This window comes from Nitrospira sp. T9 (assembly GCF_052156535.1).
Classification (GTDB): Bacteria; Nitrospirota; Nitrospiria; order Nitrospirales; family UBA8639; genus Nitrospira_E.
This window is the reverse complement of sequence record NZ_JBQKUP010000042.1, coordinates 57,672-173,014: the sequence shown is the minus strand read 5'-3', so window position 1 is coordinate 173,014 and position 115,343 is coordinate 57,672. Positions and strand designations below refer to the sequence as shown.

107 protein-coding genes and 1 pseudogene (2 of these 108 cut by a window edge) are annotated in these 115,343 nt (G+C 50.4%); 68 read left to right on the top strand and 40 right to left on the bottom strand.

Annotated elements, in window-relative coordinates:
• A protein-coding gene (locus ACTRXD_RS20235; RefSeq protein ID WP_442433585.1) for a DUF748 domain-containing protein crosses the window boundary here: on the bottom strand, positions 1–2,049 show its 5' portion. The gene continues 915 nt to the left of window position 1, outside the view; 2,049 of the gene's 2,964 nt are visible here — the first part of the coding sequence; the start codon lies at positions 2,047–2,049; its stop codon lies off the left edge, out of view.
• 391 nt (positions 2,050–2,440) lie between these two features.
• Between ACTRXD_RS20235 and ffh the strand changes: the two genes are divergently transcribed.
• From ffh to ACTRXD_RS20180, 11 genes are all read left to right on the top strand, one after another.
• Positions 2,441–3,829, top strand: coding sequence for a signal recognition particle protein (gene ffh, locus ACTRXD_RS20230; protein WP_442433584.1), 1,389 nt, complete (start codon positions 2,441–2,443; stop codon positions 3,827–3,829).
• 60 nt (positions 3,830–3,889) lie between these two features.
• Complete coding sequence (gene rpsP / locus ACTRXD_RS20225) at positions 3,890–4,168, top strand: 30S ribosomal protein S16 (protein WP_312643964.1); 279 nt, start codon at positions 3,890–3,892, stop codon at positions 4,166–4,168.
• 82 nt (positions 4,169–4,250) lie between these two features.
• Entirely contained in the window at positions 4,251–4,793 is a 543-nt protein-coding gene (gene rimM, locus ACTRXD_RS20220) for a ribosome maturation factor RimM (protein WP_442433583.1), read from the top strand.
• Positions 4,783–5,547: a tRNA (guanosine(37)-N1)-methyltransferase TrmD gene (trmD, locus tag ACTRXD_RS20215; RefSeq protein WP_442433582.1), complete on the top strand. Its 765-nt coding sequence runs from the start codon at positions 4,783–4,785 to the stop codon at positions 5,545–5,547. Before rimM ends, trmD begins: the two co-directional genes overlap by 11 nt.
• 15 nt (positions 5,548–5,562) lie before the next feature.
• Positions 5,563–6,021 carry a 50S ribosomal protein L19 gene (rplS, locus tag ACTRXD_RS20210; RefSeq protein WP_312741201.1) on the top strand — a complete coding sequence of 153 codons (459 nt, stop codon included), beginning with the start codon at positions 5,563–5,565 and terminating at the stop codon, positions 6,019–6,021.
• A 25-nt stretch (positions 6,022–6,046) separates the two neighbouring features.
• Positions 6,047–6,700 (top strand): ribonuclease HII, encoded by a 654-nt coding sequence (locus ACTRXD_RS20205; RefSeq protein WP_442433581.1) that lies wholly within the window; start codon positions 6,047–6,049, stop codon positions 6,698–6,700.
• The gene (locus tag ACTRXD_RS20200; protein ID WP_442433580.1) at positions 6,697–7,083 is read left to right on the top strand and encodes a YraN family protein; all 387 of its coding nucleotides are present in this window, start codon (positions 6,697–6,699) and stop codon (positions 7,081–7,083) included. Before ACTRXD_RS20205 ends, ACTRXD_RS20200 begins: the two co-directional genes overlap by 4 nt.
• Positions 7,084–7,223: 140 nt before the next feature.
• Positions 7,224–7,892: a cell division ATP-binding protein FtsE gene (ftsE, locus tag ACTRXD_RS20195; RefSeq protein WP_312643977.1), complete on the top strand. Its 669-nt coding sequence runs from the start codon at positions 7,224–7,226 to the stop codon at positions 7,890–7,892.
• On the top strand, positions 7,889–8,788 hold the full coding sequence (locus tag ACTRXD_RS20190; protein ID WP_312741210.1) for a cell division protein FtsX: 900 nt from the start codon (positions 7,889–7,891) through the stop codon (positions 8,786–8,788). Before ftsE ends, ACTRXD_RS20190 begins: the two co-directional genes overlap by 4 nt.
• On the top strand, positions 8,737–9,981 hold the full coding sequence (locus ACTRXD_RS20185; RefSeq protein ID WP_442433579.1) for a murein hydrolase activator EnvC family protein: 1,245 nt from the start codon (positions 8,737–8,739) through the stop codon (positions 9,979–9,981). Before ACTRXD_RS20190 ends, ACTRXD_RS20185 begins: the two co-directional genes overlap by 52 nt.
• A 27-nt stretch (positions 9,982–10,008) precedes the next feature.
• Complete coding sequence (locus tag ACTRXD_RS20180) at positions 10,009–11,322, top strand: S41 family peptidase (protein WP_442433578.1); 1,314 nt, start codon at positions 10,009–10,011, stop codon at positions 11,320–11,322.
• Between the two features lie 27 nt (positions 11,323–11,349).
• On the opposite strand, the gene ACTRXD_RS20175 is transcribed toward ACTRXD_RS20180, so the two are convergent.
• Both ACTRXD_RS20175 and ACTRXD_RS20170 read right to left on the bottom strand, forming a co-directional pair.
• Positions 11,350–11,586, bottom strand: a complete 237-nt coding sequence (locus tag ACTRXD_RS20175; RefSeq protein WP_442433577.1) for an Lrp/AsnC family transcriptional regulator — start codon at positions 11,584–11,586, stop codon at positions 11,350–11,352.
• A gap of 123 nt (positions 11,587–11,709) precedes the next feature.
• Complete coding sequence (locus tag ACTRXD_RS20170) at positions 11,710–12,222, bottom strand: histidinol-phosphatase (RefSeq protein WP_442433576.1); 513 nt, start codon at positions 12,220–12,222, stop codon at positions 11,710–11,712.
• Positions 12,223–12,443: 221 nt separating this feature from the next.
• Between ACTRXD_RS20170 and thiS the strand changes: the two genes are divergently transcribed.
• From thiS to ACTRXD_RS20120, 10 genes are all read left to right on the top strand, one after another.
• The gene (gene thiS, locus ACTRXD_RS20165) at positions 12,444–12,641 is read left to right on the top strand and encodes a sulfur carrier protein ThiS (protein WP_442433575.1); all 198 of its coding nucleotides are present in this window, start codon (positions 12,444–12,446) and stop codon (positions 12,639–12,641) included.
• Positions 12,642–12,660: 19 nt separating this feature from the next.
• Entirely contained in the window at positions 12,661–13,434 is a 774-nt protein-coding gene (locus tag ACTRXD_RS20160) for a thiazole synthase (protein ID WP_312741225.1), read from the top strand.
• A 9-nt stretch (positions 13,435–13,443) separates the two neighbouring features.
• A complete protein-coding gene (thiE, locus tag ACTRXD_RS20155; RefSeq protein WP_442433574.1) occupies positions 13,444–14,070 on the top strand; it encodes a thiamine phosphate synthase in 627 nt (208 codons plus the stop codon).
• 196 nt (positions 14,071–14,266) lie between these two features.
• On the top strand, positions 14,267–15,949 hold the full coding sequence (gene arc / locus ACTRXD_RS20150; protein ID WP_442433573.1) for a proteasome ATPase: 1,683 nt from the start codon (positions 14,267–14,269) through the stop codon (positions 15,947–15,949).
• Positions 15,950–15,979: 30 nt separating this feature from the next.
• Positions 15,980–17,458, top strand: coding sequence for a depupylase/deamidase Dop (gene dop, locus ACTRXD_RS20145; protein WP_442433572.1), 1,479 nt, complete (start codon positions 15,980–15,982; stop codon positions 17,456–17,458).
• Between the two features lie 42 nt (positions 17,459–17,500).
• Positions 17,501–18,343, top strand: a complete 843-nt coding sequence (gene prcB / locus ACTRXD_RS20140; protein ID WP_442433571.1) for a proteasome subunit beta — start codon at positions 17,501–17,503, stop codon at positions 18,341–18,343.
• A gap of 3 nt (positions 18,344–18,346) precedes the next feature.
• Entirely contained in the window at positions 18,347–19,030 is a 684-nt protein-coding gene (gene prcA, locus ACTRXD_RS20135; protein ID WP_442433570.1) for a proteasome subunit alpha, read from the top strand.
• Between the two features lie 284 nt (positions 19,031–19,314).
• Complete coding sequence (pafA, locus tag ACTRXD_RS20130) at positions 19,315–20,691, top strand: Pup--protein ligase (protein WP_442433569.1); 1,377 nt, start codon at positions 19,315–19,317, stop codon at positions 20,689–20,691.
• A complete protein-coding gene (locus ACTRXD_RS20125; RefSeq protein ID WP_442433568.1) occupies positions 20,688–21,599 on the top strand; it encodes a M23 family metallopeptidase in 912 nt (303 codons plus the stop codon). Before pafA ends, ACTRXD_RS20125 begins: the two co-directional genes overlap by 4 nt.
• A 117-nt stretch (positions 21,600–21,716) precedes the next feature.
• Complete coding sequence (locus tag ACTRXD_RS20120) at positions 21,717–22,274, top strand: TIGR00730 family Rossman fold protein (protein ID WP_442433567.1); 558 nt, start codon at positions 21,717–21,719, stop codon at positions 22,272–22,274.
• Positions 22,275–22,285: 11 nt separating this feature from the next.
• Here ACTRXD_RS20120 and ACTRXD_RS20115 read toward each other — a convergent pair whose 3' ends face one another.
• Entirely contained in the window at positions 22,286–23,008 is a 723-nt protein-coding gene (locus ACTRXD_RS20115; RefSeq protein WP_442433566.1) for a hypothetical protein, read from the bottom strand.
• Between the two features lie 506 nt (positions 23,009–23,514).
• Between ACTRXD_RS20115 and ACTRXD_RS20110 the strand changes: the two genes are divergently transcribed.
• From ACTRXD_RS20110 to ACTRXD_RS20070, 9 genes are all read left to right on the top strand, one after another.
• On the top strand, positions 23,515–25,083 hold the full coding sequence (locus tag ACTRXD_RS20110; protein ID WP_442433565.1) for a TolC family protein: 1,569 nt from the start codon (positions 23,515–23,517) through the stop codon (positions 25,081–25,083).
• A 309-nt stretch (positions 25,084–25,392) separates the two neighbouring features.
• Entirely contained in the window at positions 25,393–26,532 is a 1,140-nt protein-coding gene (locus ACTRXD_RS20105; RefSeq protein ID WP_442433564.1) for an efflux RND transporter periplasmic adaptor subunit, read from the top strand.
• Between the two features lie 23 nt (positions 26,533–26,555).
• Entirely contained in the window at positions 26,556–27,254 is a 699-nt protein-coding gene (locus ACTRXD_RS20100) for an ABC transporter ATP-binding protein (protein WP_442433727.1), read from the top strand.
• Between the two features lie 4 nt (positions 27,255–27,258).
• Positions 27,259–28,479, top strand: coding sequence for an ABC transporter permease (locus ACTRXD_RS20095; protein WP_442433563.1), 1,221 nt, complete (start codon positions 27,259–27,261; stop codon positions 28,477–28,479).
• 61 nt (positions 28,480–28,540) lie between these two features.
• Entirely contained in the window at positions 28,541–29,236 is a 696-nt protein-coding gene (locus ACTRXD_RS20090; protein WP_442433562.1) for a hypothetical protein, read from the top strand.
• On the top strand, positions 29,233–30,243 hold the full coding sequence (locus ACTRXD_RS20085) for a ribonuclease Z (protein ID WP_442433561.1): 1,011 nt from the start codon (positions 29,233–29,235) through the stop codon (positions 30,241–30,243). The genes ACTRXD_RS20090 and ACTRXD_RS20085 overlap by 4 nt, the downstream gene beginning before the upstream one ends.
• A gap of 27 nt (positions 30,244–30,270) precedes the next feature.
• Positions 30,271–30,612: a DUF3147 domain-containing protein gene (locus ACTRXD_RS20080; RefSeq protein ID WP_442433560.1), complete on the top strand. Its 342-nt coding sequence runs from the start codon at positions 30,271–30,273 to the stop codon at positions 30,610–30,612.
• A gap of 75 nt (positions 30,613–30,687) precedes the next feature.
• Complete coding sequence (locus ACTRXD_RS20075; RefSeq protein ID WP_442433559.1) at positions 30,688–31,107, top strand: DUF6941 family protein; 420 nt, start codon at positions 30,688–30,690, stop codon at positions 31,105–31,107.
• Positions 31,108–31,667: 560 nt separating this feature from the next.
• Positions 31,668–32,603 carry a TraB/GumN family protein gene (locus ACTRXD_RS20070; protein ID WP_442433558.1) on the top strand — a complete coding sequence of 312 codons (936 nt, stop codon included), beginning with the start codon at positions 31,668–31,670 and terminating at the stop codon, positions 32,601–32,603.
• A gap of 20 nt (positions 32,604–32,623) precedes the next feature.
• On the opposite strand, the gene ACTRXD_RS20065 is transcribed toward ACTRXD_RS20070, so the two are convergent.
• Positions 32,624–33,436 carry an SDR family oxidoreductase gene (locus ACTRXD_RS20065; protein WP_442433557.1) on the bottom strand — a complete coding sequence of 271 codons (813 nt, stop codon included), beginning with the start codon at positions 33,434–33,436 and terminating at the stop codon, positions 32,624–32,626.
• Between the two features lie 561 nt (positions 33,437–33,997).
• Between ACTRXD_RS20065 and ACTRXD_RS20060 the strand changes: the two genes are divergently transcribed.
• The 4 genes from ACTRXD_RS20060 to uvrA all read left to right on the top strand — a co-directional run bounded on the left by ACTRXD_RS20060 (position 33,998) and on the right by uvrA (position 38,926).
• On the top strand, positions 33,998–34,594 hold the full coding sequence (locus ACTRXD_RS20060; protein WP_442433556.1) for a nucleoside deaminase: 597 nt from the start codon (positions 33,998–34,000) through the stop codon (positions 34,592–34,594).
• A gap of 44 nt (positions 34,595–34,638) precedes the next feature.
• Complete coding sequence (locus ACTRXD_RS20055; RefSeq protein WP_442433555.1) at positions 34,639–35,472, top strand: ROK family protein; 834 nt, start codon at positions 34,639–34,641, stop codon at positions 35,470–35,472.
• Between the two features lie 95 nt (positions 35,473–35,567).
• Positions 35,568–35,957, top strand: coding sequence for a fluoride efflux transporter CrcB (gene crcB, locus ACTRXD_RS20050; protein WP_442433554.1), 390 nt, complete (start codon positions 35,568–35,570; stop codon positions 35,955–35,957).
• A gap of 146 nt (positions 35,958–36,103) precedes the next feature.
• Positions 36,104–38,926 (top strand): excinuclease ABC subunit UvrA, encoded by a 2,823-nt coding sequence (uvrA, locus tag ACTRXD_RS20045; RefSeq protein WP_442433553.1) that lies wholly within the window; start codon positions 36,104–36,106, stop codon positions 38,924–38,926.
• Between the two features lie 69 nt (positions 38,927–38,995).
• On the opposite strand, the gene ACTRXD_RS20040 is transcribed toward uvrA, so the two are convergent.
• Together ACTRXD_RS20040 and ACTRXD_RS20035 are read right to left on the bottom strand one after the other, a co-directional pair.
• The gene (locus ACTRXD_RS20040) at positions 38,996–39,292 is read right to left on the bottom strand and encodes a type II toxin-antitoxin system RelE/ParE family toxin (RefSeq protein WP_442433552.1); all 297 of its coding nucleotides are present in this window, start codon (positions 39,290–39,292) and stop codon (positions 38,996–38,998) included.
• Complete coding sequence (locus ACTRXD_RS20035; RefSeq protein ID WP_442433551.1) at positions 39,280–39,462, bottom strand: hypothetical protein; 183 nt, start codon at positions 39,460–39,462, stop codon at positions 39,280–39,282. The genes ACTRXD_RS20040 and ACTRXD_RS20035 overlap by 13 nt, the downstream gene beginning before the upstream one ends.
• A 529-nt stretch (positions 39,463–39,991) precedes the next feature.
• Between ACTRXD_RS20035 and ACTRXD_RS20030 the strand changes: the two genes are divergently transcribed.
• Positions 39,992–40,486: a hypothetical protein gene (locus ACTRXD_RS20030; RefSeq protein ID WP_442433550.1), complete on the top strand. Its 495-nt coding sequence runs from the start codon at positions 39,992–39,994 to the stop codon at positions 40,484–40,486.
• 153 nt (positions 40,487–40,639) lie between these two features.
• Positions 40,640–41,314, top strand: a complete 675-nt coding sequence (locus tag ACTRXD_RS20025; RefSeq protein ID WP_442433549.1) for a L,D-transpeptidase — start codon at positions 40,640–40,642, stop codon at positions 41,312–41,314.
• 23 nt (positions 41,315–41,337) lie between these two features.
• Here the strand turns inward: ACTRXD_RS20025 and ACTRXD_RS20020 are convergent, their stop codons facing one another.
• Entirely contained in the window at positions 41,338–41,892 is a 555-nt protein-coding gene (locus ACTRXD_RS20020) for a Slp family lipoprotein (protein ID WP_442433548.1), read from the bottom strand.
• A 511-nt stretch (positions 41,893–42,403) separates the two neighbouring features.
• On the opposite strand from ACTRXD_RS20020, the gene ACTRXD_RS20015 reads away from it, so the two are divergent.
• Complete coding sequence (locus tag ACTRXD_RS20015) at positions 42,404–42,823, top strand: DUF6335 family protein (protein WP_442433547.1); 420 nt, start codon at positions 42,404–42,406, stop codon at positions 42,821–42,823.
• Positions 42,824–43,037: 214 nt separating this feature from the next.
• Here ACTRXD_RS20015 and ACTRXD_RS20010 read toward each other — a convergent pair whose 3' ends face one another.
• Complete coding sequence (locus ACTRXD_RS20010; RefSeq protein WP_442433546.1) at positions 43,038–43,589, bottom strand: Spy/CpxP family protein refolding chaperone; 552 nt, start codon at positions 43,587–43,589, stop codon at positions 43,038–43,040.
• 327 nt (positions 43,590–43,916) lie between these two features.
• Entirely contained in the window at positions 43,917–44,255 is a 339-nt protein-coding gene (locus ACTRXD_RS20005) for a tRNA-binding protein (protein ID WP_442433545.1), read from the bottom strand.
• Positions 44,256–44,575: 320 nt separating this feature from the next.
• Here ACTRXD_RS20005 and ACTRXD_RS20000 point away from each other — a divergent pair, with 320 nt between their 5' ends.
• A complete protein-coding gene (locus tag ACTRXD_RS20000) occupies positions 44,576–44,938 on the top strand; it encodes a hypothetical protein (protein WP_442433544.1) in 363 nt (120 codons plus the stop codon).
• A gap of 269 nt (positions 44,939–45,207) precedes the next feature.
• Here ACTRXD_RS20000 and ACTRXD_RS19995 read toward each other — a convergent pair whose 3' ends face one another.
• The 6 genes and pseudogenes from ACTRXD_RS19995 to ACTRXD_RS19970 all read right to left on the bottom strand — a co-directional run bounded on the left by ACTRXD_RS19995 (position 45,208) and on the right by ACTRXD_RS19970 (position 50,440).
• Positions 45,208–45,315 (bottom strand): HNH endonuclease, encoded by a 108-nt coding sequence (locus ACTRXD_RS19995; RefSeq protein ID WP_442433726.1) that lies wholly within the window; start codon positions 45,313–45,315, stop codon positions 45,208–45,210.
• A 94-nt stretch (positions 45,316–45,409) separates the two neighbouring features.
• On the bottom strand, positions 45,410–45,979 hold the full coding sequence (locus ACTRXD_RS19990) for an isochorismatase family protein (RefSeq protein ID WP_442433543.1): 570 nt from the start codon (positions 45,977–45,979) through the stop codon (positions 45,410–45,412).
• 15 nt (positions 45,980–45,994) lie between these two features.
• Positions 45,995–47,359 (bottom strand): nicotinate phosphoribosyltransferase, encoded by a 1,365-nt coding sequence (locus ACTRXD_RS19985; protein WP_442433725.1) that lies wholly within the window; start codon positions 47,357–47,359, stop codon positions 45,995–45,997.
• 246 nt (positions 47,360–47,605) lie between these two features.
• Positions 47,606–47,941: pseudogene (locus ACTRXD_RS19980) on the bottom strand (macro domain-containing protein); the annotation flags it as partial.
• 271 nt (positions 47,942–48,212) lie between these two features.
• Positions 48,213–49,421, bottom strand: a complete 1,209-nt coding sequence (locus ACTRXD_RS19975; protein WP_442433542.1) for a hypothetical protein — start codon at positions 49,419–49,421, stop codon at positions 48,213–48,215.
• Between the two features lie 290 nt (positions 49,422–49,711).
• A complete protein-coding gene (locus ACTRXD_RS19970; RefSeq protein WP_442433541.1) occupies positions 49,712–50,440 on the bottom strand; it encodes an MBL fold metallo-hydrolase in 729 nt (242 codons plus the stop codon).
• Between the two features lie 336 nt (positions 50,441–50,776).
• On the opposite strand from ACTRXD_RS19970, the gene ACTRXD_RS19965 reads away from it, so the two are divergent.
• The 16 genes from ACTRXD_RS19965 to ACTRXD_RS19890 all read left to right on the top strand — a co-directional run bounded on the left by ACTRXD_RS19965 (position 50,777) and on the right by ACTRXD_RS19890 (position 75,426).
• On the top strand, positions 50,777–53,239 hold the full coding sequence (locus tag ACTRXD_RS19965; RefSeq protein ID WP_442433540.1) for an ATP-binding protein: 2,463 nt from the start codon (positions 50,777–50,779) through the stop codon (positions 53,237–53,239).
• 187 nt (positions 53,240–53,426) lie between these two features.
• Positions 53,427–53,864: a DUF2780 domain-containing protein gene (locus ACTRXD_RS19960; RefSeq protein ID WP_442433539.1), complete on the top strand. Its 438-nt coding sequence runs from the start codon at positions 53,427–53,429 to the stop codon at positions 53,862–53,864.
• 103 nt (positions 53,865–53,967) lie between these two features.
• On the top strand, positions 53,968–54,594 hold the full coding sequence (locus ACTRXD_RS19955; RefSeq protein WP_442433538.1) for a DUF2959 domain-containing protein: 627 nt from the start codon (positions 53,968–53,970) through the stop codon (positions 54,592–54,594).
• A 97-nt stretch (positions 54,595–54,691) separates the two neighbouring features.
• The gene (locus ACTRXD_RS19950; protein WP_442433537.1) at positions 54,692–54,940 is read left to right on the top strand and encodes a GlsB/YeaQ/YmgE family stress response membrane protein; all 249 of its coding nucleotides are present in this window, start codon (positions 54,692–54,694) and stop codon (positions 54,938–54,940) included.
• A gap of 923 nt (positions 54,941–55,863) precedes the next feature.
• Positions 55,864–59,436, top strand: coding sequence for a hypothetical protein (locus ACTRXD_RS19945; RefSeq protein ID WP_442433536.1), 3,573 nt, complete (start codon positions 55,864–55,866; stop codon positions 59,434–59,436).
• 375 nt (positions 59,437–59,811) lie between these two features.
• Positions 59,812–60,165: a GIY-YIG nuclease family protein gene (locus ACTRXD_RS19940; protein ID WP_442433535.1), complete on the top strand. Its 354-nt coding sequence runs from the start codon at positions 59,812–59,814 to the stop codon at positions 60,163–60,165.
• Between the two features lie 476 nt (positions 60,166–60,641).
• Entirely contained in the window at positions 60,642–61,262 is a 621-nt protein-coding gene (locus tag ACTRXD_RS19935) for a DUF1318 domain-containing protein (protein ID WP_442433534.1), read from the top strand.
• On the top strand, positions 61,235–69,142 hold the full coding sequence (locus ACTRXD_RS19930; protein WP_442433533.1) for a CHAT domain-containing protein: 7,908 nt from the start codon (positions 61,235–61,237) through the stop codon (positions 69,140–69,142). The genes ACTRXD_RS19935 and ACTRXD_RS19930 overlap by 28 nt, the downstream gene beginning before the upstream one ends.
• 244 nt (positions 69,143–69,386) lie before the next feature.
• A complete protein-coding gene (locus ACTRXD_RS19925; RefSeq protein WP_442433532.1) occupies positions 69,387–69,914 on the top strand; it encodes an SH3 domain-containing protein in 528 nt (175 codons plus the stop codon).
• Entirely contained in the window at positions 69,911–70,810 is a 900-nt protein-coding gene (locus ACTRXD_RS19920) for a M48 family metalloprotease (RefSeq protein ID WP_442433531.1), read from the top strand. Before ACTRXD_RS19925 ends, ACTRXD_RS19920 begins: the two co-directional genes overlap by 4 nt.
• Positions 70,811–71,208: 398 nt before the next feature.
• Entirely contained in the window at positions 71,209–71,421 is a 213-nt protein-coding gene (locus ACTRXD_RS19915; RefSeq protein WP_442433530.1) for a type II toxin-antitoxin system HicB family antitoxin, read from the top strand.
• On the top strand, positions 71,418–71,642 hold the full coding sequence (locus ACTRXD_RS19910) for a type II toxin-antitoxin system HicA family toxin (protein ID WP_442433529.1): 225 nt from the start codon (positions 71,418–71,420) through the stop codon (positions 71,640–71,642). The genes ACTRXD_RS19915 and ACTRXD_RS19910 overlap by 4 nt, the downstream gene beginning before the upstream one ends.
• A gap of 82 nt (positions 71,643–71,724) precedes the next feature.
• Complete coding sequence (locus ACTRXD_RS19905; RefSeq protein ID WP_442433528.1) at positions 71,725–72,012, top strand: GIY-YIG nuclease family protein; 288 nt, start codon at positions 71,725–71,727, stop codon at positions 72,010–72,012.
• A 72-nt stretch (positions 72,013–72,084) separates the two neighbouring features.
• Complete coding sequence (locus tag ACTRXD_RS19900; RefSeq protein ID WP_442433527.1) at positions 72,085–72,930, top strand: GIY-YIG nuclease family protein; 846 nt, start codon at positions 72,085–72,087, stop codon at positions 72,928–72,930.
• Between the two features lie 844 nt (positions 72,931–73,774).
• The gene (locus tag ACTRXD_RS19895) at positions 73,775–74,329 is read left to right on the top strand and encodes a hypothetical protein (protein ID WP_442433526.1); all 555 of its coding nucleotides are present in this window, start codon (positions 73,775–73,777) and stop codon (positions 74,327–74,329) included.
• A gap of 158 nt (positions 74,330–74,487) precedes the next feature.
• Complete coding sequence (locus ACTRXD_RS19890; protein ID WP_442433525.1) at positions 74,488–75,426, top strand: hypothetical protein; 939 nt, start codon at positions 74,488–74,490, stop codon at positions 75,424–75,426.
• A gap of 998 nt (positions 75,427–76,424) precedes the next feature.
• On the opposite strand, the gene ACTRXD_RS19885 is transcribed toward ACTRXD_RS19890, so the two are convergent.
• The 6 genes from ACTRXD_RS19885 to ACTRXD_RS19860 all read right to left on the bottom strand — a co-directional run bounded on the left by ACTRXD_RS19885 (position 76,425) and on the right by ACTRXD_RS19860 (position 79,360).
• Positions 76,425–76,721, bottom strand: coding sequence for a type II toxin-antitoxin system RelE/ParE family toxin (locus tag ACTRXD_RS19885; RefSeq protein ID WP_442433524.1), 297 nt, complete (start codon positions 76,719–76,721; stop codon positions 76,425–76,427).
• Positions 76,718–76,951 carry an addiction module protein gene (locus ACTRXD_RS19880; RefSeq protein ID WP_442433523.1) on the bottom strand — a complete coding sequence of 78 codons (234 nt, stop codon included), beginning with the start codon at positions 76,949–76,951 and terminating at the stop codon, positions 76,718–76,720. Before ACTRXD_RS19880 ends, ACTRXD_RS19885 begins: the two co-directional genes overlap by 4 nt.
• 98 nt (positions 76,952–77,049) lie before the next feature.
• Positions 77,050–77,355 (bottom strand): addiction module antidote protein, encoded by a 306-nt coding sequence (locus ACTRXD_RS19875; protein ID WP_442433522.1) that lies wholly within the window; start codon positions 77,353–77,355, stop codon positions 77,050–77,052.
• Positions 77,356–77,370: 15 nt separating this feature from the next.
• Positions 77,371–77,664, bottom strand: a complete 294-nt coding sequence (locus ACTRXD_RS19870) for a type II toxin-antitoxin system RelE/ParE family toxin (protein ID WP_442433521.1) — start codon at positions 77,662–77,664, stop codon at positions 77,371–77,373.
• Between the two features lie 440 nt (positions 77,665–78,104).
• The gene (locus ACTRXD_RS19865) at positions 78,105–78,557 is read right to left on the bottom strand and encodes a VOC family protein (protein ID WP_442433520.1); all 453 of its coding nucleotides are present in this window, start codon (positions 78,555–78,557) and stop codon (positions 78,105–78,107) included.
• 218 nt (positions 78,558–78,775) lie between these two features.
• Positions 78,776–79,360, bottom strand: a complete 585-nt coding sequence (locus ACTRXD_RS19860) for a GNAT family N-acetyltransferase (RefSeq protein WP_442433519.1) — start codon at positions 79,358–79,360, stop codon at positions 78,776–78,778.
• Between the two features lie 630 nt (positions 79,361–79,990).
• Between ACTRXD_RS19860 and ACTRXD_RS19855 the strand changes: the two genes are divergently transcribed.
• Positions 79,991–80,617, top strand: coding sequence for a cation transporter (locus tag ACTRXD_RS19855; protein WP_442433518.1), 627 nt, complete (start codon positions 79,991–79,993; stop codon positions 80,615–80,617).
• Between the two features lie 787 nt (positions 80,618–81,404).
• The gene (locus ACTRXD_RS19850) at positions 81,405–82,157 is read left to right on the top strand and encodes an endonuclease/exonuclease/phosphatase family protein (protein ID WP_442433517.1); all 753 of its coding nucleotides are present in this window, start codon (positions 81,405–81,407) and stop codon (positions 82,155–82,157) included.
• 105 nt (positions 82,158–82,262) lie between these two features.
• On the opposite strand, the gene ACTRXD_RS19845 is transcribed toward ACTRXD_RS19850, so the two are convergent.
• Together ACTRXD_RS19845 and ACTRXD_RS19840 are read right to left on the bottom strand one after the other, a co-directional pair.
• A complete protein-coding gene (locus ACTRXD_RS19845; RefSeq protein WP_442433516.1) occupies positions 82,263–83,825 on the bottom strand; it encodes a hypothetical protein in 1,563 nt (520 codons plus the stop codon).
• 96 nt (positions 83,826–83,921) lie between these two features.
• Complete coding sequence (locus ACTRXD_RS19840) at positions 83,922–85,505, bottom strand: hypothetical protein (protein ID WP_442433515.1); 1,584 nt, start codon at positions 85,503–85,505, stop codon at positions 83,922–83,924.
• Between the two features lie 879 nt (positions 85,506–86,384).
• On the opposite strand from ACTRXD_RS19840, the gene ACTRXD_RS19835 reads away from it, so the two are divergent.
• From ACTRXD_RS19835 to ACTRXD_RS19825, 3 genes are all read left to right on the top strand, one after another.
• On the top strand, positions 86,385–86,951 hold the full coding sequence (locus ACTRXD_RS19835) for a DUF882 domain-containing protein (RefSeq protein WP_442433514.1): 567 nt from the start codon (positions 86,385–86,387) through the stop codon (positions 86,949–86,951).
• A gap of 509 nt (positions 86,952–87,460) precedes the next feature.
• Positions 87,461–87,985, top strand: coding sequence for a ubiquinol-cytochrome c reductase iron-sulfur subunit (locus ACTRXD_RS19830; RefSeq protein WP_442433513.1), 525 nt, complete (start codon positions 87,461–87,463; stop codon positions 87,983–87,985).
• A 2-nt stretch (positions 87,986–87,987) separates the two neighbouring features.
• A complete protein-coding gene (locus ACTRXD_RS19825; protein WP_442433512.1) occupies positions 87,988–89,310 on the top strand; it encodes a cytochrome b N-terminal domain-containing protein in 1,323 nt (440 codons plus the stop codon).
• A gap of 235 nt (positions 89,311–89,545) precedes the next feature.
• Here ACTRXD_RS19825 and ACTRXD_RS19820 read toward each other — a convergent pair whose 3' ends face one another.
• The 10 genes from ACTRXD_RS19820 to ACTRXD_RS19775 form a co-directional block, all read right to left on the bottom strand.
• Positions 89,546–91,015: a mechanosensitive ion channel gene (locus tag ACTRXD_RS19820; protein ID WP_442433511.1), complete on the bottom strand. Its 1,470-nt coding sequence runs from the start codon at positions 91,013–91,015 to the stop codon at positions 89,546–89,548.
• A gap of 433 nt (positions 91,016–91,448) precedes the next feature.
• On the bottom strand, positions 91,449–91,910 hold the full coding sequence (gene mscL, locus ACTRXD_RS19815) for a large-conductance mechanosensitive channel protein MscL (protein WP_442433510.1): 462 nt from the start codon (positions 91,908–91,910) through the stop codon (positions 91,449–91,451).
• 340 nt (positions 91,911–92,250) lie between these two features.
• A complete protein-coding gene (locus ACTRXD_RS19810; RefSeq protein WP_442433509.1) occupies positions 92,251–92,589 on the bottom strand; it encodes a hypothetical protein in 339 nt (112 codons plus the stop codon).
• Between the two features lie 202 nt (positions 92,590–92,791).
• Positions 92,792–93,190: a hypothetical protein gene (locus ACTRXD_RS19805; protein ID WP_442433508.1), complete on the bottom strand. Its 399-nt coding sequence runs from the start codon at positions 93,188–93,190 to the stop codon at positions 92,792–92,794.
• A gap of 454 nt (positions 93,191–93,644) precedes the next feature.
• Entirely contained in the window at positions 93,645–95,432 is a 1,788-nt protein-coding gene (locus ACTRXD_RS19800) for a sigma-54 interaction domain-containing protein (RefSeq protein ID WP_442433507.1), read from the bottom strand.
• A gap of 101 nt (positions 95,433–95,533) precedes the next feature.
• On the bottom strand, positions 95,534–96,031 hold the full coding sequence (locus tag ACTRXD_RS19795; protein ID WP_442433506.1) for a Rab family GTPase: 498 nt from the start codon (positions 96,029–96,031) through the stop codon (positions 95,534–95,536).
• The gene (locus tag ACTRXD_RS19790; RefSeq protein WP_442433505.1) at positions 96,028–97,824 is read right to left on the bottom strand and encodes a hypothetical protein; all 1,797 of its coding nucleotides are present in this window, start codon (positions 97,822–97,824) and stop codon (positions 96,028–96,030) included. The genes ACTRXD_RS19795 and ACTRXD_RS19790 overlap by 4 nt, the downstream gene beginning before the upstream one ends.
• A 118-nt stretch (positions 97,825–97,942) precedes the next feature.
• Positions 97,943–98,572 (bottom strand): hypothetical protein, encoded by a 630-nt coding sequence (locus ACTRXD_RS19785; RefSeq protein WP_442433504.1) that lies wholly within the window; start codon positions 98,570–98,572, stop codon positions 97,943–97,945.
• Positions 98,573–99,021: 449 nt separating this feature from the next.
• Positions 99,022–99,234 carry a hypothetical protein gene (locus tag ACTRXD_RS19780; protein WP_312741416.1) on the bottom strand — a complete coding sequence of 71 codons (213 nt, stop codon included), beginning with the start codon at positions 99,232–99,234 and terminating at the stop codon, positions 99,022–99,024.
• A gap of 23 nt (positions 99,235–99,257) precedes the next feature.
• Positions 99,258–99,617 (bottom strand): hypothetical protein, encoded by a 360-nt coding sequence (locus tag ACTRXD_RS19775; protein ID WP_312741419.1) that lies wholly within the window; start codon positions 99,615–99,617, stop codon positions 99,258–99,260.
• Positions 99,618–99,815: 198 nt separating this feature from the next.
• Between ACTRXD_RS19775 and ACTRXD_RS19770 the strand changes: the two genes are divergently transcribed.
• The 7 genes from ACTRXD_RS19770 (at position 99,816) to ACTRXD_RS19740 (ending at position 107,848) form a co-directional block, all read left to right on the top strand.
• On the top strand, positions 99,816–100,646 hold the full coding sequence (locus ACTRXD_RS19770) for an Fpg/Nei family DNA glycosylase (RefSeq protein ID WP_442433503.1): 831 nt from the start codon (positions 99,816–99,818) through the stop codon (positions 100,644–100,646).
• 92 nt (positions 100,647–100,738) lie between these two features.
• Entirely contained in the window at positions 100,739–101,785 is a 1,047-nt protein-coding gene (locus tag ACTRXD_RS19765; RefSeq protein ID WP_442433502.1) for a PhoH family protein, read from the top strand.
• A gap of 6 nt (positions 101,786–101,791) precedes the next feature.
• A complete protein-coding gene (gene ybeY, locus ACTRXD_RS19760) occupies positions 101,792–102,244 on the top strand; it encodes an rRNA maturation RNase YbeY (protein WP_442433501.1) in 453 nt (150 codons plus the stop codon).
• 49 nt (positions 102,245–102,293) lie between these two features.
• Entirely contained in the window at positions 102,294–103,220 is a 927-nt protein-coding gene (gene ftsY / locus ACTRXD_RS19755; protein WP_442433500.1) for a signal recognition particle-docking protein FtsY, read from the top strand.
• 78 nt (positions 103,221–103,298) lie between these two features.
• Positions 103,299–105,470: a M1 family metallopeptidase gene (locus ACTRXD_RS19750; RefSeq protein ID WP_442433499.1), complete on the top strand. Its 2,172-nt coding sequence runs from the start codon at positions 103,299–103,301 to the stop codon at positions 105,468–105,470.
• A gap of 9 nt (positions 105,471–105,479) precedes the next feature.
• A complete protein-coding gene (locus tag ACTRXD_RS19745) occupies positions 105,480–106,589 on the top strand; it encodes a TolB family protein (protein ID WP_442433498.1) in 1,110 nt (369 codons plus the stop codon).
• Positions 106,590–106,804: 215 nt separating this feature from the next.
• Entirely contained in the window at positions 106,805–107,848 is a 1,044-nt protein-coding gene (locus ACTRXD_RS19740) for a phosphatase PAP2 family protein (RefSeq protein ID WP_442433497.1), read from the top strand.
• 164 nt (positions 107,849–108,012) lie between these two features.
• Here the strand turns inward: ACTRXD_RS19740 and ACTRXD_RS19735 are convergent, their stop codons facing one another.
• The gene (locus ACTRXD_RS19735) at positions 108,013–108,360 is read right to left on the bottom strand and encodes a hypothetical protein (protein WP_442433496.1); all 348 of its coding nucleotides are present in this window, start codon (positions 108,358–108,360) and stop codon (positions 108,013–108,015) included.
• 1,193 nt (positions 108,361–109,553) lie between these two features.
• On the opposite strand from ACTRXD_RS19735, the gene ACTRXD_RS19730 reads away from it, so the two are divergent.
• The gene (locus ACTRXD_RS19730) at positions 109,554–110,267 is read left to right on the top strand and encodes a class I SAM-dependent methyltransferase (protein ID WP_442433495.1); all 714 of its coding nucleotides are present in this window, start codon (positions 109,554–109,556) and stop codon (positions 110,265–110,267) included.
• A 380-nt stretch (positions 110,268–110,647) separates the two neighbouring features.
• Here ACTRXD_RS19730 and ACTRXD_RS19725 read toward each other — a convergent pair whose 3' ends face one another.
• The 4 genes from ACTRXD_RS19725 to ACTRXD_RS19710 form a co-directional block, all read right to left on the bottom strand.
• Positions 110,648–110,791, bottom strand: a complete 144-nt coding sequence (locus ACTRXD_RS19725) for a hypothetical protein (protein WP_442433494.1) — start codon at positions 110,789–110,791, stop codon at positions 110,648–110,650.
• Positions 110,788–111,555, bottom strand: coding sequence for a hypothetical protein (locus ACTRXD_RS19720; RefSeq protein WP_442433493.1), 768 nt, complete (start codon positions 111,553–111,555; stop codon positions 110,788–110,790). The genes ACTRXD_RS19725 and ACTRXD_RS19720 overlap by 4 nt, the downstream gene beginning before the upstream one ends.
• 169 nt (positions 111,556–111,724) lie before the next feature.
• A complete protein-coding gene (locus ACTRXD_RS19715; RefSeq protein WP_442433492.1) occupies positions 111,725–112,228 on the bottom strand; it encodes a hypothetical protein in 504 nt (167 codons plus the stop codon).
• An 854-nt stretch (positions 112,229–113,082) separates the two neighbouring features.
• Complete coding sequence (locus ACTRXD_RS19710) at positions 113,083–113,523, bottom strand: winged helix-turn-helix transcriptional regulator (RefSeq protein WP_442433491.1); 441 nt, start codon at positions 113,521–113,523, stop codon at positions 113,083–113,085.
• A 128-nt stretch (positions 113,524–113,651) separates the two neighbouring features.
• On the opposite strand from ACTRXD_RS19710, the gene ACTRXD_RS19705 reads away from it, so the two are divergent.
• Positions 113,652–114,194: a redoxin domain-containing protein gene (locus ACTRXD_RS19705; protein ID WP_442433490.1), complete on the top strand. Its 543-nt coding sequence runs from the start codon at positions 113,652–113,654 to the stop codon at positions 114,192–114,194.
• 109 nt (positions 114,195–114,303) lie between these two features.
• Here the strand turns inward: ACTRXD_RS19705 and ACTRXD_RS19700 are convergent, their stop codons facing one another.
• A protein-coding gene (locus ACTRXD_RS19700; RefSeq protein ID WP_442433489.1) for an ArnT family glycosyltransferase crosses the window boundary here: on the bottom strand, positions 114,304–115,343 show its 3' portion. It continues 700 nt past the right edge of the window; only the last 1,040 of its 1,740 coding nucleotides appear in the window; its start codon lies off the right edge, out of view; it ends in the stop codon at positions 114,304–114,306.

The following is a 115,343-nucleotide window of genomic DNA, read 5'->3' as shown; positions in this document are numbered from 1 at the left end:
ATAATGGGCCGAATAAGGAGAGACGGTGGGGAGATCAAGATTGTTGAACGTGACAGTCAAATCCGTATAGGCATCTTCACTCAAAGGATTAATTTGCCCGGCAATCTTAAATGGGGCGTATTTATCTACCGTCCCTTGTAACGCAACATCGGCTTTGGCTAATTGATCCGAAGAAAGGCCCTTAATCGTACCGCTCAAACCATCAATTTTTGTCACGACATTCGGAGTAACCGATTGATCGGTGAAACGAGCCAGAAGATTGGTAAGAGCCACCGACTCAATTTTGACCGGACTCGGAGACGACTCGGAAGATTCGGCCTCTAACGGCGTTTCGTCTGATGTCGTTTCTTCTTGAGATACGGGTCCTGGCGGTGAAAACAATCGTTGAAGATTCAACCTTCCTTCCTCATCAATTAACAGGGCGAGTGCGGGGTTGATCAGTTCGATTTCTTGAAGATTGACTATGGTCGGTTCAATCTGGAGATCCAAAGCCTTCAGCTGAAACGCCTCCCATGTCAAAAAAGAGGATTCCTGGATGGGATCTCCAAGGGCCAAGTGGGATATCCCCATTCCTCCTTTAAAGGTCCCCATTGGTTGAGTCGTCGTTTCCGCCTGATAGTGTGTGCTTCCTTGCAGCGAGAGCGCGCCATCCTCGATATCAAATTGAACAAAGGGAGCTATATACGGTTGAAACGGCTGAAGGGCAATGTTCTTGAATGACAGGTCAAGGTCAATGGATAGGGGATCTATCTTCAACGCCCCTTGCAAATTAGCCTGTCCGGTTTGATTGAACTGAAACGAAAGATCGAGAGGAAGAGAGCGATCCAAATCCAATGACACGCCCGAGGTGTGAAAATGAATGGTGTCCAATAGCAGTTTGACAGGATCTTCAGGCTGGCGGTCCTCGAAATCAATCGTGAAGTTATCCAAGGCAAGATCCTCAATGACCATCTTCCACGGATTGGCCGGGGAAGGCTCCGGTTCAGGAACTGTCTGATTTTCTAATGCCACAGGTGAAAACAACGTCTGATAATTGACCACTCCATCCTTCCCGACCCACCCGGTAAAATGAGCGTCCCGAGACTTGATCGAAGGAATTCGAACGTCCTGCTTGGCCACATCAACCGAGACGCCGTTGACTTCAAAGAGGGGAATCGTGATCACGGGGGAAAGGGTCCCTTTCTCCTGAATCTGTAAATCATGAATCGTCAGGGTCCCTCCATCGACCACGACATCCACCCCCTGATCGGTCGTAGACAATCGATAATGTCCCTTTATCGTCGTCCGTCCCTGAGGAATCTCAAATCGAACCAGATCCTGAGCATAGGTCCATAGTCTGGGCAATTGGTAATCTTCAAAAACCAAGCGCCCTTCGGACTGAAAGGGTTCCAGAGTGACCGTCCCCTCCCAGGTAATTTTCTCTCCTGCACTGCGTTCAGCTGAGAGTGCATAGGAATTGGCCTGCCCTTTTTGGGTACTAAACTGTTGCAACGTGAGATTGATTGGCACGAAATGCGCCACAAATGGAGTCGGGCGTGAATAATCCCGAAATTCCAACATGCCTCGTTGAATGGAAAGTTGTTCGATTAGAATCGCCGGCAATTCTGCTGATTCCGGTGATGAGGATTCCTCAGATAGGGCCTCGGGAGGGACATCCTGAGATTCGGAGGAAGAACCTAATGCGGCTAGATTCAAGGACCCGTCTGCGCGAACCCATGCCAATCCATACGGCAGCTCCAATCGAATTTCCGCAAACGTGTAAGCCCGGTTCACCAGCGAAGCGGCAGGATCGAAATTAATGAACAGTTCCTCAAACCCCAACATAGGTGAGCTATCCTGTTCCTGAACATCAAACCCGTTTATCTGTAGTGTAAACAGAAAGGGATTAAACCGGACTTCCTGAATGGCCACCGGCCGACCGAGTTGCTCCGAAAGCCTTGGAGGAACCTTCGTGGTAATCGCCCAGGGAATCCCTAGGTAACCCACCAGAGTATAGAGTAGGAACAATCCAAGAAGAATACACAGAAGGATTTTGCCATTTTTTTTCATGATTTGGGTTCTATACTCATGAAAGAAAATGAAATAGAGAATATACGATCAATGAAACCCATTTAAAATTTGACGCGAGCCACTAATAAGATAAACTCAATTAGTTGGAGGTATCGGTTCATGATAACGGCCTGACTCTTTGAGAGCCAGCCTGATCCACCCTATCTTGTTACTCCTCCTTCATCCCTGCCGCCCCCAGTTGATTTTGATATAGGTCCTGCTCGCCCATCACGGGGATTTCACAAAGTTCATGAAACCAAAAGATTTCGGGTGGATACCCATCCCGTTTTTGCCCAACCAAAAGGTGGCACTCAACTTGACATGCCTGATGTTTGTTCACTATTGTCATGGGTTTGCTTAAAATGGTGTATTTTCCATTGGATCCCTTTTCATGTTTACCACGCTGACAGAGAAAATCGAAAAAGTTTTCAAGCAGTTACGCGGCCAGGCCGTTCTGACTGAAGAGAATATTACCGATGCCCTAAAAGAGGTGCGTCTGGCGCTGTTGGAAGCCGACGTCAATTTCAAAATTGTTAAAGACTTTATTGAGAAGGTTCGGATAAAGGCCGTCGGGCAGGAAGTCCTGAAAAGTCTCACACCTGCCCATCAAGTGGTAAAAGTTGTCTGGGAGGAGCTGCGGGACCTTCTTGGCCATGAACAAAGTGCCCTTCATCTCTCTTCACAGCCCCCTACCGTCATCATGATGGTCGGATTGCAAGGCTCAGGCAAGACCACCACCACCGGGAAACTCGCTCATTATTTTAAAACTGAAGGCAAGCGGGTCTTGTTAGTCGCGGCCGATCCCCGTCGCCCTGCCGCAGGAGATCAGCTGACCTCACTCGGGACTGACCTTGATATTACGGTCCATCGTGGGACCAACGAGGGGCAACCTGGCGCCCAGGCCGTTCAAACCTGTCGGGATGGAGTCGCCCGAGGGCGTGATCACGGCTACGATGTAGTGCTCTTAGATACCGGCGGTCGACTGCAAATCGATGAAGAATTGATGCAGGAATTAGTCGATATCCAAACAGGAGTTAAGCCACAGGAAGTTTTGCTAATCGCCGACTCCATGACCGGTCAGGAAGCAGTTGCTGTCGCCGAACGCTTTAATCAGACACTGGGTCTCACTGGCGTCATTTTAACGAAGGTCGAGGGCGATGCCCGTGGCGGAGCGGTGCTCTCGATCCGTGCAGCGACAGGCCAACCCATTAAATTCCTAGGAATCGGGGAAAAGCTGGATGCGTTAGAGCCCTTTTACCCAGACCGGATGGCCTCCCGTATTCTCGGTATGGGTGATGTGCTGACCTTGATTGAGAAAGCCCAAGAGAACTTTTCGGAGGAACAAGCGGTCGCATTGCAAAAAAAGGTTTCGAGTAATACCCTGACGTTGGAAGATTTTCGTGATCAAATCAAACAGGTGAATAAATTAGGGTCGTTCGATCAGATTTTAGACATGCTCCCGGGCGGGCAAAAAATTAAAACGATGATGGGTTCCGGCGCTGCCGGGAATGCTCAGGTACCCGAAAAAGAAATGAAACGGGTGGTGGCGATTATCGATTCGATGACTCCGCGCGAAAGACGGGATCATACGATTTTAAATGGAAATCGAAAAAAGAGGGTGGCCAAAGGTAGCGGAACATCCGTTCCAGAGGTCAATCGGCTCATTAAGCAATTTTTGGATGCCCGACGCATGATGAAGTCCCTGGTCGGAGGGCAAATGGGGATGGGAAAAGGAAAAAAGCGCGGGAAGCTCATCCGCCGGGCTATTCATGCCCGGTAAAAAAATGAAGTCTTCTTGAGCTTTTTCATTCATTCATATTCACGATAGAGGAGATTGCCAGTGGCAGTACATTTGCGACTTACACGTGTGGGCCGGCATAAACGACCATTTTATCGAGTAGTGGCAGCCGATGCCCGCATGCCGCGGGACGGTCGATTCCTTGAGGTCATTGGGACCTATGACCCCCTCAAGGCAAGCGATAAGGCGTCGTTTAAAGAAGATCGGGTGTTGAATTGGCTTCAAAATGGGGCTCAGCCCACTGATTCCGTCAGGGGGTTATTACGACAAACCGGTATCTTGAAGGCCTTTCGGGAATCCAAACAAGCCCCCGCCAAATAATCTCGGCATGTCAGGGTAATGGGAGAGGTGTTGCCCTGTTGTATCCTGCATTTTGGGATGCCACCGTACTAATGGCTAAATTATGGATGCTCCTGAGCTATCCCGGTCTCCCATGGTAACCATTGGCCGGATTCTCAAGCCGTTCGGCGTCCATGGGGAAGTCCGTATTGAATCGCTGTCGGATGTTCCCGGGCGATTTGAGGGATTGGAGACGGTGACACTGGCCCTTCCAGATGGAAGGATTCTGGAAACCCTGGTGACCTCGGTTCGGCAGGTCAACCAGGGGGTGATTTTGGGACTTTCAGCGTTTTCCACACCGGAAACCGCTGCGTTGTACCGAGGGGCCTGGATCAAGATTCCAGAGAACCAGGACCTTCCCAGGGACACGGATACGTTTTATCAGTTTGAATTAATCGGGCTCAGGGTTGAAGATGCCGAGGGACATCCCGTAGGAACATTAGAAGAAGTGCTGGAATATCCCCAACATCATGTGTTTGTGATTCGAAATGAGGATTGTGAAATTCTGGTCCCTGCCAGTCGGCGAACCATTGCCCTGGTAGACCTTCCCCATAAGGTTTTGCGGTTAACCTCACGTGAATGGTGGGATGCCACGTATGCGTTGTGACATTTTGACATTGTTTCCGGAATTGATTCACTCTGTGAGCTCACAGAGCATCATGAAACGCGCCCAGGATAAGGGCCTGCTCACACTCAATGTCCACAACATTCGAGACTATACCCATGATCCACATCGGACGGCAGATGATACGCCGTACGGAGGTGGCGGCGGGATGGTCATGAAGGCCGAACCGATTTTTCAAGCCATTGATCGAATAACACCGGACCTCAATGACATCCGCATCATCATCCCCTCTCCACAGGGCATCCGGTTTTCCCATGGACTTGCGAATGACCTGAGCCAGGATACTCGCCCTTTGTTATTTATTTGTGGGCACTATGAGGGAATTGACGAACGGGTGCGAACACATTTGCGGGTTGAAGAATTCTCCCTTGGGGATTATGTGCTGACAGGTGGTGAATTGGCGGCACTCGTGATGATCGATGCGGCCATGCGTCTCATACCCGGAGTATTAGGGGATCCACATTCTGCTCAACGAGAGTCCTTTGTGGAATCCCTATTAGACTATCCTCATTTCACGAAACCCGTTGAAATTCGAGGCATGTCGGTTCCCGACATTTTAATGTCCGGCAACCATGAAGGCATTCGCCGTTGGCGTCGAAAAGAATCCTTGCGCCAAACGCTGCTGAAACGGCCGGATTTGTTAAATCATCATACTTGGAGTAGTGAAGATCGTGAGTTATTGGAAGAGATTGAACACAACTATACCTCGACGTCCGGTCGTACGACGAGACCTTGAAGGAGGGAGACTCTCATGAATCTGTTAGAGCGTTTAGAGCAATCGTTGGCACAGGGAACCGTGCCGTTTTTTGAAATAGGTGACACCGTCAGAGTTAAAGTGCGCGTGGTCGAAGAACGACAATACGGGAAAAAGAAGGAAGAGGCCAAAGAACGCATTCAGGTGTTTGAAGGACTCGTGATCGCTCGAAAGGGCCGAAAGGTATGCGAGAATTTTACCGTTCGAAAGATTTCCTTTGGAGTCGGAGTCGAGCGAATTTTCCCCCTTCACTCTCCTAATCTGGCAGGCATCGAAGTCATCAGAAAAGGTCAAGTGCGGCGGGCGAAGTTGTATTACCTTCGAGACAAAAAAGGCAAAGCTGCTAAAATCTCCGAACGGGAGTTTTCGCGCACACCAAAAACGGTGAAAAACGCTGCGGCGGCAGTCGAGGTCCCTGAATCCGGTGAATCGGAACCCACGGAAGTAGCGGAATAACGCAGAAGAAAGGGCTCACCTTTCATTGCACACCGACTCTCCCTCATGGATGGGTACGGGTCCGACAGATTTTTTTGAACAAGCGGCCCGAGCCCTTGGATACCGGCGCATTGCAGGCCTGGATGAGGCTGGGCGAGGTCCTTTGGCCGGGCCGGTGGTTGCCGCCATCGTGATTCTTCCACGTCGGTGGTCACCGGTCCTTCTCGACGACTCCAAACTCCTGACTGAACAGCAACGCCACGTATTATATGAGGCCATCACTTCCCGGGCCATCGCTTGGGCCATCGGCATGGCATCAGAACAGGAGATTGACGAACTCAATATCCTGGGGGCCACACGATTAGCCGGTTGCCGGGCTCTTAGCTACCTGGCTACGCCACCCGATTATCTCCTTCTTGATGCTTTGCACCTTCCTAGGGTTTCTGTCCCTCAACGACCGGTTATCAAAGGCGACCAACTTTCACGGTCTATTGCCGCCGCATCTATTCTGGCCAAAGTAGCACGAGACCGCATGATGACCTCCTATCACAAACAGTTTCCTCAGTATCAATTTCATCTCCATAAAGGATATCCCACACCGGAACATCTCAGACGATTACAGCAGTTCGGCCCTTGCCCCGGGCATCGACGAAGCTTCGGACCTGTCCAAGCCTGCCTGAATGTGCCCTCGCACGCATGACCACGCCTTCTCACCAGTTTGGGCGATCAGCAGAGGAGTTTGCAGAGGAATGGCTCCGGAAAAAGGGCTATCGGATTCTTGAGCGAAATCTGCGGGTAGGAGGTGGAGAATTGGATCTCATTGCACAACACCATGATACCCTGGTGTTTATTGAGGTCAAGGGACGACGCACTGATCAATTCGGCGGCGCTCCCTATGCCATCGATGCGCGCAAAAAACGCCAAATCATTAAATTGGCGTCGTATTACCTTTCTCAAAAGGGCCTCAGCAACCAAGTTTGCCGGTTTGATGTTATCCTGATCGCGGGAATCACCCAGGGTACTCCGAAATTAACTCACCTGGAACAGGCTTTTGAGGTTTCCAGCTCCGACTGGCAATGGTAAATTAAAGAGGTTGGCCTCTGCATGAGTCCAATGTCTGAAGGTGAACGGTCGGCAGCTCTTCCCGGGTACTCTCACCCAGGAACCATGGTTCCGTTTTATCTAGACAATAAACCATTTCAAGGTCCAGGCCATAAGATAGCATGATTCAATTATTTCACGTCACCAAATATTACGATGGCTGTCTTGCGCTTTCAGATATTTCCCTACGAATCGAAAAAGGCGAATGTGTGTTACTCACAGGACCCAGCGGAGCCGGCAAAACCACCCTTCTCAAGCTTATTTTTGGAGCAGAACACCCTGATGAAGGTCAAATCCTCGTCCAAAATCGCAACATTGCCAGACTCGGTGGATCCGATGTCCCCTATCATCGGAGAACCATGGGGTATGTTCTTCAGGATTTCAAGTTGCTCCCGCAGCGAACGGTTTCCGAAAATGTGGCTCTCCCACTCATTATTCGTGGATTATCATCGTTCGAATCGCGACGGAAGGTCCTGGAAGCCCTTCGCGCGGTTGGCATGGACCATAAGCTCAGCACCATTGCCTCCGTGCTGTCCGCTGGAGAGCAGCAACGCGTGTGTATCGCCAGGGCGATTGTGAACAGTCCCATCATACTTTTAGCCGACGAACCAACGGGAAATTTAGACCCCCAACTAACCACCGAAATTGCGGCATTATTTAAAGCCATCAATACCAGGGGAACAACCGTCATGATGGCAACCCACAATCGACAAGTGGTGGAGCAATTGAATGGAAGAATCCTCAGGCTGGATTGCGGACATCTCGTGTCTGATCAAGGGGCCTATACGTGAAACGGCTTTGGTATTTTATCCGTGAAGCCTATACCAGCCTTCGCACGCATCAGACCAGTACGCTGATTGGTATCCTCATCACCGCGTTCACCCTGACCAGCTTTGGCATCTTTCTCCTTCTGTATCACAACGTGCATAATCTGTTGGGTCAGGTTCAACACACGATTCAAATCATCGTATATCCCAAGGATGGCATTGAATCCGGCAAACTTCGTGATTTACAACAGGGCCTCAAGACGGATCCAGCGGTGGACTCCCTCACCTTTATTTCGAAGCAAGACGCCTTAACGGAATTCAAAGAACAATTTCCCGAGGAAGTCTATCTCCTGGAAGGGCTTGGCGAAAGCCCGTTTCCCGCATCATTGGTATTAACCATGGCCGCGAAAACCCCAACCACCGATATGATTGCCAACTTGGTCAACCGGCTCAAACATCATCCCGATATCGATCGGGTTCGGTATAATCGAGATTGGATCGAACGCCTGACCCTCATCATCGCCTATATGGAGTTCGGCGCGTTAGTCGTTGGGAGCATCCTGGCCTTAGCCTCCGTCACCATCATTGCGATTACCGTGCAACTGGCATTTCACACCAGACAACAGGAAATTGAAATATTACGGTTGATCGGGGCGACGAGTCTATTTATTAGCATTCCGTATCTCATTGAGGGAGCCATCCTAGGGGCTGCCGGGGGTGGTATAGCCCTAGGATTCTTACGTGGGGGATTTGAACTGTTCACGCACAAAACCCAAGGCATGAGCGTGTTCGGGGGATTTTCTTCCGCCTTAGAATTTTTCCCCCTTCCCCTATCACTCATTTTGATGGCAGGAGGCATCCTCTTGGGATGCCTGGGAACACTGACTACCATTTATGGCTCGTTGCGATTTCGGCTATGACGCGAATTAACCTATTTTTCCACACAGGAGTGCTCCCCATCGGACTGCTCCTAATCTTAGTCCAAGCCGGTTGGAGCGCTGACCCATCCACCATCAAAGATGAAATCAGTCAGGAACGCCTGCGGTTGGAAAAGCTCAATCAGGAAATTGCCGAAACCCAAAAAAAAACCAAACGGATCGAGAAAAAGCATGGGTCGGTTTTGAAAACAATTGATAAATTGGATCGCCAGCTCTATGAGCAGAAGAAAGAACGCAATCGCATAAATGACCAGATCAAAGTAACAGACGAGGAATTGGCGAGTCTGAGCACAAAGATTGGGGAAGTTGAGCGGGACGTTCAAACCCGGCAATCCTCCATTTCCGCCAGACTTCGGTTATTATACATGGAGGGACGCACAGGCTATTTGAAAACTCTCTTCGCGGCTGAATCATTCACCGAGGCCTCACACCGGATGGATTATCTTTCATGGGTTGCCCAACGGGAACATCAGCTTGTCCGACAGTTTCAAGAAGACCTTTCGAATTTCCAACAGCTCAAGGAAAAACAGACGGCAGCCCGCGAGGATCTCCTTCGCTTCCAGGGAGAAACCCAACAGACCATCAAAAAAGTCTCAGGGCTCAAACGTCAAAAACGCTCTGTCCTGGTCAATCTCTCCAAAGAAAAGGACGCACATGAACGGATGGTTGAAGACCTTCAGCGATCAGCTGAACAGGTGGATAGCCTTCTCAAAGAATTGGACCAACGTTTCAAATTGGCTCAATCCCGGATGCGCCAACCACCTGGAGCTGTCCCATCCCTTGGATCTCTCCTCTGGCCCGTTGAAGGAAAAGTGGTTTCAAATTTTGGTCGGCAAAAACATCCCACTTTTGATACATTTGTGACAAAAAAGGGCATAGAAATCAGCGCGAAGGAAGGGAGTCCGATTCGGGCAGTTTCATCGGGAAACGTCGTCTATGCCGACTGGCTTAAGGGATACGGCCTGGTCGTCATTGTCGACCATGCCAATGGCTTTTACTCTCTCTACGCCCATGCCTCAAAGCTCTTAGTGGCTGAAGGCCAATCGGTCAAAAACGGGCAAGTCATTGGTGAAACTGGTGAAACTGGCGTCACGCAAGAAGACACGCTTTATTTTGAATTACGTAAAGGCACCACCCCCATTGATCCCCTGAAATGGCTGGTAAAACAGCCTTAATTGAACACCTGGAAGAAGGAACACCTCATGTCACATGAACGATTGTCGACGGTAGTGATTTCTGGTTTGACCTTAACCGCCATACTTTTGGTGGGGATTGTCATCGGAAAAGGAGGAGACCGGGCGGGGTATGCCGGCGAACCCTACGAGGAATTGCAAATCTTCGCTGAAGTGCTTTCGCAAGTCAAAAAGAATTATGTGGAGGAAACGCAAACCAAAGATCTTGTCCAGGGTGCCCTACGAGGCATGCTGGCCGGACTCGATCCACATTCTTCTTTTATGACTCCTGATATGTTCAAAGAAATGCAAGTTGAAACGAAGGGAGAATTCGGAGGACTTGGCATTCAAATCGGCGTAAAAAACAATCGCCTGACCGTGATCTCTCCTATTGAGGATACGCCGGCCTTTGAAGCCGGCATCCAACCCGGTGACACCATTATCAAAGTTGACGACAAACCAACAAAAGATCTCACCCTCATGGAGGCCGTTCAGCACATGCGCGGGGCACGAGGAACTTCTGTGGAATTGACCATAGAGCGTGAGGGACTGGAAAAACCACTGATCTTTACCCTCAAACGCGATATCATTAAAATTCAAAGCGTTCGCTCCAAGCTGCTGGAGGGCAATCTTGGATATGTTCGTTTGAGCCAATTTCAAGAGGCGACAGTCGACGATCTCTCAGGGGAATTGGAAAAATTAGCTTCCAAAAATATTCAGGGTTTAATTCTGGATCTTCGAAATAATCCCGGTGGGCTGTTGACGGCTGCCGTAGGAGTCTCCGAACAATTCCTGGAATCCGGCCGGCTCGTGGTCTCGATACAAGGACGCAACGGCAAAAAGGATGAATATCGCGCACGGGCAAGTAGTAAGAACTATCAATTTCCTATGATTGTGTTGGTCAACCACGGCTCTGCCAGCGCATCGGAAATCGTGGCTGCAGCCATGCAGGATTGGGGGAAAGCCGTCGTTATTGGGACCACAACTTTTGGAAAGGGGTCGGTGCAAACCATTCTCCCCCTCTCCGATGGGTCAGGCCTTCGTCTGACCACAGCGAAATACTTTACGCCAAACGGCAAGTCGATTCATTCTATTGGGGTGCAACCCGACATTGTCATTGATCCGAAACCCGTTCAGGTGGCCAAACAGGAACCTTCCGAAGGGAAAAAAGACGAGAGCACTGTGGGCTCCCCTGTACCTTCTCCTGCCAAACCTCCAACCTCCACGGACCCCCAGGACAAGGACCAGCCCCAACCCATTCCCCCCGAGGACCTTCAGTTACTGAAGGCAGTAGAAATGTTGAAATCATGGAAAGTCTTTAAACAGTTGAAACCGGCCGCATAACGCGGCCGGCAAAAGACGTGGAAGAATTTAGAAGTCGAGAACAATTGCCGTGTTGGTTTTAATAACGCCATCAATACCGCGAAGACGAACCATAATGAGGTCGTTTAGCTCCTCTAATGTTTCGGCTTCTACATGGGCAATTAAATCAAACGGACCTGTCACCGGATAGACAGATTTCACACCTTGAATGCGTGTGAGTGTTTTATATGCACTCTTGGTGTGAGTGCCTGTCGTGTCAATCAAAACAAATGCCGAAATTGCCATTACTTAACCATCCTGCTGAGGTGAATGCCTGGTATGTTTCCATACCCTTTTCCTTTTTCATGGCGATGGGGACTGCGTCCGTCGGAAACCATGGGAGAAACTCTTCCACTTACCTTCTTTAATTTATGGCTCCTGACAAGCTGCTCGCTTTGCTTGGATCTCCGTTAAGATTTCCTCACCCCGATCCCCTAGACCTGGAAGAGTTTGCAGTAAATGCGACTGGGCCAAGGCTTCCAGATCTTCCCAAGTTGTGATGCCCAATCGAAAAACCAGATCGTGGACAATCGGTTCTGAAAATCCTGGCAGCTCCACCCATTCCAGGACTGAATCCGGGAGAGGAGTTTTTAATTCTTCATACGCACGGACACGACCCGTAGAGAGAAATTCCCGAATTTTTATGGATAATTCCTTGCCGACGCCGGGAATCGTTTGAAGTTCACCACGATTTGCCAACTCTGTCACATCCTCTTGGAGACTCTTCAGTGAATCAGCAGCCCGGCGATAGGCTTTGACCTTGTAGGGATTTTCACCTCTGGATGCCAACAATCCTGCCATCGACACGAACAAAGCCATGAGATCCTGGTTGATGTTTTTCTCCATGACGATCGCTTCAGCGGGACAAGCTTGCTTCCTCACAACTCAAGGATCCACTGTGTGCCAAGATCATTTTATGTCAGATGTGATCGATAAAACCAGGTCATAATGATACGCCTTCGTTGGCTCAACAGAACCATTTTCATCCTTTCTCACTCCAAGGCATTTCATTGACAAGAATTTCTCAAGTCCCGTAGGATGAACTCCTGCATGGCCAGAATACACTGGCCATTGCGTTCTTATCTATACGCATGAAAATCGTCGTGAATGGAGAACACCGCGAGGCCGAGGAACCTTTGACGGTCGCACAGCTTCTAGAGACGCTTCACCTCCGTTCCGAACAGGTCGCAGTAGAAATCAACCTTAAAATTTTGGACCGCGGAGAATTCCTCAACTGGAATCTCCACGATGGGGACAAGGTTGAAATTTTAAGTTTTATTGGAGGCGGCTCTCCCACATGAGGAAATTGAAGGGGAAGAGATGAATCAGGATCCGTTAATCATTGCCGGGCGAACATTCCACTCTCGACTCTGGGTTGGAACAGGAAAGTATCAAAACTTTGAAGAAACCCGAAAAGCGATTGAGGCTTCCGGGGCTGATGTGGTGACGGTTGCCGTTCGCCGCGTCAATATTACCGATAACAAATCAGAAAATTTACTGGACTATCTCGATCCGAAGAAATACACCATTTTACCCAATACGGCGGGATGTTATACCGTCGAAGATGCCGTTCGTTATTCTCGACTGGCCCGCGCTGCGGGCGTTTCAGATTTGGTGAAATTGGAAGTCATCGGAGATGAACGCACACTATTTCCTGATACAGCAGGACTCATTGAAGCAGCAAAAATTTTGATTGCCGAAGGTTTTGTCGTATTGCCATATACGAATGACGACCCTATTGTCGCCAAAAAGTTAGTCGATATTGGCTGCCCTGCCGTCATGCCACTCGCAGCACCGATCGGTTCCGGGCTTGGTATTCGCAATCCGTATAATCTTAAAATCATCATGGAAACGGTCAATGTCCCGGTCATCGTAGACGCCGGAGTTGGAACCGCTTCTGACGCAGCCCTGGCCATGGAATACGGAGCTGATGCCGTATTAATGAACACGGCTATTGCCGGAGCCAAGGATCCGTTGATGATGGCCACGGCCATGCGGTATGCCGTTGACGCCGGACGCTTGGCTTACAAGGCTGGGAGAATTCCCAGGAAGTTATATGCGACTGCCAGTAGCCCTATCGAGGGAATGTTGTAACACCTAGGAATGTCCTCGCGCATTCTTCCCAGACTCTACCTTCTGACCGACCGCCATCAAACCCTTCACCGTTCCCTCTCTTCCGTGATAACCGAAGCGGTAGACGCCGGAGTCCGGATGGTACAAATCCGGGAAAAAGATCTTACGACTCGAGAATTGACTTCCCTCTGTCGGCAGCTCGGCCCTCTCATCAAGCACCACCAGGGAACCATCTTATTGAATGATCGTATCGACTTGGTCCTTGCCCTGGGAGCCGACGGCGTACATCTTCGGACAGATAGTCTTCCCGTTTCCGTGGCCCGTGGCCTGTTAGGGACGGGACATCTCATCGGCGTCTCAACACATTCCGTCGAAGAAGCCCGAGTGGCGGAAGGGGAAGGCGCCGACTTCATCGTGCTAGGTCCCATTTTTGATACGCCTTCAAAGCGAGCGTATGGACCACCCTTAGGAATACAGATTCTTCAGGAAACCAGCCGATTCCTCCACTTGCCCATCTATGCCATCGGGGGAATCATTCCTATCAGAATTCCTGACGTCTTATCAGCAGGGGCTTACGGTGTGGCCGTCATTTCCTCTATTCTTCAATCGCCTTCCATTCCAGACACCACCCGTGAACTGTTGGCACGATTGTCCTGAATTGTCAACTTATTTTAGCCGTCACAATGCGGGTGTTTGGTTGACCCTAATTTTTTTTGGGTGGTAAGATCTTTTCAGACAAGGAGCATGCAGATTTCCCTTTTACCACTTAATATACTGACAGGGAGGGAGATTTTTTGAAAGCGAGATGTGCCCTTCGGTTTCGTTGAAACCTTGAATCAGGTAGGATCTAATTATGGGTATCCGAAAAACAGACGATCATATCCGTGAAATTGAAAAGTTACGAACCGAGATTGAGTCCATGGAACTCGAAATGCGGCAGCTGCATGACTCTCGACAGAAGCTGCACCTTTCTCAGCAGAAAAACGAACAGTTAGTTTCTACTTTGCAGGAGGCCAAAACACAAATCGAAGCCCTTCGAAAGGAAGTCGATAAACTCACCGCGCCTCCTTCAACTTTCGCCGTCTTTTATAACACCAACGCAGACGGGACCGTGAATGTCTCGCTTGGCGGCAGAAAGCTACGGGTCAACCTTCATCCTTCTATCCCGCCAGAATCCCTTAAAAAAGGCCAAGAGGTCATATTGAATGAAGGCCTGAACGTGATTGAATCGCGAGGGTATGATCCGCAGGGCGAAATCGCCCATCTCAAACACCTCCTGGACGATGGGCGAGCAGTGGTCAGCCTTCGCCTGGACGACGAGCGAGTGGTTGAAATCTCTGATTCGCTGAAACAGCAGACTTTGAGTGTCGGCGACCACCTCCTCTTTGAACCACGATCCGGATACCTCATCGAAAAACTTCCCAAAGGTGAAATGGAAGAACTCGTCATCGAGGAAGTCCCAGATATTCAGTACGACCAAATCGGTGGGCTAACCAAAGAACTGGAGCAGGTGAAGGATGCCGTGGAACTGCCCTTTCTCTACCCTGAGCTATTTGCTGAACACCGCTTATCACCCCCCAAAGGTCTTCTGCTGTATGGACCTCCGGGATGCGGAAAAACCTTGATTGCCAAAGCGGTCGCAAACTCCATCGCGAAAAAACTTGGTCACCTCAAAGGCAAGGACGTTCGCAGTTACTTCCTCCACATCAAGGGACCCGAGTTATTGAACAAATATGTCGGTGAATCCGAACGTCAAATTCGAGAAGTGTTTGCGAAAGCGAAAGAAAAGGCGTCACACGGCAATCCGGTCATCGTCTTTTTTGATGAAATGGATGCGTTATTCCGAACAAGAGGGACAGGAATTTCCTCGGACATGGAATCGACCATCGTACCCCAATTTTTATCTGAAATTGATGGAGTAGAAAGTCTTCGAGACGTTATCGTCATCGGTGCCAGTAACCGGCAAGACCTCATTGACCCGGCGGTTTTGAGGCCGGGACGTTTGGATATCAAAATTAAGATTCCCAGGCCTGATAAACAAAGTGCAAAGGATATCCTTGGGAAATATCTCCACTTAGACTTACCCCTTGCGGAATCTGAATTGACCCAACATGGATCAGATCGATCAACGTATATCAATCACCTTATCGAAACCACGGTCGAGGCAATGTATGCGTTGACGGAGGAAAATCAATTCCTAGAAGTCACCTATGCCAATGGTGAAAAAGAAACCGTGTACTTCAAAGATTTTGCCAGTGGCGCATTAATCGAAAGTGTCGTCTCCCGTGCGAAAAAATTGGCCATCAAACGTGCAATCTCCGGCGACGTCAAAGGTCTCAAATCCGAGGACTTTCTGCGGGGCATTCGAGAAGAATTCAAGGAACAGGAAGACTTACCAAATACCACTCACCCCGATGATTGGGCAAAAATAGCAGGGAAAAAAGGCGAAAAAATCGTTCATGTGCGCACCTTAACCACCGATGAGGATTCAGAGCCACGAGAAATAGAAACCATCAGCGTTGGTCATTATTTTTAATCATATCTAGCTGCTTCTCATGAGGCCTCCTTGCTGCGAATTCTTGGAACGGAAACTGAATTCGGGATTATTTCTCGCTCCCCAGATCACCCTGATCCCGTAGCGAATTCCCTTCGATTAATCAGTCACTGTCCCCATCTCCCCGCTCCCACGGCTCTATGGGACTACGAAAATGAAAATCCCTTTTGGGATGCACGTGGTTTTCCGGTCGAAGGCGAACCCGAACGACCAAGCGCCACCTATAATCGCCAACTCAATAAAGTATTGCCGAATGCCGGTCGCCTTTACGTCGATGGAGCTCACCCGGAATATTCCACTCCCGAATGCAGCAACCCCCGGGAAGTGGTGGCCTATGAACGTGCCGGGGACTATATTGTGGCTGAGTGCTTGGCCCGACTCAACCACAGTATGGGAGAAGAAAATTTTCTGGTTTACCGCAACAACTCAGACGGAAAAGGAAACAGCTTCGGCTACCACGAAAATTACATTTTGTCCCGCCGGATTCCATTCGAGCAGGTAGCCAACGTTCTACTCCCTTTCTTTGTTTCACGCCCCATCTTTTGTGGCGCAGGGAAAGTGGGAGCCGAGAACGGCACCGATCCTATTCACTATCAAATCTCGCAGCGGGCAGATTTTTTTGAATGTCTGCTTGATCTCAATACCATGGTGAACCGTCCCATTATCAATACCCGAGATGAACCCCATGCCCACCAAGCCGACTACCGACGTCTTCACGTCATCGTGGGTGATGCCAATATGTCCGAGGTATCAACCTTCTTAAAAGTCGGCACGACGGCCATTATCATGGAAATGTTGGAGCAGCAAGGGCCCCTCCCACATATTGAATTGACCGATCCGGTCAGGGCCATCAAGGCGGTATCGCGAGATCTGACTGTGAAAAGTTCGCTTCCGCTTAACAATGGCCAACACACCACCGCTATCGCGATTCAGCGGGCCTTCCTGCAAGCAGCCCATGACTTTTATCGAACCAGAGAGGTCTCCCCTATCACCAAGGAGGTGCTTGTCCGCTGGGAATCCACCTTGGATACCTTGGAGCGGGATCCTTTTGAGCTTCGGCGAGAAGTTGATTGGGTCGCCAAACATGCATTGATTCAATCCTATATGGATCGCAAACACTGTTCCTGGAATGATCCTAGGGTGGCCATGATGGATTTACAGTATCACGACGTGCGACCAGACAAAGGGCTGTACTATACCCTGGAGCGGACGGGACAAATTGAACGTTTGACTCTCGAGCTGGAAATCGAACGTGCTCGACAGACTGCCCCGGCTTTCACACGGGCATTTTTCAGGGGTCAATGTTTAAAATACCTGCCAGGCCAGGTATACGGCATGAGTTGGACTTCCGTCCTCCTTCAAACCGGAGACTCTACCATTAAGCGTATCCCACTGATGGATCCTTATCGAGGCACCCAACAGCTCACGCAAGAATTGTTTAGGGACATTACCTCCGTGGATCAGTTATTATCCCGACTCGTGAAGTCCTGAATGAAACAGGGAACCCAGTCGGTCAGGTAACATTGAGGTCGCATGAATTCTGAAAACGTCTCCCTTCCAAACTTCTCAGCTGACCCGTGTTCCAGTTTCTACCAATACCTGACCTCCCAACGACCCGACTTACTCCCCATGGCGCGGTGGGAAAACTCGCTCCCCCAGCAAGGCCAAACAGATCCTTCGTTGATGTCTACCAGGCATCTTCCCTGGCCACACGGCACCACAGTTCTCGCTTTTACCTATGATAACGGCGTCCTCATCGCCGGAGACCGTCGCGCCACCGAAGGATTTCAAATCGCCGCGAATCGAATGGAAAAGGTCTTTCAAACCGATGGCTTTTCTGCCATGGCTATTGCAGGAGCTGCAGGGCCCTGCGTGGAAATGGCAAAACTTTTCCGCATCGAACTGGAACATTATGAAAAACTTGACGGACAACCCTTAACCTGCGAAGGGAAAGCCAATAGGCTTGGGCATATGGTCAAGGCCAATTTCCCCATGGTCTTACATGGACTCGTGGTCATTCCCCTGTTTGTCGGCTATGATCACAAACGCGAGATTGGTCGACTCTTCAAATATGACATAACGGGAGGACGCTACGAGGACACGGATTTTCACGCCGTCGGCTCAGGCGGAAAAGATGCGCGATCAACCCTCAAAGAATATTTCCGGAAAAACCTGCCAGAGGACGCGGCGGTCAAAGTGGCCCTTCGCGCCCTCCTCAATGCCGCAGATGAAGATGTCGGGACCGGTGGACCAGACCTGGTCCGACGAATCTTCCCGACCGTCAAATTAGTTGATTCACGGGGGGTTCGGGATGTGGATGACACCCAATTGGCTACCATGTGCGAAGCATTGGTGAACGAGAAACAGGAGACATAAACCGTGGCCCTGCCCTATTACGTTTCACCCGAACAAATGATGCAGGACAGGGCGGAATATGCCAAAAAAGGCATCGCCAAAGGCCGGTCGATCATCGCCATGGAATATTCAGATGGCGTGCTGTTTGTCGCCGATAACCCCAGCGCCTCCCTGTTTAAAATTTCTGAGATCTATGACAGCATCGCATTTTCCGGGGCGGGGAGATACAGTGAATTTGAGAATCTCCGAAAAGCCGGCATTCAACATGCGGATGTCAAAGGTATGATGTATAGCCGCGAAGATGTGACCGCACGATCACTGGCAAACGGCTATTCACAAATTCTCGGCACACTCTTTAGCCAGGAAATGAAACCTTACGAAGTGGAACTCCTGTTGGCTCAGGTCGGTGAGACACCGGAGCGCAATGAGTTATACCGCATCTCGTTTGATGGGAGTATTGTGGATGAACGAAAATTCACCGCCATTGGAGGACGATCTGAAACCATCTTAACCCTCCTCAGAAAAGAAATTCCTCATACTTGCCCATCCCTCAAAGAAGCCTTAACGCTCTGCCAACATGCCTTTGAACAGGGCACGGATCCTCGATCAAACCTAGAAGGTTTGGAAGTCGCGGTCTTGGACCGAACTCGAATAGGTAGAAGATTTCGGCGAGTCCCGATCCTCGAAGCTACCCAAATTCTCGCATAACCCCTCGTACGTTCCTCCCTCGTATTCAGTTGATCATTACCTGATCTGGGTGTATTCTGAGTATAAGATTCATTGAAATAATGACCATATTTTCGAGCATGATCCATTTCCTAAACCCGGAAAGTGAAAGATAGAAACACGCAAGAAGGCCTGCATACGAAGGCCGAACCACTTGAGGAGGATTGCTGTTGATTGGCGGTCAGATCCTTCAAACGAGAAGGAGTCCGGTGGCGGACATGGGATAATATGCCCTTAAAAAGCCGGAGTAGAGAGAGGGGCCGGGTATGATGAAACGCATTGTTGGCCTGGAGAGTGAATACGGCCTGACATTTTCGCCGAATGGACGGGTTTATCTTCCCATTGAAAAAATCCTCGGGTACATTTTTGAGGGACTCATCCCCAATAGCTGGCCGTCCAATGCCTTCCTCACCAATGGGGCGCGGTTCTATCAGGACACGGGCTGTCACCCAGAATACTCCACGCCAGAATGCGACGACCTGCTTGATTTGATCATCCACGACAAAGCCGGTGAGCGGATCCTGGAAAGTTGTCTGCCCATTGCCGAAGAACGCTTGCGCGAAGAAGGACTGTCCGGCGAGATCTTCATTTTCAAGAACAACACGGATTCCCTCGGCAACACGTATGGCTGCCATGAAAATTTCCTCATGCGTCGGGATGTGGATTTTTGGAAAGTCAGCGAACAACTCATCCCCTTTTTCGTCACTCGTCAAATTTTTTCTGGAGCCGGAAAAATACTAAAAGTATCCGGGAAGTCTCAATATTTTATCTCCCAACGGGCGCAACATATTCATGAAAAAACTTCTTCCTCTACGACGTCGTCCCGAAGCATTATCAACACACGCGATGAACCTCATGCTGATGCCGAAAAATACCGTCGGCTTCACATCATTCTCGGCGATTCCAATATGTCGGAGTTTTCCACCTACCTAAAAGTAGGGACAGCCATGATCGTCCTCTCAATGATCGAAGACGGATTCACCATTCCACATATTGAACTAGAAGAACCTGTCAAAGCGATTCGAGACATCTCTCGCGATCCCACTCTGAAAAAAACCATCAAGCTTGAAGATGGGAGCAACCTGACCGCATTGGAAATTCAACAGACATTCTGGGAACGGGCGGGTGAATATTTGGCGTTGCAGCCTCCCAACAAAGTCATGGCAGAGGTGCATTATGAATGGGGTCGGGTGTTGAAGATGCTGAAGACCTCCCCCATGGCACTCGTCCGCGAAATCGACTGGATCACCAAGCAATGGATCCTCGAAAATTACATGGCCAAAAAATCCTGTGGATGGGATGACCCCCGATTAGGCATGATGGATTTGCAATATCATGACATTAACCGCCAACGAAGCCTGTTTCATCTCCTGGCAGAACGTAATCACATTCGAAAAATGATTGATGAGGACGCAATTGAACAGGCCAAAACAGTTCCTCCTCAAACCACACGAGCAAAAGTGCGAGGAGATTTCATCAGATTTGCCCGTGCAAAAAATCGGTCATATACTGTGGATTGGACTTATCTCAAACTGAACGGGTACTGGGAAGAAACTATTTTGTGCATGGACCCCTTTTGTCCTTTTAATCGACGCGTAGAAGAATTGCTCAGCCAGGTTCCTCATAATCGGCTCTTCCCATGATACGCTCATTGTCCCCACGCCATCCTTCAGCTTCATGGAAGGTCTTGTTTGTCGTTTCCCTGCTACTCGCCAGCATTTTCCCTATTCAGATCGTTCCGAGTGCGGAACGGAACCGACCGGGTGCCAATGGCCATCTCAGCGGAAAACAGGGCCAAGTCCTCTGGATTGACGTGCCGATATCTCAACCTAAGGCCAAAGTGAGTGGCCTATTTCTCAAGAGGAAGATTCCCTTCTTCCCACATGGTGATACCCACTTTGCAGGTATGGTGGGAATCGATATGGAAGATCCACCGGGAATGCAGGAATTGAGTATCACGGTCCATTCCGACTCCGGATCAGAACATCTCAGCTACTCCGTCCAAGTCATCAAGGAAGACTATACCGTCCAACACCTGACGCTGCCGAAGAATACCGTGGACCTTGACGCCAAAACTTTACAGCGCGTTCAAAAAGAAAAAAAAGAATTGGCAGAGGCCTTTCACCACATTGGCGCACGTCCTTTATGGGACGGTCCGTTTCTTGAGCCTGTGAATGGGAAAGTCACTGGAGTTTTTGGCAGTCGTCGAGTGATTAATGGTCAGAACCGAAAACCCCACTCAGGAGAAGATATCGCGGCGCCAAAAGGTACTCCGGTTCAAGCCATTAACAAGGGTGTCGTCGTGAAAACTGTCGATCACTTCTTCTCCGGAAAGGGTGTGGTCCTGGATCATGGGGTAGGCCTGTTTTCCATGTACTTTCACCTCTCAGAGATCGATGTCACTACCGGCCAAACAATTCAGAAAGGAGAAGCGTTAGGCAAAGTCGGAGCCACAGGAAGAGCCACTGGCCCGCATCTCCATTGGGGCATACACTTAAATGGCTCCCGAATCAATCCATACGCCTTGACCGCTCTCCCCATAGAAAATTAATTTAAGGACTCCGGCATTTTGGGTATTCCTCCGTTTCTCCTGACTCAACCTAAACCGTCTTTTTTTCTTGCAGACATCAGATTCGTTTCGATTACCGGAAAGTAAACACCCCGACCCATGCGATATATTTGTGTTTTCTGCGGCTCTAGTCTGGGGAACGACCCAGGATATACCAACATGGCTCAGCGGTTGGGTCATGCGCTTATCCAACAAGGAATGGGCTTGGTCTATGGTGGGGGGAATATTGGACTGATGGGGGTGCTGGCATCAACTGTACTGCAGGAAGGCGGGACCGTCATCGGAGTTATTCCCAAGCATCTGGCAGAAAAGGAACTCCTACATCAGGAACTCACAGCTACGCATATTGTGAACACCATGCATGAACGAAAAACCCTCATGGCAGATCTGTCAGCCGGATTCATCACGTTACCCGGTGGATTTGGAACATTGGAAGAATGCTGTGAAATGGTAACCTGGGCGCAGTTACAACTTCACCACAAGCCCTGTGGCCTGCTGAATTGCTTTGGGTTTTTTGATGGTCTGTTGAAATTTTTCGACCACCAAGTCCAAGAAGGGTTTCTCATCCCGGCAAACAGGGCGTTATTCCTTGAAGCCACCACTCCAGAAGACCTGCTGACCCTCGTTCTGGACAGACTCGAGCCCGACGTCCGCTAACAGCCTCCGGCTTAATAAGCCGAAGGCCTGGAAAGGGGCCGATTGGTCATCAATTCCATCGCACGAAGATTATCAAACGAAAACCCGCCATCCCCTATTACAACCAATCCCAATTTTCCCTTTTTGAAGGACTGATCGTAGACATCAAGGATCAGGTGGTTATCAAAAGAGGTTTCGGTAAATTCCTTACTGATAATGGTATTTCGTTGAATCCGGAGAGAGTGCCAATCACCAGATCGAGGGATCAAGACCTCCCTCCCTAATTCGGTTGGTTGCCCATCCTTGACAACATAAGCCACAACCTCGCTTGTTCCGGGATCAACAACAGTAGCATAGAAATTTTTATCATCTTGGATTCCATATGCTAAACCGGCTTTCCCGGTCGGTGTTCCAAAATTAAGCTTTAAGCGGACTGAAAGATCCACATATTCAACCACGGTGTCTTCTGCGATCAATAACTGGTAGCACCAATCCTCATCACACTGCAATCGTTGCTCTACCAAATGTGGCGGACTGGGAGCGGTGCTATCTTCTTTGACTGACCATTCCCCTTTTCCTGAAGACCCACCAAAAGCCTGCGTAAAGCCCTTTGGCAAGCCACTAAGTGACGATTGATCAAAATTCCATTCCTGAAAAAGAGGAGGAGTTGTTTTATGAAATGGCTTGGGAAGCTCCTGAGGTTGCTCTTCCGAAAATCCCATGGAAGCCCCCATCACATAAAAACTCAAGGCCATCCCCAACACCAGTCCTCCATAACCAAATGACCTGTGTATGACCATTACCCTTTGCCAAGACATCCGGCTAGACAGAAAATGCTTCTCAGGCAAACTCAACTCCTCGTGTTTCATAATCATCCCTACCCCAAAAAGACATGAATATTAAGTAGACGGAAAACCCATCGCGCTTAGGATGATACGCATTCTCACCGGAAGTCCACAACCCCTTTTTGGCAGTCAAGGTAAGCCACAATTAGGACACCATCACCCGCCCGCCAAACCTCCCGATGCACTAAAGTTCTGACAGCAAAATCCATGAGCCCCTTCCCGCTTCTCACAGGATCGCGGATAAGGTCCAGGTGGTCCAGGTGACCCACGAAAACATAAATGTCATCCTTTCTGTCTAACCATTTTCCAGAAAAAATTGCAGAAAAAATCAAGCTTTGATAGGTTCAATCTGGCGTTGGTCTCCTGGAAATCTGAATCAATTAACAGATATGCGCTGGACCACGATATACCAATCTGTGACTGGACTGGCTTTTCTGGCCGTGATTCTCCTCACCGAACTCGTGTGGCCACAGATGAGTGAGAGCCGATCCCCCAGACCCGCTGAGACGGAAGAATGGTCCTTTCAGGAACTCCTGCCATCTGAATCCGTCATCACGCTGACGTTGCAGGAAGCCGTCATGGAAGCATTGGAACATAATCTGGATATTCAAGTGAGCCGACACACAAGAGATGTTCGACTCACCGACATTGTCTTTCAACAGTCACAATTTGACCCCACGGTTGAGCTCGGCGGACGGTACGACCGGACAGTCGTTCCACTCAATAGGCCCATATTCGGCCTTGGAGGCATCACGGTAGGATCGATTCCAGACACCTTTGATCAAAATGAAACAAATTTCAGCCTAGGATTGAATCAAAAGTTGCTGACCGGCGGATCGTACGATCTGACCTTTGACACAAGACGGAATTCCGTAGCCGGATCAACCAGCTTTCTTTTTAACCCGGCCTACTCAAGCAATCTACTCTTTAATCTGACGCAACCACTTCTTCGCAACTTCGGACCCTCGATCAACAACATACAAATCACGCTCGCACAAAACGCAGCTGATGTGGAACAACTGACACTCCTTAACCAGATCCTGTCGGTGATCGCCCAGGTCGAGCAAGCGTATTGGGAACTTGTCTTTGCCCGGGAGAACCTAAAAGTCGCTCGTGCGACCTTACAGGCCGCAGAAGAATTGCTCGCCAGCAACCGCGCAAAGGTTAAAGCGGGGGTGATGGCCGATGTTGAGGCCCTTCAGGCTCAGGCAGGGGTAGCCAACCAGATCGAACAAATTTTGCTGGCCCAAAAAACCGTCCTGGATCAGGAAGATCAACTTCGACTCCTCCTCAGTAAATCGGAATTCAAACTGACCCAAACCACACCCCTTGTCCCACTCGACCCACCCATTCAACATCTTCAGGAAACCCCGCTCAAAGAAAACCTCGAGGTCGCATTCGAGCAACGTCCGGACATTCTTCAAGCCAAAAAGAACATTGAAACGTCCAACGTCAATACCCGCTTTGCCAAAAATCAGCTTCTACCCGACCTCTCGTTTCAAGGAAGTCTGGGGCTTAGCGGACTGGGGAAAAACCCCCGGGATGACTGGGATCGTTTAGGCAGCACGGATTTTTATAACATGGGGGGAGGACTCGTCCTCAGTTACCCCATAGGAAACCGTTCGGCGCAGAGTCAATATCAACGCCGGATCCTGGAAACTCAACAAAGCCAGGTTTCTCTCCTACGCGTTCGCCAACAAATTATCCTGGACGTCAAAGAAGCCATCCGTCAGGTACAGACGAGCTTCAAGCGCACCAGAACGAATCAAACGGCTCGCCAATTGTCCGAAAGGCAACTCAACGCGGAGCAGGAACGCCTCAATCTCGGGCTCAGCACCACTCGATTAGTTTTAGAATTTCAAAGAGATCTTCGAATAGCTCGAGGTAGGGAATTACGAGCCATCCTAGACTACAACCAATCATTATCACGTCTTCGCCTCGTCACCGCCTCTACACTCGATCATTACAACATTGAAATTCAGTAAAGAAAAAATGAAAAATCTCCGTAGAGTTTCTCCCCACTCCAAAAATATCCCAGGCTCAGGTAAAGACCACACCATTCTCATTTCGTGAGGCCTTACCAATATGGCCATGCCGGTCTTCCTTCCCAAAGCGGAGTAAGCTCCCAGCAAAGGGGGCCTTGTTACGGACCTCTCCTTTCCACTTCACTTTGTTTTGAATGAAATCATACCCCTATGCGCAAAGCGAACAACCCTCTCACTCCGCAATTTATTCCTTTCCTGTCTTTCTATTTCCCAGGCCTTTGCTGGACTTGTTACCATACAAGTAGAGATATGAATAAAACATCTTGGATTTTGACCATCATCATACTTGCGGGAGCGGTGGGAGGTTGGGTGTACTATTCCCGGTCGACTGGTCAACCTTCACCTGAAACCGCTCATCACAACGTGGTCGAAGTCGTCCGAACCTCGCTTCAAACGAAGGTGTCGGAGACCGGTACGATCATGCCCTCTCAAACCATTGAAATTAAATCTCAATTTTCCGGCGAAGTCGCTCAATTGTTTGTGAATGCGGGGCAAGAGGTTCAAAAGGACCAGGTCTTAGCGATTATACGACAGGAATCCAGCCAGGCCCGCCAGGTGGCCCAACTCAGGGCAGGTATTTCGGAAGAACGTTTAAACGTGGACACCGCTCATCGGGAATGGATCCGTGCCGAATCCCTCTTCAAAAAAGGGTTTATCCCTCAAAAAGAGTTGGAACTTTCGCATCGGGACTATCAACAATCCCTGGTTCGTCTGGAGTTGGCCGAGCGACAACTCTTATTGGCATTAGGCGGCAACAAGGAATTGTATGAACGATACCGTGATGGCTCTGCCTCAAAAACCCGCCCTGAAGAATTTCAGGTCCGGTCACCCTCCCAAGGTACCGTCCTGGAAGTTCTGGTCCATACCGGAGAAATCATTACGTCCGGAACCGCCACATTCGGCGGCGGAACAATTCTCATGCGCATTGCCGATCTGTCCCACATGGTGGTCAAAGCGAAAATCAATGAAGTCAATATTCCAAGAGTGTCGGTTGGCCAGTCGGTGGAGATTCGCCTGGACGCCTTGCCGGAAAAAATTTTTAATGGCCGGGTGATGGCCATTGCCGCCCAGGGGGTCAAAGAAAACAATCTGGTAACCTATGAAGTCTCTATTGATATAAAAAATACCCACGTAAATTTAAAACCGATGCTGACGGCCAACATCGATATTGAGACAAAACGGCTGGAGAATGTTCTCACAGTTCCGCTTGAAGTCTTACGTGTCAATAAGGGGGACGATGTGGTGGATGTACTCGTGGACGGACAACCTCAGACCCGGAAGGTCCGTGTCGCCTTCCGGACTGATACGCAGGCCATCATCACTCAAGGACTTCAGGAACACGACCAGGTCGTCGTCCCCTCCTTTAAAGCCGAAGAGGCTCGCCGATAACGCTGGAAGTAGATTTGGCCATGTTGATTGAGCTCAACCACATCTTCAAAATCTACCAAGCGGGGCATGTCGAGGTCCCGGCCTTAATCGATATCACGCTCCAGGTCAATAAGGGAGAATTTGTCGCTATTATCGGACAGTCTGGAAGCGGGAAAACCACCCTCCTGGATATTATTGGCTGTTTGAGCCGCCCGACGAGTGGCGAGTATTGGCTGGACGGGGATCTGGTCAATACCCTTCCCGATTCCCGCTTAACCGGCATCCGTAACAAAAAAATCGGGTTTATCTTTCAAACCTTCCATTTACTTCCGCGGAAGACCGCCTTGGAAAATGTCCAACTTCCTTTGATGTATGCGGGCGCCTCACGAACAGTCCAACACAACACTGCACAGACATTATTAACCAAGGTCGGACTGCAAGACCGCCTTCGCCATTACAGCAATCAGTTATCGGGAGGCCAACAGCAACGCGTGGCAATCGCGCGTGCGTTAGCCAACAGCCCAGCGCTTCTCCTGGCGGACGAACCCACGGGAAATCTGGATAGTCAATCAGGCAAAGACATTCTTGCGCTCTTTGAACAACTGCATCGTCATGGACAAACCATCGTGATGATTACCCATGATCCGCTCATCGCACAGCAGGCGGAACGCCGCATCACCCTGGCAGATGGCAGAGTCGTGGCAGATGAGTACACGCATCAACCCCTCCCGGTGCCGGGATAAGATTATGTTACGTTCAATTTTCCTGGACGCGCTCAAAAATCTTTCAGGGAACGCGCTTCGTTCGGGGCTTACCATGTTGGGAGTCATTATTGGCGTCGCCGCGGTCATTACCATGATTGCCATTGTGGAAGGCGGACAAGTCTGGCTGGTGAATTCGCTTGAGCGCATGGGCACCAATTTGCTGTTTGTCTGGAAAAAGCGGTTGACCGTTGAAGAACGGCAGCTCTTTGCGGGGAGAAATACGGAACTCCGTTATGACGACGCTCTGGCCATTCAAACACGTTTTCCGGATCTGGTTGTTGCTCCCATTATTGAGCTGGATGGTCAATTAAAAGCGGGGGATCGTGACTACAGCGGACGAATCACCGGCACCTCCCCCGAATATAGCCAGATCCGGAACTTTCGCCCCGAATCCGGACGATTTGTCTCATCCATCGACATCAAGGAATGGAACCGGTCCGTGGTATTAGGGCATACCATTGCCGAAGTGTTGTTCGGATCCCAATCCGCCATCGGAGAGGGCGTAAAAATCGGCGATCAACGATTTACGGTAAAGGGCATCATGGAGCCCAAGGGGGAGATTTACGGGCACGATTACGACGAAATGGTGATCATTCCTATCAGCACGGGCCTGCGGTTTTTCCAGGGATCCGACAAAATCCGATCAATGATCATTCATGTACCTGACCGGCAGCGCATGGATGAAATCTCCCAGGCACTGCATCAATTTCTGGTTCAACGTCACGAAGGGGTAGACGACATTCATATCCGGAATCAGGGAGAATTTCTGAGTGCGGTAGACCAAACCCTTTTGACCTTCCGGCTGGTTCTTGGAGGCATTGCGGTGATTGCCCTCCTCGTCGGCGGCATTGGCATCATGAACATCATGCTCGTTACCGTCACCGAGCGAACCAGGGAGATTGGGCTACGAAAAGCCATTGGGGCCAGGCGGCAGGATATTCTGTTGCAATTCCTCATTGAGTCCACGACCATTAGCGTGATTGGCGGATCCATTGGCATTTTTGTGGGCATTCTCGCAGCCTATGGCATTGGGGATGTCGTCGCTCGGGCCATGCCGGGTGGAGGAGACTGGGGAGCAGTGGTTCAGCCGACCGCCATTGCCATTGCGTTTGCCTTTGCGGTCGTCGTCGGAGTGGGATTCGGTCTCTTTCCCGCCATGAAAGCCTCGAAACTGGAGCCCGCCGAGGCTTTGCGCTATCAATAAGTTTCAAGAATGCCAGCATTTTTTATCTAGAACCGGCCACACAGTCCACCATTGCCAAGCTGTGATACCTCAGAAAGAACGAGCTGCAGGATTAGCCTTCCTCCCGATCTTCACCACTCTCGGGTTTTACCTCTTACCCGCAAGCTGGCAACTCCACACTCCCGTCCAGTTCGCTCCACAACTGGTGGCCTATGGCGCCTTAAGCGTCTGGGCATATAAAAATGGGGATCTCCTCCCCAAACTTGGGCTAGGATTCAATAATATTCAATCAGGGGTTACCCACGGGACTGCGATTGGTCTCACGCTGGGTATAGTGAATACTGGGATCATCTTATTCGTCATGCCTGCTTTGGGAGTGGACATCAATTTTCTCTCTCAGACCCCTCATGCCCGGATTCCGTTTTGGATCATGATGCCATGGTTCATCATCCTGATTGCTATGGCCGTTGAATTGAATTTCCGGGGATTTCTCCTGGGCCGATTACTGGTATGGTTTCAACATGTGCGTCAACCCGGTCACGCCTCGACCACCAGGATTCGCCTACAGGCCTTTCTCCCCTTATCCCTATCAGCCCTGACGTTTTCATTTGATCCCTTCATGGTGTCGACATTCCGAGATTTACATTGGATTGCCATATGGGATGGCCTGGTGTGGGGATGGCTATGGATGCGAATGCACAATCTCTATACGGTCATAGCCGCTCATGCGGTGGAAGTGATTCTTCTCTATCTCATCATACGGGGAATATTGATATGACCCATTCGTTTTCCCCTCATCTGGTGAATCATCCCTTTGGAGACCCCGGCCTCTATGTCGATATACGGTGGAGCCGGCGCGCCCTGCTCTTTGACCTAGGGGATAATATGCCCTTGAGCCCAACCCAGCTTTTACGGGCGCAGGATATTTTCATCTCTCATACGCATATGGATCACTTTATCGGGTTTGATCGGCTCATTCGTGTAGCCCTGGGTCGTGGCAAACATCTTCGATTGCATGGTCCACCGGGCCTTATTGAAAATATTCAAGGCAAACTTCGTGGGTATACCTGGAATCTGGTTGATGGATATCCGCTCACCATCGAGGCCAGAGAATATCACCCCACCCATATTCATCCCGCGCATTTTCATGCGAAGAACGCATTCGCCTGTAAACGGGAATCCATAATCCCAGGGGATCATTCCGACGTTTTTCCGGTTCTTCAAGAGCCTGCTCTTCTCGTAAAAGCCGTCGCACTCAACCATCGGATCCCTTGCCTGGCCTTTTCGCTGGAAGAACCGTTTCACATCAATATCAAGAAGGCCCGCCTCCATGAGGCAGGGCTTCCGGTTGGCTCCTGGCTCAAGGAAGTCAAACAATTAATATTAGATGGCGCACCGGATTCCCATACCTTTTCCGCCACATTGTATGTTGAACACCGGAAAGAAGAACGCGTATTTGATGTGGGCACCATGAAACGAGAATTTACGACAATCACCCAGGGGCAAAAAATCGCTTATGTCGTTGATTGCCGATATGATGCCGACAATGAGCAGCGGATTATTCAGTTATGCCAAGGGGCCACCACCCTATTTTGCGAGGCACCCTTTTTAGAAGCCGACCGGGATAAGGCTGCCAATCGCTATCACCTCACAGCCCGCCAGGCAGGAATCCTTGGACGAAAGGCCGGTGTGCAACAATTGATCGTCTTTCATTTTTCTCCCAGGTATACCGGACAAGGGGACAAACTTCACCGGGAGGCCATGGAAGCCTTCCATGAACAGTAATAATCACACATGACATGAGGAGGGACGATGCCGGAATGGGTCAGATATGGGTTGTATTTTGTCCTGGGCGGAACATTAGTGAGTGTCTCTACGTATCTGGGAAGTCATGGGCGAGGGTTCCTTGCTGCCTTGGCCAGCACTCTGCCAGTAATCAGTGGGGTGACCTTTGTTCTTATCTTCATCAATGCCGGATCGGCTCCAACCATTTCATTTGCCAAACACATGATTTGGCTTTCTCCCCCATGGTTTATGTATGTGGGAACAATGATTGCGTTTGTCCCCAAGTTAGGGTTTTGGCCAGCATATGGGTTGGCTATCGGGATATACTTGGCGGGAGTAGGGTTGACCCGACTATTACTTACCTCATAGAGACACCTGGAATTGGGCAATCAGGATAGAAGAGACTTTGGATAATTATGTGGGCAGGTATAGAAGACGAATAATATGGGAGAATTCATTAAACCGATCATCCACGCATTTTTAGTGTGTGACACCATTATCATTGATAGTCTGACAGGGAAAAAGAGCATCATCGGGGCCTTTACCCATCTCTGGGCCAAGACATTTCCATGCCAACACCCACAAGTCGGCGTGTATTTTTCGCTCACCGATGCGGAAGGCCGGTACGCATTCGAAATCCAACTGGTGTACCTTGATCAAGATCAGATTGTCGGCAAAGGTTCCCTCCCGCCAATTGACATTTCCAACCGGTTAACGACCCAGGACTTCGGCGTGAATATTCCGTATCTCGTGTTTCCAGGGCCTGGACGGTATGAGTTTCGTCTATATGCTGATGGTCATTTCATCACCCAAAAAGACTTCCAGGTTATCCAACAAGAATCTCCTCCCTCATCCCAGTCCTGATTTCATATTAGGGGAGTGTTGAATAACAATAATTTCTAAGGGCATATAACCACAGGCACGTTGCCTATTAGAGGCGTCGGGGCGGTTCAAAAAAGTTCGTCCAGCAAGGCCGCAGTCATTTTTGCGCGCAGAGCGTACTTCCAGTACGTGAGCACGGAAAAATGGCGAGAACGCCGCTGGCGGCTTTTTTCAACAGCCCCATTAGCTTTCTCGTCTGATCAACACATCTATCGACTCCCCCTTCGCATGGAGCGGGGGACGGGAAAATCCCTCAGAGCTCATTCCACAATTCGGATGAATTGATCAATATCAGCAAATCGACTGAGCAGAAACATGCCCTTTCCGGCTGAATTCGACAAGAAGCAGCCACACCTTCCAGCAATCTCGACCTCACTCCCCAGTCTCGGCATTTTACCTTTTCTCTCTAGTCACCGATGAACTACCCGTTAAAAGACGACCAACGGCCCCAAGGACCCAATCAAGATATCAGACAGCAGGGAAAATGCCTTTTTCACCATAAAAACAGATCAAAATTACCACTTCAAATAGGGAGATTTGCAATGACTGCATCGCACCACCAACAAGGTAAACTACGCCTAGGCTGTTTGTTCATCCTGATCCTCTTTTTTTTGGGCACCGGAACAGTCAATGGTCAGGTGGTCGGGGATGGGTACAACAATAGCCTGATTTACAAAATCCAATCTGATACGAATACCGTCTATATTTTGGGATCGATCCACGTGTTGGCGGAAGAATACTATCCTCTCACCAGATCCTTCTCCTATGCCTATTACAATTCCCAAAAAGTCGTCTTTGAAATTGATCCGGAAATATTATTTTCTCCCGACTCATTTTCTCAACATGAAAAGCAGTACACCCTCCCAAAGGGTAAAACACTGGAAACGGTGCTCTCCCCAAAAACTTATGGACTGATCAAACAGAAGATTCAAGCCCTGGGAGGAACCATCCAGGATTTCCAACAATACAAACCCTGGGTGCTCTATCTCACGGTAAGCGGACGATTTGATTCCTCCATAGATTTCCGGCCTGAATTAGGAATTGAAAATCATTTCTATCGCATGGCCAAGGATGCCGGAAAACCCACCGGCGGGCTGGAAACCATTCAAGACCAATTGAATGTGTTCGACACACTTCCGTTCAACATCCAAGATGCGCTTCTTCAGGAATCACTCGCTGCCGCCGGTTCAAAGGAACGAGAACAAGCGTTTTTACATATGGTGAAAGACTGGCACCAGGGAAATCTCGACGGGTTGGAACAATTGGTGGAGTCATTCAAAACCTACCCGCTGTTCTATAAAAAACTTCTCGTCCAACGAAACCAGAACTGGATTCCCCAAATCGAATCGTTCTTACAAGAGGAAAAAAACGTTTTAATTATTGTGGGTGCGGCTCACCTCGCGGGAAAAGACGGATTGCTCTCCCTGCTGAGAGAAAAAGGCCACCAGGTTGAACGCGTGTCGTATGCCATGCCCTAGAACGGTAAAAGAGTGTACCGTTACGGCCGATCAGCATCGACCATGCCCTTTCGGGCCATCCAATCAATCATCTGCGGGCTCATCAATTTCATCCACCGGCCCCACTGTCCTCTCCAGGACGTAAACACCAGTCGTTCCCGCCGGGCCATCCCCTTTATAATCATGTCCGCACATTTCCTCGCGGTTAAGAATCTGGCATGTCCTTCAAGAACTCGCCCGAACGGTTGCCCATGAGGCCCGATACTTCGTTCATGAATTTCGGATTGCACAAAATCGGGGGCCACAATGGTTACGGTGACGCCCGTCCCTGTCAACTCAATACGAAGCGACTCAAAAAATCCGTTCATCGCATGCTTACTGGCACAATAGGCGGAATGAGCAGGCACTCCCGTCAAACTTGCGACGCTGGAGATCGCCACAATCCGGCCTTGAGTGGCCTTTATGAACGGCAACGCCAATTTGGTACAGTACACGCTCCCGAAAAAATTCACCGCCATCACGCGTTGATACAGTTTCACGTCATGAGCATCCTCTACCGTCGACCACATGGATATCCCGGCATTATTTACCAACACATCAATTCGGGAATACCGAGTCACTACCTGTTGGATCATCGCAGAACAGGCATGGGGATCCGTCACGTCCGTCGGAATGACCAGTGCAGAGGCTCCCAGGTTTTCACAGGCGAGCGCCACCTCCTGCAACCGTTCCGGATCTCTCGCGACAAGCACCAGCTGGGGAGCCTGTGGCGCCAACGAACAGGCAAGCGCTTTTCCTATACCCGAAGACGCTCCGGTGATGAGAATCACCTGGTTTGTAAATTCACTCATCATCCTTCCCTCAAGATTTCGAAATGGGATGGACCCTATTGACAGATTTTTTTAACGAGCGTAGCATTACATCTGCGCTCATGAAAAACGATTATGAAAGGAAGGAGAGAATGAGCGTACATCTCCTTTCAAACCGTAAAGAGGAAAGGGGGTCTCACATGGACGACCTTACTCCACCGGATCATGTAGGCCCATCGGCGGCGAAACCCGCCTCAGTCTCCTGACGGGCCTTCTCGTTTTCGCCGAATCATATCCCTACTCAAACACAAGCACGCCTAAAGGCATCTGGCAGCGGGAAATGCACTGAGCTTGATGATAATGAGTCACAAGAGGGATCTTCAACCTTCACATCTGGAAGATTCGGCCAACACCTTAACGAGAAACGCGTCATTAGCCTACTGATGGGCCACGTTAAACATGAGGTTCACATTTTGTGGTGTATGCCACATAATCCGAGGGGCTCCCTTCCACGGGACAAGCCCCTCGGGTTGTTTTTGATGCCGGCACCACAATCAGATAACCGTTCTTCACACCTTCTGCCACGCAAATCCCTGACTTTCTGATATGAGCATCCCTTCCATCCGCTTTCAACCATATTGTCTTGAGTTACCAGCCTGGGTCGCCGATTACCTTGTCCAACAACCGGAGACCTACCCAACTCAGGATTCCCGTATGGACCTGGTCATTAAGCTGGCGCAACTCAACATTCAATATGGAACCGGGGGACCATTTGGAGCAGGGGTTTTCCGCTTGGACACTCAAGAACTCGTCGCGCCAGGGGTGAATCTTGTTCTTTCGTCGAAAAGTTCAATGGCCCATGCTGAAGTCGTCGCGATGCTAATGGCACAGCAAATCGTGGGGTCCCATAATTTAGGAGCCATCGGATTTCCCACCCACGAGCTGGTAACCAGTTGCGAGCCATGCAGTATGTGCCTGGGAGCGATTTCCTGGTCAGGCGTTCGACACATCGTTTGTGGCGCCAGAGGAAGCGACGCCGAAGCGGTTGGTTTTGACGAAGGCCCCAAACCGGCAAATTGGATTTTGGAACTTGAGCAGAGGGGGATTGCCGTAACCATGGATATTAGGCGAACCAGCGCATCTTCTGTACTCCAGAAATATGTTCAAAACGGCGGGGAGGTGTATAACGGCCGGAAAGGGTAGATGAGAGACATATCTTCCTTTCCCAATTTCAAGGAGAAACATAGATGACTCCTAAACCGAACAAATCAATTGCTGCACACACATCCACCATTACCCTCGCCATTGATATTGGAGGATCCGGGATTAAAGGCCTCCTGCTCAATGAGTCCGGCCAACCTCTGGCTGAACGGGTACGAATGGTCACACCAAAACCCGCTACGCCAAAGGCCATCATCCCGCTTATTTCAGATATTGCCAAAACTCTTGGCCGGTTTGATCGCGTATCAGTGGGCTTTCCGGGCGTCATTCACCAGGGGCGGGTGAAAACAGCCCCCAACCTGGACGCATCCTGGCCTGGAACCGATCTCGTTGGAGAACTCAAACAATACCTCCATAAACCGGTTCGGGCAGCAAATGATGCGGATGTGCAGGGCTATGGAGCGATCAAAGGCCAAGGGGTCGAAATGGTCATTACCCTGGGAACCGGATTTGGAACCGCCTTATTTATTAATGGGCACCTCGTGCCAAACTTGGAAATTGCTCACCACCCCTTTCGGAAACAACAAACGTACGAAGTACAATTGGGTGCCAGCGCATTGAAAAATGTGGGGAAAAAGAGATGGAATCTCCGGCTGGCCAAAGCGATTGACATATTAGATCGAGTGATTAATTTCGACCATCTCTACATTGGCGGAGGAAACGGCAAAAAGGTCACCATTCCATTGCCATCTCATGCCACCATCGTCTCAAATACAGCAGGTCTCCTCGGGGGAATAGCCCTCTGGGCCGATCCCAATGTGGTCATTCCATCTAAGCCTAAGGTCCCTGGTAAAGGAACCGCACGCAAACAGGCTTCTCGAAAAAAGTCATCAAAAACTCTCCAGAAGAAAAAAAATTGAAACCCATAAACGCTTCCCCATCCCTCAGCTCGTTCCACGCCAAGTTGCGGCTTCCCTTCATCTTGAGGGAAATCGCCTAACCGGCACACACCACCATGATTCCGTACGGATTACCTCAACTGTTCTGGGTTGGTCTGGGTGGGTTTTTAGGGTCGGTAGGCCGATTTGTGATCTCCGGCTTCTTTAACCGCCTGAGTCCGACTCTTGCCTTCCCGATTGGCACTCTGGCCGTCAATATTCTCGGCTGTTTCCTGATCGGATTGCTCCATGGATTGGCCGAGTCCAGGAATATGCTAGGAACGGACACCAGAATCTTTCTGTTTATCGGCGTTCTGGGTGGATTCACGACCTACTCGACCTTTGGGTTCGAATCCCTGGCACTCCTGAAAGACGGAGCCATGCTCAAAGCCTCCGCCAATATCATCATCCATGTCTTCGTGGGTCTAGCCGCTGTCTGGGTAGGTGATACATTAGGCCGGCTGTAAGCCTAAGGCCCTTCTTCCTCATTTCAATTCATAAAATACATTGGAGAGTGGATTCCTTCTCTTGAAGCCACTTGGCGGGAAGGGGGTGAACAGGGTACAAACATTATTCGTCTTTTTCACTATCCGAATGGTCGGCATCCCTGAATATGTCTTCAAAAAAACCGGTTGCACCTTCCAACTCTCCCCATGCGGACCTGATCATTGAAGGCGCACGGCAAAATAACCTTAAAAATATTTCTCTCCGTATCCCGCACAACGCCGTCACCGTCATCACCGGTGTGTCAGGATCCGGGAAATCCTCTTTGGCCTTCGACACCCTGTTTGCAGAAGGCCAGTGGCGTTATGTGGAATCGCTCTCGTCCTATACGCGCATGTTCCTGGACCGCGTCAAACGGCCTGATGTGGACCGACTCACCAATATCCGTCCCTCAATTGCCCTGGAACAAAAAAATCCGATTCGGACTTCGCGCTCCACCGTCGGCACCACCAGTGAAATTTCGGATTATCTCCGGTTGCTATTCTCCAAAATCGGACGTTTGACCTGCCCCGACTGCAAGGTGGAAGCCATTGTCCACCACCCCACCACGATCGCGCAAGATTTACTGAATCGTTTCCCCAATCAACGCGCCCTCGTCTCTTTTCCAAAATCCGCCCCCCATCCTGACGCACTTGAGTTCATGCACACGTCACTCTTAAAACAAGGCTTCATTCGTGTCGTCATCAACCACCAACTGATCAACCTCAACACCGACCCCTTCCCCTCCCCGCTGCCATCGGAATTGTTGGTGGTCGTTGATCGCCTGACTTTGGATACGGAATCCCGCAGCCGATTGGTCGAAGCGTTGGAATCAGCATTTCGCGAAAGTGAGGGCCGCGCGATTGTCTGCATCGGGGATAACCAACCCCTAGCCTATAGTGCACACCTCTCATGCCCGGGCTGCGGCAGGACGTTCCCGACGCCACGACCCGTATCCTTTTCCTTCAATCATCCACTTGGAGCCTGCCCCGAATGCAAAGGGTTCGGCAACATCCTCCGCTACGACGAACGGTTACTAATTCCCGACCCCGACAAATCCTTACAAGACGGGGCGATCGAACCATGGACAAAACCGTCCAATGTGTGGTGGCAGAAAGAAATGCTCAGAGCCTTCAAGAAGAAAAACCTCGACCCGACCACACCTTACAACCAACTCACCCAAGCAGAACAAGACCTGATTTGGAAAGGAAAAGGAAAGCTCGAGGGTATCAATGATTTTTTTACCTATCTAGAAGGCAAACGCTACAAGATGCATGTCCGGGTCTTCCTAAGCCGGTATCGCAGTCCTTTCCCCTGCACAACCTGCCAGGGAACCCGCTTACGGCCGGAATCTCTCATGGTCAAGATTCATGATTGCCACATTCACGAGGTATGCGGATGGCCCCTCTCTGATCTTCATCGATGGCTTCAGACCTTGCCGCTAAGAACATTTGAGGAGGCGATCGCCAGGGATCTGTTGATGGCTTTGCAAACGAAACTGTCATTTCTCCTGCGCGTAGGGTTGGAGTATCTCACACTCAACCGGGAAATGCGGACGTTATCCGGAGGCGAAGCTCAGCGTATTCATCTGGCGACACAACTGGGCAGTCAGCTCATGGGCACACAGTATGTCCTGGATGAACCGACGATCAGCCTCCATGCCCGCGATACCGAGGCCATGGGCATGATTTTGCGGGAGTTGGCGGAGCGGGGCAACACCGTGATTGTGGTGGAACATGATCCGCAGATCATTCAACAGGCTGATTACATCGTCGAACTGGGACCTCAATCAGGCGATCAAGGCGGAGAGGTCATCTGCGCGGCCCCCTACCAATCCTTTTTCAAGCATCCCCAATCACTCACCGCTAAATATTTGCGTGGGGAACGAACCATTCCCGTACCTTCCAAACATCGATCAGGAAATGGACAAGCTCTTCAGTTCACAGGAGTGAACGAACAAAACCTCAAAAACCTCACCGTCAACATTACCCTCGGCACGCTGGTCTGTATCACGGGTCCTTCCGGATCGGGAAAAAGCACCTTAGTCGAAGCCACCATCTATGCAGCTCTGGCGCGCTTTTTTAAGGTGGACACTCCTCCCCAACCCGAGCTGGCAAGCATGACGGGGCCGGAACATCTCCGAACCGTCTGCCTTATTGACCAGGAACCCATCGGTAAGACCCCGCGCTCGAATCCCATCACCTACATTAAAGCCTATGATGAAATCCGGGCCTTATTTTCTCAATCGCCAGAAGCGCGGGCGCACCGGCTCACGCCCGCGCATTTTTCGTTTAACACCGGGAAAGGCCGATGCGCTCGTTGCCAGGGGAACGGGTATGAAAAACTGGAAATGTATTTTCTGGCGGATCTCTACGTGCCCTGCGCAGACTGTGAAGGCAAACGGTTCAAAGAAAAAATCCTACAAGTCCACATCAAAGGACATTCCATTCATGATGTGTTGAACCTCACCGTCGATCAAGCGACCCCCTTCTTCGCGGCTTCCTGTCCCAAGGTCCTCAAAGGATTGCGCGTGCTTCAACAGCTCGGGCTTGGCTACCTCACACTGGGACAACCAGCCACAACATTATCCGGAGGCGAAACCCAACGGCTGAAAATTGCGCGGGAATTGACCAACACCCCAAAACGATCAACCGCCAACTCAGACCACAACGGTGCCCTCTACATCCTGGACGAACCCACCAGGGGACTGCACCTTGAAGATATCACGCGCCTGTTAACCGTCTTGAATCAACTGGTCGAGGAAGGGAATACGGTCCTGGTAGTTGAACATCACCTGGACGTGATCAAATGCGCGGATTGGGTTATCGATTTAGGCCCCGGCGGTGGCGAATCAGGGGGCCACATCGTCGCCCAAGGCCCGCCGGAAGAGATTGCCAACAGCCCTCAGTCACTCACCGGCCAATATCTAAAACCACTGGTCTTCCAAAACTAACAGGTTTTACCAATGAACGCCATATATAACTTCCGTTTGACAGCAATTGAAGGAATCGCCTCTTTTCTCTCATCCGAGCTTCGACGGATCCAGCAATCTCGCACCATGATAGACCGTCAACAATTCTAGACTGGCATCTTTCAAACGGTAGACTAGCCGGTAATTGCCCAGAATAACCTCTCGCACAATAGGATCATTTAGTTCAGGAACAATCCTGCCAGACTGGGGAAACGCTGCAATGCGCTCAACAGCTTGAAAGATATCTACAACCAGGAGGCGGGCATACTGAGAAGAGTCTCTAGCGATGAATTCGACGATTGAATGAAGGTCTTCCGCTGCCTGAGGAGTCCACCTTACTTCAACCACTTTTGCATCTTTTGCTTCACCTGCTCATGAGGAATTGTTTGACCAGCATCAGCCTGCTGAATGCCTTTTTCGACCTTGGCCAAAAATAGTAGACGTTCCATCGCATCCTCAAAAGACGCATCGTCGGGAAGTCCCTCTACCGCTTTCATAACTTTTTGTTTGGTTGTCATTCTCAAAGGATACCCTGCCAGAGTATACAATTCAATGTCTGGTCAATTTAGCAATCAATCTCGCCTTCAGCGGCGGCGAATCCGGCGGCAATATTGTCACCGAGGGCCCACCGAAAGAGATTGGCAATAGCCCCACCTCTGCTCGCTCCTGCCCAGTATCTCTTAGCGGCTAAATGTTCTGACGTTTCAAAAAACAGTAGGCTACTTTTGGCTGTATAGCGATGAAGTCTGTGGAGCCTGTTCGCAAATGCGGCCGAAATAGGTCGCAGCCCAACGATTCAAGACGCGGGCGAAGAAACCAAGGACCCAACAAAAGATTTACCCCCTACCCCTGAAGAGTGACTGTTGCGCCTCAGGCAACGAAGGCCACCTTGTTTCAATCATCCCTGGTTTCCTCGGATAAGATAGGCCAGGGTTTTTACCAGCTTTCTCAAAGCTAGTATTTCATTTATAGTAGTATCATAGGTCTTTTCTTGATTCAGATTGGCTTAACCTTATGCTCTTTTCCTCCTTTCAAAAACCATCCTTAGTGAGACAGGAAGTTATCACTCTCTGTTTCTTCGTTATCTTGGCCGTCGGCATCCAAGGATGCTCTGATTCCGAAGAAAAAGCCTCACCGACTACCCAGGAAAAGCCGGCACCGACAACATCAGCAATTGCGCCAATAGATGCGCAGGCTCCATCAAGCACGAGCGAGCAAGGAAATGTTTCTCTGCCTGCCACAACATCGGAACCCTTCCGCCAACCAGCCCAGGAAGAATTGGATCACGCGAACTTTGCCATAGGAAAAGCTGAACAACTCCTTCGTCGAGCTCCCATGGGCAAGGAATCGGACCTGGCCTTATACGCTTTGGAGCGGGACCTGGATTCAGCTCGAACCCTTCTTCGAACCGGTCAAACTCATTTTGATGAACAGAAATTCGAAATGGCCCAAACTCAGGCCAAACAAGCCACGGAAAAAGCTTCGGCCGTGTATGAGCACATTGAGCAGGCCATCAGTATGGTTAACGAAAATTCACAATAGCTTGCCGGCTTCTATGGTTAATTTGGTCTCTGGTGGTGATGTCCCAGCATGGCTCCCGACAACCGAGATCTTCAGTTTCCCCGGAAGACTTTTGAAACTATCAGAACCACCGGTTCCCTAGTTTTCTGGGCGGCGCTAGCTTGGGGAGTCTTGATGCTTCCCTTGCTCGTTGTCTTCGCTTCACCTTTCCTGAATTCTGCCAAATCCATCCCGTTATCCATACCCTTCCTCCAGGTATCTAACAGTCTTTCTCCAGATGAAACTCTGGACGATACCTCCGCACACATGCGCCAGACCCGTTATAAGGAAATTGAATTTTCACTATCCCAGCCACTCCAAACCGCCTCCAGTCACTTACCAAATCACATGCCCCTCAAACCGCAGGCAACAATCTATCTTCTTGTAGATACATCCCGACATCGGCTTTTCGTGAAAGAAGGCGATCGGGTTCTGCATGAGGCCCTTGCCTCAACCGGCAGCGGGAACACCTTAGCGGACCCCAGGAATCCGGAAAGAACGTGGACGTTCGAAACTCCCAAGGGTACGTTCAGTATTCAGAGCAAGTTAGAAAAGCCGGTGTGGATTCGTCCCGATTGGGCCTTCATCGAACAAGGCGATCCGGTTCCTGACAAGATGGCTGATCGATTAAAACCGGGAGTACTCGGGCGCTATGCGTTGGGTTTTGGCAATGGATATTTCATTCATGGTGCCTTGTACTCAAATTTATTAGGCCAGGATGTCACCCACGGATGCATTCAACTGCATCCTAAAGATCTTCAATTTGTGTTTGAAACCGTCCAATTGGGCACCCCGATCATCATTATCTGAACAATTTCAGGGGCTCAAAACTATCAGTAATAGGGGTATGCGAGCGGACGATAGCCGGTAAAATAACCCGCTGGATAGCCTCGTCCCCAACCAAATCCGGAATAGCCTCGGCCCCAATACAGTGCCTCATCCCATATGGTCAAATCTTTGATGCCAAAAATGGGAACCTCTTTGGTATCTTCACCCACTTGGATGGTTTCACGGCCTATAATCTCACCGACAATGGATATGGCTCTGCCTTTTTCAAGCACTGCTGGATCTACTGGATCCTTCCCTTTCGAGAGCGCAATGAATCGACCCTGAGTTTTGGTGCGATGAATTGCTGGAGTAAAATCATCGTTCAGTGGGAGCTGAAGAACTTCAATTCTGGTCGCATCCTGCTTTCGATGGACCGATAGCACCTCTCCTCCGACAACCATTAACTCTCCTTGATAATTTTCAGGGTTCTCTCGAACCTGCTTAAAGTCCAGTGTGTGGTTGACTTGATTTTCCAAACCCTTGGGGATCACCTGATATCGAGAACATCCCCCAAACATAAGCGAAAGAAACAGTATGGATAAGATGATTGAATTTTTCATGGCAGCGATTTCTCCTGAGGGATTTTAATACGAGAAAAACAAGTCGACAAAATAAGGGCCAAATTTTTCATTTATTATGGATACCATCTGTATTCTTCTAAATTTTAACTTGTTCGCTCAGCTTTGAATCCTGCCAATAACCCTTGGTGATAGTGGCCCATTACGGACAGGAAAGTTTTACGATATTAGTCATCGGTCTCCAAAGATTTAAACATTTCTCCAAAATTTTGTTGGGAATACAGTGGATTGGATGGTCGCCGAATAATCGGCCCGATGAAGATATCGAACAAAGGCATATCGAAAATGCACTCCCGCCCCACGCCACCTTTTTCAATCCCCCAGTCCCGCCTAAATTCCTATCGTCAATAGAACTCTTAACAGTCTCCCCCGCCTGAGAATTCCCAAGGGTTTTCTCCAGTTTGATACTCATTAGCCATGGGATACAGTAAAGACCTAAACCCTTTTACAAAGTTCAAAATTATTTGCTGCTTATCCAAGATGAGGAGGATCCATGACCGGAAAGAAAAAAACAAATCCATCACGGGATGCGGATACGATGATCAGGCAATATATTGAAAATCAAGATCCTGCTGAAGAAGCTATCCAAGAGGAAAATAGCGAGACAGGGGCTCAGCAAGAATCGGAGGTAGTCCTTACTCGTGGAAACAGTCGACAAAAACAGGCCAGACTTTTCGGTGGAGATCTTGACGCAACCATGGACGCGGGGAGTTCCGGCGATGAAACCGTAGGGGGTTCCAATCCTACTCCGGATCAAGATACCGTGGATGAGTTGGGCGAAGCGGTGGGTCTTACCTTTGATAATTCTGAAGAACTTGCAGGAGAAAAGGTGTATGACCGGGATACCCACCGATGGGAACTCGATCCTGCATCCTCTGAAGATTATGCGGAACGCATCAAAAGATATCGATAAGCTTCTTCAGCACAGCCAGCCGAAAGGTTCAATGGAAAAGAGCTTTAAACAACCGTACTACAAACGGGTTCGTATGAATGGGTGAGATCGATCATCCCCACCCACCCATTTCATAGCCACAAGGAAAAATTTTACCTGTAAAAACATTCAATGCGCTCTGGATGTTCATCCAATTTCCCATACTTCCAACACTGTTTAATGCCCACCGTGCGCACTACATACCACCATGGGGGGAATGTCCCTCAACCTGATTCATGCGTTGATGCAAGATCTCTCTAAATTTTCCGTATTGATCCTTAGTTAACACACCTCTCAATTTCAGCAGGGAATCAATGCGCGCCATCATCATATCTTCCTTAATGGCTCCAATGGTTTTGACCTGCTCTTCAATCGCCTGACGGTCTGGCTCATCCTTCCCGAGCAGGGTCGCAAGATCGACTTCCGCCGTTCGAACATCAGCGGTTTTTTTGACGACCATTTTATCGTAATCAAGTCGAAGCCGGTGAAAGGCCTCCTTTTGTTCATCGGTCAGCTTTAATTCTTCTTCCATTGTGCTGGAAAAATGATGGTGATCCACAAAATTTGGAGTTGTATGCGGGGATTCGGATTCGTGCGTATAGAATTCATGAGAACGTGTTCCCTCGGTAGAACTTTTTCCATTATGCGCACAGCCGCTTAATGCAAAAACCATAGAAAGGAGAATAAGGAGACTATTTATTCCAGGATCATGCCGAAATAGCTCTTTTAATGTAGGTATGAACGCCATAGTCGTCTCCTTTGGTTAAAGCGGTTGGCCATTTCTTTTCCAATAAATGATTATGTCCATTATCAAAGAGCAGTATACCTCTCACACCTGGCAAGAACCCTGGTTTCTTAAAATCTCAGTAACTTACAAGGAGACAGGCCGGGTCGGTGTATCCAACATACTGAAAAGGTCCGGCGACAGCATGTATGTCATGATCTCCAGCCATCTTCCCACCCATCCCACAAAGACCTCACGATATTTTAAATATTCCGAAGTAGATGGAACTTTTGTACAAAGACTTGCTGTAAAACACGGCACTAACAACAGATAGTTTAAGCAACAGAGAAACTACAACAACTTTCTGCCTAGAGGAACCGATTTGTCCGGGACACACAACGCCACCTCCCCGTTCTCAGTATGAAATCCCGTGACCAGGCATTCCGACATCACAGGACCGATCTGTTTGTTTGGAAAATTCACCACGCCGACCACCAGCTTACCCACTAGCTCTTCCGGCTTGTAAAGGACCGTGACCTGAGCGCTCGACTTCTTCATGCCGATGTCCTTCCCGAAATCAACCTGGAGAATGTAGGCAGGCTTTTTGGCTTCCGGGAACCGCACCGCACTCACAATGCGCCCGACGCGAAGCTCGACTTTTATAAATTCATCCCATGAAATGGTCTGCACTTCAGCCTCCTTAATTAACTCATAACAGTTTTTCGTATAAGCGTAGCACCCTTCTTCCGAAGCCTGTTCTCACTTTTATTCTCTACCTTTGCCTTACCTCCTGGAGGTCCAATAAAATATATATTCTCCTATTCCTCTCATCCTGTTTGGTCCCCAGCTATGTTACCCAGCTAGAGGCTAGACCATCTCCTCAAAAACAGCGATTTCCAGAACAGATTCATGTCCCCAAAAAAAGTCCAAATGTTTTGCTTAAGATTGCAAGAGGTTATGCCGACTCACACCAATGTGATTTAACCTGACCGTATCTTAAGGAGAATAACATGTCCAAAATCTGGCGTTTGGTTCTGTTACTAACATGTATGTTGGTGGGATGCAGTACCACGGGGAATTTGGGAATTGTGACCAAAAGCTCAGCCGACCCAGCCTCGCTTTTGAAAAACAGCCAGGGCTATGAGGAGTTAGGACCAACTGAAGGACAAGCTTGCCGTCATTTCATTTTGGCCATTATCCCATTTGGCCAATCGGACATGGCTAAAGCGGTGGATAAAGCTTTAGAAACCACGGGCGGAGATGCCTTACTCAATGTCTCAGCAGAAAGCAGCCTGTACGGTTTCATTCCCATTTACAACGTCTATACTTTTACCTGTACCACGGTCAAAGGAACCGCCATTAAGTTTAAATAGAGTACTGAGTTGACCTTGATTCTTAGGTAAACAGAAACCGGACGGCTTCATTGTCGGATTGGCGCTTGCTATTCCCTTAATCTCATTCGATTGTCTACGGTTGAAGGTTTGCTGAGTCATGAGTACAAATACCGTGGCTTTGGCCGGCTCTGCCGCTTCGGCAGCCCTGCTTCCCGCCGCTTAATTATAAGATAAAATTCACAACGTTTTGCCCTGGAGCAGGGCGGAGGTGGGTAAACCGCATGCTTCGTAAGAATTGCTGGTTGTATTCATTGAATGTTCGCACTCTTCTCAATATTGTGGCGTGCACATAAAAGTTGGATATTTTCGACTTTCAAGGAAGTGCCACCCTTAGAATACGGAACAATATGATCCATCTTACCCATAACTGAGGCCACGATTTTGTAATCGGTCGAAAGCCGATCGATTCCCGGTCGACATTCGGCCACCGCGGACGCGAACATTTGTCCCTTAAACAACGAAGTGGGCGCTGGCTTCTTGCATCTGACGCCTGGCTTTCTCACCACCTTCGGATGTGATGGGGCAGGTGCCGTTTTGGATAAGCACAACTTCAAAATCTTCCCGGCGTGCGTCCAGCACCGTCGCCAGGACGCATACGTCCTCAGCAAGCCCGGCGACCCACAATCGGCGGATGCCATCTTTTTTAAGCTGAACAGCCAGGCCGGTCTGGTCGAACGCGGAATTCTGATCCCGATCAAACCGGACACCTTTTGTTACAAGAATGGTTGAGTCGGGCAACACAAGATCCGGATGAAATCTGGCGCCATTGCTATCCTGAATGCAATGAGGCGGCCATGGGCCGCCCTGTTCCTTGAAACTCATGTGGCCGATCGGGTGCCAATCCCGTGAGGCATAGACCGGCACACCCTTGGCCTTTGCAGCTGAAATCCACCGGTTGAGGACGGGCACGATCCTATGACCGCCCTCAACGGCAAGCGCCCCACCGGGGCAAAAGTCTTTTTGCACATCGACGAGGAGTAGGGCATCGCCGGATTTTAGGGAATTGCTGACTTCTGTCATGGTATAGCTGTCCGATTAGGTGGAACCTTTTCGGTTATTGGTAAGGTCTTTGATGATTTGCTGCTGAAGGTGGGCCAGTGTTCTACTCACTTCGACCGGATAAGCGGAATCGGCAGGGGTAATTGCCCGCACTCGTTCGGGCAAACGGGAAATTTGTTCCTGCGCATATTGTCGTGCTGTGGTGAGATCGACCCTTCGCTCGGGAAGCCGCTTGCCGTTCCGCATCATCGGAACCAGAAGAGGTCGTCCAACCGGAACTTCATCGTCACAGGCGATCACATCACGCACGTCATGTTCCCCCTCCACAATGCGGAACACCTGCTTACGACCGGGAAGGATCGGTTTGCCCGTTGATAGTTTGAGCCGGCCCTTTCCGGCATACTCGGAAAGCTTGTAGGCGATATCCAGATCAGGCGCATCGCTCGAAACCCCCATACTGGTGCCCACGCCAAAGCCATCGATCGGCGCCCCCGACGACACCAAGGCCGCAATCGCATCTTCATCGAGTCCCCCACTGACGAAAATCTCGACATCCCTTAGGCCCGCATCATCCAGTAAACGGCGTGCCCTTCGGGAAAGATCCAACAAATCACCGGAGTCGAGACGCACGGCTTTAACCTTAAAATCATCACCCAGGGCTCTCGCCAGATCAATCACCTTCCGGACGCCCGCCAACGTATCGTAGGTGTCAACAAGCAACACGGTCTCGGGATACAGTTGAGCAAATGCCCGAAACGCTGTTGCTTCGTTTTCATGCGACTGAATATAGCTATGCGCCATGGTTCCGGCGACCGGCACACCATACAGTTTGCCCGCGAGGACATTCGAGGTCGCGGCAACCCCGCCGATCCAGAACGCACGAGCCGCCTTGAGCGCGGCGTCGATCCCATGCATCCGGCGTGGACCGAAATCGATCACAGGGCGTCCTTCCGCCGCAGCCACAACACGCTGCGCCTTGGAAGCCAGCACAGTCTGGACATGAATCTGGTTCATGATGAAGGTTTCCACAATCTGTGCCTGCGGCAACGGCGCCACAATTTCGAGGATCGGTTCGTTGGCGAAAACGGGAGTTCCTTCGGGAACGGCATACACCTCTCCCGTAAAACGAAAATCACGTAGCCAGTTGAGGAACCTGCCGGAAAACTGCCTTAACGAGTCCAGATAGGCCAGATCATCCTCGCTGAAACGAATCGTTTCCAGATAATCGAGGACGGTATCCGCTCCACAAGCCAATAGGAAATTCCGCCGGACCGGTAGACGCCGAACGAAGAGGGTAAAGACGGCGTCAGCCATCATGCCCTCCTCGTAATAGGCATGGAGCATCGTCAGCTCGTACAGATCGGTAAAGAGCGCCAGGCCATTGCCTCTTTCGTCCTGCATAGAAGGCGTCGGTGAAAGACCCGGTAATGTTGGAGAGGTAAAATGTTCGAGGTGTTTCCCCCTACCGGCAAGAGAATCACGTGGAGTTCCCATCGTTCCGGATGACTTCCCAGGGGAGGAGGAAAGTTCTCCAAGGATGCGTTCAAAACACTGTTGACTTTCCTCGTCGAACAACACGAACCGGATGTGCGTGACGGAGGACAACCGTGGCACTTCTTCCAAGACCGTCTTCAGAGCAACTCGTGCCGCCTCCCTAATTGGATAGCCAAAGATGCCGGTTGAGATAGCCGGGAAAGCCATTGACTGAATGCCGCGCTGTTCAGCCAGGCGGAGGGCATTGGCGTAGCAGTTGGCAAGAAGCGCTTCAGCCGGCTCGTCTCGACCGTAGACCGGGCCGAGGCAGTGGATGACGTAACGGTTGGGAAGACGATGTGCTCCGGTGAGCACCGCTTGACCGGGACGGATAGGAGCCAGCGCCCGACCTTCTTTTTCCAACCCTGGTCCTGCAGCGCGATGAATGGCCCCGGCAACCCCGCCCCCACTGCGTAACTCGGCGTTGGCCGCGTTAACGATCGCATCCATGTCGGGTTGACTTGCGATATTCCCCCGCACAAATTCGATCGTAATGCCGTTGATCTTTTGTTTCAGAATGAGACTGTAACTCCGCTCTTTCAGGGTTATCCGCCTTGGGGTAGTTCTGAATTCCTTATCCTAACTGAGACCTAGCTTCACTGCAGCTTCCTCCTTACTTGTTGGAATAGCGGGATCCCCTACCTTACCCTACCAATGAAGGTCGCCAGACACACACTCTAAATCAGGCACCAACAGCACGGAGGGTGACTGAATGCATTTATTAGATCTCTCCAAGAATGACTTTTGTCCAGTCAGGAACATCCATATAAATCATTTTACGAATTATTTTCTCAGCCAACAAAGCGTATTCTTGAAAGTTCTGTATTATATTTTCAATTTTACTCCTGTCATTTTCGCAAAGTGCACCACTGTGAGCGACCTGACTTCTATAATTGTATAGTTCCTTCAGCTTATGATAAATATTTTGCCGTTCTTCATTGGTAGAACCAATAAGCCAACTCCCACGAAGACGGAACGATAGGGAAAGCTGATCGTTATTCTTATTGTCATCCAGAAGCGCCATTTCTAATGCAATACCTAGATCAAGTATTTTATCTTCAATTTGCCTCCTACGTTTCGCTTGAGATAGGCGTGATAGTACTCTGCTCATACGCATTTTATTTCCGGGTGACAACCTATGAAAGGCACTCAGAAGTTCATTAATTTCAAACGTGTTGTTTGCAGATAGTTTCGTTGAACTAGATCCCCATATTTCATGTAAGGGACCAGAGCCACTTGCTCCGCCAAACATACCCATCGGCATTCCCATCGAACTATACGAGGTCGAAAAGTAAGATATACATGAAACGCCATCAATTGCATTAAGTAAAAGTGCAACATCAGCAAGGAGGCTAGATGATTCCCAAAACTGCCTGTCTTTATTTTGGGCAAAAGAATTATCATTTCTAGAAATTTTCGCCACTTCGCATTCATAGGTAATCGCTGCTTTAGGCATGGGCAGACTGTGTAATTGTCTAAAAAAATATTCATCCTTTAAATATTGTTCCTTCTCGCGTGAATCGGGCATTTGTTCGACAGAAATGATCCCAACACCATTTTCTAATACGATAGGATTATCTACCTCGATTCCAATGACCCATAAGGTGTTTATGACCGGAATATTTTCTGAGTCTAGAAATCTGTTTAAATTACGTTCTGCGACCAAGGATCCAAATTCGTTGGCCGCCCATAAAAACCACATTGCCAAGTTCTTTATTTCAAATGTGGCGGCACCGCTCCCCCGTGAAATTAGTTGTCCCTCCAACGCTTGCACTCTAGGATCTTTCTCAAGAGCTTTCAGTACTATTGCCCCAGGCCCTTCATTTTCAAGCAATCTTGAATAATGCAAATAAAGCCTAGTCTGAATGTCGTGGACAAAAGCTACATTGCCCATGTCAGGTTTGGGGATATTTAATCGACCTATATTCATAATTTTCCTTCCAACAGAGTCCCCGGTTGAGTAGTGGGCCAAAGGCCAATGGGAACCAACTAAATTCCGAACTCGCAACCAGTGGACCTGGTACTTAAAAGCGGACTGCATTCCGATGTCATTTTGCCCTAACACCTTCGAACAGTTTTCCAGGGCCTGCCACTCCATTCATGAACATTTTTGTACAATTCGCGGCCTGATGGCGGCTAAACGTCCACATTCAGTTCCAGGTTCACTCAGTGGAGACCATCCACGGGGAAGGGACTTGTCCATGCCAAATAAGAGGTTAATTATGCCTGGAGTACATCAGCAAGAGCGCGAAGGAGTTGTGTCCCATCGCCACGCCATGCACTGCCGTGCATGCACGCAAGTGTTGTCGGATGTGTCGAGGCCAGCTTCTCAAGAAGCACCCCTGCGTTTTTGGTGTGTGAGAAGTAATCCATTTGGTGGCGGAAGGCCTCGCTGGGTCCAAGAATGTCCGACTCCGTAACAGGAGAGTGGTCAGCTCCTCCCTGCGTGAACAGATCGCCGCAAAACAACGTCGACGTCCGCTCTTCCATCAGTAAGCCACATTCCCAGGCATGAGGCAGATGCGGCGTGTCGAACCAGCGCACAGTATGTTCGCCCAGAGTGAGCCGCTCTCCATCCGTTAGGGCGCGAGGTGCACGATCGGCAAGGTCATTGATTGAGACCATGGCCGCAACTGTCCCACACAACGGCACAGCCTGGGGAGCAGCGGCCAGCCATTCGTTGAGTGACCCGCATTCGTCGGCTTCCACATGAGAAAACGAAATGTATCGAAGTTTCTCAACCGGCAACACGCTGGCCACCGCTTCACGGACGAATGGGAACATTTTCCGCGGGCCGGTATGAAAGATCAGTGGTTCATCATCCACGATGAGATATTGGTTAAACGAGAACGCGCCTGCACCTTCGATCACAACCGGGGTGTAAATGCGATAAATCCCGTCAGCAATCTCATGCACATTGGTTCCTGACTGCTTATTCGTTATGGTCATGAGACTCTCCTCGTTATCGATTGGGCCGCCCCCTTTAGGATATGAGAGATCCACCTGGCTCCTTAAAAAGTATTCGAGCCTAATAAATTTGATTTTTGGTCAACCGACTAAGGATGTCAATTTGCCATAGGGCTCATAGGGTTGAGCTCTAAATTGTCTGGACCATTATTGATTTCATGAATCCTTATTTAATGCGACGGTCCTGGCTTCTTTGGTATCGTATCCCTGGCACAGGGCTACAATGCCTTTGAAAAGCATAATCAGAAAACGAATTTCCCTCACCCATTTTTAACCAGGGAACTTCAATTTGCAAGTGAGCGAAGGGAGTGGCTGACCATGACTGATTTTGAAAAGCTCGGGGTGTTTTATTTAGGGAGGCCATACGACCTCGCCACCAAATCAGCAAAACCCGGCCTCCTCCTCTATGACTCGAAAGATCTGGTCACCCATGCGGTCTGCGTCGGCATGACGGGCAGCGGCAAGACCGGCTTGTGTATTGGTCTGTTGGAAGAAGCCGCAATCGACAATATCCCGGCCATCATCATTGACCCCAAAGGCGATATCGCCAACCTATTACTGACCTTTCCCGATCTCCATGGCAGCGATTTTCTTCCCTGGATCAATCACGATGACGCAAAGAAAAAAGCCCTCACGCCGGAAGCTTTCGCAGACAAGGAAGCGGCCAAATGGAAAGCGGGTTTGGAAGCGTGGGGACAGGATGGAGCCAGAATCGCGAAACTCCGGGAAGCAGCGGACTTTCTGGTTTATACCCCTGGCAGCACGGCAGGACTTCCTGTATCCATTCTCCAATCGTTCGCCGTTCCCTCCCCCAACATTCTTGAAGACGCAGAACTTTTAGGGGACCGGGTGGGCACCACGACAACCAGCTTACTCAACCTGGTTGGTCTGGATGCCGACCCGCTGCAAAGCCCCGAACATATTCTGCTCGCCAATGTCCTGAAAACCTCCTGGGAAGCCGGACAAGACCTCACCCTTTCCTCGCTCATCCAACAAATTCAAACCCCGCCGTTTTCCAAGTTGGGCGTGATGGATTTGGAATCAGTTTTTTCCTCGAAGGATCGCTTTGCGTTAGCCATGCGTTTTAATAATTTATTGGGAGCACCGGGGTTCTCTGCCTGGCTGGAAGGCCAGCCGATGGATATCGATCAGATTTTGCACTCGCCTGCCGGCAAGCCCCGCATCGCCATTTTTTCCATCGCGCACCTGAATGATACCGAGCGCATGTTTTTTGTCAGTCTCCTGCTCACTCAAATGGTCAGTTGGATGCGAAGCCAATCGGGCACCACCAGCCTGCGCGCACTGCTCTATATGGATGAAGTCTTTGGCTTCTTTCCTCCTATCAAAAATCCGCCATCCAAAGCCCCGATGCTCACCATGTTGAAACAAGCTCGAGCCTTTGGCTTGGGCGTCGTCCTCGCGACTCAAAACCCGGTTGACCTGGATTACAAAGGATTGGGCAATACGGGAACGTGGTTTATCGGACGACTCCAGACCGAACGGGACATGGCCCGCGTATTGGATGGATTGGAAGGCGCGGCGGCCAACAGTCAAGGAAACTTCAATCGTCAGAAGATGGAGCAGGTTATCTCCGGCCTCGGGAACCGGGTGTTTCTCATGAACAATGTCCATGACGATGGGCCAGAAATTTTTGAGACCCGTTGGGCATTGTCCTATCTTCGAGGGCCTTTAACCCGACCGCAAATCAAAACCTTGATGGATCCGGTGAAAGCGGCGCTTTCAGTTTCTCTAGCCTCATCCGCTTCCGCCAAAACCCCAACCGCCGCTTCTCAATCTCATACCGGAACACCTCCTAAAGAAAGCGCCACGCATCCACCGGTTCTTCCTCCGGACATCCGCCAACATTTCATACCCATTCGGGGAGCCAGGCCCGCAGACGTCTCACTTATTTATTACCCACAACTGTATGGTGCCGCATCGGTCCATTACCAGGATGCCAAAACGAAATTGGATGAAGTCCGTGAGATCCAAGCCCTTGTAGAGATAAAAACGGGCGCGGTACCGGTCCATTGGGATCAAGCAGACCCTCTCGATATTCCACCTGCCGATTTGAATACCCATCCTGCTGACGGAGCACAGTTTGGGGAGCTGCCAGGCGCCGCCACCCGGGCGAAATCCTTTAAGGAATGGGAAAAGGATTTTGAGGAGTGGGTCTACCGGACGCAAACCTTGGACATATACAGGAGTGCCTCGTTAGGGGTGACTTCCGGCCCGCATGAATCGGAACGTGATTTCCGCCTTCGATTACAACAGCTCATCCGCGAACGTCGGGATGAGGAGACCGACGCACTCCGTAAAAAATATGCCGGAAAAATGACGACACTCGAAGACCGGATTCGGCGGGCCGAACAGGCCGTACAACGTGAATCCGAGCAAGCCAAACAACAAAAACTCCAAACGGTTATTTCTATCGGCGCGACTCTCTTATCGGTATTCATGGGCCGTAAAACCGTCAGCCGGTCTTCGATGGGCCAGGCCACATCCGCCGTTCGAGGCATGAGCCGAACCATGAAAGAAGGCAAGGATGTGGATCGTGCCGAGGAAAACGTGGACGCCCTTCAACAACAATTGGCTGCGTTAGAGGCGGAGTTACAAGAAGAGATTCAATCACTAACCGCACAGTGGGATGTCGAAACCATTCCCCTGGAGACTCTCAATGTGCGCCCCAAAAAGTCGAATATTTCCACAAAGTTGGTGTGTTTGGCATGGGTCCCGTATTGGACAGGAACCAACGGCCAACAGACTCCAGCGTGGCTTTGACCCTCTAGAGTTTCCAGCCAACGATTTGGCGATTCTGGTTTCTTTTAGAGCGGCATATCCCGTATCTTATCACCTACGGCTGATGCGACATCATCAATGATCGACTGAAGTGTGAGCCATTGGCCCACCTTTCACTGATCTTTACCCGTGTGTCCATGCATTCGATTGTTTATCAGGAGGTCTTGCCATGGAATTAATTCAACAACTCGTCAGCAATCTGGGTGTCAATGAAGGCCAAGCCAAAGGGGGCGCCGGTCTCTTGTTCAATCTGGCCAAAGACAAATTAGGCGCGGGCGAATTCCAACAACTGGCCGACAAGGTTCCTGCGGTTAAGGACCTCTTAGGAGCAGCACCCGCTCCCTCCACAGCAGCCTCTGCCGGTGGCGGCATGATGGGAGCGTTAGGAGGCCTCGCCTCTTCACTCGGAGCCGGGGGATTAGGCGGGAAGATGGGGGGATTGGAAAACCTTGCCAATTTGGCAAGTGGATTTTCCCAACTGGGATTAAGCCCCGACATGATTGGAAAGTTTGTGCCGATCGTTCTTTCCTTCGTCCAAAATCAAGGCGGGGATTCCATGAAGGGTCTATTGGAAAAAGTCTTAAAGCCTGCGGCCTCGACTACCTGATGATTGGGCGAATATGAACCCTTTGCACAAGGATGCCATGATGTACTCCCACTGTACTTCAAGAGGTTCTCGTAGACTCTTTCCTTACCTGACATGGTTAATCATGCTCTTGAGTCTGAGCACGGTTGGTTGTCAGAGTGTCTATTATGATGCGATGGAAAAAATCGGCTACCACAAACGCGACCTGATGGTCAGTGATGTGGAAAAAGCTCGGGATGCCCAACAGGAAGCCAAAGAACAATTCAAATCGGCGCTTGACCGGTTTACCAAAACCCTCAATATCGAGGGGGGTGAGTTACAGGAAAAATACGACGTCCTGAATGCGGAATACGAAAAGAGCGAGGCCAAAGCCCAAGCGGTTCGGAATCGCATCGCGTCCGTGGAAGATGTCTCTGAGGCCTTATTCGATGAATGGGAGGCTGAACTGAAAGAATATTCCAGCGCCGCCTTGCGCAAAAACAGCCAAAAGCAACTCACACAAACACGCACCCAATATGCTCAATTGATCAAAGCCATGAAACGGGCGGAAACAAAAATGGATCCGGTATTGGCTAAATTCAAAGACCAAGTCCTCTTTCTGAAACACAACCTGAATGCAGAAACAATCGCGTCATTAAAGAGTGAATTGGTTTCGGTGGAAGGCAATATCGCCGCCCTCATTAAGGAATTGAACGCCTCCATTAAGGAAGCCGATTCATTCATCGCCTCAATGGAAAAAGATAAGACGTAACCATTTGGCTATTGGCCGACTCAACGTGTCACTCGCACTGCCCACCAAAAGGTAGGCGAGTAACGCATACAGTGGTTCATCACAAGGAGGGTCTTCGTTGGGCATCATTTCCTGGATCGTATTCGGCCTTATGGCAGGGGTCCTGGCAAAGATCATCATGCCGGGAAAGGACCCTGGTGGAATGTTCATCACCATCCTGATTGGGATTTCCGGCGCCATGGTGGGAGGACTGATCAGCACCTACATTGGCTATGGCGAGGTCACCGGGTTTAATCTGCCAAGTTTTGGCATCGCCGTTGGCGGATCTTTTCTGCTCCTTTTTGCCTACCGAATGATCAAAGGATAACAAATTAACCCCACACCACTAATCTTCAACTTCCGTTCCTCTCTGTGTGTCCCCAGCCTTGCCCGTTCCCGATCGTATCAAACAAGCCCACATGGGGAGTGATAATAAAGATGTTCAAGGGCAAATTTGCCCAGGATTAGATGACTCATCAAAAGCTCCGGGTCGGTTCAAAAAAGCATGCCCTGAGTCTTCCCGAAGGGTCCGTCCAGCAAGGCCGCAACCGTTTTTCCGCGCGGAGCGTACGCTGTGAGCACGGGAAAATGGCGAGAACGCCGCTGGCGGCTTTTTTCAACAGACCCACATGGGGACTTCTGTCATTCCGAAACGGTTCCCGTTTCTCTCGCATTAGGAAATCCCCAATCAGGTATCCCGATAAAAATTCCATTCCTTTATTTAAGGCATAAAGTTGACTAAACTCTTAGGTAATAGCCGTTATATGGCATGGGAGTCTTAACGGATCCTACAGAACATAAGACTTTTCCCTCTTTCATGGGAGTCACTGATATGTTCGTCTCCCAGAGTTCCACGCCTGCAGTCTGGTCCAAGGGTGGGACGCTCTTTTCAGCTGGCGGGCCTTGTTTGAGCGGAGCGAGTTGGCTCGCCCTCCTAAAGGATGGCGTCCCTCCGCTTCCCATGAGACCAGACTGGGCGTCAATGGTTTTGGGCCCTTTTGCCAAAACAAAAGGGCCTCGCCTGCCGGGGCGAAACCCGGCAATACAGAAAAGCACGATGTCAGAATGATTTGGTGACACAAGTGCGATACGTTCACATACCAAAATTTTTTGACTGACAAACATCAAGATGGATTTCCGCTACCATTAATTAAGCTTTAAGACCAGAACCATGTATTCTGTATGATCTGTTTGAACTCCAATAACAAAAAAGATCTCGTCGGTTTCCGGCAATAGGATTTCCCCTCTTCCATGACTTCCAATACCCCCCAACAAGACACGCCTCCGTCGGCAACGCCGCCACATTCAAGAAAAATCTTAAAATGGTTCGTCTGGTTAGTCATGGGCATACTGGCCCTTCTTCTCTGTGCGGGTCTGTTACTGACCTACTGGTTTCCTTCAGACATGGTCCGGCAAGAGCTGGAAATTCGGCTCTCCGAGCTTCTTCAAGGAACGGCCAGAATCCAATCCCTTTCGTTTAATCTGCTGACCGGCCTTCGAGTCAGTCAATTGGAATTGACCAAGCCGGGCCAAATCCCACTCACACTCGAACACCTGACATTGGATTACAGCCTTTTTGGACTGCTGAAGGGCACCTTCACCATCAACGAAATCTCCATCGATCAGGCAGACATAGTACTCAATCTGCCTGAACTCACGAAGGGAGCACCGGAACCACCTCCCCCACCCACTTCCGAACCCGCAACCCTTCCGACTCTTCCTGTCTCGATTGATCTGGAAACCCTTAAAATTATCGAGAGCAATATCCAGCTTGTGGTGTCGCCCGACCTCACGGTGAACCTCTCCGATCTGAATCTCCAGAGTTCGGGGGCCATTTCATCGGATGATGCACACCTCAGCGGCACGCTGCAGGTTAAGCAGGTCGCGGTGGCGCTTCAAGGGAAACACATTCAACTGCCCTTGGTCGTGAAGTTTGACACCGCAATTCATCTTCCGACTCAACATCTTGACCTGAAACAGCTCACCATTGAATCGGATCCGGCCCTTCGTCTCACACTTGCCGGAACCATCAACGAATTCTTAACCCAAAAAGCTGTGAATCTTTCTCTTGCCGATACGGATCTTGACCTCGGAAAAATTATGGCCCTCGCCAAAGATTTTATACCGCCCGAATTTGCCACGGCTTCAGTTGGGGGAAATCTGTCTCCCTCATTCACCCTCGCCGGCTCACTTCCCGACTCCGGATTTGAGGGGACCATCCACGCGGGATTAGACGGAAAAAATGTCGAAGTGCATCTACCAGGCCACGCCCTGACCGTGGGACCGACAAATCTGGCATTCGCTGCCAAAAGACTGCAGATCAAGGAGAACCTCCCGTTGACGGGAAACGTCTCGGCGAAATTTTCTATTCATGAATTGACGTTTCAAGCCTATGGAATCCAAAACTTTGGTTTGAGTCTCCAGAGCGGTTATCAGGCCTCAGGCCCATTTTCGGGAAACCTGCAGGTCTCCGGCACCACGGCATTACCCGGCGATTTACTTGGCACACCATTCACTCTTCCTTTTGCCGTGACCCTCGATACCAGTGGCAATCATCACACCCGTCACATAGAGGTAAAGCATCTGAACGCAGACCTTAGCCCTTATGCGACCTTACAGATGAACGGCGCGATACAACCTCATCCTGCCCCGAAGGAAGGCATGAATGCCTCGCTGAAACTTCGTCTGTCCCCAAAAATAAGCGCCCTACTCTCTCTCATCCCCAAAGACCTGCTTCAAGGACTCGTTCTCCAAAAAGGGTCAGAACCGGATAACTTTGTGCTGCACGCCACCGGAGCTCTTCATCCGGATTTCCGTCCCGAATGGGCAAAAGCGACGGCGGCGCTTAAGCTGTCCTCTCTTCAAGCTCAATTGAAACCCTTCGGCGCAGAAGGCACCCTGGACCAACTTACTTTCCTGCTTTCTTCCGGCTATCAGGAAACCAATGGTGCGATTCAGGGAACGGTCGGATTTGCGTCAAATTTCTCTGACCTCCATGCGGCTGATATGGTGACAATCGGGACCAGCCATGTGATCCTGAAATCTAACTTTCAAGGCCATCTCTCTCCGACCTATCAACCCACGAACCTTCGCTCCGAAGACCAGCTCCAGGTCACGCTCGGCAACCTGACCTACCAGGATCCATCCCTGAGGGCCACCCTTCCTTCAATCAGACTGACATTAAAAACCAAGGAAGATGTGATCAAACAGGATTATTTACTGGAGAGCCTCCGACTGACCAGCGAAGAAATATTAGATTTGGGGATGAAAGCCCGGTATCAGCAGGCGAACCAACAATTTGACGTAGATCTGCAGCTACCCCTTCTCCATGTCGGCAACCTTCTCCCGCATCTATCGGGACCGCTCATGAAGGGAGTAGATGAAATCAATCCAAAAGGACGGATCAGCCTGATTCTGCGGACAGCGGGTAGGGTCCCCACGGAAGATGATCTCAAAAAATTGACCCTTCCGTTGGGAGTCAACGGAAAACTCACGATGCGGGACCTTGAGGGAGCCGTCTCGGGATATCGGGTTCAGGGAGGCAACGGCACCATCACGGTGGCCTATTCCCCACAAGCGGCACCTCAAACCCAACTCACGACTGATGTCACGCTCAATCGTATTCACCTGCCGGAAACCCTCCCGATCAGGGAATTAGCCAACACTTCTATGCACGTGAACCTATCGTCTCCTGATCTTAATGAGGTCCAGATTGATCCGATCCATGTGACATCAACGGGAGTCGACCTTTCCATTAAGAGCACGGTGGTGGGCTTGCGTGAGCTGTTGTCCTCCACCTCGCCACGTGGCACCCAATTGGCAAAACTCTTTGCCCAACTGCACACCCGCCTGGCTCTGGATGTGGAAACCTTTCAAGAAGCGCTCCAACCTTTGGGGATTCAGGGAAACGGCAAGGCCCTGGTCACCCTGTCCATGCTGAAAAAAGAACAAGGGAGTCTGGACGCCTCTGTGGAGATCGGGTCCGAAACTCTCTCCTTGACGCGGGATGGCACGGAACTCCGCGATATGAACGGTGGATTACAGCTCAGAAAATCACTGGACTGGAAACCGGATGGACTCCCGTCTCCGCCGAAAAAGCCTTTTCAACCATCCGACCGTATTGCCCAGCTCAAATCGTTTTCCCGGAAAGGGCAGACCCTCACCATTGATCGGCTTCAGCTCGGGCCATTCACAGTCGAAAACCTTTCGACGAATTTGGCGTTTGAGCAACAATCCCTGAAAATGCAAAATCTCGCCATGAATGTGTTGGGTGGAGGGATTGGGGGAAATGTCATCATCGCCGCCGAACATCCCCTGCGTCTATCGGCGGAATTTGAAATAGCGAATCTCGATGCCAACCGCCTCATTCAGACAGAATCTAAAATCATCGGGGATAGCAACATCGCCGCCACCATTGGACTCACAACCCTATTGCAGGAAACCACGGGAGCCGTGGATTTGAGCCGGTTAGAATGCAATCTGCACATTACGCACATCGGAAACGAAGCGCTGGATCGTCTCCTCGTGTTCCTGGACCCGGAAGGGAGCAAACCGACGATCTCCAATGTTCGTGCGCAACTAAAGTTCGCGAATCCCTCGCGGGTCATGGTGGAAATAGCCAGAGGCCAATTTAACCTGACGATCCACTTCCAAGGCAGCCTGATCCCTACCTTTAGACTGGAGCGCATCCCGATCGCCAAAATGAAAAACATCGAAAAACTCACCGCCGCCATTCCCAACTGGGAAGATCTGGCCAAGGTGCTGGAATTAATCGGAGCCGAAACCTATTCCTTCACCCCAGAAGGGGAGATCGTGCTTCAGTAAGGAATCTGAACTGGAAAAACCTAGGAAGCGAATGTGATCGATTATTGTCATGCTGAGCTGAAGGCGAAGCATCTGGCTAAGCCAAGGCCCGGCTGAGCTGGGCACAGATCCTTCGTCCGACTCAAGATGACAACGCGGAGGGCGGAAGGCGGGATGCACGGCCGAGTTACCTTCTGCCTGGTTCATTTTTTTTGGTTGTCATGCTGAGCTGAAGGCGAAGCATCTCGCTATGCCATGGGCCGGGTGAGCTGGGCACAGATCCTTCGCTTCACTCAGGATGACAAGATTGAGGGAGGGATGGCCGATCAACGCCCATTTCAGGCGCATTCCTTGCTTGGTTGTCATGCTGAGCAGCGCGAAGCATCTGGCTAAGCCATGGCCCGGTTAAGCTGGGCACAGATCCTTCGCTTCACTCAGGATGACAAAGCGGAGAGGCCAAACCAGCAGATGAAACAATACTATGTGTATATCATGACAAACCAATCCGGCACTTTATATACCGGGGTCACCAATGATCTCACTCGTCGAATCTATGAACACAGGCAGGGACAAGGCAGTCATTTCACATCGAGGTACCGCATCACACGATTATTGTACTTTGAAGAAACGCGGGATATTCATGCGGCACTCAATCGGGAGAAACAGCTCAAAGGTTGGACACGCGCGAAGAAGCTGGAATTGATTAACACTACCAACCCCAAATGGGTGGATCTTTCTGCAGATTGGTAAATGTCATAGGTTGTCATGCTGAGCAGCACGAAGCATCTGGCCAAGCCATAGGCCGGGTGAGCTGGGCCCAGATCCTTCGCTTCACTCAGGATGACAAAGCCGAGGGCGGGATGCACGGCCGAGTTACCTTTTCCTCGTTCATTGTTTGTTGTCATGCTGAGCAGGGCAAAGCATCTGGCTAGGCCAGGGCCGGATTGGGCTGGGCTCAGATTCTTCGCTTCGCTCAGAATAACAAAATTGAGGGAGGGAGGGACGATCAACGCCCATTTCAGCCTTATGTATTTTTGTGGTTGTCATGCTGAGCTGAAGGCGAAGCATCTCGCCAAGCCATGGCCCGGTGGAGCTGGCTGATCCTTCGCTTTACCCAGGATGACATGAATCCGGTTCTAGATGACCATTTGGAGATTTTTCTTCAGCAGCTTTCCGGAATTTGATAAGATAAACCAGACCCTACCCTCTTAAGGAGCCGATGAGTTATGTCCTACCCCCGATTATCGCCTCACACAAATATGTACACGTTCTTTTCGCATCCTATGTCCTTGGTCATGATGACCCTCCTTCCGGCCTTCCTGACAGCGTGCGGCGGTCCTTTAGTCGGGGTGACCGTGGTTGACGAACGGACGGCCCTGGAAAACCAGGTGCTTGGCACGTATCAGGAACTCAATCAGCAGGTCATGCTGGTGGCGTCCGTTCGCTATATCGATCCGAAGGGAAAATTGAAACAGACCCAGGAACTTCCCCCGGGGAAAAAGGACGTTGTGCGTGCCCTCCAACGAGTGTCTTTCAACAAAGATGATCTCAATCGCTATAAATCATTGGGAATCATCGGAGAAAACAATGAAGGCGGTGTCACCCTCCTGGAGCCGAAAAAAGTCCAACCTGACGATCGAGCGTTTGTTGAGAATTTGATTAAGGAGGAGAATGAAGATCGCCTCGCGATCATGGGCCGGATTGTTGAAACCAACGAGACTCTGACACCTTCTGAATTACCACGGGTCTACAAAATGTTTGCCGCACTCAATCGGGATAAAGCACTCAAGGGAGAACGAATCCAATTGGACAATGGGACATGGACTCAAAAAGACGCCACACCCTAGCTCAAGACTCCATGTGGCGAGGTCATCTTCTTTCTCTCCCTCCGCACGAGGCTCGAAAGAGCACATCAGGAAGAAGAGAGTGCAAATCATTTCATTTTCACCGAGCCCTATCCGGCTTAATCGCCTTCACCGGCCTGATCGGATTTCTGTGCTCTTCCCTACCCGCTTTCGCTACGACACCTGAACGCCTGACCACTCACCCGGCGCTGGATTATCAACCGTCTATCTCCATGGATGGACAAACGCTTGCATTCGTTTCGACTCGTTCAGGAAATTCGGACATCTGGGTCCAAACCCTCAAGAGTGCCGCCCTCACACTTCCCCGACAAATGACCACTCACCCGGCCAGCGATCAGGAACCGGCCTTGAACCGGGATGGGACCCGACTCTTGTATGTGTCGCATAAGTCCGATCCCCGTGGCGATGTGTACCTCCTGGATCTGATTACCCGTGAGGAGCGACGATTGACGGATTTAACCAGCGGGGATGAGTCTCCTCAGTGGGATCAAGAAGAACAAGGATTTTTCTATCTCAAAAGTGATCCGCTTCACAACACCTCGGCCATCTACCGGAAATCTTTCTCAAACCAGTCGGAAGAATTGGTCGTGGCCCAAGCCACCAGCTTTTCCGTGAATGGTCAGGGACAGCTCCTATATTCCACTGGTGCCCATTTGACCTTATTGAATCTTCAGGACAACAGCTCCACCTCCTTCGACCAGGACAGCCATGCTCTTGATCTCTGGCCTGCCTTGGACCACAACCCCTCTGGCCTCACCACGACTCGTCACCTGGTGTTTACCCGATATGACCGGGACACCAACAATGACGGGCTGGTTGATACCGATGATGAATCGTCCATTTGGATGAGACTCTGGGGTCCGCAGCAGGCTGAACTCCAAACGATCTATCGGATCACTCCGGCGCACCAATTTCATATTTACCCTGCCGTGTCCGGGGATTTTCTCTATTACTCCGATCTAAAAGCCGGAGATATTTTCCGGATGGACATCCCCGCGTTTCTCAGGGATTACGTCGACCTCGATCACGCCAAATCGTTGGCCGCCTCCTATCAGGATCACGGGCAGCTGGATCTCGCGCTCCTGGTTCTGGGAAACATTTCTCACAATCTGTTGGCACAACAACCACCTGACGCACGAGCAGAATTTGACTTTTCCCTTGCCGAAGCACAGACACAGGAAGGAAATTTTCCTGCGGCCCGCGAATCGTTGGAGCCCTACACCCGCCAACCGGGACGGACCGGCGCGTTGGCCCGGATCTATACCATCGTCTTGCGGGTCCAGGAGCAGGCACAGGGCATCAGCTCTGCGGCAAGACGACGGTTAGTCGCCACAGGCGCATCTGATCTACTCACCATCGGGCAGGAGCACCGGGACATGGATGAGGTGTACGGTCAAGCCCTCATTGAAGCCGGACGGCTTTACCTCTTTGCGGACGATCCCCTGACCGCCTTGGAGTACCTCGTCAAAGTCGAAGATCTGCACAACAAAGAGATTCGAGCCAAGGGTCTTTTCACCAGAGGGGAAGCCTATCGGATTCTGGGAGACGCCCCCAATGTGATCCGCGTGTTCGTGGATGTCATTCATTTATTTGGCGAGCGTTCCTCCTGGGGCAAACGTGCTATCCAAAAGGTCGTCACACTCTCCCAACAGGGCGAAACGGAACGCGAGCGCTTGACCGCCTTAAACAGAATCATCCCCCAGCATCCTGACCTTCCCGTCCTGATCGCTACGGCCCGTTTAACCATCGCCGATCTGTATCACGAACAGGGAGAACAACTGTCCGCTCTAGAAACTCTGGATTTCGTCATCCCGGTTCCCGACCTTCCCAACGAACTCGTCATCCAGGCCTATCGAAAAAAGGCCGAAATCCTTTCAGAATCGGAACGGTACCAGGAAGCGGCGGATACCTATGCGGCCTTGAGTCAATTTACCGGGGAAAATCAGAATGAGCTCGAGGGAACCAAAAATCTTCTCATTTTACAATTGGTGAAAAAAGCCCTGAAGGACCGGAAGATCGGGGAGACCCGCATCGCCGCCAAATCGCTGAAACAGCTCATCGAGCGATATCCCGAATCCGTGGAAGCCCATCGGGCGTATATTGAAACCAAAGTCATGCTCAAAGAGACGGCGGAGGTCCAGGCCTGGTATACCACCTTAGTTAAGACCCATCCCGATCACGCGGTCTATCAGTATGGACAGGCCCTGGCATTGTCCTATGCCGAACCGCCCGACCTCCCGGTAGTGATCCGCCTCCTCCAACGAGCCATGAAAAAGGATCCCGCCCTGGGCTATGTCCATCAAACCCTGGGATGGGCCTACGAGCAAACCGAACGGACGTCCGGCAAGCAAGGTTACCTTGAGAAGGCCGAGCAGGAGTATCGCATCGCGTTGGAGCTCAACGATGCCGGTCGCTTTCCCGACGTAGAATCCCAACTGCTGTTGAATTTAGGAAACACCTATCTGGCGCTCTCGAATGCCCGCGAAGCCTATCGACACTACCGGCAGCGTGAGGAGCAATTCACTCCGTCAGGCGAATCTATCACCGAAATGCTCTATCGCAAAAACTATGGAGAAGCCTGTTTTAAAGCAGGACGCACCGAGGAATCGTTGGTGCAATACCAGTTGGCCTTACGGAACGTCCCTCCCGAGCAGTCAAGCCTGCAAGCCGAAATCCTGGAACGGATAGGATTGTCCCATCAGGACATCGGCCAATATGCCAAAGCCATTGAGGCGTTCTCCCGAGCCTTAGTCCTCAACCGTGAGTTAGGGCAGGAACACAATGTCACATTGCTCCAGCGAAATATCGGGGTCAACCTGTTTAACCTGAGCCGCGCCAGCGAAACGGGTGGACGCGAGGAACTCAAACAGGCGTTGGGCAGTTACTTTACCAGCCTGGACCACCTCACCACCGGCGGCGGTAAAACTCTTTCCAAGGGACCGGGATTGTTCAATGTGAATGTGGCCCTCAATGAAGGGGGGTCTCAGGCGGCCAGCGGGTTCGATCGAATGGGCGAACAAAAGCTCATGTTCAGTTATATCGCCAGCACGTATGAGCAATTAGACGAACCTGATCCGGCTCGAGATTTTTATCGCAAAAAACTCGCGCTCCTCAATCAGGGAGCATCGGCTGCGCAGGATGCGGCAACTCTGACAGAAAAAGCCATTGTCCTGAATCGGCTGGGAGTGCTTTCCCACCAATTAGATGAACCTGAGCAGGCGATGGAGTCCTTTCGTCAATCCTTGAATTACACCCGGACGTTGAATATCCCGTTCGGGACAAGCGTCAACATTTATAACTTGTCGACATTGGCCGTCGAAAGCCTCTTACAAGGCCACACCCCGGACCACAGCCTTGTGGAGGCCATCACCTCGGGCATTCAGGATCTCCAACAACGAAACTATGAAGACCGCAATCTATTTTTCACCCTCACCAACACCGCCATGCTCCTGTCCCTTCTTCCCGACCCATCGCCGGACCAGCGCCTCAAGCCGGCCGATGCCGTCCAACGCATGCATGAGCAGTTCACAACCAGGACGCTTCCGTGGTCGTATTACCAAAAGGCCGACTCCCTCCTGAACAAGCCGGCCCTCTTTTCAGATTCAGAACGACTTCCCGCTCAATTCCTGGTGAAGTTGAATCAGGCCGAACTGGCACGCACATCGGATCAGCCTCAGGTCTATCACAACATTCAGGACGACTTACTTAAACTGGTGGAAGACCGGCAATCGCCTAATAGCTGGTTGTGGTATCTATCTCAAGCCGAAGCAACCGCTGATCCCCTTAGGCACGAGGAGCTTCTCACCCAATCCGTTGAGGCCGTCCTTCGTTTCCCCGCGCAAACCGACCCTCCCACGGGACAGACCAATACCTGGCCCGCATATGAACGTCTGATTCAGCTCTCGGTTGATCAATTGATTCAAGCAGGCCGGCCCGACGACGCCTTTACCGTGGCGGAGCAACTGAGCCTTCGACAATTGACCAGCGCCGTCTATGAAGAACTGGGAGAAAAAATCTTCCTCAAAGGCTTGGGAGACTATGAACCGGAGTTACACTCGTTACTCGGGGAACTCCGGCAGGCCAGAAATCACGGGAACGTCGCGGCCATTGAGGAACTGGCTCCTGCCCTTCAGGACACGCTCTATGCCCTGTTTGAAGAATATCCCTGGGCCACCGCCTCCTTCTGGGCGTATCCTCCGACCAGGGACCTCATATTTTTGGGAGTGGACGCGCAACACCCCTACCTGAAAATTCTCAAAGGCATGCAAGGCTATCATGGCTTTGTGCATGATGGGGACACGCTCCATTACAGCCCGCTGGTGGTCACCGAAAAAGGGATCACGGGGGATGAGGAATTTCACAAGCGGCTCAAACAATCCGCCTCCGCCTATGTGGCGATGCCGCAGGAACTGGAATCCACCCTCCCTTCCCTGACGCTCGATCAGAAACCGCTCACGTGGGTCAGCAACTTTTATGATTTTCTGAATGGCTTTCATCAGCGCAGCCTCTTTTTTTCTCACATCACCACCCCAAGCACGTTTCTCCCTTCCACGCCTCCCAGTGCAGGGGAAATTCCATTTGTCCTCCAGCAATTTAGCGGGGTTGAGACGCACGATCATCCGCTGGCCAGCCACACCAACATTGCCGCGTTTCTAAAAAAACCGGAGACGTTCGCCTTTGAAGTGCAGGAAGCGCAAAATGTTCGGGAATTTGTCTCCGTGCTTGATTTTGCCGGCAGTCAACACCATTCAATCCTGCTCTTCGGCGGTGTTCCGTCCTCATCGCCTTCTCCATGGGTGCTGATCTCCTCGCTCCTGCGGGCAGGATTTCCTCATGTCATCGTGAGCCGGACGCCGCTCGATTCCCCAATCGCCACCAGGTTTCTGAATCAATACCTCACGCATCTCAATACGCTTCCTCCCGATGAAGCCGTCATGGCCGCGTCAAAGGATCTGTGGGGATCGGACGCGGGAAAATACCCCTTCCGCCACTACGGATTTGCCGGCATGGGACCGGACGAACGCCAGGAATATGCCGCCTCCATCTATGACCAGGAAGTGGCGGAAGCCATTCACGCATTTGAGACCAAAGACTTTCCCGCCTCTTTACGGCATATCGAGCATGCACTCGCCCTTATCGAGCATGCCAAAAAACGACAGGATTTCAAAGAACTCACCACCCTGGCCGTCGAAACCGCATTTGAAGTCACCGATTATGAAAAGGGCCTGTTCTTTCAACAGAAACTTCTGGATGCGCTCACGCCGGAGACTCCGGCCAACGAACGGGCTGAGGCGGAATATCGCCTGGGCATCCTGCATTCCCGTCTCGAACATTTTGGCCCCGCCGTGCAACATCTCGAACAGGCCAACCAGATCTGGGAACAAGGCGAACAGCTTGATCGGCTCGCGGAAGGAATGGCGACATTGGGAATTGTCCGTGAAAATATGGGGGCCTATACGGAAGCCCTGGACCAATTCAACCAGTCGTTTTCCCTGTATCAGGAAATCGGGGAAATGGGGCACACTGCGTTTCAATACCGTCGAATCGGTCGTATTTATTACCTTCGATTGGGCCGGTATGAAAAAGCCCGTGAAAACTTTCTGGCCGCGCTCAAGCTCTATCAGGAACAAGGCGATCCCCAGGGAGAAGCCGAAGCGCTGTACGAAGTGGGTTTGACCTATGAAAAAGTCGGCCTGTTCGACCAGGCCGCGGAACGCTATCACCAGGCCCTTGCCATTGCGAAAGAATTGGGTGACCCCAAGCTCCTCACGACGGCCGATCTCTACCTCGCCAATGTGGCCTGGTTCCAGGGGAACTATCAAGCGGCCTTTCAACTCTTAACCCAGGCCGACAAAAAAGCCGAACAGGCCAATGATCCGCAATTACGCATTATGGTGAAAAATACCCGCGGGTTGATTTACTGGACACTGAACGACACCGACAAAGGACTCGTCCATTTACACGACGCGGTCACGCTCAGCCGGTCTTCCAATATTCAAACCGAGTTAGCCTCCTCGCTGAACAATCTTGGCTTGATCTACCGGCAACGGGGCGACCATGCCACCGCGCTGGACTATTTTCAACAGGCGAAAACGCTTGACGAATCCCTCAAGAGCCAATGGGGATTGGGCTACGATCATCGGAATATCGGCATCTCCCTACTAGCCATGGGCCAGTTAGAAGAGGCCGAAGGGCATTTCATCAAAGCCGAGCAGATCAGCGCCGAGATCAACAATGTCATCAATTGGGTCAAGGCCTTATTAGAACTGGGCAATGTCAATAAAGCGCTGCTGCAACCCGAACAGGCCCTTGGCTATTATGAGCGGGCGCATGAGATCTCCCAGCGATACGGCATCAAGGAAGTGGAATGGCGGGCCGCAGCTGGCAAAGCCACACTGTTGCGGGAGGAAGGAAAACTCCCGGACGCCCTGACCTGGTTTACCAAAGGGGTCGAAGTGGTGGAAGGCATGCGGGCCGCGCTAAAAATCGATGAACTCCGCAATAGTTTCCAAACGAACAAACTGGATCTGTACCGGGACATCATTACCCTGCTCATCACCATGAACCGGACCGATGACGCCTTTAATTTTCTCGAACGCTCCCGGTCCCGAAGTTTTATCGATCTGTTGGGCAATCAAAAACTCGAATTCAAAAACCAGGGAGACCAGGAAACCTGGACCAAAATCAACAGGCTGGCTTCCACGGTGGATTCACTCAAATCGGAAATGGGATCGTATGAGGAGCCTCCTGCCGATCTCCAGGAACGGTATCGCAATACGAAGGCTCTGTATGAAGAAGCCATCCTGGAGGTCAAACAGGAGAATCCGGCCCTCAGCAGTTTTGTTGCTGTGGATCCGCTCAATCTGGAAGGGGTCCAACAGCTCCTGGCGCCTCGGGTGGGACTGCTCACCTACTTTTTGACAAAAGACCAGCTCTATCTGTGGCTCATGACCAAAGAACGGACCATTTTTAAAACGGTTTCAGCGAAGGAGGAAGACCTCACCCGCCTGGTGACCCGCTACCGGCAACTCGTTCAGCATCTGGAACCGGTTGATGATGAATTACAGAAACTCTATGGATCTCTGATTCAACCGGTTGAAGCCGACATCACAAACCTGGAGTATTTGGGAATTATTCCCGATGGACCGTTACACTTTCTCTCCTTTGCCGCACTCAAACACGGTCCGGCCTATCTGGTGGATGAGATTCCGCTCTTTTACGCACCCTCGGCTAGTGTCTTTCAATTCACCTTTGCCAAACGGCAGGCCGTGAAAAATGACAAAGTCCTTGCGATCGGAAATCCCGATTTGGGAAATTTCAATTACGATCTCCCACTGGCCGAATTGGAGGCCCAAAGCATCAAATGGAATTATCCCAATATGGATATTCTCACCGGAACCAAAGCCACGAAAGAATGGGTGGTGAAGAATATCTCCCGATATGGCATCATCCATTTAGCGGCCCACGGGGAATTTGATGAGGGCAATCCGCTCTTGTCTTCACTCTGGCTGGCTTCAGAAAACCCCGAAAACCGCCGACTGACCGTCAAGGAGATTTTCAGTTTGGAATTGAACGCGGACCTGGTGACGTTAAGCGCCTGCCAAACGGGCCTGGGCAAATTGGAGGCCGGAGAGCTCATCGGCCTGAACCGCGCATTTGTCTATGCCGGCACACATGCCCTGGTGTCCGCCCTGTGGCGGGTGGATGATCTCTCTACCTCGGTGCTGATGAAACATTTTTACCGGAATTATGTGACGGCGAATAAAGCCAAAAGTTTGCGGCAAGCGCAACTCATCGTCAAAAAAGACTTCCCTCATCCGTCTTATTGGGCCGGGTTTAGTTTAATCGGAGACTATCAATAATGGGTGTGTTGAAAAAACCCGCCAGCGGCGTTCTCGCCCCTTTGTCATGCTCACGTACTCCCATGTACGTTCCGCGTGCCAAAGAGGCTGCGGCCTTTCCTTCGAGGGGCCTCAGGACAGGACTGGACGGCCTTTTTGAACACCCCTTCATTAGGTCACTTGATATATGAATGATATCGCAATGATTAAAACTCGTGAGAATTTTGAATAATCACGCCCTAGTCTCAAGCTGAAAGGGGGCCTCATGCCAGACCGTATCGTTCGGGTTATCTTCGGAATCGTCTTTTTCACATTGGCTGCCTGGATGTTGCCCTCATCCAATTGGGCGGCCACCCTCTACGCCAAGCAGGATGACGTGAAAGTCAATGCGGAGAAATCTCCGACCTCAGCCGTCATCGCCACCCTGGCGCTGGGAGATGCCGTCACCGTGCTAGCCGAAGAAGGTCGACTGGCCAAAGTCAAAACGAACACAGGAAAAACCGGCTGGGTGTTTAAATTCCGACTGGCAGAAGAGAAACCCTCTACCGGTGGTGGCGGGCTTGGCCTCTCAGGCCTCACGGGACGGAAAACCATTGCCGCGCGAGAGTCACGGGCAGGAGGTAGCATTCGAGGTCTCAAGGAATCCACCGAACAATATGCCAAAGCCAAAAATATCAAAAAAGAAGACCGTGATGCCGTGGATCGCATGGAAGCCTTTTCCATTGCCCCGGATGAATTGATGCAGTTTAAAAAAGCGGGAAACTTAGGAGAATTTTCGGGAGGTGTCCAATGAATACCGGCAAAGTTTTAGCGGGTGTCAGCATTCTGAGTTTCCTCCTGTCCAGCATGGGATGCGCTGGATCGCAATCCGGGCAATCGTCACAACAAACGGATCTCATTGGAGGTATCGGAGCGGCCCTTGGCATGAAACAACAGAAAATCGACCTTCTGAAAAAAGGCGTCGGCGTCGTTCAAGCGATGGAGCCTATCGGAGAAGAAGAGGAAATCACGTTGGGTGAAGCGGTGGCGGTGGAAGCCTTTAGCCGTTTCGGCGGTGAATATTCCAATCCAGCCTGGACACGCTATATCAATCTGGTGGGAAAGACGGTGGCGGAAGTCTCGGACCGGCCAACCCTGAACTACCATTTCGCCATTCTGAACAGTCAGGAACAGAATGCCTTTGCCGCTCCCGGTGGCTACATCTTCATCACTGTCGGGCTGTTGAAGACCTTGAACAATGAAGCCGAATTAGCGGGCGTGTTGGCCCATGAGATTGCGCATGTCACCCAGAAACACATGCTGGACGCCATTCGCCGTGGGGCCCTGATGGGCAGTGTCTCGGAACTGTCCCTCACCGCCATGAAACAGGATCCCGCGATGTTCTCCAGCGTCATCGACGAAATGACCGACCTCTTGTTCACCAAAGGTCTGGACAAAGACAAAGAATTTGAAGCCGATGTGGTGGGCGTAGAGTATGCCTATCGGGCAGGCTATAACCCGCAAGGACTGGAAGATTATCTGCAGAGCTTGGCCAAAGAAGAAGGGCATGTGGAATCCAAGTTTTTCACCACGCATCCTTCCACCACCCTCCGCATCTCCAAAATCGATACGCTCTTAAAGAATTATTCGGACATCAAAGGTCTGCCGTTTCTCACGGAGCGCTTTCACCAATACGTGAAGGCGGGATAAGGCTTGGCAGGTTTGAGGATTTGCTGGTAAGCGAAGGCATCGCACGTGTTTTCCCCATTCTTATGCTCACGTGATTTTCTGTGTTGCCGGGTCTCGCCCCGGCAGGCGAGGCCCTTTTGTTTCGGCAAAAGGGCCCAAAACCATTGACGCCCCGTCCGGCTCATGGGAGCGGAGGGACGCCAGCGTGAGGAGGGCGGACCAACTCGCCAGGCTCGAACAAGGCCCGCCACAACAGAGAGCGTCCCTCCTGTGGGGCCAGACGGCAGGCGTCCGTCATAGGTGAGGGAAGCACATGGAGTAAAAGAACCCTTTGGAAATTAATTGAAATCACTATAGGATAAAACAATGTCCCTTCGTATACTTATTGTTTCGGCACACAGAACACAAAGGAGTGACACATGAAATACAGAGTGTTGATTGAACAAGACGAAGATGGGGTTTTTGTGGCTGAAGTCCCGTCTTTACCTGGTTGCCTTTCCCAGGGCCAGACTAGAGCCGATGCGCTGAAGAATGTTCAAGAAGCCATCGAAGTGTATCTAGAAAGTTTGAAGGCCCACGATGAGCCTATACCTCCGTCTATAAACGAGGAGGTCGTTGAGGTAGTTGTGTGAGCGTCTTACCGAGGATATCGGGACGGAAAATCGTCGCTGCCTTGTCCAAGGCAGGGTATGAAAAAGACAGGCAGAAAGGCAGCCATATTGTCCTCCGTCAAGTGGAGGCACCACACCGGCGTATTGTCGTTCCCGATCATGATGAGGTCGCCAAGGGAACATTGCGTGCAATTATCAAACAAACCGGATTGACAGTAGAGGAATTCAAAGAACTCCTGTAACCCAGCATTTAAAGCAGATATTACTATTGGCGCGCCAATCAGCCGCGAACTCAGTTATGTGCCATAATTTAGCTGGAATGTCATGAAGCAGGTCTACATGATCACCTACCCAACGGGGAAGATATACATTGGAAAGGATAGTTATGGCAGCTATCGATACTACGGTAGCCCTGACATGGCCGTGGTGAATGCAGATTTTAAAAGCCTCCCAGAGGAAGTTCAGAAGAGCTACAACATCAAGAAGGAAATTCTATGGGAATCGGCAGATTGCTCTGAAGCTGAACTAACAGCGAAAGAAGTAGAATTTATTCGCAAGTATGAGTCCAATAATCCTTCGATAGGGTATAACCGATGGCCGAAATTTAAATAGGTACGCACCCACCACATCAAACCCACGGTATGTCATAAGCAAATAATATACACCGTTGCACGGATACCACTCATGCCAAGTGCTACAATTAAAATTTTTCTTGTCCACGGAGACCCCAAGCGGCTCCGAACAGCAGAATTGTCCAACTGGACCGGCAAGGCTGTCGCCGGTCCGCGAAGTGAATTTGATATCGTGCTTGCCCGTGATGAATCGCAAAATTCAGGCGTCTACTTTCTTACGGGCAATGATCCTGAAACCGGAAAGAGCGCGGTATATATCGGAGAGGCGGAGTCAATTCGTGAAAGAGTAAAAATCCACCTTAACAAGGATTTCTGGAATCAAATCGTGTTTTTCACGAGCAAAGATGAAAACCTAACAAAGGCCCACATTAGATATTTAGAAGGTCGCTTAATTGAACAAACTAAAGAGGCAGCCCGTGCCGAGGTTAAAAACGGACAAAGTAGCGGCGCACGTCTCCCAGAATCTGACCGCGAAGATATGGAGATCTTTCTCGATAAGATCCATCAACTTTTGCCAGCTCTTGGGATTGAGGTTTTGGTCCCAACAACGGCAAATGCGAAAACTGCCGCTGAGATTGAATTACTTTCCTGCGAAATAAAAGGGCTTAAAGCCTCTGGTCGATTAACCCCAAACGGTATTGTTGTGTTTGCGGGGTCACACGCCGTTCTAAATGAGCGTGCTTCTTCTCAGAAGTATCCATGGCCACTCAATATGCGACAAAAGCTAAAAGACGAAGGCGTTCTGTCTGTGGAAACTGATCATCTTTTGTTTACCCGAGATGTAGAGTTTTCCAGTCCAAGCGCTGCTGCTTCAGTGATTCACGGTGGTCATGCTAACGGACTTATCGCATGGAAAAACAAAAATGGCAAGACGCTCAAAGAACTTGAATCCGTATAAGACAAAACCTAAATAACAGTATTTGCTCAGGTCTCGGAATCAAGCACTACCCCATTTTCTCTCAATTGATCAGTCTCCCTCGAATATTGATTATTGATCATTGGTGGCCGATGGAATGGACGAACTTACCCAAGTAGAAGGAAAAGGGGGACAGGGTGAACTTCAAACCGAGCGTGGTCTCAATGGAAGGATTACCAGTAAAACGTGTAGCCAGGTGAACACCTCGCACGGGTGTCCCCCACTCTCAAGTCCACGTGATGTTTAGTGTTGCCGGGTTTCGCCCCGTCAGGCGAGGCCCTTTTGTTTCGGCAAAAGGGCCCAAAACCATTGACGCCCCGTCTGCCCACATGTGAGCGGACGGACGCCAGCCTGAGAAGGGCGAACCAACTCGCTCAGCTCAAACAAGGCCCGCCCATTAAGGAGAGCGTCCCTCCTTTTGTCCAGACGGCAGGCGTCGGAGTAGAGAGAAAAAATGGGGGCGTGGAAGTGGTATAGTATTTTAACTTTCAACTAAGACACTTCGTTTTTCAATATACCCTCTAGGGAGCTGCCTGGGGTGAGGGAGAAAGCCCTATTTGAAAGTTAATACACTATACAAGGTCCACCATTGACCCCATCCTATTTTTTAGAAAAACTCCAAGAACACACGGGACTTAGCAGTGCGTTAAATTGCAGAATTCTCCTCGTGAGTAAGAAATACAAAGACAAGCTCTGTGTCTACTGCTCAACGACCCTTTCCGAGTGTGCAGACCACGTTATTGCCCGAAAGTTCGTTCCCAAAACTCATCGCGAAAGGATGCCGAAGGTTCCATCATGCTTTACTTGTAACCGAGTCAAGGCCGACTTGGAACGACAGTTCACCGCACTCCTTCCCTTCGGCTCCGACCACGAAGCGGCCACGACCACTTTGATTAACGATGGGTCCAGGCGGCTCAACAAAAATCCTGCTCTTCGAAGGAAACTTCAACAAGGGCAGCGGAAAGTAACAGTCCCGTTTACCGGCCAACTCGTATCCACTCTCGCACTCCCTTTCGAGGGAGAAGATTTCCTCAGGCTGTGCGAGTTCATCGTCAAGGGGCTAGTGTGGCATTGCTGGAAACATATCATACCACGGCAGTACATTGTGGAGGTCCGGTTTCCCACAAACATTGGTCAAGTATTTTTTGCGGACCTTCTTCAGAATTATCCTCAAAATATCCGTACACAGTCGTTCGCAAATGGAGCATTTGAATACAGATGTACCAGGTACAACCAAGACATGTCCTTTACTGTGTGGCGTCTCAGATTCTACGGAGATTTAACCCTTGCGGGGGTGGACCCTCAAGGACAGCCGGTTCCCCTTCAAATCTGGGCGATAACCGGACCGCCTGAAATCAACCAAATACTCAACCAGTTATAAGAACAGGGGGGAATTCTACTTTAACTATTCCTGTTCTGGGGATAACTTTGCCAAGCTTATGAAACAATACGTCAATCAGAATGAAATTTACAGAGTGAGTTCGTATACTATGCCCGTCCCGTATTTTATTGTTAGCACCATTCTGGAGAGGGGCCAAAATGAAAGAGCTCACCTGCATTTTTCTCATCCTCCTTACTCATCCTGTCCATGCCGGTACACTTGACACACTCAATCAGCTACTCGTCGAATACGGCCGAAAACCCTATATCGGTTTCATCACCGAAGGGGATAAGCAGTACCATCTCATACTCGAATTCGGCGTTGAGCAATGGAAAAGTGGAGTAAAAGCAAGTCATAGGGATCAGCAATGGTTTCTCCAATGTACGCACGACTCACATGCGGCGCAGGACACCTCCTGTTCGCTCGTACGAACTGTTTTCGATCAGATTTTCCCTGAACGCCAGACGGACTGCAACACTTCTAAACACTCGAGCACAGATGGAACGTTGGAACTTTTGCGAACGGATTGGCAGCAAGGCAAACTGGACTTAAATATCGTGCATGGCGACGGTAGCAAGACGAACGTAGTCATCGACATGAGTTATGACAACAACCGAATATTCCTCGAGACACTTGCAAGTGGCATCACAGGAAGAAGCGTCTTGGGAAGCCCCAGTGTTCTGGAGTTCAAAATTCCTGAATACACATATACCAAAACGGTCACTGTTCTGATGAAAGGTCTGAAAGACGATTGGCAGAGACCTTGGGACGAGGCAGTAGCAAGGCTTAGTCCGAAAGATCGTGCAGAATGGGAACGATTGCAGAACTCAAAAAATAAATTCCTCACTCCGGTTTTCGAACAAACTGTTGATCGTCTCAGAAAGGAATATGCGGAGAACGATCGTCCTCTATCCAATGATGAAGATGAGACTATCATTCACAGGATGGGAAAAGAATCGGACGAAATTGCAGCACCCGTGCTTGCCAAGGCAGTTCACGAGTGGCTTAACAGTTCTTCCATGTCTCAAAACGGGAAAGACAAGATATCTGCATTTTTGCTTGGCCCCACGGGCACAGAAACCTTTGCGGTTCCTTAACTCTAAACCAAGATAAATCAATGAGCTAGAAAAAGAATCATTCCTTGAATTTGCTGAGCCGAATAGGGCTCTGTTGTTGCGAGTTTCGTGTGGAGGAATGAGGAAGCAGTCCGCAGGCAAAGGCTTCAGGAAGCAGGTGAGACAGATGGAGGCAGAATTTCGTCAACAACAGATTCGTTCCCCTACCCTGACCCTAAAAGTTTCACCTCTCCTGCTCCGACGCCTGCCGGGGCGAAACCGGGCAACACAGTACATCACGTTGAAACGAGGAACAGAGGACAAGTCTGTTGTTGAGAGTGTCGTGTGGAGGTTTGGGGAAGCAGGTGAGACAGATGGAGGCAGAAATTCGTCACCAACAGATTTGTCCCCATATCCTGACCCTGAAAACTTTCACCCCCCCCCCTGCTCCGACGCTTGCCGCCCATCCCATGATCGGACGCTCTTTTTCTTGGCGGGCCTTGTGTGAGCCCTTCGAGAATCCCCAGGACAGGCCTGGCGAGTTGGCCCGCTCTCTCGTGGTTAGCGTCCGTTCAATCAGATCAGACGGGCGGGGCGTCATTGGTTTTGGCTACTTTTGCCGAAACAAAAGTGGCTCGTCTGCCGGGGCGAAACCCGGCAACACAGAACATCACGCTGAGACGAGGAACAGGAGACAAGTCTGTTGTTGAAAGTTTCGTGCGTAGGTATGGGGAAGCAGTCCGCAGGCAAAGACTTCAGGAAGCAGGTGGGAAAGTAGAGACCAAAATTCGTCAACAACAGATTTGACCCCATACCCTCGAATCTGGGGATTCAGACACTCTTGCCGAAATTATTGATCGTTCAACTTGAAGATTCCCCGATAGCTTGCTGCAGGGTTCTTCATTCCTGGACGCTTGTCCAGATATCACGAGAGTAGACCTGACCTTCATGGCTCGTCGCACTGACGCGTTGCATTGTTTTAGTGGCGTTGCCTAACATTAGGGATGAGCCGCACAACGGTATCGGTCTCCTTCCCGTTGTTAGTGATTGATTCTGATTCGCCAATAACCGGGGCGACGGTGCACATGAGCCACTGCGACAACCCTGAGCAAGTCTGAGGTGGAACTGTAGATGAGGAAGTAGGGAAACCGAGTCAACAAAAGCCTGCGTAGGTCGGCATCAATTTGAGAACCGATCTGAGGGTACTCCATGAGTCGCACTATGGCGCGACGCACCTCCTTACCAAAACGTTCGCCAAGGCCTGTGACATTTTGCTCATAAAAGGCTGCAGCCTCGATGAACTCTTGTTCCGCCTCCGGATGAAATTCATATGTCATTGACGCAGACGTGACTGCAGATTCTCAAATACGCGCTCGCCGGGAACACCTTTTACCTTGCCTTCGACAAGCTCCCGATGTCGCCTCTGCCCCTCTTCGAGCCAAGCCTGCTCAACATCGTCGTCAGATGGAGCATCAAGTTCGGTTATAAGCGAACGAAGTAATTGCGCTTTCTCCTTAGCGCTTAATGACCTGATCTCCTTCTCAATCTTTTCAATTGTGCGGGCCATAACTATGTCCTCCCATTTTCTACTGAGGCAAGTTTACCAGATACCAATGTGGACCGCTAACAGACCAGACCTCGCGGCTGAGAAGTAGGCCGGGGGCCCTAAGCATGAACCGCCTGCGCCACCAGCCGCACCCCCAGCGCCCCGCAGACCTTGACGATAGTGTCGTAGCGTGGTTTCGCATCGGGGCGCAGCGCCTTATACAAGGCTTCGCGAGTCAGCCCGGATGCCTTGGCGATTTCGCTCATGCCACGCGCACGGGCAATGTCGCCCAGTGCAGACGCCAGCAGGGCCGGATCATTCGCCTCCAGAATATCCGTAAGATAGGCCGCAACAGCTACCTCGCTATCGAGATACGGCGCAGCGTCAAAATCGGGTAAGTCAACCGTCTTAATACGTTTGGCCATGGTTATCTCCGTCAATTAATCTAGTAGAGCTGCCAGCGACTTAGCGCGCTTGATATCCGTCTTCTGGGTGCGCTTGCTACCACCGGCGAGCAACACAATCAAATGAACGCGGCGCCTTACGAAATATATGCGCCAGCCCGCGCCGAAACGGATGCGTAGCTCCGACACGCCCTCGCCAACCGGCTCAACATCCCCCATCAATCCGAGTTCAAGGCGCTTGATGCGTGCAATTACCACCCCGCGTACCGCCTCATCGGATAAACCGTCGAGCCACTTGGTGAATTGAGGTAGTGGCTTGACTAAAAACATAAAATAACTGTAATCGAACGATTACATTCCGTCAACCTCAGAACGAGGGGCAAACTTATTGTTGAGAGTTTCGTACGCAGATTGAAGAAGTAGTCCGCAGCAGGGGCTTCAAGGAGCAGGTGGGAAGGGGAAGACAGAAATTCGTCATCAACAGATTTGTTCTCATACCCTGACCCTGAAACTTTTATCTCCCCTATTCCGACGCCTGCCGCCCGTCCCATAATCGGACGATCTTTTTCCTGGCGGGCCTTGTGTGAGCCCTTCGAGAAACCTCAGGACAGGCCTGGCGAGATGGTCCGCTCTCCCGTGGTTAGCGTCCGATCAATCAGAGGAGACGGGCGGGGCGTCAATGGTTTTGGGGCCTTTTGCCGAAACAAAAGGACCTCGCCTGCCGGGGCGAAACCCGGCAACACAGAACAATCTGTACCAATCACAGGAGCTCATTGGGAGGTCTGCTGCCCGAGCTCTTGGGCCAGCCCAATGAGAATTCCTTCGGGACCTCGGATGTAGCAGAGCCGATACGTGTTTTCGTACCGGACCACTTCGCCGACGAGCTCCGCGCCGCGTTTGCCGAGCCGTGCGAGCGTATCGTCGATGTCCTCCACGGCGAACATGACACGTAGGTAACCGAGAGCATTCACCGGCGCGCTACGGTGATCGGCGACCACAGGCGGCGCGAGGAATCGCGACAACTCGATCCGGCTGTGACCATCCGGCGTACGCATCATTGCAATCTCGACCCGCATGTCGCGCAATCCGGTGACGCCATCTGCCCAGTCTCCTTCAATTGGGGCGCGCCCCTCGAGCTCGAGGCCAAGTTCGGTGAAGAACTCAATGGCGGCATCAATGTCTTCTACCACAATGCCGACGTTGTCCATACGCTTGACGGTCATGATGTCTCCTTGGCGTCTAACAATGTTCCGGATCTTCCAATTTTTATCCGGATCCCACGGCATCGAACTTTCTGAAGATAATCACATGATCGTTCCCAATTCAATGAGTTCATCCGAAGGCATCCGGTCGCATCTTCTTCCTTCATTGTTCATGGAATTCCCTGGCATTTTCGGTCACTGATGTGTGCTCTTAAACCATAAGGGCCCTAGGATTTCACTTAACGTGCGACACGGAGCATGGGGAAAATGGGCTGTGAACTGCCAGCCTGAATTTCTCCCACCACCTCGAACCCGAAGCGCCTATAGAGAGGAATATTGACCGGGTTAGTCGCCTCAAGATAAGCGGCAACGTGAGCCTCATCACACACTTCAACGCCCTGCGCAAGCAATGCACTGGCGTACCCCTTGCCTTGAAACATCGGTTCAACGCCAATGGCAGGCAGGTACCTGTGTGCCACCGGCGGATGTGAGGCGCTTGCCTGTTCTAATATGGCAAAGACCTCCCCTTGCCGTTCAGTGGCCACACCTTCTTGCAAGACCGGGCCGAGCGCCTCTTCGTCAGGACCGACGCCGGGAGGTAGCCAGAGCGCTACGGCTTTAAAGTCCTCGGAACGATAGGCCGATCCGTGGTCGAAGGCGCGTCCAGCAAAGTATTTCAGTGCTTGTGGGAAGTAATGCAGATACTGGTTTGCGTCGGGAAACATCCAGCGAACGAAGGGATCGCAGATAAACGCGGTCACGAGAGCGGCGATTGACCTATCGTATTCGGATAGCGATGCGCGTGTTGCTGACGGTGCGAACATTTTCCCTCTTGGAATGATGGTGAGGTGGGAAGGTATTGACTATGGCCACAGGAACTGCGAGCAAACGTGACTGCGGCCAAATGCCGCGTGCAGCGCTTTGTTAAACTCTTTTGGTTTTGCTTAACCTATTCCCCTGTTCATGTTGTTCCATACCATTTTCGGTCACTCATATGTGCCCCGAAACACAAGGGTCACACGATTCAGCCATTCTCGATGCGACGGCATTTTTGTACAATGGTGTAAATATGTCAAGAATTCTGATCTTTATTCATCGCGCTTTCGTAGATCTTTCTTCGCTCACTGCCAGTCAAATATCTGCTCCCGTCCGGATGAGAAAATATGATGACCAAAATCTCGCTGAACCCTGTCTGCTTCACCTGGGCACAGATCCTTCGCCTCCCGCTCAGGATGACATAGGTTGATGGCTCTTTTTTCTTATGTTCACCCACCTGTGCCACGATGATCTTCGCTCATTCTGGCACAAATCTTTAATGAGGATTTTGGAAAAATCAAGATACTGAGAAATGCGGTTTCTCGCTCAAGGCTCACAGAATTTCATTTGATACAATGAATTCATTAACGTGTTAGGCTTCATTAATTATCCCGCTACAAATTCTCAAAGATTCAACTATGGCTGATTGTTGCAATGACAAAGTGTGTGAGATTGAGGTACTGCGTGATCGCCAAAGCTCAACGCTGAAGATCGTGCTGGGTATCAATGCGGTCATGTTCTTCGTCGAACTCATCGCAGGCCTGCTGGCCGGCTCTGTTTCCCTGATCGCTGATTCGCTGGATATGCTGGGCGATGCCCTGGTCTATGGCTTCAGTATTTACGTCGTCGCGCGCGGCGCAAGAATGAAAACCAAGGCCGCTCTTCTCAAAGGCGGAATTATGGCGGCCTTCGGGCTCTTCGTGTTTGGCCAAGCGATGTATAAAATGATTCTTCCCCATGTTCCTGTATTCGAGACCATTGGCCTTATTGGCTTACTTGCGCTTGCCGCCAATAGCCTGTGCCTTGTGCTGCTCTGGCGCCATCGAGCCGATGATATCAATATGAGCTCGGTCTGGTTATGTTCCCGCAACGATATTATTGCGAATGTGTCGGTGCTGGGTGCCGCCATGGGCGTATGGTTCACCGGTTCAGGCTGGCCTGATATTCTTGTGGGTTTGGGACTCGCGGCTCTGTTTCTACGGTCGGCGGTATTCGTCTTGCGGGGGGCGATGAGAGAGCTTCAAGTGAACCATCAATCAACTTAACCTCATCCCTCGCAGCCAAAAGCCCCATTGAATCTCCCTCATTTCTGGCTGCTCCACCTGGAACAAATCCTTCACTGTTGATTTTCCGAACAATCGCTCTATTCTGCCAGGAAATAGACTGGTGCGGTCTCTCTCTGGATAGCCCTCGAAATCTCGAGGCCTCTGATGTGCAGGCAGGAGAGGCCATTCCCATTCATGGCAAGGAATCCGCTATTCAATTGCTGGTGATTGGAACCGACGAAGAGTCGAGGGTTGCCCGTGAAACATTTCAATGTCTGAGAAATGTCCGATGAACACAAGCGAAAACGTATTGGCCAGACGAAAATGCCCTTCAGGAGCTGACAAAACCATTCTCATTTAGTTGATTATCAACAAGGCAACATCCATTCTGTGGATAAACCATTTTTAGATGATCATGATGAGAGTTTGAAGGCACTCCCGAAGATCAACTAAATCAAAAAAGTCAAGACATAATCTGCAATCTACCTTTACGACTACGCCAAAAATTTATCACCCCTATATGTAGTATCTAAAAATAATTTCCATACAATGCCCAAAATATGTGCATTCCGCTCATTTCTTTATCAATCCTTCAGAAAAAGGCCTGGCCTGGCCATTAACCACCAAGTTATCCACAAAATTTGTGGACGGCATTTTTCTCTCCTGGTCTGTAATTTGCCAATTATAAAAATTTGATATTTTTTAATGCCTCCGATCATTATCGCGGCATGATATGGTCTCTATAGCAATTGCCACTTCCTGATTTACAAGGATTTTTCATTCACCCATGGCCCGGACACTTCAACAGGTTCCCCAACCGCCGACTTCCCTCGACATTCGGATCGTGACCTATAACATTCACCGGTGTTGCGGGATGGATCGTCGAATCATGCCCAGACGGATTGCGGAAGTTCTGTCGGACCTGCATCCGGATGTCATTGCTCTCCAGGAAGTCCTAGGGCTTGGCCCCAAGGGCCGGGGACAGGATGAACTGCTTGGTGCGTTGATGGGGATGGGGTGGGTCATGGCATCTGCCAGGCTGCGTCACGGATATCCCTTTGGGAACATGATTTTAAGCCGATTCCCGATCGTCAATGATGCACAACATGACTTGACCTGGAGAACCCGGCGCGGCCGATGTTGTCAACGCGCTGACCTCCGACTGGGTAATCAGACCTTACATGTCTACAACGTGCATATGGGGACGGGTTTACGGGAACGCAAGTATCAAGCGGAGAACCTGGCTATGATTTTGGACCAGCATCGAGGGGCCGGACCGAAAATCATTCTCGGGGATTTCAACGAGTGGGGGCGTGGTGTGACCACCGATATCCTCACCCCACGATTTCAGAGCCTGGACATTCGCCCCTTTGTCAAACGACGACGGACCTATCCGGGATTTTTGCCGCTCTTGCATCTCGACCATATCTTTTATGAGGGCCGGATTGACGTGAACCATGTGCATCTTCCGAAATCTCGTGCTGCACTCATCGCCTCAGATCACCTTCCGCTCGTCGCGGACCTTCGCATTCATTTCTAAACTTGTGTTTTGCATTTTTTCCGGACTGTTGATCCGAACGTCGATATTTGAATGAATGTCGTCCCAAGAAATACGTTGCCTTCACCACTCTTTCTCCTTTGTGAATCACCACTGTAAGGCCATATCAGGATCGGGGCATTTCGGTAACGGCTTACAAATGAACGCCAATATATAAATGTTCTTGTCAGGAACGTTAGGCGGGGGGGATGCCGGCGTTGCAGGACGTGGCGCCGGCCTCCGAACCGGGGTCGTCGGTAACCGGGTATAGGCCGACGCCTTCAGGGTCACCATGGACCGGGAGAAAGCCGGGCGAGCGACCATTGGAGTCATGACCGCTGGTTTTACCAAGACATTCCCTCTGGTTGGCTGAGTTGGCACCCTGATGGCCGTGGACTTAAACGAGGCCATCGCCTTGGGCCGCATTTTCATGATTAAAGGTTGTACAGGTTGGGCTTTGATTTGTTGTGGTGCTATCGGTGGCCTTTTCATCAATTGCGGTTGCACGGCTTGCAGGACAGCAGGGTTTATCCTTTTTATCGAATTTTGATCTTTCACCGCATAGTTAAAACGTAAATCTACAGACATTTTCGGGTTGGAAGAGGTTGATTGGGTTTGTTTTGCCTCGACGACCACTTTTCTGGCGAAGACGATTGCCGTGACATAGGCCGGACAATCTCCGGAAGGCGGACTGCCACCGTCAGAAAAAATCTTGGTGGAATCTGACAACCGCCAGAACCGTGCCCGGAAAATTTCAGAATCAAACCAGGACCGCTTGATGGCCGCAGAACTGAATTCCAAGGTCACAGATTTCATCGAGGAGACTTTTCCATCAGCCGAAAATCGCTCGCGGAGATCTGCCGGTGCTTCATGTACTAACGTGTTGATTTCCGCCTCGCTGAGAGAAAAGGGATTCCACGAACCTTCTTCCAAGGCATTTGACGGGGTAAAGCTGCTTGGGAAAACCGTAAAATTATCCTGAGCATTGGTCTCACTGTCGAGATCCTGATTAAAACATCCCTTCCACTCATCCCAGGTCATTGTGGGAGATTTGGCTCCAAGATTCTGGTACTGACTTCTGGCAATATTGACTTCATTCTTGTAACCCTCCAGGATCCACTGATTATCCAGATCCTTGAGCTTTGCCCGAAACGCAGGCTCATCGACCTCCCGCCAGTGTTTTTTCTCTGATTCGTCCTCTGCGGCCTCACCCGTACTTCTCGCCTCCATGAATTCCTGCTCAGCCATAATATAGGCATCCTTATACTGGTTATAGACCCTGACCTTCGGGCTGTCCTGGAGAAGACCTCCCTCACCCGGGACTTTCAGAAAGGCCAACGCCTTCTGATACGCCACTTCTTCTTCCGGTGTACGCGTCGAAGATGCAAGCATGCCTTCTCTCAGCACATATTCCAACTCATTCCACAAAAAGCGTGTATCAGTGGGTAACCAGGCCTCATCATGGGGAATTAGATTCACGAGCGTTGAAAACGCGGCCAGATTAGCCTTGCTCTTGAGAAGATCACTCCCGGTTTCCTGTGAAAAAAAATCCAGATCCTCTTTGATATAGGCCAAGGGTGTCACAGGAAAACTCAGAAACGTTCCTTCCTTTTCAAAGACTTTTTTGGCTTTGGACATCAAGGCCAATTGCACGATAGAGTCGATAGCCATGTATTACCTCATCAAGTAGTTATGTTGGTCGAATTGTCCCATTCCCCTGGTAGCCCCGCCCCAACTTGTAATTTTGAGGCAGGGCGACATCGAGAGTTAAATCCAATCAGTGATTTCGCTCAACGGATCAGGGCTCTTTGGGAACACATGGCATTTGAATCCAATAATTTGATGACCCGGCACTCGCATTTCTTGTTTTTCCGAATCGTAGTGAAATTTTGAGGAACGTTCTCCGCTGGCAGAACTACGACCATGCGAGCCACCAAAATGAAATGGCCCAAAATGCACGGCGCCACCACCACTTGCCGACGATCGTTCCCAACTTTGTGCGGCCTCTGAAAACCCACTGCTATTCCGGAAGCCAATCACGAGATCTTTGATGAAAATGATGGCAGTGGGATAGGCCGGGCAGAGTCCTGTTGCAGGTTTGCCGCCGTCACTGACAATTTGCTTTGATGATTCGGGATTATTTTGGTCAAAGCGCCACAACTTACTATTGATAAAACTTGTTTTAAACCAAGGCCGAACAATTTGGCATTGGGTAATCGAAAAATTCATATAAAATTGGTTGCTGTCAAACGTAATTTTAGATTCCGATTGTCCACTGGCATTGCTGGCAGACGCGCCACCGCCGAAAATGCCTAACCATCCCCCTCCGGCACTTGTCCTAGACCGTTTCATTTGGTAACTGGAATTGGAGGAATTATTATAATCCGAAGATTGGAAACTAAAGTTGGTCCATCCTGCCGCCTGCATGGGGTTGCTGGGCACGAGCGAGGTATAGAAAAAATCGCTGCCGGATGACATCCCGGTGATTCTGGCCTTCTCCAAATCATCCTGATATTGGGCTTTCAGCAGTGCCATATCCCGTCTCATAACCTGATCAATAAACGCGTTAATGCCTTCATAATCATTTTTGTACCCATTACTCACCCAATCTCCCATAGCTGCCTTGACCCTGTTGCGCAGAATGTTGGCGTTCATCCCCCAATAATGAACCGCTTTGACATTGTCGGCGGTCAGGGCATCGATGCGGGCACTGTTGTATGCCAATGCCGCCGCCTCATATTCCGTCATCTTCTGGTTATACAGATTCACTAAGGCACTGGGTTCTGAGACCTCGACCTCTTCATCAGTCACAAGATTCTTTTTAACCCTCGTCGTCGAGAGCAGCCCTCGGAATTTTTCAATTTTTTCTTTTGTTTTTTCATCTAATTGGGTTTCCATGATCTGGCTCATGCGTAAAATGTACTCAAAACGCTCTGAAAGCGATCCTTCATTGTTCATGATACTCATGGCCGCGAATTGATTATTCGTTGTTGCCGCCAGGTCGGGGACAAAATCGACGAGCCGTGCAAAGCTTTCTGCATTCATATACTGTTTGCTGGCATCTTGTGCACGCAATCCTTCTAATACTGCCGGTGACAACTCTGGCTGATTTGATTCACCTTCTCCGCCCCCACCTTCAATCACCATGTCCTTCAGGGCTTTCTTTTTCACTACACCCGTTAACCCTTGTGTTAAAAAATCAAAATCATCGGGTTCAACAGCCAATCCGGGTGTGCACCAACTAAAAAAATTGTCTTCCGATTTGGGGACGGTATCATCCCCGTTGGTTAGCACATTGTAGATTTTCCCCATAATCGAATTAAGCATAACGCTCGGTTCAACCTGTGGCATGACGACTCCTCCTTACAGTAAGACGTACCCTTTAAAGGATACGTGGAAATTAAATAATTGGGCCCATATATTTTTATTGACGTGAGCAAGACTTATTCCTAATTTGCCTGTGGTATGGTGACGAGTGTTGTGCAGACCTATACCCTTTGTATTTCAGCTCTTTTCAACCTTATCTTCAGTGCTCACCCGACGCGGGCGTTCCTTTCATAAGGTTCCCGGTGTATCCGATTGTTAGACATGTTTATCTGTTTAGATAACCGGCACCATCTTCCCGGTTTGTTGAACATTTTGATTGGAGGCAAGACTTCACATCCAATCTCCATGTGATCCTTTGCCATTCACGAAGCCAAACAAAAAATTATGTAAGACATGATCCAAAGGTCATACGTGGAGACTTCGAAGATCAGGCAATCTGAAGACGGGTGGGACATTCAGGAAATGCACTGCCAAAACGAGATTCATGGACAGACCAATGCGCCCTGTTATGCACTGACTGGGCTTTAACGAAATGAGAGAGTGACGCCAGGAGAGAGAGGAAAATGTCAAAGGAATATTTTGGTTAACTATATCTCCATGGGCCGGAACACTGTAGGTTAGAGAAGAAACTATGAGATTACCGGTTGAGTCTCGATATCCCAAATGCAGAATGTCGGAAATGCAGGAGTGCAGGTGGATTTCCGGGGAAAAATGGCGCCAAAAGAGGCGATTGGCCATTTTCATTCATTCCCGTTGTGGCTTCCACAATAATGGGTGAGGGGAAGAGTGAAAATTTTCTATAAATTGGTTGACCTCATCATCCTATTTTGTTAAACAACCAATGTTTCATGCCGCTTTATTCTCCCGCTACACTTCCCCATTCATAGTTCGGAGGGTGTCACCATGTCTCAGGAAACAGAAGAACTTTGGTCCAGGCGTTTTTTCCTGAAATCCTCCCTTGCAGGCATGCTGATTCTTGGCAGCCGGTTGATGTTTCCGGAATCCGCATCGGCCCAGTCCCTGCCTGAAGGCCGGCTTCACCTCTACAATGCCCACACTGACGAACGACTCCAGGTGACATATCGCAATCAATCCGGCCGCTATGACCAGGAAGCCTTAAAAGACATTAATTATCTCCTGCGATGCCATCATTCCAAAAAAATATGCCAGATGGACATCCAATTGCTGGAATATATGAATCAGGTAGTAAAGTTAGTTGGTCAGGGGAAAGAAATTCACGTCTACTCTGCCTACCGTTCGCCCTCATACAATAAATTGTTGATTCGCCTTGGTCGGGGCGCCGCGCCAAATAGCCTACATACGGTCGGACAAGCAATGGACTTCTCGATTCCCGGCGTTCGACTTTCAAAAATTCGACGCGCCGCTGTGAAGCTTCGGTTGGGTGGAGTCGGCTATTACGGTCGGCGAGGATTCATCCATATCGATACCGGAGCAGTCCGGTACTGGTAATTCCTTCTTTCATTATCACGTTCCAACCAACATCTTCCGGTTTTATAAGGGCTCTGAGGAATAGTCGGGGAATTAAATCCTGCCTGTAGGATTGGCAAATTCCATGGGTAAATTCCGCATGGGACCGGATCAGACACAACCATGACGTCCGAGTGCAGGATGCAATGTGCGCAAAACGCCACGTCCCCGGAGGTCTCTCTCGCAGAGATCCCAACCTTTGACTCTGCACATATGTCCTTACATTGATGCTTCGACGGTGTGAGTCATGTCCTTTAGAAAAACAGGCCTCTCCAAACTCAACCCCGTCAATGAAATTTTTTTTGATATTGACTGTCCCTACTTCTGTGCTAGCCTTTTACGGGGGCATTATTTTAAATAGTCTTATATCTGAATTCCGCATTATTCCGGTTCTCTTCACGAACTATGATATCTTTATGTGAACAGGATGGAGCATGCCCTCCTCAAATGAGTCAGGCATCGTATTGTCCGCTTTTCCAAAAGGAACCTTAATGATGGAAGATGGCTTGTCCACCCCGGTAGGAACCCGCCGATCATTCTTTATAAAAACCACCGTGTTTATTTCCTCCCTTATCGGAATTTCCCTTGCTGTCCCATTGATCGGATACGTCATCGCTCCTGCTCTTCAACGACGAAACAAGGAATGGGTCTCACTGGGAAAAGCCGATGCGCTACCGGTTGGTGAACCCAAGGCGATGGATTACACCATGACGGAAAAGGATGGATGGCAGGAAATCCACACCACCAAGGGCGTGTGGGCGGTGAAACAGCCCAATGGGGAGGTGACGGTATTTTCGCCCATCTGTCCCCATTTAGGCTGTGGTTATCGATGGGACCAACAGGACCGTCTATTTAAATGCCCCTGCCATGGAAGCGTCTACGACCTGAACGGAACCGTGAAAGCCGGCCCCGCACCACGCCCGTTGGACACACTGCCATCCAAAATCGAAAATGGTGACTTGCTGGTCCAATACGAAGAATTTAAATCCGGTCTGGCGAAAAAGGTTGAACTCTAAGCATGGCCTCACGTCTTTATCAATGGATCGACCAGCGCCTGAAATTAAAGCCCCTGGAGCAAACCCTCCTGGACGAGCCCATTCCCGGAGGTGCCAGCTGGAACTATGTCTTCGGCTCGGCCACACTTTTTCTCTTTGTTTTACAAGCACTGACTGGCATGTTTCTCATGGTGTATTACGTGCCGGCGACAGACCATGCCTACGACACCGTTCAGTATATTCAACATGAGGTGTGGGGCGGATGGTTTGTTCGTGGCCTGCATCATTGGGGTGCCTCAGCCGTCATGGTGGCCATCGGGCTCCACATGTTGCAGGTTTTTTTTGATGGTGCGTATAAACGCCCCCGGGAACTCATGTGGATTGTCGGCGTCATCCTCCTCGCCATCATGCTGGCGTTCGGATTCACGGGATATTTGCTTCCTTGGGATCAAAACGCCTATTGGGCGACCCAGGTGGGAATCAACATGGTCGGCAGCGTTCCCCTTATCGGAGATTTCCTGGTGAAAGCCCTTCGTGGCGGGGAAACTCTCGGCGCCCTGACCATTTCGCGTTTTTTTGCCATTCACGTCGCGTTTCTTCCCCTAATCATTGCAGTGGGAATCATGCTCCATCTCTTTATTCTCAGACGGGTGGGGCCCGCCGGCCCTCATGATGAAAGGAGGGCCAGGGCCGGGAGTGAAACCTTCTACCCACGGCAGGTTTTCATGGATGCGGTGGTCATGCTTGGAGTATTTGGCGTTGTCGCCATGTTGGCGATCAGCACGGAATTCCCATTGGCTGACCGGGCCGATCCGTCGGACCATTCATTTGTTCCCGTACCGGAATGGTACTTCCTGTTTTTTTATCAGCTTCTCAAATATGCCCCAGGGGCATGGGGACCCCTGGCGACCTGGCTTCTGCCCACACTCTTTTTCATCGGATTGCTGCTCCTTCCCTTTGTGGATCGCAACCCTGAACGCCATCCGTCCTCACGCCGGGTCGTGTTAGGAGCGGGATTGGGATTTTTGATTGTGGTATTCAGCCTGTTGAGTATCTCTCTCCGTGACCTATACGCCGTGCCCAAACGTGATCCTTCGGTGGTTCGAGGCATGGCCTTAGTGGAACATTTCAATTGCAAAACCTGTCATCGCATTCACGGGGAAGGTGTAAATGTTGGCCCAGACCTTTCTTTTGTCGCCGATCGACGACCCGACAGAGAATGGCATCTTCAGCATTTTAAGGATCCGCAATCCGTTTCCCCGGGTTCCTTCATGCCAAAATTTCCACTTAACGAGAAACAGCTGAACGACCTCACCAATTACATGCTGACTCTTAAGAGTGGGTAACACACCTTCCTACCCTGCGAGGATCGGTTAATCTCCTTGAGAGCAGCCATCAGCATGGAGCAAATTGTACTTTCAACTGAAGGCTGGGGGAGAGTGGATCAGCCACGACTCCGGCATCAGATTGAGGCCGATTGCGAGGTGAGAGTCAATAACCTCATACCCGATTGCAGGCACATCCCGACTGAACAAAAAGTGTCCCCCACGGCCATGTTCAACAGCCGTGGGGGAAAGGACTCTACCCTCGACGTTCGCCACGGGCTTGACTGAGCCAATGCTCCATTTGTTTGCCTGCTGCTTCCCGACCTCCTAGACCAAAAGATAACGCCACCGCCACCGCAATGGCTCCGAGAGTCAGGCCAAATGCCAGATTGACGATTTCATTGGCCAACCCCATGGCTCGGAGACCCATGGCGAGCACCAACCCGAGAATCGCGAATCGGGCAATGTTTGCAACCCCTCCAGAATTCGCTCCATGAACACGAATGATGGTTTCATATGCGAGATTCGACAACCAGAACCCGATGGCAATGATCGCACTGCCCAATAACACCTGACTACCAAACTCTATAAACATGGTGACCAATTCGGACACCTGATGAAAACCTAACTGGTTGGCCGCTTCGACAACCGCAAATAACATGATAAAAAAAGCCAGAACATTTCCGACCACAGACGAAGGAGTGGTTTGACCCGTAAAGGCTTGTCCCAACCCCAGCTTTTCCGGCAGAGCGTCGAAACCGAGCCCGCCTAATAAACTCGCCACGATTTGCGAGACTAATCGGGAAATAGCAAAGGCGATTCCTAAAATAATTGCTGCCGCAAAAATATCGGGAATGGCCGACATCATGGTATTCAACATATCGGTGGCCGGTCCTGTAATCACTTCAATTTCCAAGGCTTGCAGTGCGGCAACGACCGCAGGGACCAAAATCAGGATATACACCACCAACGCAAGTAAATGAGACAAGGACATCGTTCCGCGCAATCCTATTTGTTCACCCAGCCGGTCGGTTCCGGCTGCCGTCAACAGGTTACTCACCAAGTCCCTGACGATTTTGGCCAAGAACCATCCAGCAACTCCAATTAACACTGCACCGAAAATATTCGGGAGCATGCTTAACATTTCATTGACCATGTTTTGGACCGGGACCAATAGGCCGTCAATCTCCAGAGTCCCTAAGATGGCGGGGAGGAATAGCAGTACAACCAGCCAAAACACCACATTTCCCAGATTAGCGCTGATCGGTCGCACCCCGGCACCCGCACTTAATTTTTCATCCATCGTCGTCGATTGCAAAGCCTTGGACACAAGGGTTCGAAGTACGGTGGCGATAATCCACACGATTAACATCAATATTCCTCCAGCCACTAATTTCGGAACAAAGGCCATTACCTGATCGACCAAAGTCCCCAGAGGACCGGAGACCATTTCCAAATGTAATGCGTTAAAAAATGCCACTAAAACTAATAAAAGAATTAAATAATAGATTCCTACCGCTGTACCTCCTTCCACATCCATGGTAGTACCGGTGGTCGAACGCAATCGTTGATTGACGTTCAACAGGCCCAGACCCTTCCTGATTCCAGCTCTCACAAGCAGAGCCACTATCCACCCCAGGATGAGGATTCCCAATGCACCCAGTACATTTGGCAAGGTTTCCCCAAGATTCACTTGTAACGTTTCGGTCAATTTACTCATGTCCATAGATCACTCCTTTCGATAAAAATACATAATGCCGATCACCCCGTAGATATTCTCTACAGATTGATGGTGAGACAGGAAGATACTATTGGTCAGCTTATATTGAGAAAAATACGAAAGGTAGCTATCGAATTAGGAAGGCTCTTACCTTAACAATTGAGAAAATTTAAGTCCACCTAAGCGCAGAAAACCTGAATTTCCTGGAGATTTTTCTTAATTTTTGAAATACGGCATATGCTCATTGTCGGTCTGGACACAGTGTCAGAAAAAAAGCGGCATCCCTTTCATGAGGGATGCCACCCACCGCTTGATTATTTTCTTATTCTTCAACTCGGGGTTTTGTCGTCAGCACATTTTTTTAAATGACAAGTCGGCTGATCACAAGTCCATCACTATTTTCCCTATCTTATGCCAACCCTGGGCCAGTTATGATCCACTACGCGGACTTCGCTAATTCGGAAGTACAATGTCCGCACTTGGTGGCTTGAATGGGTATCGTCATGTGGCAGAATTTGCATTCTTTCGTTGTAGGATCCGCAGGCGGGGCCTCTTTTTCTTCACGTTTCATCTGATTAATGGCTTTAATCACCATAAAAACGGCAAAGGCTACAATAAGAAAGCTAATCACCGAATTGAGAAATACTCCATAATTCATGGTGACAGCGCCTGCCCCCTGAGCATCGGACAAAGCAAGATATGGCCCTGGAGGCACTCCCTCCTTAAGGGTGACAAACAGGTTGGAAAAATCAACGCCACCCAACAAGAGTCCAATAGGGGGCATCAACACATCGGCCACCAGCGATTTGGCAATGGTGCCAAAGGCCCCTCCAATAATGACACCGACAGCCATATCGATAACATTGCCTCGCATGGCAAACTCTTTGAACTCTTTGAGCATCACATCCTCCTTATCATGAGCGTGAACACTAGAACAGGTTTTTCCCAGGATGATCATAAAAAGGCTGCATCATCCTCTCTCAACACAAAAACAAATGCAAGATCCTTTTAGGGCATCCCGTTCTTCGCCTAACCGGGCTTTCACCTCCAATATTTTCTGCAATCCGTAAAACAACAGGGCCGGCGACAATCAAAAAAAACCTGGGGCGGCCCGCCTATCCTCGCCTATTTCCAGTTGAAGACCCCCTCTAAAAGCCCCAACTGTCAAGATCAGCTCGAACAGGTTAGCCGCCCTGCGCGTTCCGCACCCCGACAAACAGTCTACCATTACGATCCACCTTCTAAACGCCTTGTGATGCGCGTCTTTGCGTTTTCAAAATAAGACATTCATCCATCAATCTTCCCATCTGACGATAATCCAAGGGTTTTTTCAACTCACGAAAATGCCTCGCTTCATCCGATGGAGGAAGATCTCCCAATACTACGACCATCGGAGAAACTGAGGCGTGGGAGATTTCAGCGCTCATGCCACTCTTCAATTGCTCCAGAGAGTGGCTTTCAATGAATAGTGCATCAAAATCATTCCAGGTTTGCTCCATTATCCCCTTTGGCAATTCATCAAGGTATTCGCAATCATACCCGTGTAGTTTTACTATTTGTCCCAGGAAATCACGAATCAAATGATCCCTCGTGATGATCAAGACGCGACCTAGCCTGGGGCTCGACTGAAGAACCTCATTTTTCGCCGTTCCCATAAGGTCTCTTCCTTCCCGGAGGCTGCGCAAAAAAGTTTGTTCCCGACACGTCTCTTTCAGAGTTAGTTGCTTAATATTCATCATGTCTGAATACAGATTTGAAATAGGCACAATGCTCTCCTGGCGTTCAGACAGGCCCCCATCTTCCATTTGAATCATTAATTTCGGATGGGTCTCGTCTATTCCTACTCCGGCAGGAAGCCTCTCTTTGCCAAAGAACATCTAAGTCGGATGCGAATTCCGTGAGGAAGAACAGATCCCTCGACCCCTCCGGAACATAACTCCTGACCGTGATGATCGTTCCCTTATCCTTTTTGACCACTTCGATGACTGATATCCCCACCTGAACCGTCCCGTCACATTTTGAATTGATGGCTGGCCTCGGGGAAATATCCTCGCCATCCAAGGCAATCCGTGGCTTAAGACCTTCCGGTTCTATTCCCAAGCCGAAAAACAACACCCCTAACATTCCGATGGCACCGCAGAGACTCATGAAGGAAATTGTATGGAAGCGTTGAATGTTCATTGTTTGGATTCCACCTACTCTCTGTGTACCCATATTCATTAACAATAATGATGCCAAATGAATTTTCCTTAAATTTCAATCATTCCCGTTTTTCATAGGGAATTTTTCCCATTGTGAAACAGCAGGGTGTCTCAGGGTGTCCCAGTGAAAAACACTTTGAAGCAGGCGAGTGAGAAAAACGAAAGGACACAGGAAAGAATCCAAACGTTGAGGGCCCGATCATTTGCCATGTCCGAGCTCACGAATGAGAACCTCGGCGTATGCATCAAATGCATATCCGAGCGACAGGATATATTGGGTGTCCGCTTTTTTTGTTTCAAGAAGCCGGGAGTTAAATGCCATATGGCCATGCACATAGGCCGTCGATTGCAATCGATATTGACGAAAACCCCATCACCTGTACCCTGGCTTTAATCCCCGAGGAATGTTCAGGATTTATACAGAAATGGCGGAATCAGCGGGAGGATTCTTCTTGAGAGATATTCAACTCGGTTAAGCGGCGGTAAAAGGTAGAACGGCTCATACCGACCAATTTTGCGGCTTGCGCACGTTTTCCTTTCGTTTGTGTCAAGGCATCAAGGATAAGCTGGCGTTCATTCGGTTTACAAAAAGGCGATGCCTGAACAATCGGAGACACGTCACACAATTCAGGAGGCAGATCGGTCGGAAGGACGCTTCCTCCACGGCAATGTATCAGGGCATATTCCAAGGCCCCTTTTAATTCCCGGACATTCCCCGGCCAGGAATAGCGTAAGAACCGCTGCATTGTTTCCGGATCAATACTCAGAACATGCATTTTCCCAAGCGCGACACGGCTTTTCACGAAAAAGGCCGTGCTCAACAACGGAATATCCTCCCGGCGCTCTCGCAGAGGAGGAAGCCTTAATCGCGCAACACGGACCCGATAGAGTAAATCCGCACGGAAGGCACCCTTGTCGACCAATTCTTGAAGCTGCTGATTGGTGGCCGCCAATACCCGGACATTCACTTTCCGCGGACGGGACTCCCCGAGACGAATAATTTCTCCCTCTTGCAGCACGCGGAGCAGGGTCGTCTGAATCGTTAACGGCATATCTCCGATTTCATCCAACAATAACGTGCCGCCTTCAGCCGACTCGAAAAATCCTGCATGGTCACTCGTCGCTCCCGTAAAGGCGCCGCGTTTGTGACCAAATAACTGACTCCCCAAGAGGGAATCGGTCAATCCTGCACAATTGACCGGCAGAAATGGATGATCATGACGCGGACTTAATTGATGTAACGCACGGGCGACTAATTCTTTGCCCGTCCCGGTTTCCCCATCAATGAGCACTGGCACATCTACCGTGGCAATGTCCCGAATCCGTTCATATACCATGCGCATGGCGGGACATTTTCCAACCAGATCGTGAAATTGTGTTGGCCCAACCAACTGCCGGCGCAACTCTTCTATCTCGGTGACATCTTTTAACAACAAAATGGTTCTTCGAGAATCTCGAGGATCATCTTGAACTTCAACTTCCACCGCGCGGGTAGAACGGTTTTTCCCATCCATCACGACCGACACAACCTGACGCTGCGACCCAGGTAACCGTCCCATTGCCTCGACCCTGGCATTGTCATCTGTTTTCCACGGAAGGCCCTTACCCAGAGAGCGGCCAATCATGTTGTCAGGATCGATCTGCAATAACTCACGGGCTTTTCCACTCACAAACGTCACCTCCCGATTCGCATCGACCATGATGGCCCCCAATCCCAGCCCGTCGAGCAGGGCCATCACATCATCCCGTTCTTGTTCGCTTTTCGCTAATCGATTACCAAGTTGAGCTTCCGTGCGTTCATGATGATTGACGGCCTGACGATGCGAAAGTTGTTCTTCACGTGCCTTTTGCAGTAAGGGCTGGATCGGAAGGATCTCGGGTCCAAAGCGTTGTAGAATGACATACCGAACAGACCCATGACGGACGGCAGTGGCTTCCAGGACAACGTCTTCTCCAAATAATACCGGTTCACTCCACAAACCGGATTTCCATTGGCCGGTCTCAGCTGAATCCCACCATGCCTGCGCTTCTTGGAGAAAATGTTGAAGAAAAAATGAATGTCCCAATAATTGTCCAGGAGACACCTCATTCCCCTGGGTCATACCAGGAGGAGGAAACCAACTGGGCAGATCACCCACAAAGTCGAAACGATCTGCAGTTTTCTTGAAAATTAACGCATCAAAGACACTAAGGAGAGCGGGATCGTGGATGGAACCGGACATGAGTCTCACCAATCTCCGCTAGCAACAAGGGGATGAGGGAATCCTGTCGAGTGTACGGACGTATATCTACCGGTTGAGGCTTCTTTCATCCAGCCTCGTCTTCAGGCTTTCAGCATCGCTTCAGATAACGCGGAAAACGCCGCCTCGACACCTTCACCGGTTTTTGCGCTAACCATGGACACCAGACAGGCCTGGCCACTGAGATCAGAAACCATGGGACACTCCACCACCCACTCGTCCAACAAATCATGTTTATTAAGCAGGAGGACAAAAGGAACAGGACCAATGGTCTTCAAGGCTAATTCATGTAACCTGCATGCCACATCAACCGTTTCTCGCCTTGTGCCATCAATCACCAGGATATATCCCGAGGATCCCTGCAAATATGACGCCCGAACCTTTTGAAAGTCATCATCGCCATAGAGATCCCAAAGAACCAGCAGAATGTCTTGCCCGCATACCGACAAAGATTTTTGGTCAATTTTGACACCAACCGTGGTGAGATATTTTTCGGAAAAAATGCCGGAGACCAATCGTTTCACCAGGCTCGTTTTCCCCACGGCAAACCCACCCAACATACAAATTTTTTTCTGAATCACGGTCCGGTCCTCGCTCCCGCTTTCCTGGTCTGTGTTATCCCGGGCTCCCTCACCTTGAATGACACTCGCCGACTGGCAGAATACGCCTGTCCTTCCCCAGTTCCAGGTTTTACTTCGGGGTCAATCCCTTTGCCCTGGGCTGATAGTTTTAAGACATGAAAAGGGTTTTGACTGATGAGCTCCAGAACCTTGTTCGCTCGCCGTTCACTCAGGGACACATTGGTCGGGTGAGGCCCCACAGGGCTGGAATATCCCATGACATCAATAGCGGGCTCCCGACCGAGCTGCATGGCTTTCTGATCCAATTCCTGAAGAATGTGTTTCACCTGCTGAATTTTTACCAATTCCCGATTCGGCAACCGCTCCTGCCCTGACAAAAAGAATATCGCCTGCCCTTCCAATTCAACTTGAAGTGCTTCAAATTGTTTCATGTCCGTGTCAATGAGACGTTTCAAGGAAATCTCCGAAATCCCAGGGATTGCCAAGGCGGATTGCTTTACTTTGGAAATCCAGGCATGGGAACTTTCCCCCATCAGGATGATCCGGCTATCCTCAACGCTTACCTCTACCGATTCGGGTGGCTGTAAAACTGTAACTGCCCGCTTACGAACCATCTGCGGAGTAAGGGCAATAAACGGTTCCAAATGAAACCCGACCGCATGGGAAGAATATCCCACCTCTTCCAGCAACCGTTCAGGGTCCACCGCCAGAGGGTCTCTCAACCCATGAAACACCGTTCGCCCCCCTTCCTCCTGAATAGCCGTTACCACAATACCCGGCTCGGCCCCGACGCGCTTCAACAACTCAGTCCACTGTTGATGATTGAGAGAAGCCTGATAGGCCCACCATCCCAAAGTGGCCAGAAGAAGAATACTTAATACCCAGAATACGAACGGAAGGCCTTTTCGTTTTTTCACGAATTGCGCTTGGAGACAATCTTCCAAATGAGGCCTGGTCTCTAAAAAAACTGTTGAATCGCCTTGAAAATTCTGCAGAGAATCGGAATATTGGGCATGAAGGGATTCAAGCGTGTTTTGAAGAAAATCCCGCAATTTCACAGGAGGGGTTCCCCGAATCACTGTGGCCAAAATAGCCCTGGACCCCTGTTCTATCCAGACCGTCAAATCTCCAATCCTGAGCGATTCCAATCCTTCATCCTGACCTTGCTGAAACGAATCTCTCACAAAATCCTGAATGGCCGTCAACATGCCGGAAATGGCCGCTTCCCCCTGACTGGAAATCCCTTCAGCCATCACATGATTGAGTAACAATCCCGTTTTTTTATGAATCAAAAATACCTGTTCCACTCTAAATCGAAGGGTATGCAACAACACCACTTCCACGAAAGGTCTTCCTGTTTTCCAGGCCTCCCATCGCCACTGAAGTCCTTGCCAGGACATACTATATTCCAACGTCTGGTTGAGAGATTGGAGCATTTCCCGCATTGCCCGGGAAATGGCTTTTCGAATGGCGGATCCCAAGATGGGAGCGATGGAATCACTAATAAGCTGGGGAGATTGTTTGATGGAAAGGGCCAATGCTTCTTGTGTAATCGGGAGCATAGAAGCCAATAACCGATTATCCTGCCGAGCTCGAAGTCGTATCGCATCTGGAAGGACGCGGCTCACCTCCTTCGCATCGACCACCAACGTATCGAGTCGTTGTCGTAACCGATCTAATTGAACCTGCTCGGGGGACAGCAACAACCGGCGAAGGGCCGAAAAATCCTCCGACTTTCCTTTGTCATATTCCGATGGTGCCTGAGTTGGAGACGAACGACCCGTACGTTCCATATTTGCCCTTCAGGGGGAAGCTGACGTTTTTCTGATGGTGGGAGGGTGAAAAAATGCATGGAATTGATCGTCTGCCTTCGTCATGGGAGGTATAACCCCAAGGACCGCTATCAAGGCTTCATGATTGGTTCTCAGTGTCCTTAGCCCCCACTTTGAGGCGCAAGGCGACTTCCATCAGCATTTCGGCCAATACTGCCCGATCGGTTTTCTCAATCTTCAATTCATTGACCGCTTGTTGAAATTGAGATTCCATTCGGCGCATGGCCTCCTGATCCTGTTCAATCAGCTCATGCTTCTGCTTCTGCATTTCCTCGTTCATTGCCTGGAATTGATTCGAAGCATGCTCCGTTAATTCCAAAATTCGTTGACTGATCTGGGCTTCAACGGTCTTGACTGTTTGTTCCATGTCCTGAATGGTAGAGACGCGTCGGTCCTGTTCCTGCTGTAATTTCCCGACCAACCCCAGGATTTCCTGATTCATTTGTATTTTCAGATCCTCAACAGACTTGGTGAGGTCTTCTCGTAGCCGCCCGCTTTCCTGTAATAACCGATTCTCCAATACAGCGAATCGTTTGTCGATTTCCCGACTTTGGGCCCCGAAGAGAATATCCCTGACTTTATCCAGGCTCCCCTCTTCCGACTGCGTGGCCCATTCTTCCTCTTGAGGGGACGAAGCTTTCTCAGAGGAACTCGAAACTTCATAAGCCACGTTTTTGAATGTTTTTTTTGAGGGTTCGATCACGCTCATAGTCGTCACTCCACGAGGTAGTCAACAACTTCTACGTCTTAGGGGACACTCCTTAAGCGCCATTATCCTACCATTGGTAAAAAATGGTAACAAGACACCAACCCCAGCATATACAGGGGAAACTTTTTATCTTTAAATGAATTTTCTGTTGAAGAGTCAGAATCCTGTTTCATTTTTTCGTTACAGCTCAGGGATGAAACGGCCACACATATTCAGAACATCACCTCCAATTATCAAAGACCATTTCCATCCTAATGCACAATGAATTCATGCACTTAGCGCATAAATCATGAATGATCGTATCAACAAGGACAGAGGGAAAGCCTTCGCGTTGGAAAGGGTAAAACCAGGAAATTCTCTACAGAGGCAACGCGAGGATAAAAACCACGATAGAGGGGAATGGGAATAAGAAGCTCAGGAAAGGCAGGAAAGTTAGATTGGTCTTTTCACTAATCTTTTTCGGGCTCGGCATTTCCATGTTTATGCGTGACTCGATCTTCGTCAAACAAATCGGCCATTTCCTGAGCCATCACATCATTATCATGCGGGAGAGACATAACCGACAATTCTTTTTTTATTTTTTTTTGAGAGACAGCCTTAGGATCCTCGGCGTCGGTACGTTCAGGATCGTTGGGTTCTTCGGACGTGTTATCGTGATTCATGATGACATTCTCCTCTACGATGATTACTCAAACGATTCCAAATGGGACCGCTCAGGAAACTTGAGCTGACAACTGGGACAGGTTACAAAATAGACCGATTCACGAACCGAGAGCACCGCTCTGAAATCCAGGGACACTCCGCGATGTCGACAAGATGGACATGGGATTTCCTTGAGATGATAGGGGATATCCGGCTGTGTTTGTACATAAAACTCCATATCGGTATGGACGGGAAACATATAATGACACCCTATGCAAATCGCTTTCCATTCCCCATCTTCCGTTGCCGTCCTGGAGTCGATTCCAAAGCGATTGGCCTTGCAAATAGGGCACTTCACTTCTCCTAACCGCGCTTCAACCTGCTTGACGCTTAATTGGGTCATTCTTCTTCCTTATCCATTCTGTTGAACATTTCCCTTTTCCAAGTATAGGCTTCCCCCCAGAGATCCCGCAACCAATGACCCCACGCCCCTGGAGGACTTTTTCAACACCCTGCTAATCTGATACAACCTTCCAGGCCATCAGGAAAAACTGACCCACGCACGCTCACCCCTTTTATTTTCCTCACGTCACCACCCTCTATGCCCGAGCTCCCTGAAGTAGAAGTCATTCTCAACCATCTAAACCGGCATGTCCTGGGTGGGACTATTGAAACACTCACCATACACCGTTCGGACATTGTGCGCACCGGGCACGACCTCATCCCCTGGTTTCAGCGCTCCACGATCACCAATATCACCCGAAAAGGCAAATGTTTAATCTTTACCTGCCATCGAGCCAACGATACCCGGTATCTGCTTTCTGAGCAGGGAATGACCGGACTCTGGTTTTACAATCCTGGCTTGGCCTCAACTCCTCAACACATCCATTGCCGCATCGATATTTCCGGAGCGGCGGCCACGGACCTGCATTACTGGAATCCTCGCCGGTTTGGCCGGCTCTGGCTGTTCACCCCACCGGAGTTAGAAGCCTTCATGCAGCGCCGATTCGGCATTGACGCCATGGATATCGGTGCACAACCCTTTATCCAACTCATTCAAAGTTGTCGAGGCAGGCTGAAACCTTTTCTTCTCGATCAACATCGGCTTGCGGGTATTGGAAACATTTACGCCAATGAAATCCTGTTTCGGGCCCGGGTGCACCCCCAGGCCCGCGGCTATCGGCTGGGCGTCTCAGCCTGTCAACGACTTTATGACACCATGCAGACCGTATTAGGTGAAGCCATTGCCGCTGGAGGGTCCTCCATCAGAGATTTTCGTGCTCCGGATGGGTCGTATGGACGGTTCCAGCAAGCGCACCAGATATATCAGAAGGCAGGATTGCCTTGCTTGCATGGATGCCCCACTCTGATCACCCGCCTGCAGAGTGAACGCAGCTCGTTCTTTTGTTCGATCTGCCAAAAGAGACGGTAGCCTCCATTTCATTCCTTGAGCCAAACTAAAACCTTTGCTAGAATCAAATATCAGTTTAATGGCAGCTAACCGGAGGTTGAGTCGAATACGACGTGCGAAAAATTAAACTACGAGAAGGGGTCGATTTAGCCAATCTTTTCGGCCCGCACGATCTGCACCTCAAAATGATCGAAGGGGAGCTCCAGGTGCGAATGGCAGCCAGGGGCGATGAAATTACCCTACATGGTCAACCGGAGTCAGTTCTGCGGGCCGAACATATTTTGCGGGAGTTAGCTGATTGGACCCGAACCTATTACGAATTGAAACCGGACGATATTTCACGGGCCATTCTGGCGACAGAAGAAAAACGAGATACCCCACTCAAACCCTATACCGTTTCGGCAAGCGCGCTTCCGACAAAAAAAGGGAATGTCAATCCGAAAACTCCCAATCAACAGGCCTATCTGGAAGCCATTACCAAGTCAGATCTGGTCATAGCTATCGGCCCCGCCGGAACCGGGAAAACCTATTTGGCGATGGCCATGGCCCTTGCCGCTCTCACGCATAAACAAGTCAGTCGCATCATTCTCGCACGGCCAGCCGTGGAAGCAGGGGAACATCTCGGCTTTCTTCCTGGCGACCTCTTTGCCAAAGTGCACCCCTACTTACGTCCATTGTACGATGCGTTGTACACCATGATGGATATTGATCGGGCCAATCGGCTCATCGAACGTGGCGAAATTGAAATCGCCCCGCTGGCGTTTATGCGGGGACGAACCCTGGACGATGCCTTTGTCATCCTGGATGAAGCCCAAAACGCCACCACCGAACAAATGAAAATGTTTTTGACGAGGCTCGGACTGAATTCCAAGGCCATTGTGACCGGGGATATCACCCAAATCGATCTCCCCGATTCGCAGAAATCCGGATTGGCGCAGATTGCTGACATTCTCCTCAATATTGACGGAATACAATTCGTGTATTTTTCCGAACAAGATGTAGTCCGGCATCGATTGGTCAAAGAAATTATCAAAGCGTACGACCGGTATGAACACCAACTGCCCAATAACAGCCCGCACCACATATCATCCGACCATTCGACCGCATCTCCCGGAATCCATTCAAAATCAGACACCAACGGCGAGAGGCCCACGCGGTAACACCCGATGGCTGTGTGGCTTCGTTCTCACCTCCGGCGAGTATCCGTTCGCCCCAGGACGGTGCGCCGCCTGACACAAGCCGTATTACAACAGGCAGGGTATTCTTCGGCTAATCTGAGCCTCACTTTCGTCGGCAAGACTCGCATGCAGAAACTCAACCGGACGTACCGGCAGCGGGATTATGCGACCGATGTGCTAGCCTTCCCCATGCAGGATGCCTTACAGTCGCCACTGGCATTCGTGGGTGATGTCGTGATTTGTATTCCCGTGGCACTGGCTCAAGCTCCACGGTTTGGCAACACCGCCGATGAGGAAATCCTGCGTTTACTCATTCATGGCACCCTTCATCTGCTGGGGTATGACCATGAAACAACCGATCGGGAAGCCAAACGGATGAAGCGAAAAGAACGCACGATCTTCAGTCGCCTTTCTTCGCCTACACTCCGTCTTCTTGCATAACAAAAAGCCATGCATCACGTATTTGTCGTAATCGTCGGGAACATCAGCTATGAAATGGGTTGAACGTCTTCAGAAGGGGTTAGCAAAAACACGTCAGACCGTGCAAAAGTCATTGCGTCGCCTGGGGCGGGGACACCTGGATCCCGTCGCCCTGGAGGATGTCGAATCCAGTCTCCTGGAAGCCGATGTCGGCATACACACGGTCGAGCGATTTCTTGAGATGCTGAAAGATAAAACACGGGTGTTCAGTGGGACCGATCCGACAGCGGTTCTCCATACTCTCCTCACGGACATTCTTCGGAAGGGCGAGTCGGAACCGCTGGAACAACTCATTCGACGCGGCCCTCGTCCATTTGTGATCTTGATCATCGGCATCAACGGTGTCGGCAAAACCACGACCATTGCCAAACTCGGACATCGATTAAAGCAACAAGGGTTACACACTCTCTTTGTCGCCGGCGACACTTTTAGGGCTGCTGCGATTGAACAATTGGATATTTGGGGGAAACGCACAGGCATTGATGTCATTAAACAAAAGCAGGGCTCCGATCCTGCCGCAGTAGTGTTTGACGGCATGGTCGCGGCGAAAGCTCGAAATGTGGACGTCGTGCTCATCGATACCGCCGGTCGGCTGCATACCAAAATTAATTTGATGGATGAATTAAAAAAAATCAAACGAATTATTGCACGGGAAATGCCCGACGCCCCACACGAAACCCTCCTGGTTCTGGATGGCACGCTGGGGCAGAATGCCATTGCACAAGCCCGACAATTTCATGAGTCACTCGGCGTCACCGGTTTAGCCTTGACCAAACTGGATGGAACCTCCAAAGGTGGAGTGGTCGTGGCGATCGTCGACGAACTCAATCTTCCCATTCGTTTGATCGGTGTGGGCGAAGGGGAAGCGGACCTCCAGGATTTTCAGGCTTCAGCGTTTGTCGAGGCCTTGCTCCCGACAGAAGACTCAGAGGCCTGATACCTCCCGGCTTGCTTCCACACAGCATTCTGTCGGAGAAAAACATGGTGTTCGGAAATTAACCAAGGAAATTGGCTTGTGAATTTCATTCACCAAATCTTCCCGCAAGCTTTACGAGTCCCATCATTTGTCCTCGGGTTGGTATTGCTGTGCCTGGCGATGGCGAATCCCGTCCAAGCCAAGGGGTTGATGCCTATTCACCATGGATTACATATTGAACTAAATCCAGACACCCATGCCATTACCGGATCGGACACCGTTCATCTTCCTCCATCCCATCGCGCCAACTCATCCGTCTCCTTCATCCTGCATCCTCAGCTCACAATCGATCGGGTTGAATTCAACGGCACACGGCTTCCAATCCCTCATCCCTCAAAAACCGCGATCCCGCCGTCATCAACGCGCCGGGTTATTGAAATTCCCCTACCTCACCTTGATGATCCGGACCAACCGGCAGTCCTTACACTGACGTATCACGGGCAGATTGATGATTCTCCAAAAGCCTCAGGTGGACTTCGCTTTGTCAAACCGGATGACACCAACGGACATATTGGACCCAACGGGGTGTATTTGACCTATGAAACATTCTGGCATCCCACATGGGAACAGACTCTCTCGACGTATGATCTCACCCTCAGCCTCCCTTCAGACTGGGAAACGATCACCCAAGGCCGGGAAATTATCAATACCGTGACTGACGGACGCCGAACCACTCAATGGAAGGTGAGCCTCCCAAGTGAAGCTCTGACGTTGGCGGCCAATCATTTTGTGGTGAACAAAAAGGAATGGAAGGACATTCAACTCGCCACCTATCTTTTCCCAGAAGACGCACACCTGGCTCCCCAATATATAGAAGCGACCATCGACTACCTTCAAATGTATACCGAACTTCTGGGTCCTTACCCGTTTACAAAATTTGCCGTCGTGGAAAACTTTTTCCCAAGCGGACTTGGGCTCCCCTCATTCACCCTCTTAGGTGAAGGGGTTATTCGACGCGGATATACCCAACCCTATTCTCTCGGTCATGAAATCGTCCATTCCTGGTTTGGAAATTCCGTCTTCAATGACTTTGCTCAAGGCAATTGGGTGGAAGGGCTCACTACTTATCTTTCCAATTACTATTATGACGAGGCCAAAGGGCATCAGCAGGAGGCCTTCAATACCCGACGGCGGATGGTCTACGAATATAATCTGTATGCGGAGCCGGACAAGGAATATCCCGTGCGGGCATTCCACCACAAAGAAACCCGGCTGGATAATGCCATTGGCTACCAAAAAACAGCCATGGTGTTTCACATACTCAGACAAGAAATGGGAGATGTGGCATTTTTCAACGGGGTTCGCCGGATTATTCAGGAAGGGACGGGAACCTATCTGGAGTGGAACGATCTTCTCCGGATCTTTTCAAAGGCGGCTGAAAGAGACCTCAGTTGGTTTTTCCACCAATGGATCGATCAACCCGGCGCACCAAACCTGGATATCCAGGATATCCTCGTCCAGGAAGATCCCACACAACAGGGACAATTCACGATGACCGGAACAATCCTGCAGGCGGACCCAATATTCACCATCCGCCTTCCCCTCCACCTCGATCTCAAAGGAGGACTCATGCATGACTCCGTCCTCAACGTGGATCGGGCCACACAACCGTTCACGCTGCATCTCCCGGCGAGTCCGACCACACTCGCCATTGATCCTGAGCACCATCTTCTGCTCCACCTTCTCCGTGCACACATTCCACCCATGTTAAATAGGTGGGAAACCGGCACCCGTCGGATTCTCATCAGACCTCAGACCCTGACAAAAGAGGAAGCTCAAAGCTTAGAACCTCTGTTGCAACGCCTTGAGAAACAACCCGGCATCGAAACGATCCAAGCCGATGATCCGGTCATTGCTGAATCGGCCTCCTATCTGGTCATCGGGCCCTCTGCCCGTCGTCTGTTGGAATCCGGTTCCTTCAATAGCTGCGAAAAGTTCATGGACATTCATCCGGGACACCTCTCCATTGGGGAACAGACATTCGAGAGCCCGGAAATGGCCTTCCTGATTTCGTGCGCCCATCCCCGGGATGCGAATCATACTGTCACATTCTTTTTCGGATGGTCTCCTGAAGCCGTCAAGCCCGTTTCACGGCTGTTGTTTTTCTACGGGTGGGATAGCTATCTGGTCTTCAAGCAAGGAAAAGTGATTGCCCGGGGGATGTTTCAACCCGTACACTCTACACCCGAGATTATTCGCCATTCACCGTGAGGTTCATGAATGCATCCGACCTTCTCTAGCCTTCGATCCACATTCTCGATTCGAAACATTCTCCGGTTAAGCCTGTTGTCTTTGTTCCTAGTGTGGAATACCGCCCTGGCTGCTGAACAACCCGCGAACCAGGATCAACCGGAACCTCATTTGGCCAATATCCGGCAGCTCACCTTTTCAGGAAAAAATGCCGAAGCGTATTTTTCAGCTGAGGGTGACCGTTTGGTGTACCAATCAACCCTGGAACCGGATGGCAAGACGCTCAGATCCTGCTATCAAATCTATATCATGGACCTCGATGGCACGAATGTCCGGCGAGTCAGCCTGGGCTTGGGCGGTACCACATGCGGATACTTTTTCCCCGGTGGCCGGCGTGTCCTTTTTTCCTCCACGCATATCAGTAGTCAATTTTGTCCACCCGTCCCCGAAAGGACCGAACGCTACCGGTGGGCTCTCGATGATTATGACATCTTCTCCATGAATATCGGCGGGCGGGACGTACAACGGTTAACCTCCGCCCATGGATACGATGCCGAAGCCACCATTTCTCCGGATGGAAAAACCATTGTCTTCACCTCCATTCGTGATGGAGATTTAGATGTGTACACCATGGATATCGATGGAAAGAATCTGAAAAGACTGACACAGGAAGTCGGATATGATGGCGGGGCCTTTTTTTCTCCCGACAATAAACGAATTGTCTATCGGGCCCATCATCCGAAAACTGACGAGGACGTGAAGGCCTATCGCGACCTGCTCAGTCAAAACCTTGTGGAACCCTCAAACCTGGAAATTTTCATCATGAATGCTGATGGCTCCAACAAGGTGCAGGTCACTCACAACGGGCGTTCGAATTTTGCTCCCTTCTTTGCTCCCGATGGGAAGCGCATCATCTATTCCTCAAACTTGTCGACACCGCCCGATCATCAGGGGCGTCCATCTTTTCACTTGCATATGATCAATGAGGATGGCACGCACCCCGAACAAATTACCTTCAAAGGGCACTTCAATAGCTTTCCGATGTTCTCACCTGACGGAAAACAGGTGGTATGGTCATCCGATCGGAATGCCGCCAACCCAAAAGAATTCAACATCTTTCTCGCTGATTGGGTACCCTAACCTGACGAATGTCATGTGAACTGAGCGCTTTAGTTCCCCGCTTTGATCTTCACTGGTCGGGAGGGAGGATCAAGGAGGAGAAGAATTTCCATAGACGGAAGAAAAAATACGCCCAAGGCTGTTGACAAATCCCGTTCCCCAATCCTGTGACTAACCAATCACCCGCACCTCCTTCACCTCGACGTCCGCAGTTTCTTCTCCGCCAGACTCCTCTCGTGATATTCGTGCTATCCGGGCTTCTTTTCCTTGGCTTATTTGCTTTTCTTGCTCAGATAGATGGTCCAACCCTCCAGATCGTTCACAGCTTCACGCATCCGGCCATCGACCACATTGGCACTATAGGAAACCATATAGGAGACGGGGTCACCCTGGTTCTCATTTCCCTGGGAATCGGGGCAGTGGGATTCCGACTTGGATGGCCTACCTGGAAATCCGCATCTATTCATAGCTTACTGGCACATGGAGTCGCCGGACTCTTTACCCAAATATTGAAACATACCATCGGCCGCCCTCGCCCGAGACTCAAGCAAAGCCAGGACTGGGAAATCGCCCCGTCACTTGAAAGTGGATGGGACTCTTTTCCCTCCGGTCATACCACCGCATCATTTGCCGTGGCCACAGTCCTGGCCTATCATTTCCCAAAAGCCAAGATGCTCTGGTACGGACTTGCTGCATTTAATGGAACCTGTCGCGTCATCACCGGCGCCCATTTTCCTACAGATGTGCTTGGCGGTGTACTGGTGGGAATCGGAACTGCGCTGCTCATCATTCATTCTCCTGAAAAGTGGAAGACATTCTTTCAGCACACACTCACCCATGGTCTCCCCTGGCTGATCACGGCCTTTGGTATCGTATGGATTAGTGTTCCCCATCCAGGCATTGAATTAGAACCGTCCCTCTCACTTTTTCTCGGACTGATAACTATTGGGATAGGATTAGGGCTAAGACTTTGGTGGATACGGGAACTCACTTTCGGAGGAACCCCGCCTCCCGGACGATGGCCCTCTCAATGGCCATGCCTGATTATGGGACTTGGCTTAGCAACCTCCACTGGAAGTCTTGTCGTACTGGGAGCAAGTCTGATGACGGGAATTATCTGGTGGCAGGGGACTCAATTCGAATTTACCACAAAGATCAAAAGCAATCCCTCCGACGGCTTCAAGCCCATTTGGACTGAAGCGATTATAGGACTCGTGATGTTTTTCCTCACAATCCTAATCTTTTCAATCCGATCAGGTGTAAATTTTGTCTCCCCATGACAGAATTTAGAACATTCATCGACTATCTCTCTATTGGGATCTTTTCATCGACCAATCGTATGGCCTTCTCTCTCGAGGAGGACCCTCTCTCAGTCCTCCTCGGAACCAGAGTCCTAGTGAGGTCCCTGATTTATTCTCTCCATTTCTGGTTTCTACCTGGCTCTTTATTTATTTTGGTCACCCATCTGATTGTGACCCTTCATTTGGTTCCGTTCACCCATCTGGTTCTGGCTCTCTGACTCGTTTGCTTCCGGTACACCGGACCGACGGGTTTTCATATCTTGAGTATATTCTTTAGTCGCAGCGTTCAAGGCATTCTGGCCATACAAATTTTCCTGCCCCGGGTCATTGGCCGTCGATACGCCACTTACCGGACTTTTCGATTCTTTCATCGGGTATCCGGGATGATCCGGCACCATGGATGGATTGGCAAAGGCGACAGTTCCTAATAAGCATATTCCGGCCAAACTTCCTAAAATTACGAGAGATTTATTTTTCATCACGTTTTTCATAATGCCTCCTGATTTGATTTAGGTGTAGGTCTCATAGAGCTTGGCATACCCGGAAATTTCCTCGATCCTCAGCCTTCATTTTTCTCTTCCTATAACTTCACCATGAAATGGTCTCATGAGGTATCCAGTTTAGGCAGAAGAAAAATGCTTTCTTGTAAGCCTCCTTCCCGAAAAGCAATAAAAAAGTTGAGGCTCCCAGCACTTGGAAATTTAAGGGAACTCGTTTCATCCTATACCTCCCCCGTGCGGATGTAACTGTCAAAAACCCTTGACGACCATTTTTAGGTATTTCTGTTATGAATTGCCCAAGGGAGTAGCCAAATCTATGGTCAAGCTGATCTGGCATGTCGGGTACGGAAAAGAAGGCCTAAGTAACTCAATTCATTCAATGTATTGACATTTTCCTACAAATGATCCTGGCAGCAGTCTGTTGGGATTGTCCCAGGACTGGCCATTATCCATCTTTTCAACAAATGCATGAAAGAGATCTTTTGGCAAAATCTGGCTCAGGACCTCCCTGGTTGGTAATGACCTTTGGTCTGTTATGGATTCTCGTTCCACACCCTGGACTCGAATCAGAGCCGTCTTTCTCACTCTCCCTCAGACTGATTGGTAGCTATTGTGTCTGGCTTTGCACTCAGACTCTGGCATATACATGAATGGTCCCACGAATGAAACCAATCTCACAGGGGTTTGCGCCTTCAATGGCCGCGTTTCCTTATGGGCCTTGAGAGGCCACAACGGGAAGTATTGTAATTTTGGGAGCAAGTCTGGTGGGTAGGGAATCCCCTCAATGAGTCGATTCAAAATAAGCTAGACGTAGAGCCTTGGCTTATTCAACACTCCACCTTGACTGAAGCAGCCCCAGGAGTCGCTATGCACCTCATAGCTTTTCTCACGTTCTCCATCCGCTCTCAGATTATCATCCTGTAGTCTATTTTCGGCTCAAAAATTGTGACGTCTACAGACGAAAATAGGAGTCATATACTGCCTCCTTAAACAGTCCTGCATCGTTGCTGCAGCTTGTGTATTCTTCAGGTTTCCCCAAAAACACAGGGGAATTCCAGCATTTCCTCAAGCCACCATTGGTTCACCTTTTACTTGAAACTCGTCTCCTCAACCGTTATAAAAGTACATTGTTTGCCGTTTACCCCCTATCCACAGAATCAGGCATAAATGTAAGGATGATACATATGAACGAACGCTCGACGCCTCCCGTACAACCGTCCAAAAAGCCAACGATATTCTACCTCCTGTTTCTTGCTGTTCTCACAAGCCTGACCGCAAGCTGCGCGCAGAAAACATGGGATATCAACAGATACATTCACGCTCTTGAACGCCCGGAACGTGATCAGCACCAACAACCCGAAAAAGTCATTGAGGCCTTGAATCTCGCGCGTGGCATGATGGTGATCGATATCGGGGCAGGCTCGGGTTATTTCACCCGTCGCTTCGCCGAATCGGTGGGAGAGAAGGGACAGATCATCGCCATCGATGTCGAACAGAAAATGTTGAATTACAACAAACAGCAGTTGGAAAAACGTGGGCTCGCCGACAGAGTCCGTTTTATTCTGGCCGAAAAAGAAGGTCCCACATTTTCCGGGAACAATGCAGACATGGTGTTCCTGTGCGACGTCTATCACCACCTAGAAGACCAGATCGACTATCTGGCCAACACCAAGCCCGCACTCAAGCCAAACGGGCGTGTGGTGATTATCGACTACTACAACGATGCACGGTCGGGCACACTCGGATTCTCAAAACGCCATCTGGTTCCCAGAGAACAAGTGATCAAGGATATGGAACAAGCCGGCTTTACCCTGGCCAAAGAACACACCTTCCTCCCCCGCCAATACTTCTTAGAATTTGTCCCAACCCTAACAAAAGGTGACGGCAAAGCCGGTTAAATTTAATTGGCCCCCTTCATAGGTGCCACAAGGGCACGTGGCTTCTTCCAATTATCCAATCTTCGTTTCTACTGGCGATGAAAAATTTATTTTGGAAACCATAAAGAGTCCTAATGCGCAAAAACAGATAGCACTTGTCTGCGTTATCATCAATCCACCTGAATGTTCGCTGGCTGTTCACAGGCCCACGCTTTAGTCGTGTAGCACGATCTCGATTTTTTTGTCCGTCTGCCAACAGTGCCTCTTTCATGTTCCGCCCTAACCGAGTCCGCGGCTGAGCAAGGGGCCGGAGACCAGTCTGTTCGAGCCGCGCGTTCGGCTGCCGCAGGCGGCTGGGAAGCGGAACCAGCCGCAGACTCGATTCAGCCGACCGCTCATCACTATCCCTCCATCCCACATCGAGTAGCCACGGCCTCTTTCATTCCCGTTTGCTCCCCGTCTGCCGCCGGCGAGCGTGCCGAGGAGGGAACCCGCAAGCGAAGCTTGCGGGCGGTCCGGTTGAGCACGGGGTTAGCGGTCATCATGGGCTCACAGAGCCCTCGAGGTGCCGAAGATAGGCTTCGATCATGACCCTTGCGATACCTCGTGCCTCAGTCAGTTCGGCCTCCGTCGCATCTCGGAGAACGCCCCCGGTCTTGCCACGGTGACGCCCCTGCCGCAGGGGCTCGTTGTTGCAGAGTTGTCCGAAGCGCGACCACGGGGTGCTGCCGATACCAAGGGCGGTTCGCGTCGCGTTCTCGCCGCCGAACTTTGCAGAGAGAGCGTCCCGCACCTCATAAAGATGTACGAGTTCGTTATTCGGATCCTGTACTGCCGCAGCTTGACTCTTGAGCAATGAAGCGAGTAGCGAGTCCGTAGGTCGATGGGTGCTAATAAGCTCGCCAAGGCTCTTCTTTTTCTCGATGCGGTCTCGCTTTGAGTCGGCGATGACGTTCCCGTCTTTGTCTTTGATCTGAATGTCCACTGTCCCAGCAGAGAGCACTATCCGCGCCGGTTCAAGTTCGATGAAGATGTCTCTGCGGGCGTCCGGGGGCACTCGGGTCTTCGTTGAGCGCGAGAGTTCGTAGGCACGATGGGTGAACAGCTGCACTCCTAGGAACCGATCATTCAAGGCGTCGTGCACCCGTTGTCGCATGTCGGGGTCTGCTTCAAAAACCGCGGAAGCAATCTTCGCTTGGACTCGACCATCTGCGATGGTCATAGTGTAGTCCTGGCGAGAAATCTCGATCGGCTCCTCGAAATAATCCGGGGGCGAGAACTTCCACTCCAATAGCATAACCGCGCTCATTCGATACACCCTATGACCGCTAACGCCGCCGCTCAGGCGCGGGTGACAGGAGAGGGACACATGAACAGAGAAAAAACTATGCTGTCACCCGTCGCCTGCAGTGGCATGTTAGGCTGGGCACCTGGATGACGCATTCATATATTCAAGCCTGACCCTAATCCTCCCCGTCTCATAAGGTCAGCTCTTCCTCAATGAACGCTTGGAGTTCTTTCGGGGACGGAAGATTGGCCGAATCGCGTCGAGGACTTCGTTTCCGTGCGACGTTCGAAAGCTTTTCGTGTAGCGGACGAACGTCTAGCCAGAGAGCCGAGTTAGCATTTTGTCTCTCGCGAATATGGTCGGCTGTGAGTGCTACGTAGCGATGGAGCCAATAGAAAAAGAACTCCCATGCAAGCTCACGATCAATCAGCCCACGACGATCAAGGGAACCGATGCCTTGGAAAAAATCCAACACCGAATCAACACCGTCGTCTGGCCTGAGACCTGCCTTGAGCGATTCGGCCGCCACGATTCTAGCCCTCTTCATAGACTCACCATTCCACTGATCATCCAGACGGAGAAGTACGTCCAGTTTTGTCGAGGCGCGTCGTTGGCGGCCTTCGAAGACCGCTATTGCAAGCGCAATTAGCGCAGTAATAATTGCCGCTATGGCAGTAACAATATCCGCATTCATGGTACAACTCCTGCCGAGCGTTAGAGGGTAGGCCCCTGGCAAGCGGCGCTAGAATTTCAGTGGCGCCTCCTGTGAAGTCTTCGATTGATAACCGTCATAGCCTAACACCACCTGCTTGCGGGGGTTCACAGTCCGTCCAGCGGACTGCGAACGCCCGCTGGCCAACGGTTGAGCACATGAGCGTAGAGCATCATCTTCATCAATCCCAGACTGTCAGCGCCGCGCTGGAATAACCGTGGAGGATTTTTGATCAATCGCCAAAATATGTCAAGGTGAAATGAGCCCTCTTAGCTCTAAGTTTATTGTTGAGGATAGTATGCTCATGAGAGGAGACAGTCGGCGGGTTTGGAAAAATGGATCATACAGAATATATGGATATATGGCTTCTCGCTCTTTCATGTGAGTCCCTGAAAAGTTCGGCTCCCCTGGTCCAACGCCTGCCGTCTGGCCCAAAGGAGGGACGCGCTCCTCAGTTGGCGGACCTTTTTTGAGCCCTTCGAGAAACCTTAGTGCAGGCTCCGCGAGTTGGTCCGCCCTCCTCAGGCTGGCGTTCCTCCGATCCAATAGGGCCGGACGGGGCGTCAATGGTTTTGGGTCCTTTTGCCTCCACAACAATAGTCGCGCTCTTCGAGACGCATCATGCAAAGCCTCGCCTGCCGGGGCGAAACCCGGCAACACAGAACATCACATTGATACTAGAGATGGGGCCACACGTGCGATGCCTTCATTTGCCGGCACTTTTTTTGTTGGCAAATCCCAAAATAGATTCCCGATACACATCGTAAAGCCGAAAAGCCGGAACCAATAATTCTTTATCAAGAAAAAAAAAGTCAGAAGTTGGACTGAGTATGACTTTATCTTGAAGAAGAACCAGACGAGGAGGGTCGTCTCGAATTTTTGGGATTCGTATTGCGAACACTCGGCTGTACTTTCTCGAGTGAACTCCTGGCCTCCGAGATGCCCCCATCATCCACAGCCTCCTGTAGCCGACGCACTTCGTCAAGAATTTTCAAAAATCGACGGCCGAACGGGGTGAGTTGATATTCCACTTCAACCGGAGGCTTTTGTCCCAACACCGTGCGCCGCAGGATGCCGAAACGGATCATCTTTCGCCATCGCTCATTCATGACTTTGGCCGACAGACCTGGACAGGCCCGGAGCACCATACCTGGGCGATTGTGCCCCTGGGCACAAAGCTGGAGTAAGCGGACAGACCACTTACAGCCCACAATACTCTCCACCATCGAGGCCACAGGAATTTTCTTGCCATCCTGCAACTCCGATTCCACACCCATCGACGAATTATCCTGAACCATTCAGTCACCCACTTACCAAAAAGTGCCTTCTTGAGAATATTCCTGCAGGCTTAGTATCTTGCATGAAAGACCAATACTCAACCATCAACCACCCAAGGAGACTTTTGATGGCAATCCAGCTAGCTCCAGAGTGGCAGACCACAGACTGGTTCAATACCCCCGAGCCCCTCAGCCTGTCCGGGCTTCGGGGACAAGTCGTGCTTCTTCATGCATTTCAGATGCTCTGTCCCGGCTGTGTATCGCATAGCCTGCCACAGGCTCAACGTGTCGCCACGCTCTTTCCCGACGTCCGGGTCATCGGGTTGCATACGGTATTCGAGCACCATGAGGCTATGGGGTTGTCGTCGCTGCGCGCGTTTCTGCATGAGTACCGCATTCGTTTTCCGGTTGGGGTCGACCTGCCAGGACCGGATGGCGACCCGCTTCCCCGAACCATGCAAGCGTATGCGATGAGGGGAACTCCAACCACGGTGTTGATTGACGCACAAGGCAGACTGCACCGCCAGGTGTTTGGAGTCCATGACGATCTCCTCCTCGGAGCGGACCTCGGATTATTGCGGGAGCACGCAACATCCTCAGCGCCATTCCCGGCAAGACCCGAACAGCTGGCGAAGCCTTCATGCGCAGACGACTCCTGTGCCATCGGATAAAACGAATCTGTTTTTGGTACTATTTGGCCCAGGGCTCACCGGTACAATGCGCAGAGGCTTCTTTGTCCAAGTAGATAGTCCGGAGACTTCCAACATTCCCTGCCGGCTTTTACAGCAAGGGTTCGCTGGTGAGGAGAGAAAAACCGCCGTGGTCCAAAACGACAATCCACTGTGCCATGGCTTCGGGAAGTTGCCCTCGAAGCTGAGTTTGGATGATGGCCATTTTTCGGCCGGGAGCCGCGAGGTGTTGGGGGAGTTCTTCGTCATGCACCCCAAGAAAGTGTACTTTGCGTTTGGCATAAAAACTGAGGGAGGGGCGCTTCCGGCCAAATTGAATTAATCGGTCGTCCCGGCCTAAGTTATAGCCGGCGATGACAGCTAACTCCTGTGGTGGTCCGATGAAATACTGTTGGTAAATTGAGAGTCCTCCTCGTGCGACCAATATTGAAAAGATCAGCATCATCCCGCATCCTACCCAAAAGGCCAGATGGCGCTTGGTGTCAGATCGCATACACTGCCGCATGAGCATGGTGCCTAGTACCATGACAAGGCCTACCAGCGACGGAAGCCATGCCAGATCCACCTGGACCGCAGCCGGGAACTCTTTGGCAATTTGCTTCATGAACAACTGAAAGACCGCCGGCACAAACATCATTGCGATGCCCAAGAGATATCCCACCCCAATGAGGATACGAGTGGAAGCGGTGAGTCCAACCGGCTCTTCTTCTGTCAAAAAACGCTTCCACCACAGTGCGATCAGCAGGGCTGCCGCCGGAAACACCGGATAGATGTAATGGGGCAGCCGCGTGGCCGAGAAGGTAAAGAACAGCAACAATCCCACCACCCAGAGGCTCAGGAAACACTCCAAGTGTTGTTCCTGTGACACAAGGCCTTGTCCCTGCCAGAACGCTTTCCAGCGTTTTAACGTGTGAGACAACACGGAAGGGAGACAGGCACTCCATGGAAAAAATCCAATCAACAATACCGGGACATAAAACAAGAGCGTCCCCCCATGACCTTCCATGGGATTCATGAACCGGCCGGTGGTATTCGCCTGCGCCGCGGCCCAATAGGCTTCCCCATGTATTTGAAACATCATCACATACCAGGGAGCCGCGACAGCGGCGACCAAAACGATTCCGACAAGGG

What these genes read in the sequence shown, in the direction of transcription:
- ACTRXD_RS20085 (WP_442433561.1), top strand. Translation starts at nt 29,233, where the DNA reads ATGACCCATTCGTTTTCCCCTCATCTGGTGAATCATCCCTTTGGAGAC.
- ACTRXD_RS19735 (WP_442433496.1), bottom strand. Translation starts at nt 108,360, where the DNA reads ATGAAAAACGTGATGAAAAATAAATCTCTCGTAATTTTAGGAAGTTTG.
- ACTRXD_RS19960 (WP_442433539.1), top strand. Translation starts at nt 53,427, where the DNA reads ATGGAATTAATTCAACAACTCGTCAGCAATCTGGGTGTCAATGAAGGC.
- ACTRXD_RS19805 (WP_442433508.1), bottom strand. Translation starts at nt 93,190, where the DNA reads ATGAACATTCAACGCTTCCATACAATTTCCTTCATGAGTCTCTGCGGT.
- rimM (WP_442433583.1), top strand. Translation starts at nt 4,251, where the DNA reads ATGGATGCTCCTGAGCTATCCCGGTCTCCCATGGTAACCATTGGCCGG.
- ACTRXD_RS19780 (WP_312741416.1), bottom strand. Translation starts at nt 99,234, where the DNA reads ATGAATCACGATAACACGTCCGAAGAACCCAACGATCCTGAACGTACC.
- ACTRXD_RS19715 (WP_442433492.1), bottom strand. Translation starts at nt 112,228, where the DNA reads ATGAATGCGGATATTGTTACTGCCATAGCGGCAATTATTACTGCGCTA.
- ACTRXD_RS19830 (WP_442433513.1), top strand. Translation starts at nt 87,461, where the DNA reads ATGATGGAAGATGGCTTGTCCACCCCGGTAGGAACCCGCCGATCATTC.
- trmD (WP_442433582.1), top strand. Translation starts at nt 4,783, where the DNA reads ATGCGTTGTGACATTTTGACATTGTTTCCGGAATTGATTCACTCTGTG.
- ACTRXD_RS19940 (WP_442433535.1), top strand. Translation starts at nt 59,812, where the DNA reads ATGGCCCGGTTAAGCTGGGCACAGATCCTTCGCTTCACTCAGGATGAC.
- ACTRXD_RS20060 (WP_442433556.1), top strand. Translation starts at nt 33,998, where the DNA reads ATGAGCATCCCTTCCATCCGCTTTCAACCATATTGTCTTGAGTTACCA.
- ACTRXD_RS20125 (WP_442433568.1), top strand. Translation starts at nt 20,688, where the DNA reads ATGATACGCTCATTGTCCCCACGCCATCCTTCAGCTTCATGGAAGGTC.
- ACTRXD_RS19865 (WP_442433520.1), bottom strand. Translation starts at nt 78,557, where the DNA reads ATGACCGTCAAGCGTATGGACAACGTCGGCATTGTGGTAGAAGACATT.
- ACTRXD_RS19775 (WP_312741419.1), bottom strand. Translation starts at nt 99,617, where the DNA reads ATGACCCAATTAAGCGTCAAGCAGGTTGAAGCGCGGTTAGGAGAAGTG.
- ACTRXD_RS20115 (WP_442433566.1), bottom strand. Translation starts at nt 23,008, where the DNA reads ATGGCCTTGAGTTTTTATGTGATGGGGGCTTCCATGGGATTTTCGGAA.
- pafA (WP_442433569.1), top strand. Translation starts at nt 19,315, where the DNA reads ATGATGAAACGCATTGTTGGCCTGGAGAGTGAATACGGCCTGACATTT.
- ACTRXD_RS20105 (WP_442433564.1), top strand. Translation starts at nt 25,393, where the DNA reads ATGAATAAAACATCTTGGATTTTGACCATCATCATACTTGCGGGAGCG.
- ACTRXD_RS19955 (WP_442433538.1), top strand. Translation starts at nt 53,968, where the DNA reads ATGCTCTTGAGTCTGAGCACGGTTGGTTGTCAGAGTGTCTATTATGAT.
- ACTRXD_RS20120 (WP_442433567.1), top strand. Translation starts at nt 21,717, where the DNA reads ATGCGATATATTTGTGTTTTCTGCGGCTCTAGTCTGGGGAACGACCCA.
- ACTRXD_RS20075 (WP_442433559.1), top strand. Translation starts at nt 30,688, where the DNA reads ATGGGAGAATTCATTAAACCGATCATCCACGCATTTTTAGTGTGTGAC.
- ACTRXD_RS19850 (WP_442433517.1), top strand. Translation starts at nt 81,405, where the DNA reads ATGGCCCGGACACTTCAACAGGTTCCCCAACCGCCGACTTCCCTCGAC.
- arc (WP_442433573.1), top strand. Translation starts at nt 14,267, where the DNA reads ATGGGTATCCGAAAAACAGACGATCATATCCGTGAAATTGAAAAGTTA.
- ACTRXD_RS19930 (WP_442433533.1), top strand. Translation starts at nt 61,235, where the DNA reads ATGGACTCAAAAAGACGCCACACCCTAGCTCAAGACTCCATGTGGCGA.
- ACTRXD_RS19915 (WP_442433530.1), top strand. Translation starts at nt 71,209, where the DNA reads ATGAAATACAGAGTGTTGATTGAACAAGACGAAGATGGGGTTTTTGTG.
- ACTRXD_RS20180 (WP_442433578.1), top strand. Translation starts at nt 10,009, where the DNA reads ATGTCACATGAACGATTGTCGACGGTAGTGATTTCTGGTTTGACCTTA.
- ACTRXD_RS20200 (WP_442433580.1), top strand. Translation starts at nt 6,697, where the DNA reads ATGACCACGCCTTCTCACCAGTTTGGGCGATCAGCAGAGGAGTTTGCA.
- ACTRXD_RS19900 (WP_442433527.1), top strand. Translation starts at nt 72,085, where the DNA reads ATGCCAAGTGCTACAATTAAAATTTTTCTTGTCCACGGAGACCCCAAG.
- ACTRXD_RS19820 (WP_442433511.1), bottom strand. Translation starts at nt 91,015, where the DNA reads ATGGACATGAGTAAATTGACCGAAACGTTACAAGTGAATCTTGGGGAA.
- ACTRXD_RS19770 (WP_442433503.1), top strand. Translation starts at nt 99,816, where the DNA reads ATGCCCGAGCTCCCTGAAGTAGAAGTCATTCTCAACCATCTAAACCGG.
- ACTRXD_RS20020 (WP_442433548.1), bottom strand. Translation starts at nt 41,892, where the DNA reads ATGAAAAATTCAATCATCTTATCCATACTGTTTCTTTCGCTTATGTTT.
- ACTRXD_RS20160 (WP_312741225.1), top strand. Translation starts at nt 12,661, where the DNA reads ATGAATCAGGATCCGTTAATCATTGCCGGGCGAACATTCCACTCTCGA.
- ACTRXD_RS20175 (WP_442433577.1), bottom strand. Translation starts at nt 11,586, where the DNA reads ATGGCAATTTCGGCATTTGTTTTGATTGACACGACAGGCACTCACACC.
- ACTRXD_RS20025 (WP_442433549.1), top strand. Translation starts at nt 40,640, where the DNA reads ATGCTTCCCTTGCTCGTTGTCTTCGCTTCACCTTTCCTGAATTCTGCC.
- ACTRXD_RS19845 (WP_442433516.1), bottom strand. Translation starts at nt 83,825, where the DNA reads ATGGCTATCGACTCTATCGTGCAATTGGCCTTGATGTCCAAAGCCAAA.
- ACTRXD_RS19995 (WP_442433726.1), bottom strand. Translation starts at nt 45,315, where the DNA reads ATGGATCATATTGTTCCGTATTCTAAGGGTGGCACTTCCTTGAAAGTC.
- ACTRXD_RS20000 (WP_442433544.1), top strand. Translation starts at nt 44,576, where the DNA reads ATGTCCAAAATCTGGCGTTTGGTTCTGTTACTAACATGTATGTTGGTG.
- ACTRXD_RS19730 (WP_442433495.1), top strand. Translation starts at nt 109,554, where the DNA reads ATGAACGAACGCTCGACGCCTCCCGTACAACCGTCCAAAAAGCCAACG.
- ACTRXD_RS20055 (WP_442433555.1), top strand. Translation starts at nt 34,639, where the DNA reads ATGACTCCTAAACCGAACAAATCAATTGCTGCACACACATCCACCATT.
- ACTRXD_RS19745 (WP_442433498.1), top strand. Translation starts at nt 105,480, where the DNA reads ATGCATCCGACCTTCTCTAGCCTTCGATCCACATTCTCGATTCGAAAC.
- ACTRXD_RS20015 (WP_442433547.1), top strand. Translation starts at nt 42,404, where the DNA reads ATGACCGGAAAGAAAAAAACAAATCCATCACGGGATGCGGATACGATG.
- ACTRXD_RS19725 (WP_442433494.1), bottom strand. Translation starts at nt 110,791, where the DNA reads ATGATGACCGCTAACCCCGTGCTCAACCGGACCGCCCGCAAGCTTCGC.
- ACTRXD_RS19890 (WP_442433525.1), top strand. Translation starts at nt 74,488, where the DNA reads ATGAAAGAGCTCACCTGCATTTTTCTCATCCTCCTTACTCATCCTGTC.
- ybeY (WP_442433501.1), top strand. Translation starts at nt 101,792, where the DNA reads ATGGCTGTGTGGCTTCGTTCTCACCTCCGGCGAGTATCCGTTCGCCCC.
- ACTRXD_RS19920 (WP_442433531.1), top strand. Translation starts at nt 69,911, where the DNA reads ATGAATACCGGCAAAGTTTTAGCGGGTGTCAGCATTCTGAGTTTCCTC.
- ACTRXD_RS19705 (WP_442433490.1), top strand. Translation starts at nt 113,652, where the DNA reads ATGGCAATCCAGCTAGCTCCAGAGTGGCAGACCACAGACTGGTTCAAT.
- ACTRXD_RS19985 (WP_442433725.1), bottom strand. Translation starts at nt 47,359, where the DNA reads ATGCAGGACGAAAGAGGCAATGGCCTGGCGCTCTTTACCGATCTGTAC.
- ACTRXD_RS20035 (WP_442433551.1), bottom strand. Translation starts at nt 39,462, where the DNA reads ATGACAACCAAACAAAAAGTTATGAAAGCGGTAGAGGGACTTCCCGAC.
- ffh (WP_442433584.1), top strand. Translation starts at nt 2,441, where the DNA reads ATGTTTACCACGCTGACAGAGAAAATCGAAAAAGTTTTCAAGCAGTTA.
- ACTRXD_RS19970 (WP_442433541.1), bottom strand. Translation starts at nt 50,440, where the DNA reads ATGACCATAACGAATAAGCAGTCAGGAACCAATGTGCATGAGATTGCT.
- ACTRXD_RS19925 (WP_442433532.1), top strand. Translation starts at nt 69,387, where the DNA reads ATGCCAGACCGTATCGTTCGGGTTATCTTCGGAATCGTCTTTTTCACA.
- ACTRXD_RS19965 (WP_442433540.1), top strand. Translation starts at nt 50,777, where the DNA reads ATGACTGATTTTGAAAAGCTCGGGGTGTTTTATTTAGGGAGGCCATAC.
- ACTRXD_RS20185 (WP_442433579.1), top strand. Translation starts at nt 8,737, where the DNA reads ATGCCTGGGAACACTGACTACCATTTATGGCTCGTTGCGATTTCGGCT.
- ACTRXD_RS19720 (WP_442433493.1), bottom strand. Translation starts at nt 111,555, where the DNA reads ATGAGCGCGGTTATGCTATTGGAGTGGAAGTTCTCGCCCCCGGATTAT.
- ACTRXD_RS20065 (WP_442433557.1), bottom strand. Translation starts at nt 33,436, where the DNA reads ATGATGAGTGAATTTACAAACCAGGTGATTCTCATCACCGGAGCGTCT.
- ACTRXD_RS19945 (WP_442433536.1), top strand. Translation starts at nt 55,864, where the DNA reads ATGACTTCCAATACCCCCCAACAAGACACGCCTCCGTCGGCAACGCCG.
- ACTRXD_RS19870 (WP_442433521.1), bottom strand. Translation starts at nt 77,664, where the DNA reads ATGTTTTTAGTCAAGCCACTACCTCAATTCACCAAGTGGCTCGACGGT.
- ACTRXD_RS20095 (WP_442433563.1), top strand. Translation starts at nt 27,259, where the DNA reads ATGTTACGTTCAATTTTCCTGGACGCGCTCAAAAATCTTTCAGGGAAC.
- ACTRXD_RS19860 (WP_442433519.1), bottom strand. Translation starts at nt 79,360, where the DNA reads ATGTTCGCACCGTCAGCAACACGCGCATCGCTATCCGAATACGATAGG.
- ACTRXD_RS19880 (WP_442433523.1), bottom strand. Translation starts at nt 76,951, where the DNA reads ATGGCCCGCACAATTGAAAAGATTGAGAAGGAGATCAGGTCATTAAGC.
- ACTRXD_RS20010 (WP_442433546.1), bottom strand. Translation starts at nt 43,589, where the DNA reads ATGGCGTTCATACCTACATTAAAAGAGCTATTTCGGCATGATCCTGGA.
- ACTRXD_RS19975 (WP_442433542.1), bottom strand. Translation starts at nt 49,421, where the DNA reads ATGAATATAGGTCGATTAAATATCCCCAAACCTGACATGGGCAATGTA.
- ACTRXD_RS19710 (WP_442433491.1), bottom strand. Translation starts at nt 113,523, where the DNA reads ATGGGTGTGGAATCGGAGTTGCAGGATGGCAAGAAAATTCCTGTGGCC.
- ACTRXD_RS19835 (WP_442433514.1), top strand. Translation starts at nt 86,385, where the DNA reads ATGTCTCAGGAAACAGAAGAACTTTGGTCCAGGCGTTTTTTCCTGAAA.
- ACTRXD_RS19785 (WP_442433504.1), bottom strand. Translation starts at nt 98,572, where the DNA reads ATGAGCGTGATCGAACCCTCAAAAAAAACATTCAAAAACGTGGCTTAT.
- ftsE (WP_312643977.1), top strand. Translation starts at nt 7,224, where the DNA reads ATGATTCAATTATTTCACGTCACCAAATATTACGATGGCTGTCTTGCG.
- ftsY (WP_442433500.1), top strand. Translation starts at nt 102,294, where the DNA reads ATGAAATGGGTTGAACGTCTTCAGAAGGGGTTAGCAAAAACACGTCAG.
- crcB (WP_442433554.1), top strand. Translation starts at nt 35,568, where the DNA reads ATGATTCCGTACGGATTACCTCAACTGTTCTGGGTTGGTCTGGGTGGG.
- mscL (WP_442433510.1), bottom strand. Translation starts at nt 91,910, where the DNA reads ATGCTCAAAGAGTTCAAAGAGTTTGCCATGCGAGGCAATGTTATCGAT.
- ACTRXD_RS20070 (WP_442433558.1), top strand. Translation starts at nt 31,668, where the DNA reads ATGACTGCATCGCACCACCAACAAGGTAAACTACGCCTAGGCTGTTTG.
- ACTRXD_RS19875 (WP_442433522.1), bottom strand. Translation starts at nt 77,355, where the DNA reads ATGGCCAAACGTATTAAGACGGTTGACTTACCCGATTTTGACGCTGCG.
- ACTRXD_RS19935 (WP_442433534.1), top strand. Translation starts at nt 60,642, where the DNA reads ATGTCCTACCCCCGATTATCGCCTCACACAAATATGTACACGTTCTTT.
- ACTRXD_RS19885 (WP_442433524.1), bottom strand. Translation starts at nt 76,721, where the DNA reads ATGACATATGAATTTCATCCGGAGGCGGAACAAGAGTTCATCGAGGCT.
- thiE (WP_442433574.1), top strand. Translation starts at nt 13,444, where the DNA reads ATGTCCTCGCGCATTCTTCCCAGACTCTACCTTCTGACCGACCGCCAT.
- ACTRXD_RS19800 (WP_442433507.1), bottom strand. Translation starts at nt 95,432, where the DNA reads ATGTCCGGTTCCATCCACGATCCCGCTCTCCTTAGTGTCTTTGATGCG.
- rplS (WP_312741201.1), top strand. Translation starts at nt 5,563, where the DNA reads ATGAATCTGTTAGAGCGTTTAGAGCAATCGTTGGCACAGGGAACCGTG.
- ACTRXD_RS19840 (WP_442433515.1), bottom strand. Translation starts at nt 85,505, where the DNA reads ATGCCACAGGTTGAACCGAGCGTTATGCTTAATTCGATTATGGGGAAA.
- ACTRXD_RS20080 (WP_442433560.1), top strand. Translation starts at nt 30,271, where the DNA reads ATGCCGGAATGGGTCAGATATGGGTTGTATTTTGTCCTGGGCGGAACA.
- uvrA (WP_442433553.1), top strand. Translation starts at nt 36,104, where the DNA reads ATGTCTTCAAAAAAACCGGTTGCACCTTCCAACTCTCCCCATGCGGAC.
- prcB (WP_442433571.1), top strand. Translation starts at nt 17,501, where the DNA reads ATGAATTCTGAAAACGTCTCCCTTCCAAACTTCTCAGCTGACCCGTGT.
- ACTRXD_RS19790 (WP_442433505.1), bottom strand. Translation starts at nt 97,824, where the DNA reads ATGGAACGTACGGGTCGTTCGTCTCCAACTCAGGCACCATCGGAATAT.
- ACTRXD_RS19825 (WP_442433512.1), top strand. Translation starts at nt 87,988, where the DNA reads ATGGCCTCACGTCTTTATCAATGGATCGACCAGCGCCTGAAATTAAAG.
- ACTRXD_RS19990 (WP_442433543.1), bottom strand. Translation starts at nt 45,979, where the DNA reads ATGACAGAAGTCAGCAATTCCCTAAAATCCGGCGATGCCCTACTCCTC.
- ACTRXD_RS19905 (WP_442433528.1), top strand. Translation starts at nt 71,725, where the DNA reads ATGAAGCAGGTCTACATGATCACCTACCCAACGGGGAAGATATACATT.
- ACTRXD_RS19855 (WP_442433518.1), top strand. Translation starts at nt 79,991, where the DNA reads ATGGCTGATTGTTGCAATGACAAAGTGTGTGAGATTGAGGTACTGCGT.